Origin of the sequence: Streptomyces sp. NPDC050534 (assembly GCF_044457745.1) — a bacterium.
Classification (GTDB): Bacteria; Actinomycetota; Actinomycetes; order Streptomycetales; family Streptomycetaceae; genus Streptomyces.
Genome location: NZ_JBITHF010000007.1, coordinates 443,958 through 544,682 on the forward strand (window position 1 = coordinate 443,958; position 100,725 = coordinate 544,682).

A 100,725-nucleotide genomic window follows, 5' to 3' on the forward strand; every position below is an offset into this window, starting at 1 on the left:
CCCGCGGTCCGCGGCGACGGCGTGTCCCACCTGTACGGCCTGCGCCTTGTTGGAGACGATCACGAGCGGATCGCCGGTGCCCGCCGGGAAGTACCGCGCGGACACCTTCTGGCCAGTGATCGAGTCCGGCGTGTTGGTGAAGGCGTCCGCGTTGGCGATCCCCGCCGCGCGCAACTGGAACAGCCCCAGGGACAGGACGATCAGAACACCGGCCGTGATGCCCCAGACCATGCGCGGCCGGCGGGCGAAGCTGCGGCCCATACGGGCCCACACACCCCGCTCGGTCGGATCGGCGGACCCGAGGTGCGGGACGGCCGGCCAGAAGATCCAGCGGCCGAAGATCAGCAGCAGTGCCGGGAAGAGGGTGAGCATGGCCAGCAGGGCGACTGCCACGCCGATGGCCGCCACCGGGCCGAGGCCGCGCGTCGAGTTCATCTCGGCGACCAGCAGCACCAGCATGCTCAGCACGACCGTCAGGCCGGAGGCCAGAACCGCCGGTCCCGCACGGTTCATGGCGAGCTCCATCGCCTCGTGGCGGTCCTCGTGGCGGCGCAGTTCCTCCCGGTAGCGGGCGACGAGCAGCAGCGCGTAGTCGGTGCCCGCGCCGAACACGAGCACCGTGAGGATGCCGGCGCTCTGCCCGTTGACCGTCAGACCGGCGTGTTTGGCGAGCAGGTAGATCAGCGCCTGCGCCGTGAACAGGGCCACCACCACCCCGAGGAGCGGCACGAACAGCAGCGTCGGACTGCGGAACGTCAGCAGCAGCATCACCACGACGACGGCCATCGCGGAGAACAGCAGGGTCGAGTCGATGCCCTCGAATGCCTTGGAGAAGTCCGCGGACGTGCCGCCGGGCCCGGTGATGTGGACGGCGAGTCCGCCGCCGCCCTTGCCGGCCTGGTCGCGGATGGAGTCGACCGCGGGCGCGATGCGCTGCCACCCCTGCGCGTCCATGGTGATCGGCACGTAGATCTGGGCGGCGCGCGGGGCGAGCCGGCGGTCGTAGACGGGGCCGCGGGTCTCCGCGCCGCGGATGCCGTGCTCGCTCAGGGCCCTGATCTGCCGGGCGTCCTCGGCGATCTGCGCCCGGTCCCGGACGGTGAGCCCGCCGGAGCGTGCGTAGACGACGACCGCGGGGATCTGCTCGGGCCGGAAATGCTCGGACGCGTTCAGCACCTGGGTGGACTCGGCGGAGCCGGGCAGCCACGACTGGGCGTCGTTGTCCTGGGCGTCGTTCAGCTTCGCCCCGAACGGCGCCGCGATCACCAGGACCACCAGCCACAGGGCTACGATCAGCCACTTCGAGCGCCGTCCGCACACGAACCGGATGACGTTCCGCTTCCAGGCGTAGAGCTGCCTCATGGCCACCCCCGTAGACATATGTGGCGCCGCTCGGCGGCCCAGCATGGCACGCGCCGGCCGTGCGCAACATCCGATGAACGGCTTAGGTCTGGACCGGCGCGAACAAACGTGCCCGGACATGGGAGGCTTGGGTCATGGCCGCGCAGATCAACCCCAGCATCCTGTCCGCCGACTTCGCCCGCCTCGCGGACGAGGCGAAGGCGGTGGAGGGAGCCGACTGGCTCCACGTCGATGTCATGGACAACCATTTCGTCCCGAACCTCACGCTCGGCGTGCCGGTCGTAGAGTCTCTGGCCCGTGCGACGGACACCCCGCTGGACTGCCATCTGATGATCGAGGCCCCCGACCGGTGGGCGCCCCAGTACGTCGAAGCGGGGGCCTCCTCCGTCACCTTCCATGTCGAGGCGGCCACCGCCCCGGTGCGGCTCGCCCGGGAGATCCGGGCCAAGGGCGCCCGCGCCTCCATGGGGCTCCGGCCCGCGACGCCCATCGAGCCGTACGAGGATCTGCTCCCCGAGCTCGACATGCTGCTGATCATGACGGTGGAGCCGGGCTTCGGCGGGCAGGCGTTCCTCGACATCATGCTCCCGAAGATCCGCCGCACTCGCGAGTTGATCACCAAGCACGGCCTGGAGCTCTGGCTCCAGGTCGACGGAGGCGTCTCGGCCTCCACCATCGAGCGCTGTGCCGAGGCCGGCGCGGACGTCTTCGTCGCGGGATCGGCGGTCTACGGGGCCGACGACGCGGCCGAGGCGGTCCGCGCACTGCGCACCCAGGCGGAGAACGTGATCTCGAAGGCGTCCTGGGCATGCGACCACTGACCGACAGGAACGTGAACAGCTACATGAACGGCGCCCATCAGGGCGGATCAAGTACGCCGAATCTGCAAGGATGAACGGCGAATCCAGTGCGTGAACAGCAGTGAGGAGATCGCCGTGTCGGGTATGACGGCGGGCCGGTCAGCAGTGCGGATGGGACCCGCTGAGCTGGTGCAGGCGGCGGCCATGGCCCGCCGCTTCTACCTCGAGGGTAAATCCAAGATCCAGATCGCGGAGGAGTTCGGCGTCAGCCGCTTCAAGGTGGCCCGGGTCCTGGAGACGGCCCTCGAACGGGATCTCGTACGTATCGAGATCCGCGTCCCCGCGGAGCTGGACGCCGAGCGCTCGGACGCGCTGCGCGCCCGCTACGGCCTCAGGCACGCGGTCGTGGTCGAGTCCCCGGCCGAGGCGGAGGAGACGCCCGACCCCGAGAACCTAGGAGAGGTGGCCGCCGACCTGCTCGGCGAGCTGGTGAGCGAGGGCGACGTGCTCGGCCTCGCCTGGGGTCGCTCCACCATCCACATGGCCGCGGCCCTCGACCGGCTGCCCCCGTGCACGGTGGTGCAGCTGACGGGTGTGTACGACGCCGGGACCGCCGAGCGCGGCTCGGTCGAGGCCGTCCGCCGCGCCGCCCAGGTGTCCGGCGGCGACGCCCACCCCATCTACGCGCCGATGCTGCTGCCGGACGCCGCCACCGCGGCTGCGCTGCGCAACCAGACCGGGATCGCCCGGGCCTTCGAGTACTTCGACAAGGTCACGGTCGCCTGCGTCTCGATCGGCTCCTGGGAGCCGGGCATCTCGACGGTGCACGACATGCTCAGCGACGAGGAGCGCGCCCACTACGCCTCCCTCGGTGTCGCCGCCGAGATGTCCGCGCACCTGTTCAACGCCGAGGGCCGCCGGATCGGCCGGGACCTGGGGGAGCGCTGCATCACGGTCAAGACCGACCAGCTGCGCCGTATCCCCGAGGTCGTCGCGATCGCGGGCGGCGCGCGCAAGGCGAGCGCGATCGACGCGGTGCTGCGGTCCGGTCTTGTCACCAGCCTGGTGACGGACACCTCGGCCGCGGACGCCCTGATGGCGGCGGGCCCGACGCCCAGGCCGGCCCTCAACCGGGCCGACCCCGACGGTCCCTGACGGAACGTCAGGCGGGAGACGACCGCGGTGGCATCGCCGACCTGGTGCCGCGGTTCGTCCCCCGCGCCCTCGCGGGGCGGCGCCCCACGCACGGTCCCCCACGCCGATGACCACCACGACTCGTTCAGGCGGTGCCGCAATGACGGAGCTCGTCGTCACGCTCGACCTCGACGGGGTCACGGACAAGGCGGGCCTGATGGACCGCTGCGCGCGTGCCCTGCGGCTGCCCGACTGGTTCGGCCGCAACTGGGACGCCCTCGCCGACAGCCTCGGCGACCGCACGGTCTGGCCCGAGGGCGCGGCCGAGCGGGGGCTGCTGCTCGTCGTACGGGACTGGCGGCCGTACGCGAAGGCGCGCCCCGACGAGTGGGAGACCGCCCAGGAGATCTTCGCCGAGGCGGCCGACCGGACGCCGGCCCTCTCCGTGGCCCTCGCCCTTGGAGGATCCTCCTAGGAGCCCCCTGACCTGCCTGGACGATCTGCCCGGGCATCGCATTCCAGCCGACATGGGACAATGAAGTACGTGCTCTTCCCCCTGGCTGACCTGTCCGGGGGTCACCTCTGATCGACTGGGATGTGCCAGCACGTGCGTTTCCTCAACGACATCCAGCCCGCGTACGACCTGACGTACGACGACGTCTTCATGGTCCCGAGCCGCAGCGCGGTGGGCTCGCGGCAGGGTGTGGACCTCAGCTCCCCGGACGGCACGGGCACCACGATCCCGCTGGTCGTCGCCAACATGACCGCCATCGCCGGCCGCCGGATGGCCGAGACGATGGCCCGGCGCGGCGGCCTCGTGGTCATCCCGCAGGACATCCCGATCGAGGTCGTCACCGAGGTCGTCTCCTGGGTCAAGAGCCGCCACCACGTGCTGGACACCCCGATCGTCCTCACCCCGCACCAGACCGTCGCCGACGCGCTGGCCCTGCTGCCCAAGCGCGCGCACAACGCCGGTGTGGTCGTCGACGCGGAAGGCCGGCCCGTCGGTGTCGTCACCGACCGGGACCTGACCGGCGTCGACCGCTTCACGCAGCTCGAGGTCGTCATGTCCAGGGACCTGGTGCTCCTGGACGCCGGCATCGACCCGCGCGAGGCATTCAACCACCTCGACGCGGCCAACCGGCGTTACGCACCGGCCGTCGACCAGGACGGCCGCCTGGCCGGCATCCTCACCCGCAAGGGCGCCCTGCGCGCCACGCTCTACTCCCCGGCCGTCGACGCGCAGGGCAAGCTGCGCATCGCCGCCGCCGTGGGCATCAACGGCGACGTCGCGGGCAAGGCCAAGCAGCTGCTCGACGCGGGCGTGGACACGCTCGTCATCGACACGGCGCACGGCCACCAGGAGTCGATGATCGGCGCGATCAAGGTGGTGCGGGCGCTCGACCCGCAGGTCCCGGTCGTGGCCGGGAACATCGTCGCCGCGGAGGGCGTGCGGGACCTGATCGAGGCGGGCGCCGACATCGTCAAGGTCGGGGTCGGCCCGGGCGCGATGTGCACGACCCGGATGATGACCGGCGTCGGCCGGCCGCAGTTCTCCGCCGTCCTGGAGTGCGCCGCCGAGGCGAGGAAGTACGGCAAGCACGTGTGGGCGGACGGCGGTGTGCGCCACCCGCGGGACGTAGCCATGGCGCTGGCGGCCGGTGCGTCCAACGTGATGGTCGGCTCCTGGTTCGCGGGCACCTACGAGTCCCCGGGCGACCTCCAGCAGGACGCCGACGGCCGCCTCTACAAGGAGTCGTTCGGCATGGCCTCGGCGCGCGCGGTCCGCAACCGCACCTCCGAGGAGTCGTCCTACGACCGCGCCCGCAAGGCGCTGTTCGAGGAGGGCATCTCCACCTCCCGCATGTTCCTCGACCCGATCCGCCCCGGCGTCGAGGACCTGATCGACTCGATCATCGCCGGCGTCCGCTCCTCCTGCACCTACGCCGGCGCCAACTCCCTTGCGGAGTTCGCCGAGCGGGCCGTCGTCGGCATCCAGAGCGCCGCGGGGTACGCGGAGGGCAAGCCGCTGCACGCCAGCTGGATGTGAGGCGACCGGCCGCCTGTGCACAACGAATGGGCGGGCCGTCCGCGAGGAACGCAACGATCTTGCGTGCATGTGCAAGGTTGCTGCATTACGCCCGTGAAGGGCGGCCCCGTAGGGTCATGCGCTGTACGTGGCGTGGCGGGGACCCCGCTCGGTGGGTCCCTGCACACGCAGGGATGCCGCCGGTCCCCGCAGCCCTGACCGCAGTGACGAAGGAGTCAGCGCGTGCTCGACCAAGGCGCACCCCCGCACGACCGCACCACCAACGCCCCACCGTCCCCGGGGGCAGCCGCGCGCCTCATGCGCCGCAAGCCGGTGGAGCTCCTGGTCGCGGAGGGCGGGCAGGGTGAGGGAGGGACCCTGCGTCGCTCCCTCGGGCTGTGGCAGCTCACCATGATCAGCATCGGTGCCACCCTCGGCACCGGCATCTTCGTGGTCCTCGGCGAGGCCGTCCCGAAGGCCGGCCCGGCCGTGACGCTCTCCTTCGTGATAGCCGGCCTGACGGCGCTCTTCTCCGCGCTGTCGTACGCCGAACTGGCCGGCACGATCCCGGTCGCCGGGTCCTCGTACTCGTATGCATACGCAACGCTGGGCGAGCTGATCGCCTGGATCTGCGGCTGGTGCCTGATCCTGGAGTACGGCGTCTCGGTCGCCGCCGTGGCCGTCGGCTGGGGCGAGTACCTCAACGAGCTGCTCGACGGCACCATCGGCGTCACCATCCCGGACGCCCTGTCCGCCCCGCCCGGCGACGGCGGCATCTTCAACCTGCCCGCCCTGATCGTGGTCCTGCTGGCCATGGCGTTCCTGCTGGGCGGCGCCCGGGAGTCCGCCCGCGCCAACACGATCATGGTCTGTGTGAAGATCGCCGCGCTGGTGCTGTTCTGCGCCATCGGCATCCAGGGCTTCCGCACCGGCAACTACGCCCACTTCATGCCGCTCGGCATGGCGGGGGTCAGCGCCGCCGGCGCCACGCTCTTCTTCTCCTACATCGGCTTCGACGCCGCCTCCACCGCCGGTGAGGAGGCGAAGAACGCGCAGCGCGACCTGCCCCGCGCGATCATGCTGTCGCTGGTCATCGTGACGGCGCTGTACGTCCTCGTCGCCGCGGTCGCCGTCGGCGCCAAGCCCTGGCGGCAGTTCACCGACTCCGAGGCCGCGCTCGCCCAGATCATGCGCGAGGTCACCGGCCAGACCTTCTGGGGCACGCTGCTCGCCGCCTGCGCCGTCATCGCCATCGCGAGCGTCGTGCTGACGGTGCTCTACGGCCAGACCCGCATCCTCTTCGCGATGTCCCGGGACGGGCTCGTGCCCAAGGTGTTCGCGAGGGTCCACCCGAAGACGGGCGCGCCGCGCGCCAACACCGTCATCGTCTCGCTGTTCTGCGGCGTTCTCGCCGCCGCGATCCCGCTCGGCCAGCTCGCCGACGCCACCAGCATCGGCACGCTCTTCGCCTTCGCGCTGGTCAACGTCGCCGTGGTGGTGCTGCGCCGCACCCGCCCCGCCATGAACCGCACGTTCCGCGTCCCGCTGTCGCCGGTCCTGCCGGCCCTGGGATTCGCCTTCTGCGTCTGGATGATGGGCAGCCTGTCCGCCGTCACCTGGGTGGTCTTCGGGGTCTGGATGGCGGTCGGGCTCGTGGTCTACTTCGGATACGGCCACCGCCGCTCCCGTCTCGCCACGCGAGAAGCCCTCGCGCCCGAAGAGAAGTGAACCACCAGCAGTGCTGAACGATCTCGACGAACGCATCGTGCACGCCCTCGCCGAGGACGCCCGCCGCTCCTACGCGGACATCGGGCAGCTCGTGGGCCTCTCCGCCCCCGCCGTGAAGCGGCGCGTGGACCGGCTGCGCGCGACCGGGGCCATCACCGGCTTCACCGTACGGGTGGACCCGGGGGCCCTCGGCTGGGAGACCGAGGGGTTCGTCGAGATCTACTGCCGGCACAACACCTCGCCGGACACCATCCGGCGGGGCCTGGAGCGCTACCAGGAGGTCGTGGCCGCTTCCACGGTCACGGGCGACGCGGACGCCGTCGTCCAGGTCTTCGCCTCCGACATGCGGCACTTCGAGCGGGTCCTGGAGCGCATCGCTGGGGAGCCGTTCGTCGAGCGCACCAAGTCCGTGCTGGTGCTGTCGCCGCTGCTGCGCCGCTTCTCGTCGGGTTCGCCGACGTAATTCCCCGGCCGGCCGCGCCGGGTCCGCCTACCATCGGTGGCATGACCTGGCGACATTGATCCACCAGCCGTGCCTCCCGAGGGCCGCCTCGGACGCCGTACCTCCGGCGTCCGATCCGTCCCTGCGGGAAGGCCTCATGACACTCTCACCTGCGCGCGTGCCCGTCACCGCCGGCGTCCGCCGGCTCACGGCCACGCTGTACGGCTACGCGTTCCTCGACGACTTCGTCCTGCTCTACCCGGTGTACGCGCTGCTCTTCAGCGACACCGGCCTGTCCCTCTGGCAGATCTCCTCCCTCTTCGCCGTCTGGTCGCTCACCGGCGTGCTGCTCGAAGTGCCCTCCGGCGCCTGGGCCGACGCCGTCTCCCGGCGCCTGCTGCTGTGGCTGGGCCCGCTGCTGACCGCCGTCGGCTTCGCCCTGTGGGTGCTCACCCCGTCGTACTGGGCCTTCGCCCTCGGCTTCTTCCTGTGGGGCGCGCGCGGAGCCCTCGGCTCCGGTGCTCTGGAGGCCCTGGTCTACGAGGAGTTGGCGCGACTCGGCGCGGCCGGGCGGTACCCCCGCGTCATGGGGCGGGCCCGGGCCGCGGGCCTGGCCGCGGTCATGGCGGCGATGGGGCTCGCCGGTCCGGTGTTCGCCTGGGGCGGCTTTCCGGCCGTCGGCGCGGCGAGCGTCCTCGCCTGTCTGGCGAGCGCCCTGACCGCGACCCGGTTCCCCGAGGACCGCAAGGCGGCGGACGGCGGGGGTGACGGCTGGGCCGCGACGCTGCGGGACGCACTGACGGAGGTGCGCCGCGACCGGTCGCTGCGCGGCGCGCTGCTGCTGGTGCCCGCGGTCGGGGCCGTGTGGGAGGCGCTCGACGAGTACACCCCGCTGCTGGTGCGGGACACCGGCGTGGCCGAGGCGACGGTGCCGTACCTGCTCCTGCTGATCTGGGCGGGAGCGACCGCCGGAAGCCTGCTCGCCGGGGTGTGCGGACGGCTGGGCACGGCGGGCCTCGCGGCGGTGCTCACCGGTGCCGCGCTCGCACTCGCCGTGGGCTCCGCCGCGCGGACGCCCGCCGCCCTCGGCCTCGTGGCCCTCGCCTTCGGCTGCTTCCAGCTGGCGACCGTGCTCGCCGACGTCCGACTCCAGCGGCGGCTCGGCGACACGGCCCGGGCCACGCTGACCTCGGTCGCGGGCCTGGGCAGCGACCTCGCCACGGTCGTGGTCTACGGCCTGTACGCGGCCGTCGCGTCGAGGTCCGCGCACAGCACGGCCTTCGCGGTGTTCGCCGTGCCGTATCTCGTGACCGCGGTGCTGCTGTTGCTCGGGAGGCCATTGCGGTCCCGGCGCGGCATCCCGTAGGTTGTCCGGCGTTCGCTACCGACGGGTAACACCAGTGGGTAACACTCCAGGGGGAGAGCATGCGCCGGCTCATCGGCCGTCCGAGGACGGTCCGCTCCCGGATCGTGGCACTGGCGCTCGCCCCGGTGCTCGCCCTGCTGGTGCTGTGGGGCTTCGCCATGGTGTCGGTCACCGGCGAACTGCGCGCGCTCGTCCGGGTGCAGGGGGTCTACGAGGAGTTCGGCACCCCCGTCGACACGGCCGTCGGGCAGATCCAGATCGAACGGCGGCTCACGGCCGCCTACTTGGGCACCGACCGGCGTTCGCCCCCCATCGTGGGGCTGATGGAGCAGCAGCGCCGCACGGACCGGGCCGTGAGCGCCATGCGTGACGCGGTCAGGACCGGCGACCGGGACCTGCTCACCGGGCGGCAGCGGCAGGCGCTGGACGCCATGGTCGCGGCCACCGGAAGGCTGGAGGGCCTGCGGGAGCGGGTGCTGTCCCGGGACATCTCCTGGGACCGGGCGGTGCGCGAGTACAGCGCCCTGGTGGAGCCCGGCTTCGACGTGCAGTCGACGCTCACCGCGCTGCAGGCCGGACAGCTGGCGCGGGAGGCCCAGGTCGTCGTCGAGCTGGTCCGGGTGAGGGAGTTCGTCTCCCGGGAGGACGCGCTGGTCGCCGGTGCACGGGCCGCCGGGAGGCTGACCGACCGGCAGTACGACACCCTCACGGCGACGATCGAGGACCGGCGGGTCTTCGAGCGGACCTACGTGCCCGACCTGCCGGGCGACTCACGGGCCCTGTTCGAGGACTTCCAGCACGGGGAGCTGTACCGCGGGCTGGTGAACGGTGAGGACGCGCTGCTCAGGGCGGGAGCGGCGGGGGCGGGCGAAGCCGTCGCCGCCGACTCCTGGCGCTCCACCACCGACCGGGCGGTCAAGCGCTACATGCAGCTGTGCACCCGGTCCGCCGAGAACTCCGCAGGACGCGGAAGGGAGTTCGCCTACCGGGAGCTGATCAAGGCCGTCGTCGTCGGTGTGTTCGGGCTCGCGGCCGTGGGCCTGTCGTGGTGGCTCGCGGTGCGCGGGGCGCGCCGCATCTCGCGTCGGCTGGAGCGGCTGCGTGACGCTGCCGACCTCCTCGCCACCCGTCAACTGCCCGACGTCATGGCGCGGTTGAGCGCTGGCGAGGACGTGGACGCGGTCGCCGAGGCGCCGCCGCTCGCGGACGGGGACGCGGGCACCGACGAGATCGGCGACGTGGGGCGGTCCTTCAACACCGCCCGGCTCGCGGCGGTCGAGGCGGCGGTGCGGCAGGCGGCCCTGCGCCGGGGCCTGTCCGCGGTGCTGCTCAACATCGCCCGCCGCAACCAGTCGCTGGTGCACCGGCAGCTCAAGCTCGTCGACACCCTGGAGCGGCGCACCGGCGACCCGGACGTCCTCGAACAGCTCTTCCGCATCGACCACCTCACCACGCGGATGCGGCGGCACGCCGAGAACCTGATCGTCCTCTCCGGCGCCGCACCCGGCCGCAGATGGCGGCGCCCGGTGCCCGTCGCCGACGTCGTCGCCTCCGCGGTCGGCGAGATCGAGGCCTACGCCCGGGTCGAGGTGCCGCCGATGGCGCGGGTGGGCGTGGCGGCGGACGCCGTCGGCGACGTCGTCCACCTGATCGCCGAGCTCGTCGAGAACGCCACGGTGTTCTCGCCGCCGGACACCCGCGTCACGATGCGCACCGAGCGCACGGGTCGCGGATTCACGCTGCGGATCGACGACCGAGGGCTCGGCCTCGACGCCGGGCACCTGGCGGAGGCCCGGCGGACGATCGGCGCCCCCGACGACTTCGACCCGACCCGGCACGAGCGGCTCGGCCTGTACGTCGTCGGCCGGCTCGCGGCACGGCACGGCATCGAGGTCACGCTGGACCCGTCGCCGTACGGCGGGACGACGGCGGTGGTCTCGCTGCCGGAGACGGTGCTGGCCGAGGAGGGCGACGGCACCGAGGGGGCGAAGGGCGTCCCGGCACGGGCGACCCTGCCGTGAGCGACGAGCACTGGTACGAGGACGAGACCGGGGCGATGGTGCGGCCCTACACCGTCACACGGGGCCGCACCCGGCCCGCCGACGGCCACCGCATAGATCTGATGTCGCAGGTCACGGCCTTGCCCACCGGCGACGCGCCGTCCGTCACCGACCACGCAGGCGCCCGGCTGCTCGCCCTGCTGCGCCACCGTCCCCGGCCCGTCGTCGAGCTCGCCGTGGACGCCGACCTGCCCCTGACCGTCGTGCGCGTCCTGCTCGGCGACCTGGCCGGGGCCGGCCTCGTACGCATCGACGCACCGCGGCCGGCACCGGGCGGCCCGGCGTCCGACCCCGCGTTGCTGAAGGTGATCGTCGAGCGACTGCGGGCGCTCTGACCCGGGCCGGGCCGGAAGTCCGGGTGCCAGGACACGACCTTGAAGTCGCCCGCCCCCTTCGGGAGCAGGGCCCCGAGCACGGCGATCGTCGTACGACGCTGCATGACGGTCCTTTCTGCAGGTGAAGCGGATGGTCACCACTGTTCCGGCGCCGCGCCGCCCGCACGTCGCACCGGGGCGCGCAACGAATCGCCGCCGGACCGCCGTCGTACGCAACGAACCGCTCACCGGCGCGCAACGGCTCCTTCTTGCCGGTGCCGGGCGGGCGACCGTACCGTCTAATTGCCCCCCACACGCACCCGTACCGGTGAGGAACACGCATGCGTACCGCCCTGCTCCAGAGCTCCGGCAGCCCCGGCTCCGTCGCCGAGAACCTCAAGGTCCTCGACGCCGCCGCGGGCCGTGCCGCCGCCGCGGGCGCAGCGCTGCTGGCCGCGCCGGAGATGTTCCTGACCGGGTACGCGATCGGCGACGGCATCGCGCGCCTCGCCGAGCCGGCCGACGGCGACTCCGCCGACGCCATCGCCGACATCGCGGCCAGGCACGGCCTGGCGATCGCCTACGGCTACCCGGAGCGCGACGGCGGCACGGTCTTCAACTCCGCCCAGCTGATCTCCGCCGCCGGCGACCGCCTCGCGAACTACCGCAAGACCCACCTCTTCGGCTGCTTCGAACGCGACCACTTCGCGCCGGGCGGGCAGCCGGTCGTCCAGGCCGAGCTGGACGGGCTGACCGTCGGCCTCATGATCTGCTACGACGTGGAGTTCCCGGAGAACGTCCGCGCCCACGCCCTGGCCGGCACCGACCTGCTCGTCGTGCCGACGGCGCAGATGCACCCCTTCCAGTTCGTCGCCGAATCGATGATCCCGGTGCGCGCCTTCGAGAACCAGATGTACGTCGCCTACGTCAACCGGGTCGGCCAGGAAGGGGAGTTCGACTTCGTCGGCCTCTCCACGCTGGCCGGTCCCGACGGGATCGCGCGCACCCGCGCCGGACGCGGCGAGGACCTCGTCGTCGCCGACGCCGACCCCGCCTTCCTCGCCGCCTCCCGTGAGGCGAACCCGTACCTGAAGGACCGCCGCCCCGCCCTGTACGGGCCCCTGGTCTGAAACCCCCCGAGCTTCCCCCGAGTTCTTTCCCCGCAAGGAGTCCGTACCCCATGACGTCCACCGTGCCCAACGCCGTCGAGCACGCAGACGAGCAGCAGCTGCCGCCGATCACCATGTTCGGCCCGGACTTCCCGTACGCGTACGACGACTTCCTCGCCCACCCGGCGGGCCTCGGCCAGATACCGGCGACCGAGCACGGCACCGAGGTCGCGGTCATCGGCGGCGGCCTCTCCGGCATCGTCGCCGCGTACGAGCTGATGAAGATGGGCCTGAGGCCCGTGGTGTACGAGGCCGACCGGATCGGCGGACGGCTGCGGACGGTGGGCTTCGAGGGAGCCGGCACCGAGGGGCTGAGCGCGGAGATGGGCGCCATGCGCTTCCCGCCGTCCTCCACGGCGCTCCAGCACTACATCGACCTGGTGGGGCTCGAGACCCGGCCGTTCCCCAACCCCCTCGCGGAGGCGACCCCTTCGACGGTCGTCGACCTCAAGGGCGAGTCGCACTACGCCGAGACGATCGACGACCTGCCGCAGGTCTACCGCGACGTCGCCGACGCCTGGAACCGGTGCCTCGAAGAGGGCGCCGACTTCTCCGACATGAACCGCGCCCTGCGCGAGCGGGACGTGCCGCGCATCCGCGAGATCTGGGCGAAGCTCGTCGAGAAGCTCGACAACCAGACCTTCTACGGCTTCCTCTGCGACTCCGAGTCCTTCAAGTCCTTCCGGCACCGCGAGATCTTCGGCCAGGTCGGCTTCGGCACCGGCGGCTGGGACACCGACTTCCCCAACTCCATCCTGGAGATCCTGCGGGTCGTCTACACCGAGGCCGACGACCACCACCGCGGCATCGTCGGCGGCTCGCAGCAGCTGCCGCTCCGGCTCTGGGAGCGCGAGCCGGAGAAGATCGTGCACTGGGCGTACGGCACCTCGCTGGCGGCGCTGCACGAGGGCGGCGCACCACGCCCGGCCGTCACCCGCCTGCACCGCACCGCCGGCAACCGGATCACCGTGACCGACGCGGACGGCGACATCCGCACCTACCAGGCGGCGGTCTTCACCGCCCAGTCCTGGATGCTGCTGTCGAAGATCGCCTGCGACGACTCGCTCTTCCCGATCGACCACTGGACCGCGATCGAGCGCACCCACTACATGGAGTCCTCGAAGCTGTTCGTGCCGGTCGACCGGCCGTTCTGGCTCGACAAGGACGAGGCCACCGGCCGGGACACCATGTCGATGACGCTCACCGACCGTATGACGCGCGGCACTTACCTCCTGGACGACGGCCCGGACAAGCCGGCCGTCATCTGCCTCTCCTACACCTGGTGCGACGACAGCCTGAAGTGGCTGCCGCTGTCCGCGAACGAGCGGATGGAGGTCATGCTGAAGTCGCTCGGCGAGATCTACCCGAAGGTCGACATCAGGAAGCACATCATCGGCAGCCCGATCACCGTGTCGTGGGAGAACGAGCCGTACTTCATGGGCGCGTTCAAGGCCAACCTGCCCGGCCACTACCGCTACCAGCGGCGGTTGTTCACCCACTTCATGCAGGACCGGCTGCCCGAGGACAAGCGGGGCATCTTCCTCGCCGGCGACGACATCTCCTGGACGGCCGGCTGGGCCGAGGGCGCGATCCAGACCGCGCTGAACGCGGTCTGGGGCGTCATGCACCACCTCGGCGGCGGAACCGACGCGACCAACCCGGGCCCCGGCGACCTGTACGACGAGATCGCACCCGTCGAACTGCCCGAAGACTAAGGGCCGCGGGGCAGGCGGGAACTGTCGGACACGCCCTAGATCCCGGCTGCGCGTGCCTTCTCGTACACCTCTGCCGCGACGTCCTTGAGTTCCGCGGCGTCGCGCAGGGTGCTCTGGAGGTCGACGATGATCTCGTCCGGGCTCGTCGCGGCGTACCCGGCCAGGTCCTCGACGATCTGGTCCACGCTGCCGTGCAGAGGCCGGCGGCCGGCGCCTTCGTGGGCCCGCGCGGAGTGGCGGGCGTTGGCGCGCAGCACCGTCCGGATCGGACGCGTGCGCCCGCGCTCGGCGGCCAGGTCCTCCAACTGCCTTCGTGAGCGGAGTAGTTGCTCGACACCCGAGGCGACGGGCAGCCAGCCGTCGGCGTGGTCGACGAGCCGCGTCATCGCCTTCCTGCTGCCGGCGGCCAGCAGGACCGGGATCGGCCGGGCGGGCTTGGGGCCGACCACGGCGGGGGCGATGCTCGTGGACCGGCCGTCGTACGACACCGGGTCCGGGCCCCACACCGCCCGGCACACCTCGATCACCTCGTCGAGGACCTGACCGCGCTCCGCGAAGGGGCGCACCGAGGCGGCCGCGTACTCGTCGTGCGACCAGCCGGTCCCGAAACCCGCGACGACCCGGCCACCGCTCGCCGCGTCCAGGGTGGCGAGGGTCCTGGCGAGCTGGAACGGCAGGCGCAGCGGGGCCACCAGCACGCTGGTGCCGAGCCGGGCCCTCTCCGTGACCGCGGCCGCCAGGGTCAGCGTGACCAGCGGGTCGGCGACCCCGCGGTAGTGGTCCGGCCAGGGGCGGCCCTCGATGCCGTACAGGCCCTGGCGGGCCGGCTCGGGGAACAGGATCCGTTCGTACACCCACAGGCTGTCGTAACCCGTCGCCTCGGCCGCGCGCGCCACATCGGGGACGTCCCGGCCGAGGTGGTACTGCCTGGTCTGAGGAAGCCCGAGCCCGAGCCGCACCGCCATGCCTGTGCTCCTTTGCAGAAGGTCCACCCGTGTCGAACGTACAACCTTCGTCAGGGCAGTGGCGTGAGCAGCATGCGGCTCGCGAATCCCACGGCCGCGTCCAGGCGGTCGGTGAACTCCTCGGCGACGTCGGGCAGTTCGCGCAGTGCCCAGAGGGCCCGCGCCGTCGACCAGGTGGCGTCCCGGGCGCGGTCCAGGCTCCAGGCGCCCAGCAGATGCGTGAGCGGGTCGGCGATCTGGAGGAGGTCGGGACCTGGCATCAGCTCTTCGCGGATGCGTTCCTCCAGCGAGACGAGGAGATCGCCCACGCGGTCGAACTCGTCCTCCAGATCGGCCGGTTCGCAGCGGAGCGTACGACAGCTGTCCACCACGGCGAGTGCCAGGTCGTGGCCGATGTGCGCGTTGATGCCCGCGAGCGCGAACTGCAGCGGGCGTACGCCGGGATGGCGGCGGAGCTGGAACAGGGGCCGCCAGCACGCCGGTGCCCGCCGCCCGTCGTCCACCGCGTCGACCGCGGCGAGATAGCGCTCCGCGAACCGCACGTCCAGCGTGGCCGCGGCGCGCGCGTCGGTGAACCGGCCGGTGTCGATGCGCCGGTCGACGGCCTCGGTGACGGCGAGGTAGACGCGGTTGAAGACCGCGACGCCGTCCCCGGCGGGCAGGCTCGCGTCCAGGGCGCGCAGACGGGAGACGACCGTGTCTACGGATGTGGTGACCTGTTCCAATTGCGCCATGGGGGAAGGGTCCCAGTCCTAGGCTGACCGGAGTGCAGACGGCACCGGCGCTTCCCCGGATCGGGGGAACGCACCCGCCGGGGGAGGGGAGCAGTGCGGTGGCAGGCCGACGTGCGCGGCGACTGGCCGCACGCAGGGCCGAACGCAGACGCGCCGCCCGGCGCGGGGCCATGGTCGCGGCGGCCGCGGTGGTCGTCGCCGTCGGCACCGTGGCCGGCACGCTGAGCGCGCTCGGTGACGGCCGGGGCGGCGACGAGGCGAGGCCCGAGGTGACCCGCTCGCCCCACCTGGACCGGCTTCCGGTGGTGCCGTCCCCGCCGGCGGCCGAGGCGTCGCCCACGGCCTTCCCGAGGCGCACGGCGAGCCCAACTCCCTCCGTGAGCCGGACGGAGAAGAAGCGGCAGCCCGCCCCGCCCGCCACCCGCCTGTACCGGCACCCCGACTCCCAGGTGCTCGACTGGGTGCGCGCCCACCCGGGCGATCCGCGCACGCCGGTCATCGCGTCCCGGATCGCCGGCCGGCCGGCCGCGGTGTGGTTCGCCGACTTCACGCCCTCGACCATCGCCTCCCGCGTCCGCGCCGTCACCTCGGGCGCCGCGGCGCAGGGCCGGGTGCCGGTCGTGGTGGCGTACGCGATACCCGGCCGCGACTGCGGCGGCGCCTCCGAGGGCGGGGCGCCCGGCCTCGCCGCCTACGACGGCTGGATCGACTCCTTCGCCGCGGGGCTCGGCTCCGGCGCGGTCGTCGTCATCCTCGAACCGGACGCGATCGCGCAGTCCGACTGCCTCTCCGGGGCTCAACGGGCCGCGCGGTTCGCCTCGTTGGCCCGCGCGGGCCGCGTCATGAAGGCCGCCGACCCGAAGGCCCGCGTCTACTACGACGCGGGCCACTCCGACTGGAACCCGGCAGCCGAGCAGGCGGCACGGTTGAAGCAGGCGGGCGCCGCCTCGGCCGCCTCCTCCGACGGCGTCTTCAGCAACGTCTCCAACTTCAACTCCACTTCGGACGAGATCGCCTACGACCGCCGGGTCCTCGCGGCGCTCGGCGGCCCCGCGAGCCTGGGCGCCGTCGTCGACACCAGCCGCAACGGCAACGGCGCCCCGGCCGACGGCGCCTGGTGCGACCCCGCGGGCCGCAGGATCGGCCGGGCGCCGACGCTGAGCACCGGCGAGGCCCGGATCGACGGCTACCTGTGGGTGAAGCCGCCCGGGGAGTCGGACGGGTGCGAGGGCGCGCCGGGCACCTTCAGCCCTTCGTACGCCTACGACTTGGCGTCGTCGTAGGAGGACGTGCCCTCGTCCAGCAGCGGGCCCTGCTGCTTGAGGTGGGGCGGGGCGAACGCGCGCAGCGCGTGGTAGCCGGTGATGACGACGATCGTGCCGAGCGCGATACCGCTGAGCGAGAAGTTGTCGGTGAACTTCATGGTGACGTTGCCGACGCCGATGATGATGCCCGCCGCGGCCGGCACCAGGTTCAGCGGATTGCGCAGGTCCACCCGGGAGTTGGTCCAGATCTGCGCGCCGAGCAGGCCGATCATGCCGTAGAGGATGACGGTGATGCCGCCGAGGACGCCGCCCGGGATCGCGGCCACGATCGCGCCGAACTTGGGGCAGAGGCCGAAGAGGAGGGCGAAGCCGGCGGCGGCCCAGTAGGCGGCGGTGGAGTAGACGCGGGTCGCGGCCATCACGCCGATGTTCTCGGAGTACGTGGTGTTGGGCGGGCCGCCGAGCGCGGTGGACAGGACGGAGCCGAGGCCGTCGGCGGCGATCGCGGTGCCGAGCCTGTCGTCCAGCGGGTCGCCGGTCATCTCGCCGACCGCCTTGACGTGCCCGGCGTTCTCGGCGACCAGGGCGATGACCACGGGCAGCGCGACCAGGATCGCCGACCACTGGAACGACGGCCCGTGGAAGGACGGCAGGCCGATCCAGTCGGCCTTGCCGACCGCGGAGAGGTCGAGCCGCCAGTGGTCGGTGAGCTTGCCGCTCGCGTCCACCGAGTGGATCCGGCCGAAGATCCGGTCGAAGGCCCAGGAGACGACGTAGCCGAAGACCAGGCCGAGGAAGATCGCGATCCGGGACCAGAAACCGCGCAGGCCGACGATGGCCAGACCGGTGAACAGCATGACCAGCAGGGCGGTCCACTGGTCCTGCGGCCAGTAGGTGGACGCCGTGACGGGTGCGAGGTTGAAACCGATCAGCATGACGACGGCGCCGGTGACGATCGGCGGCATCGCCGCGTGGATGATCCGCGCGCCGAAGCGCTGCACCGCGAGCCCCACCAGGAACAGCGCGACCCCGACGACGAGGACCGCGCCGGTCACCGTGGCGCTCGTGCCGCCCTGGGCGCGGATCACGGCGGCCACGCCCACGAACGACAGCGAGCAGCCCAGATAACTGGGCACCCGGCCGCGGGTCGCCAGCAGGAAGATGATGGTCGCGACGCCGGACATCATGATGGCGAGGTTCGGGTCGAGGCCCATGAGCACCGGAGCCACGAAGGACGCGCCGAACATCGCCACCACGTGCTGGGCACCGAGGCCGATCGTGCGGGGCCAGGTGAGGCGTTCGTCGGGCCGTACCACTGCTCCGGGCGCGGGGGTCCGCCCGTCGCCTCCGTGCAGCTTCCAGCGCACGCCGAGGTCCATGGTGAGGTTTCTCTTTCTCTGTACGTGAAGCCTGTCCGGACCATTGTCACGGGTACCAGGACGTCCTACGCTCACACGGTCCCTCTCATGAACACAGTTCACATACCTGACCAACCGTACGGCTGATCGGAGTGCCAGATGAGTGGAAGATCCCGTGCCGGCGTCCTGCTGGCCGCGGTGCTGACGCTCGGAGCCGGACTCGTCCCCTCCGCGCACGCGGCACCGAGGGTGCCCGACACCGCCGTCCTGGACGGCGCCCGGCTCCAGCAGACGAAGCTGCGCCTGGACCGCGGTGATCCACAACTGCGCCGCGCCGTCCGCACCTTGACGGCCCGCGCCGACGCCTGGCTGGACCAGGGCCCCTGGACGGTCGTGGACAAGCCGAAGCCGGCACCCGGCGGAGACGTCCACGACTATCTGAGCCAGGCCCCCTACTGGTGGCCCACCACGGCCCCGACGGCCGGCAACCCCTGGGGCTGTCCCTACGTTCAGCGCGATGGACAACGCAACCCCGAAGTCGACTCCGGCACCGACCGCCAGGACGTCGAGAAGGTCTTCGACTCCTCCTACGACCTGTCGCTGGCCTGGTACTACACGGGCAAGCGGCAGTACGCCGAGAAGGCGGCCCAGGTCCTGCGCACCTGGTTCCTCGACCCGGCGACCCGGATGAACCCGAACCTCGACCACGCGCAGTTCATCCCCTGCAAGTACGACGGCCGGGCCATCGGCATCATCGACTTCTCGCAGTCGTACACGAGCGTCGTCGACGCCCTCGCCGTCCTCGGCAGCGGCGCACCCGGCTGGACCAAGGCCGACCGCAGCGGCATGACGCAGTGGAACACCGACTTCCTGGGCTGGCTGAGGAACAGCGACTTCGGCCGGCAGGAGGGCGCCGCCGCCAACAACCACGGCACGTTCTACGACATGCAGCTCGCCGCCCTCGCCTACGCGACCGGCGACCGGGCACTGGCCCGGCGGACCGTGCTGGACGCGCGCGCCAGGCGCATCGACCCGCAGATCGCCGGTGACGGCAGCCAGCCGCAGGAACTCGCGCGGACGCGGAGCTGGCACTACTCCACCTTCGACCTGGTGGCGTACACACGGCTCGCGGCCATCGGCCGGCACGTCGGCGTCGACCTGTGGGGCTATCAAGGGCCGGACGGACAGGGCCTGTTCAAGGCCGTGGACTTCCTGCTGCCCGCCGCGACCGGGGCCGGCTCCTGGACGTACCCGGAGCTGGAGTTCCACCGCTTCGCGGCGAGCGACGTCGTGCACGCGGCGGCGGACGCGGGCGACGAGGCGGCGCGCAAGGCCGTCCCCGAACTCGAGGCACCGCCCGGCGGTGACCTCTGGGCGCTGCGCCCGGCGGCCGAGCAGCTGGACTCGATCGCGGGCTGATCAGGTCGCACCGATCGGCAGTGGCTGATCAGGTCCCACCGACCGGGGCTCCCGGGCATTCCCTTCGGGCGGAGCGCCCCCACCGCTCCTTCCCGGCGCCCGGGAGTCCCTCGGCCCCCTCAGGGCCGCGGGTCGGGAACCGCCGCCTTAGGCCGGCCGATCTCCGTGCGGTTGCGCTCGCCCGACCGCAGGACGCCCGCGAAGGCGGCGAGTCCGCAGGCCAGGACCGTCACCAGCACGAACGACACCGTCAGGCTGGTGGCCTGGGCCACCCCGCCGATCAGGCTCGGCGCGACCAGGCCCGAGGTGTAGGTGATGGTCGCGACGCCCGCGATGGCCTGGCTCGGGTTCGGGCCGCTGTGCCCGGCCGCCGCGAAGCAGAGCGGTACGACCACGGCGATGCCGAGGCCCATCAGCGCGAACCCGGCCATCGCCACCGCAGGATGACCGGCGACGACGATCAGCAGTCCGCCGGCCACGGCGAGGGCGCCGCCCGCCCGGACCGTGCGGACCGCGCCGAAGCGGTTGACCACCGCGTCGCCCACCAGCCGGGCCACCGCCATGGTGAGCATGAACCCGGTGGTGCACGCGGCCGCGAGACCCGCCGAGGTCTCCAGCCGGTCGCGCAGATAGACCGCGGACCAGTCCAGGCTCGCCCCCTCCGCGAACACCGCGCAGAAGCCGACGGCGCCGATCAGCAGCGCGGACCTGGGCGGCAGCGCGAACCGCGGCGGCGGCTCCTCGTCCTCGGCGGGCTGCAGGTCGAGCACCCAGCGGCAGGCCAGCACACCCAGCAGCGTCAGCGTCACCGCGGCCAGCGCGAAGTGCAGGCGGGCGTCCGCGCCGAGGTGTGCGGCGAGTGTGCCGGCCGCCGACCCGACCAGGGCGCCCGCGCTCCACATGCCGTGCAGGCCCGACATGATCGACTTGCCGAGCATCCGCTCGACCTCGACACCGAGCGCGTTCATGGCGACGTCCGCCATGCCCGCGCTCGCGCCGTACACGAACATCGACAGACACAGGGTGAGCAGGTTCGGCGCGAGGGACGGCAGGATCAGGGACAGCGTCCAGAGCGCGATCAGCCCGCGCAGCGCCGTACGGCTGCCGAAGCGGTGACTGATCCGGCCCGCCAGCGGCATGGAGCAGGAGGCACCGAACGCCGTGAAGGCGAGGGCGAAGCCGAGCTGGCCCGCGCTCAGCGAGGCGTGGTCCTGGACCCAGGGCACACGGGTCGCGAACGAGCCCGTGACGGCTCCGTGCACGGCGAACACGGCGGCCACGGCGTACCGGGCGCGCCTCACCTCGCGCAGGTCGTAGACCACATCACGCATTCTCCGGCCCCTCCCCGTCCTGCCGAGTTCCCCAGGTTCCCCACCTGCGTCCGGTAAACTATCAGGAACCCTGCCTGATAGATAGGGCTTTCCTCGGCCTTGCGGGCGGCCGGACGCCGTGCGGTGCGGTCCCGCCGATCTGGAAGGATCCCGGCATGCCTGCCTCTCCGAGCACCGCCCGGGCCATCAACGACCGGCTCGCCCTGCGCCTGCTCCAGGAGGAGGGCCCGCTGACGGCGGGGCAGTTGAAGCAGCTGACCGGACTGTCCCGGCCGACCGTCGCCGACCTGGTGGACCGCCTCACCGCGTCCGGGCTGATCACCGTGGTCGGGGAGGCGGGGGAGCAGCGCCGCGGCCCGAACGCCAGGCTCTACGGGATCGTGGCCGACCGCTCGCACCTGGCGGCGCTGGACGTCCGCACCGAGGGGGTCTCGGTGGTCGTGACCGACCTGGTGGGCCGGGTGCTCGCCGAGGCGTCGGTGCCGATCGTCGGCGAGACGGGGACCGGGCCCGTGGTGGAGCAGGCGGTCGCCCTGGTCGAGCGGGCGGCGAAGGAGGCCGGAGTGGCGGGGGCGCCTCCGGGGGAGGGGGCGCGCGCGTGGGGGCGCCTGCACACCGTCGGCATCGGCGCCCCCGGCCTGATCGACCCGGCCACCGGTGAACTGCGCGACTCCTCCGGCCTGCCCGAATGGCACCGGCGCCTGGTCGCCGCCCTCCAGGACCGGTTCCCCGAGGCCCGCGTCAGCGTCGACAACGAGGCCAACCTCGCGGCCCTGGCCGAGCAGCGCGAAGGCGCGGCCCGCGATCGCGACACGTTCGTCCTGCTGTGGCTGAGCCATGGCACGGGCGCCGCCGTGGTGCTGGACGGCGCCCTGCGCCGCGGGGCCTCCGGCGGCACGGGCGAGATCGGGTTCCTGCCGGTGCCGGGGACGGCCGGCCTGCCGTCGGCGACCGACTGCGACGGCGGCTTCCACTCCCTGGCCGGGTCGGCCGCGATCGTGCAACTGGCGGGGGAGCACGGGCTGACGACCGCGGACGCGGCCGAGCAGCCGGCCGCCGCAGGCGTGGTGCGCGAGGCGGCGCGGACGGCCGCGTCCACGTCTACGACCACGGTCACGACTTCGGCCACGACTACGACTACGGCCCGGGGCGAGGACGCCAGGCGCTTCCTCGACGCCCTCGCCGACCGCCTCGCCGTGGGGGTGGCCTCCGTCGTGGCGATCCTCGACCCCGGATGCGTCGTGCTCGGCGGCGAGGTCGGACAGGCCGGCGGCGAGGAGCTCGCCCGGCGGGTGGCGGAGCGCGTCCGCCGGATGACACCGCTCGGCACGGAGGTCCGGCCGAGCACCCTCGGCGGCGGCGCCGTGCTGCGCGGTGCGCTGCTCACCGCCCGGGACCGCGCCCAGGAGGAGCTGTTCGCACCTCCGGAGCGGTAGGTCCCGGCCGGGCGTTCCACTCCCCGAACTCCCCGGACGCCCCGAACTCCTTCTGCTCAAAGTGCAGTTCGCGTTCCTCCGGTTCGGCCGGAAGGCTCAGGCCCGCTTCAGGTACTCCTCGAACGTGCCCTTCCCCGTGGCCTGTTCCGGGGCCAGATGGCCGCCGTCGCGGAACGCCCGGTACGTCTTGCCCGGCAAGGGCACGCCGACCACCGGCCGCCGGCGTCCCGTCGCCTTCAGCCAGGCGCGGGCCAGCGACTCGAAGGTGCGGATCTCGGGTCCGCCCATGTCCTCGACCCGGCCGGCGGGCGCCTGTGCCGACAACTCGGCCAGCCGCTCGGCCACTTCGGCCACCTCGACCGGCTGGTCCCGCACCCCGGCCGGCAGCAGCAGGACCGGCAGCTTGGCCAGCGCCCGGAAGATCATCACCGGCAGGTCGTGGAACTGGGTCGCGCGCAGCACCGTCCAGCCGAGCCCCGACTCCTCGATCATCCTCTCGACCGCGAGCTTGGTCCGGTAGTACGGGAACGGCACCAGGTCGACGCCGACGATCGAGATGTAGACCAGGTGCTCCACGCCGGCCCGGCGTGCCGCCTCGATCAGGTTCCGGGCCGCCTTCTCGTCCCCGCCGGTCTGCGTGGTCGCGCAGTGCACGACCGTGCCGACGCCCGCGAGCGCCGCGTCCAGACCGGCACCGCCCTTGCGCAGGTCGACGGCGTAGGGCTGTGTGTGCCGGCTGAGCACCCTGACCTCGTGACCGTCCGCGCGCAGCCGCTCGGTGACGAGCCGGCCGAGGGTTCCGGTACCGCCGGTCACCAGGATCGTGGTCATGCCGTTCAGCTCCTTCGACGCCGGGCGCTCCCGGGTGGAACGCCCTTCGGCAGCTCAGACCAGGCAGCCCGTCCCCGATGTGACAGATCGCTACGCGTGCGTGAGCTGACGTTGCGCGAAGTTCAGCTTGTCAGGGTTCATCACGGCCCGGACATGCGAGATCAGACCGTCCCGCACCTCGAACGCGACCATGCCGAACAGCGCGTCGCCGTCCCAGACGGCCAGTCCCTGCGCGCCGTTGACCTCGGGCCTCGTGAAGGCGAGCCCCGCAGTGAACCGCTCGACGACGCCCGCCACGAGCCGCGCCACCTTGTCGGGTCCCTCGACCGCGCGCAGGGCGGCGCGGACCTTGCCGCCGCCGTCGCTCGAGAACGTCACGTCCGCCGTCAGCAGCTTCTCCAGACCGGCCAGATCGCCGTCGCGGGCCGCCGTGATGAACGAGGTGACGAGCTCCTCCTGCTGCTCGGGCACCGGCTCGAATCGGGGCCGCTCCTCGCTCACCCGCCGTACCGCACGCCGGTACAGCTGGCGGGAGTTGGCCTCGGTCAGGTCGAGTGCGTCGGCGATCTCACGGTGCCCGTACCCGAAGGCCTCGCGCAGCACGTACACCGCCCGCTCGGTCGGGGAGAGCCGCTCCAGCAGGACCAGCATCGCGAGCGACACCGCCTCGCGCTGCTCGGCCGACTCCAGGGGGCCGAGCGTCCCGTCCGAGGTGACCACCGGCTCCGGCAGCCAGACCCCCACATAGCTCTCACGCCGGGCCCGCGCCGAGGTCAGCCGGTTGAGGCAGAGGTTGGTGACGACCTTGGCGAGCCAGGCCGCGGGGTGCTCGATATCCGCGCGATCCGCCCCGCTGAAGCGCAGATACGCGTCCTGGACCGTGTCCTCCGCCTCGTCGGCCGAGCCGAGCATGCGGTAGGCGAGACCGAACAGCCGGGGGCGGTGGGTCTCGAACTCGTCGGCGATCGCGCTGCTCATGGCCACCACCCTGCCAGAGCGGCCCGGCCCGGCAGTTGAAGGCCCGGCGGCGGGCAAGGGCCGTCGTCACCACCGCCGGACCGGATCGTGGAGTCAAAAGGACTAGACCAAAGGATCCAGCAGATCAGGCCAGTTGAGAAGTCCACCGTCACGTCCTGTGAGCCAACGCACACCGGCCGCCCGTATGGACCTCGATCAGGCGTGGCACACTGGCTCTGTACCAGAAGCAGCGCACTCCGGGGTCGGTGAAAGTCCGAACCGGCGGTTACAGTCCGCGACCCGGCCGCTTCCAGCGGCCGGTTGACCAGGTGAAATTCCTGGACCGACGGTTAAAGTCCGGATGGGAGGCAGTGCGCGGCGGGCGGGCATTCGTGCGCGCCGCCGTATCGGCTTCGTCCTGCGGGACGAGCGTGTCCGGCGTCGCCCCCGGTGTCCTTGCTCGTTCATTCTGTCGTCATCGACAGGCCCCGGAGTCCGTGCCCGAAGAGGGAGGACCCGGGAAGTGTTCACCGGAATCGTCGAAGAGCTGGGCGAGATCACGGCCGTCGAGAACCTCGGCGACGCCTCCCGCTTCCGGCTGCGTGGTCCCGTCGTCACCGACGGCGCGAAGCACGGCGACTCCATCGCCGTGAACGGGGTCTGTCTCACCGTCGTCGACCACGAGGGCGACGAGTTCACCGCCGACGTCATGGCGGAGACCCTCGACCGCTCCAGCCTCGGCGCACTCGCCGTCGGCTCCCGCGTCAACCTCGAGCGCCCCATGGCCGTGGGCGCCCGCCTCGGCGGTCACATCGTCCAGGGCCATGTCGACGGCACGGGCGAGATCCTGGAGCGCAAGCCCTCCGAGCACTGGGAGATCGTGAAGGTCTCCCTCCCCGCGGACCTGACCCGCTACGTCGTCGAGAAGGGCTCGATCACGGTCGACGGCATCAGCCTCACCGTGGTGGAGGCCGGCCCGGACTACTTCACGGTCAGCCTCATCCCGACCACCCTCGCCCTGACCACGCTCGGCCACAAGCAGCCCGGCGACCCGGTCAACCTCGAGGTGGACGTCGTCGCCAAGTACGTCGAGCGCCTGCTCGGAAGCAGCCAGGGGGTGGCCCGGTGAACTGGCTGAACTCCGAGGCGTTCACCCTTCTCGGCCAGCGCATCATCCGGTCGGACATGATCGGCAACGTCCTCGGCCTGATCGCCCTCGCCCTGGGTTGGCGCCGCTCCCTGCTGACCTGGCCGGTGCAGTTCCTGTCCGGCCTGGTCCTCTTCGTCGCCTTCTACGGCCACCTCGCCGGCAGCGCGGGCAAGCAGACCGTCGTCATGGTCGTCGCCCTGTACGGCTGGTGGCAGTGGAACCGCAACAAGGGCCAGGCGGAGGACGGCCACATCACCCCGCGGTTCGCCACCTGGCGCGAGCGCGGCGCGATGATCGCCGCCGCCGCGGCCGGCACGGTCGTGGTCGCCCTGCTCTTCAAGGCGTACCCGTCCCTGTCCTGGGACCCCTGGCCCGACGCCTACATCTTCGTCGGCACCGTCGTCGCCATGTACGCGCAGGCGCGCGGCATGGTCGAGTTCTGGATCGCCTGGCTCCTGGTGGACGTCGTCGGCGTCCCCCTCAACTTCGCCAACGGCTACGCCTTCTCCGGCTTCGTCTACGTCATCTACGGCGCACTCGTCCTGTGGGGCATGCGCGACTGGTGGCTGCGCTCCCGCAGGGCGCCGCAGCCCGTCCTGGAAGGAGCGCCGGCATGACCTCGGCACCCGTTCTGTACAGCACCGACGGCATCGAGGACTGGTCCCTCGACCCCATCGAGCAGGCCATCGCCGACATCGCGGCCGGCCGCCCCATCGTGGTGGTCGACGACGAGGACCGCGAGAACGAGGGCGACCTCGTCGTCGCCGCCGAGAAGGTCACCCCCGAGATCGTCGCCTTCATGATGAGCGAGTGCCGCGGCCTGATCTGCGCCCCCATGGAGGGCGAGGAGCTGGACCGGCTCGAGCTGCCGCAGATGGTCGAGGACAACACCGAGTCGATGAAGACCGCGTTCACGGTCTCCGTCGACGCCTCCGGTGCGCACGGTGTCACCACCGGCATCTCGGCCGCCGACCGCGCCACCACGCTCCAGCTGCTCGCGAGCGGCGACGCCGAGCCGTCCGACCTCGTGCGCCCGGGCCACATCTTCCCGCTGCGCGCCCGGGCCGGCGGCGTCCTGACCCGCGACGGCCACACCGAGGCGGCCGTCGACCTCGCTCGGCTCGCGGGGCTCCGCCCGGCCGGCGCCATCGTCGAGATCGCCGGCGAGGACGGCCGCATGCTGCGGCTGCCCGAGCTGATCCCGTTCGCCCGCAAGCACGGCCTGACGATCATCTCCATCGAGGACCTGATCGCCTACCGCCGTACCGCCGAACCCACCGTCCGCCGTGAGGCCGAGACCCAACTGCCCACCAAGCACGGCGAGTTCACGGCCTACGGCTACCGCTCCACCGTCGACGGCGTGGAGCACGTCGCGCTCGTCCACGGCGAGATCGGCGACGGCGAGGACGTCCTGGTCCGCGTCCACTCCGAGTGCCTGACCGGCGACATCTTCGCCTCCCTGCGCTGCGACTGCGGCCCGCAGCTGGAAGCCTCCCTCAAGCGCATCCAGGCCGAGGGCAGGGGAGTGGTGGTCTATCTGCGCGGTCACGAGGGCCGCGGCATCGGGCTGCTGTCCAAGCTGCGCGCGTACGAGCTCCAGGAGCGTGGCCGCGACACCCTCGACGCCAACCTCGAGCTCGGCCTGCCCGCCGACGCCCGGGACTACGGCGCGGGCGCCCAGATCCTGGAGGACCTCGGCGTGCACAGCGTCCGCCTGATGACCAACAATCCCGACAAGACCGACGCGCTCGTCGCCCACGGGCTCAAGGTCACCGGCCGGGAGCCGATGCCCGTACAGGCGGGCGAGCACAACCTCCGCTACCTGCGCACCAAGCGGGACCGGATGGGGCACGACCTGCCCTGGCTGGACACGGCTCCCGTGTCCACCTGCGGCAACCAGTAAGAGATCCTGAGAAGGCACAGAGGAGACACGGGAACGTGAGCGGCAAGGGCGCACCGGAGCTGTCGGTACGGAACGTCGGGGACCTGCGGGTCGCCGTCATCGCGGCGCAGTGGCACGAAAAGGTGATGGACGGCCTGGTGGACGGCGCCCTGCGCGCCCTGCACGACCTGGGGATCGACGAGCCGACCCTGCTGCGGGTCCCCGGCAGCTGGGAGCTCCCGGTGGTCGCCAAGGTCCTCGCGGGCCGCGGCTACGACGCGATCGTCGCCCTGGGCGTCGTCATCCGCGGCGGCACCCCCCACTTCGAGTTCGTGTGCCAGGGCGTGACCCAGGGCCTGACCCAGGTGTCCGTCGACACCGGCGTCCCCGTCGGCTTCGGCGTGCTCACCTGCGACACCGAGGAGCAGGCCCTGGACCGCGCCGGTCTGGCGGGCTCCAACGAGGACAAGGGGCACGAGGCGGTGACGGCGGCGGTGGCTACCGCGGCCACCCTCCGCTCAGTATCTGAACCGTGGCGCTGACGCAGAGCCCGCGTGGCATAGGCTGAGCGTCATCATGTCCAAGAAGACGTTCGAGGAGCTCTTCACCGAGCTCCAGCACAAGGCCGCGCACGGTGACCCCGCCTCCTCCCGCACCGCGGAACTGGTCGGCAAGGGCGTCCATGCCATCGGCAAGAAGGTCGTCGAAGAGGCCGCCGAGGTCTGGATGGCCGCCGAGTACGAGGGCAAGGAGGCGGCTGCCGAGGAGATCTCGCAGCTGCTGTACCACGTCCAGGTGATGATGGTCGCCCGAGGGATCTCCCTGGACGACGTCTACGCCCACCTGTAAGCCGCCCCGCTTCAGACACCCACCCCATCACGCGAAGGAAGCCGACCTCATGCTGCGCATCGCCGTCCCCAACAAGGGTTCCCTGTCAGGCCCTGCGGCGGAGATGCTGCATGAGGCCGGCTACCGGCAGCGCCGGGAGTCCAAGGAACTGCGGATCGTCGACCCGACGAACGAGGTCGAGTTCTTCTACCTCCGCCCCCGGGACATCGCGATCTACGTCTCCTCCGGCAAGCTCGACATCGGCATCACCGGCCGCGATCTGCTGATCGACTCCGGCGCCGACGCGGAGGAGATCCTGCCGCTCGGCTTCGCCCGCTCGACCTTCCGCTTCGCGGCCAAGCCGGGCACGGCGAACGGCCTGGAGGACCTCAAGGGCCGCACCGTCGCCACCTCCTACGAGGGCATCGTCGAGGGCCACCTCGCCGAGCACGGCGTCGACGCCTCCGTGGTCCACCTCGACGGCGCGGTGGAGACGGCCATCGAGCTCGGTGTCGCCGAGGTCATCGCCGACGTCGTCGAGACCGGCACCTCGCTGCGCAACGCGGGTCTGGAGGTCTTCGGCGAGCCGATCATGAAGTCCGAGGCCGTCGTCGTCCGCCGCACCGGCGTGGACGCCGAGGAGGCCGCCGAGCCGAAGGTCCAGCAGTTTCTGCGCCGTCTCCAGGGTGTCCTGGTGGCCCGGACGTACGTGATGATGGACTACGACTGCCGCGTCGAGCAGCTGGAGAAGGCCGTGGCCCTGACCCCGGGTCTGGAGTCCCCGACCATCTCCCCGCTGCACAATGAGGGCTGGGTCGCCGTCCGCGCCATGGTCCCCACCCGGGACGCCCAGCGCATCATGGACGACCTGTACGCGATCGGCGCCCGGGCCATCCTGACCACGGCCATCCACGCCTGCCGTCTCTGAGGGGCGCACAGAGATGTCCGAACTGCCCGCTCTCCCCGTCACGTTCCGGCCGGGCCGCACCCGGGCCGTCCTGCTCACCTCCGGTGCCGTGATCTTCGTCGTGATCACGGTGGTCGCGCTGATGCTGGAGCCGCTCGGCCCCGGCGAGCGCCTGAGCTTCGTCGTCACGGGCGCGCTCCTCTTCGGCGTGCTCGCCGTGCTGGCCCGGGTGAAGGTCGTCGCCGACGAGTCCGGCGTCACCGTCGTCAACATCGCCGGTCGGCGGCACCTGGAGTGGGCCGAGATCGTGCAGGTGAACCTGCGTCCCGGCGATCCCTGGGTGTTCCTCAACCTCAGCGACGGCACCAGCCTGCCGGCGCTCGGCATCCAGCCCGGCATCGCCAAGGAGCGTGCCATCGCCGACGCACGCACGCTGCGCGCGCTCGCCGAGGCCCGTTCCATCCGCGATCCCGAGCAGCGCCAGGGCTGACCCCCGGCGGTTTCCGGGCCGACTCGGGGACGTCCACCCTGACGTACTGCCCCCTGTCTTGATTAATCTGTTGTCGGAGGCGTTGTCGTTGCGCCCCCGCCGCCGATGATTCCGGCCGGTCTTCACCGGCCCTCGGCGGTCCCCTGCTACCCGAGGAGTGATTCCCTCCAGCGATGGACGGATCGTCCGGCAGTACCTGCGCCGCCCCCTCACGCCCTAACGAGGCGGCGGCATCATGACCACCTCCCTGCTGCTTCTCGCAGCGGCATTCCTGCTCATCCTCGCCAACGGCTTCTTCGTGGCCGCGGAGTTCGGCCTGGTCACGGTCGAGGCGACGGACGCCGAGAAGGCGGCCGCCGAGGGTGACAAGCGGGCCCACCGGGTCGCCGAGTCGCTCCGGGAGCTGTCCTTCCAGCTCTCCGGCACCCAGCTCGGCATCACCATCACCTCCCTGGTCGTCGGCATGCTCGCCGAGCCGGCCCTGGCGCGGCTGCTGCACGGGCCGTTCAGCGCGATCGGCATCCCGCACGGCGCCGTCCCCGGTGTCGCGGTGATCGCCGGCATGCTGCTGGCCTCCGCCGTGCAGATGGTGATCGGCGAACTCGTGCCCAAGAACTGGGCGGTCTCCAGGCCGATGCAGGTCGCGCGTTTCGTCGCCGGCCCGCAGTACGTCTTCGCCCGCCTGTTCCGCCCGGTCATCGCCGCGCTGAACACGGTGGCCAACCGGCTGGTGCGCGCCCTGGGCGTCGAGCCCGCCGAGGAGCTGGCCTCCGCCCGGACACCCGGCGAGCTCGTCTCGCTGGCCCGGCACTCCGCGCAGGCCGGCGCCCTGGAGCAGGACACGGCCGACCTCTTCGTACGGACGCTGTCGCTCGGCGAACTGACCGCGCAGCACGTCATGACGCCGCGGGTGAAGGTCAGCGCCCTGCAGTCGTCGGCGACCGCCGAGGACGTGGTCAACCTCACCCGGGCCACCGGCCTGTCCCGTTTCCCGGTCTACCGGGAGCGGATCGACGAGGTCGTGGGCATGGTCCACCTCAAGGACGCCCTGGCCGTCCCGGCGCGCGACCGGCTGCGCACGCCCGTGGGCCGCATCGCCCGCCCGGCCCTGCTGGTCCCCGAGACGCTGCCGGTCCAGCCGTTGCTGGCCCAGTTGCGCAGCGAGCAGCCCATCGCGGTCGTCGTCGACGAGTACGGCGGCACGGCGGGTGTCGTGACGCTGGAGGACATCGTCGAGGAGATCGTCGGCGAGGTCCGCGACGAGCACGACGGGCAGGACGTGCCCGAGCTCGCCGCCGCTCCGCCGGAGGAGGGCAGGCCCGCCTGGGACGCAGACGGCAGCTGCCGCGTCGACATCCTCCAGCGCATAGGCCTCGACGTGCCCGAGGGGCCGTACGAGACCGTCGCCGGTCTGGTCGCCGACCGGCTGGGCCGGATCCCGGCCGTCGGCGACAAGGCCGAGCTGCCGGGCTGGCGGATGACCGTGCGCCGTGTGGGCCACTACCGAGCCGAACGGGTCCGGCTGGTCCGGACCGGTCCGGTCGTGGAGGTGGCCCGATGAGCGTGCTCCAACTCCTGTTCGCCGGCCTCCTCGTGCTCGCCAACGGCTTCTTCGTCGGCGCCGAGTTCGCGCTCGTGTCCGTGCGCCGCAGCCAGATCGAACCACTCGGCACGGCCCGGGCCCGCCAGGTCCTGTACGGCCTGGAGCGGCTGCCGCAGATGATGGCCGCGGCCCAGTTCGGCATCACCGTCTGCTCGCTGACCCTCGGCGCGGTCGCCGAACCGACCGTCGCGCACCTGCTGGAGCCGGTCTTCGAGTGGATCCACCTCCCGGACGGGGTGATCCACCCGCTGGGTTACGTCATCGCGCTCGCCGCCGTGGTCTTCTTCCACCTCGTCATCGGCGAGATGGTCCCGAAGAACCTGGCGATGGCGGCGCCGGAGAAGGCCGCGCTGTGGCTCAGCCCCGGCCTGGTCGCCTTCGCCCGCCTGTGCAGGCCGATCACCGTCTCCCTCGGCGCCTGCGCGAAGGGCGTGCTGCGGCTGTTCCGGGTCGAGCCGAAGGACGAGATCGAGGCCGTCTTCACCAGCGAGCAGCTCAACCGGCTGGTGGAGGACTCCGGGCAGGCGGGCCTGCTCGACCCCGAGGAGCAGGAACGCCTCGAGGACGCCCTGGAACTGGGCTCCCGCCCGGTGACGGACGTGCTCCTGGGGCGGGAGTCCCTGGTGACGGTCCCGCCGTCGGTCACGCCGGGCCGGATCGTCGAGCTCACCGCGCACACCGGCTACTCCCGCTTCCCGATAGCGGCGGAGAACGGCGCCTTCATGGGCTACCTGCACGTGAAGGACGTGCTGGACCTGGAGGACTCCGACCGGGCGGTGCCGCAGCAGCTGTGGCGGCCCATGACGACCCTGCGCTCCGAACTCCCGCTGGACGACGCCCTGACGGTCATGCGCCGGGCCGCCACGCATCTGGCCCAGGTGGCCGACGCGTCCGGCCGGGTGCTGGGCCTGGTCGCCCTGGAGGACGTCCTGGAACTGCTGGTCGGCGAGGTCACCGACCCGGCGCACCGCGACGTGCCGCCGGTGAAGGTGACCGAGCCGCGCTCCAGCGGAGAGCCGGAGAGCGCGCTGACCGGCTGACACCGGGGGCCGGGGCCGCGGGTCCGTCACATCGGCGACGGGTCCTGCGGCCCCCGGCCCGACAGCACCTCGCCGTACGCCTGCATCAGGTCCGGCAGCCGCAGGGTGGAAAGGTCGTCACGGGACAGCGCTCCCGGATACGTGGACAGCCGAAGGTCCCGGTAGGCGCAGCTCTTCTCGTACAGCGTCCGCAGGAACCGGCCGTTGCCGAGCTCGTCGATCCATCCCTGGTCCACCACGTGCCCGGCGATCGACCGCAGCTCGTCGAGGGCCTCCTCGTCCCACACGTCGCCGTTCTCCGCGGCCAGCACCTCGCCGATCGAGGTGAGTTCGAGCGGGCGGTAGGACGGGAAGTCGACGCGGGTGGTGAACCGGGAGGACAGGCCCGGGTTGGCGGCCAGGAGGCGGTCCATGCCCTCCGGGTAGCCCGCCAGGATGACCACCAGGTGATCGCGGTTGTCCTCGGCCCGCTTCAGCAGCACCTGCAGCGCCTCGTCGCCGTACGCGTCCCCCTTGCCGTAGCCGGAGTTGGAGAGCGAGTACGCCTCGTCGACGAAGAGCACGCCGCCGATCGCGGAGTCGATCAGCTCGTTGGCCTTCACCGCCGTCTGGCCGAGGTACTCGCCCACCAGATCGGCGCGTTGGGCCTCGACGAGGTGGTCGCCGCCGAGCAGGCCGAGGGCGTAGAAGACGCGGCCGAGGATGCGGGCCACGGTGGTCTTGCCCGTTCCGGAGGGGCCGGAGAAGACGAAGTGCCGCTTCGGAGGCTGGACGGGCAGGCCCTGGTGCGCACGCAGCCGCGCCATGTTCAGCTGCGCCGACAGTGCCTTGACCTGGCGCTTGACCGGCTCCAGGCCCACCATGCCCTCCAGCTCGGCGAGCGCCTCCTCCAGCAGCAGGGAGTCCGTGGGGCCCGCGGGCAGCGGAGACCCGGCGGGGCCGGTCTTCTGGCGCACCGCCGGGTCGATCGCCGACGGGAGCGGGCCGACCGGCGGGAGGTCGGAGTCGGGCAGCCTCAGGTCCCGGCCGTCCACGCCGAAGAGCGGATCCAGCGTGTCGGGGCCCTCCAGGGCGTCCTGTCCGCCGGAGAGCGTGATCGCCGCGAGGTCGGTGGCCTCGTCGTAGCCGTCGCCCTCGGCGATCGCCGCGAGCCGGGCCGAGGTGTCCATGAAGGCGGGGTCGACGCGGTGCACGGCGCGGTACAGGGGGAGTGCGGCGGCCGAGCGGCCCGTGCCCTCGTGCGCCCGCGCCAGCCAGTAGCGCAGCTCCTTGCGCTGCGGCTGCTCGCTGCGGCAGCGCATCAGAGCGGCGGCGAGAAGGGGTTCGGCCTGTCCGTACATCTCCAGGCGCACCCGCGCCATGCCGCCGAACAGGCCCGCCTCGATGCCGAGCAGCGGGTCCTCGATCAGCGGGTCGGTGTGCCGGACGAGCTGGTCCCAGTCCTTGACGAGATAGGCGCGGCAGGCGTGCAGGAAGCGCACCTGTGGGTCGGCGTCCACGGGCGGCAGGCCGGCCAGCGCCCGGTCCAGTTCCGGGACATGGCGGCCGTCCAGCCAGTGGGAGGCGTGCGCGAGCAGCAGATCGCGCGGGCTCTCCAGCACGGGCTGCACCCACCAGCCCAGCCAGTACCAGGAGTTGAGGGAGCGGCGGTGCCGGGCACGCTGCTCGCCGAAGCGGTCCCGGTGCCGGAACATCCGTAACAGCGCGGTCGTCGTGTCCACGCGCAGCGCGTGCAGTCCGAGCCAGCCGTCGGCCATGCCCGGATCCATCCGGACCGCGGCCCGGAACTCCTCCTCCGCCTGCGGATAGGCGCCCATGGTGTAGGCATCCACACCCCGCAGCCAGGCGAGGTCGGCCGGGGCCTCGGGGCCCTGCGTGCCGAAGTCCATCACGTCCCCCACAAACCGTGCCCCCGTCGGTTGACCGCCGGACCGTCGTTGCGACGGCCGCCTTGATCGAACCGCCGTACCGCGGACCGGAGTTGTGGTGCGCGCAGCCGTCCGTCAGGTCGCACCGAAGGCATCGTACCTGCGCCGGTGTCGCCCGCCGAAGGGTGCCGCACGGGCCGTTTGACGAGGTGGGAGCAGATGGGGCGCACTTCGGACGGTGACCGTGGGTGAGCGAATCACACCTCGGAGCGTCCGGAAAAGTGGGGTGAGGGCAGAACGAAGCCCCCGATCACGGGGGAACAACCGGGGGCTTCGCGTCTGCGGGTGGCCTCGGAGGGCCACACATTGAGAACGTAAGACCTGTACGGCCCCCCGGTCAAGCGGAGTTGGGGCACTCCGGGAACTTCCCCGGGGATGGTCTTCACAAGTTCAGCACACTGCCGTTGGTCCGTCACCGTGCGTGAGCGACTGGTCCGGTCCAAAGGTCTTCGCGGGCCCCGGGAGCACCTCGTACCCCTTCTCCAACTGCCGCACCAGGAGGTCGGCGAAGGGCCTCGAGGGGTCTTCGGCGAAGTGTCGTCGTTCCGCCCTGACCCACCCGGCCCAGAACTCCCGCTGCTCCTCCCCGTCCCGCCGCCGTCCACGCGTCCAGGACTCCTCGTGCGGCAACTCCATCCACAGCAGCGCCGCGAGATACGGGCGCAGGGCGCGGCGGCCCGCGCCGACGCCCTCGATCAGGACCACCGGCGCCGCCGGGAGGTCGCGGGGCGGCCCGAAGGCGCGGGCGTGCCAGTCGTAGGGGGCGTAGCGGGCGCTCTCGCCGCGGCCGAGCGGCCTGATCACCTGGGCCAGCAGCCGGCCGGTCCACTCGAACAGCTCGTCGTGGCTGGCGATGTCGTCGAGGCGCAGCACGGGCGCCCCGCCGAGTGCGTGGGCCAACTGCCCGGCGAACGTGGACTTTCCGGAGCCGGCGTGCCCGTCGACGCCGACCAGGCGGACCGGGCCGCAGGACGGCGGGAGGCGGCGGAGCCGGGAGGCGAGCGTGTGAATGGTCGTTTCCTCCGGGCGGTGCAGGCTGGGCATATTCGGCGGGAACATTCTAGTGGTGGGTGAAACCGGGGCGAATGGGCGGGGCGGAAATAGTGCGACGTTGAACTAGTTGTTGGCTGGTCGTCAGCCAGTGTTATTCCGGTCCGATAACCGCGGCACGCCATGTCGATAACCGCGTTCCGGTTGCGCTCGCCGCTGAGTAAGGTACGGGTGCGCAACTGCGAGGCGTCGTACGGGGAGACAGGAGCAGATGGCCGCCGGGTTATTCGAGGGGCAGTATGTGTGGCATCCGGCGGCGGACGACCGGCTGCTTGCGAATGTATGCGTCGACGTACGGGCCGGCCGCTACCGCAGTGCCCACGAAGCCCTCGTCGAAACGCGCGGGGACGCGGGGCTGCGGGCCCACCGCTCCCTGGTGCTCGCTTCGGAGGCCGCCGACTCCGACCTCACCGAGCGCTGGCTGGACGAGGAGCCGAGCCCCGAGGCCGCGCTGCTGTGGGCCCGGGTGGCGGTGCTGCGGGCGGTGCGCGCGGCCGACACGCGCGACGAGCGGGCCAAGGCGCTGGAGCGGATCGCGCTCGCGGCCTGCGACCGGGCGGCCACGGCGGACCCGCGCGACCCCACGCCCTGGACGGCCCGGCTGGCCATGGCCCGGCTGCACCGGCTGAGCGACCCCGCCCCGCGGGGACTGCTTACCGCACCGCCCGGCCCGTGGCGGCTGTTCGCGCACATCCTGTCCCTCGACCCGTGGCACCGCGAGGCCCACCACCGTTTCCTGGCCTGCTTCTTCAGCCGCAACGGCGGTTCGGTGAACGCCGCCTGGGACGTCGCCGCCTTCCTCGGCCAGCGCGCACCCGCCGACTCCCCGCTGCGCCTGCTGCCGCTCGTCGCCCTCGTCGAGAGCTACAACCCGGCCCAGCTGCTCGCCGACAGCATCTGGGAACAGCCCCAGTGGCGCTCCACAGCCCTCGCGATCTACCAGAACTGGCTGCCCGCGGCCACGGGTTACCGCTTCACCCCGGTGCTCGACCTCGCCTACCTCGCGCACGCGCTGGTCATGGGCAAGTGCGAGTTCGAGGCGCGTGCGGTCTTCGCGGCGACGGGCCCGTACGCCTCCCGGATGCCCTGGTCCGCCTTCGGTGAGCCGGCCGAGCAGCTGTCCCGAGCCCGCCGCGCCTGCGGCCTCCCCGTCCCCCCATAGAGAGAAAGGCCGGCACGTGTCAGAACGCACGGCAGAACCGACTGAGCTGGACGACGACGCCACTCTCCACGCGATGGGTTATCCGAGAAAACTCACCCGCCGCTTCAAGGCGTTCGACAATTTCGCCATCTCGTTCACCATCATCAACATCATATCGGGCATCTTCTCGAGTTTCGGATTCGGTATGAATGCCGGCGGTCCCCGCATTCTGGTGTTCGGCTGGATCGGCGTCTCCGTCATGGTGCTCTTCGTGGGTCTCGCGATGGCGGAAGTCGCCTCCGCCTATCCGACGAGCGGTGCGCTGTATTTCTCCGCGGGCAAACTCGCCAGACGCCACAAGGGCGCCTGGTCCTGGTACACGGGCTGGTTGAACTTCGTGGGCCAGATAGGCGGCACGGCGGCCACCGGCTACGCCGCCGCCACCTTCATCCAGGCCTTCGTCGCCCTGCAATGGCCGTCGTACGTGCCGACCGCCCACCAGACCGTGCTGATCACGGCCCTGATCATCGTGCTCCAGGGGCTGGCCAACACCTACACCGTCCAGTTGGTCGCCCTGCTCAACCGGATCTCCGTATGGTGGCTGCTGATCGGGCTCGTGGTGATCGTGGGCGCCCTGACCGTCGGTCCCGACCAGCACCGGTCGGCGTCCTTCGTCACGCATTTCGCGAACAACACCGGTTTCACGAGCGGGATTTACGGCGGCATGCTCGGCCTCCTCGTCACCAGCTGGACCTTCACCGGCTTCGACGGCAGCTTCCACATGTCCGAGGAAACGGTGCGCGCCACGGTCAACGCCCCGAAGGGGATCACGCGGGCGATCGGATACTCGGCGATCACCGGGCTGATCCTCATGCTCGCGTTGGTCTACAGCATTCATGACTACGACCATGTGGCGAGCGCCTCCGCTCCGCCCGTCCAGATTCTGATAGAGGGGCTCGGTCTCACCACCGCCAAGGCGCTCCTGCTGATCGTGATCGGCGCGATGCTCTTCTGCGGACTGGCGAATCTCACCAGCAACACCCGGCAGATCTTCGCCTTCTCCCGCGACGGCGCGATGCCCGGCTCCCGCTGGTGGCACACCGTCTCCTCCCGTACCCGCACCCCGGTCAACGCCGTCTGGCTCGCGGTCGTCTGCTCGCTGGCCCTGGTCCTGCCCGGCTGGTGGTCGCACACGGCGTTCACCGCGATCGTCAGCGTCAACGTCGTCGGGCTGTTCCTCGCCTACGGCGTGCCCATCCTGCTGCGACTGCGGCTGGGCGACGAGTTCCAGGCGGGGCCGTGGCACCTGGGGCGCTGGGGCCGTCCGGTGGGCGTGGTCGCGGTGGCCTGGATCATGCTCAGCAGCCTGCTGTTCATGCTGCCGCAGGCCTCGCCGATCACCGTCGACTCCTTCAACTACGCGCCGATCGCCCTCGCCGTCGTCCTGGTCGTCGCCACGGTCTGGTGGTTCGCCACCGCCCGCCGCCGCTTCCAGGGACCGGTCAGCTACGGCCGCCCGGACGAGGTCGCGGCGATGGACCTGATCTGAGTGCCGGTGCCCGGCGTGCCCCCGCGGACCCGCCGGGCCGCACGGTTCAGCAGGTCACGCCAGTGGTTCAGACCAATATTCATGGGCGTGGCATGAGCCGAAGTGCTGGCAGGACGTCCCACCTGCGGCCATAGTTGGCGCACACGCAGCAAGCACCGCAGCAAGCACCGCGGCGCAACGCTGTCTTCGGACCCGCACCGACTCGGACACCTGGGGGTCATTCCGCCCATGAGCAGAGCCGAAAAGCCGTCCCGCAGAACCGTTCTGGCCGCCGCGGTCGCCGCGGCAGTGGTGGGCCCGGTGGTCACCGCCGGCGTCGCCGAGGCCGCCGAGGCCCCGGCCCGGCCGGTCGACTACCGCGCCTGGACCACGCACCACGACTGGCGCACCGGCACCGCGAAGGGCGTCCGCGCCGTCGCGGGCGCCCGGCCCGGCGTGGTGATCGCCGCACCCGACGGCACGACCGACTACACGGACCCGCACACCGGCACCACCGCCACCTGGGAGTACGCGACCTGGACGTCCCCCGTCCACAGGCTCCGCGTCCCCGCCACCGAGACGATCGCCTCCTGGAACGCGCACACCCCGGCCGGCACCTGGCTCCAGGTCGAACTGCACGGCACGTATTCCGACGGCACGGAGACCCCCTGGTACGTGATGGGCCGCTGGGCGGCCGGCGACCAGGACATCAAGCGGACCTCGGTGGACGGCCAGACCGACGGCAAGAGCACGATCTGGACGGACACCTTCGCGATCGACGACGCGACGACGGGCCTGCGCCTGGTCTCGTACCGCCTCCGCCTCACCCTCTACCGCAAGCCGGGCACCAGGCTCACGCCCACGGTGTGGCGGCTCGGCGCGATGGGCTCCGACATCCCGGACCGTTTCACGGTCCCGGCCTCGACGCCCGGCCTCGCCCAGGAGCTGATCGTCCCGCGCTACTCGCAGGAGATCCACAAGGGCCAGTACCCCGAGTACGACAACGGCGGCGAGGCGTGGTGCAGCCCCACCTCCTCGCAGATGATCATCGAGTACTGGGGCGGCCGGCTCACCCCCGAGCAACTGTCCTGGGTGGACCCGAGCTACGCCGATCCGCAGGTCGACCACGCCGCCCGCTTCACCTACGACTACCAGTACGAGGGCTGCGGCAACTGGCCGTTCAACGCGGCCTACGCGGCGACGTACAAGGGGCTGCAGGGCGTGGTCACCCGCCTCGGCTCGCTCACCGACCTGGAGACGCTGATCGCGGCCGGCATCCCGGCCATAACGTCCCAGTCGTTCCTCAAGGAGGAGCTGACGGGGGCGGGTTACGGCACCTCGGGTCACCTGATGACGATCATCGGCTTCACCGCGGACGGCGACGTGATCGCCAACGACCCGGCCTCGCCGAGCGACGAGGCGGTCCGCCGTGTCTACAAGCGGCGCGAGTGGGAGAACATCTGGCTGCGCACCAAGCGCTACAACGCCGGCGGCAAGGTCGTCTCCGGCACCGGAGGCGTCTGCTACCTGTACTTCCCGGCACATCCCACGGCCCACCAGTGCAAGGCGCTCGCGGCGGTCGGCGTCCGCTGAGCCGTCCGGCACCGTGCGAAGGCCCCGGGAGACCGGGGCCTTTCCCGTGTGACCAAGGTCTCGGCCGGCAAGGCCGCGCGAGGTGGCAGGGTGGACGAACAGATGGGGGATTCCACCACATACCCGAGCACAGCGAGACGCCATGACCGCAGACTCAGCCACCGCCGCCCGCACCCGCACCGGCGGCCCCGAGGGCGACGGCCCGAAGATCTTCGAGCACGTCATGGGCTGGACCCTCGTCGTGGTCGTCGCGATGCTCGTCGCCCAGCTCGGCCTGCTGTGATCTGACCCATACCACTCCGGGTCTCCCCGCGCCCGCTCGTCGATCGGACTCGAACGAGTGGCCGTGGTTGTTCTGACATACTGCGGTGGTCCCGCCGCCCGCTGGAGACCAGGGTCGAAATTGAAGATCAGCCAACAGAGCGAGGCCACCCGCCCCCGGGCGCGCGGTACCGAGCGCTCGCTGGCGCGTCGCGCCGAACTCATTTCCATCGGGCGGAAGTTGTTCGCCGACACGTCGTACGACACGCTCTCGATGGACGACATCGCGCGGCAGGCACATGTCGCCAAGGGACTGATCTACTACTACTTCCAGTCCAAGCGCGGCTATTACCTGGCGATCATCCAGGACTCCGTCGCCGACCTGGTCACCTACGCTGCGAGCGGTGCCGAACTGGAGCAGGTGGACCGGGTCCACCGCACCATGGAGGGCTATCTGCGCTACGCCGAGCAGAACCAGGCGGCGTTCCGCGCGATCGTCAGCGGCGGCGTCGGCTTCGACGCCGAGGTGCACGCGATCCGGGACGGGGTGCGCGAGGCGATCATCGCGACCGTCGCCGAAGGGGCCTACGGCCGCACGGACATAAGCCCGCTCGCCCGCATGGGCCTGCTCGCCTGGGTGTGCGGCGTCGAGGGCGCCACGCTCGACTGGATCGACCGCCCCCGTATCTCCCGTGAGCAGATGCGCGAACTTCTGGTCAAGATGCTCGGCGGCGCCATGCGGGCCGTGGCGGAACTGGACCCGTCCTACCCCGTCCCGGCCGCCGCCCGCCGGGACTCGTGACCAAGGGGCGAAGGCTCCCGCGCCTCCGCCCCCGATCACCGTACAGCCGCGGTCAGTTGATGGCCTTGATCAGTTCACCGTTCGCGGTGTCGCCGCTCAGCTCCCAGAAGAACGTGCCGCCGAGTCCCTGCTGGTCCTTGTACGTCATCTTCGTGCCGATGGTGGCCGGGGTGTCGTAACTCCACCAGTCGTTCCCGCACTTGGCGTACGCCGTGCCGCCCACCGTGCCGGTCGCCGGGCACTTGTTCTTCAGCACCTTGTAGTCGTCGATGCCCTGCTCGTACGTCCCCGCGGCCGGACCCGTGGCGGTGCCGCCGGGTGCCGCCTGCGTGACGCCGGTCCAGCCGCGGCCGTAGAAGCCGATGCCGAGCAGCAGCTTGGACGCCGGTATGCCGAGGCCCTTGAGCTTGGCGATGGTCGACGAGGTGTTGAAGTCGGCCTTGGGGATGCCGGAGTAGGAGGTCAGCGGCGAGTGGGGGGCCGTCGGCCCGGCCGCGTCCCAGGCGCCGAAGTAGTCGTACGTCATCGGGTTGTACCAGTCGACGTACTGGGCGGCGCCCGCGTAGTCCGCCGCGTCGATCTTGCCGCCGCCGGTGGCGTCGGCCGTGATGGCCGCGGTGACGAGCTTGCCGCCGCCGAACTTCGAACGCAGCGCCGCCATCACGTTCTTGAAGGCGTCCCTGCCGCTGGTGTCGCAGGTGTTGCCGCAGGCGTTCGGGTACTCCCAGTCGATGTCGATGCCGTCGAAGAGGCCCGCCCACTTGGAGTTGTTCACCAGGTCGTAGCAGGACTGGGCGAACCCGGCGGGGTCCTTCGCGGCCTCGCCGAAGCCGCTGGACCAGGTCCAGCCGCCGAAGGACCACAGGATCTTCAGGCCGGGGTGCTTCTTCTTCAGCTTCAGCAGCTGGTTGAAGTTGCCGCGCAGGGGCTGGTCCCAGGTGTCGGCGGCGCCGTCCACCGACTCGCCGGCGGTGTAGGCATTGTCGGTCGCCGCGTACGAGTCGCCCATCGCGCATTTGCCGCCGGTGACATTACCGAAGGCGTAGTTGATGTGCGTCAGCTTTGCCGCCGAGCCGGACGTCTCGACGTTCTTGACGTAGTACTTGCGGTCGTAGGTGCCCCATTCGGTGAAGTAGCCGACGACCTTGGAGCCGGCGGCCTCCTGTGCCGAGGGCCTGGCGGAGGCCGTGCTCGCGCCGGCCAGCAGCCCGGCGCCCAGAGCGGCGCAACAGGCGGCGGACAGGAGCGCCTTCATGCGGGTGTGGGGGAAGTGCATCGGGTGTCTCCTCGTGGGGGAGAGGGGAACGCGCGCCGATTGGCATGAACGCGGTAAAGCGTTGGTCATGAACAGTAGGAGGACTAGACCAGTGCGGTCAATGGTGCGGACCAATCCCACGGGGAATGCGCGGCGCTTCGGCGGGGGCCGGGATATTCTTGAAGTAAGCGGTCGTTAACTGGTGACGGGTTGCCTCCGATCGGGCATACTCACAGCGCACAGCCGCTGGTCAGCAGCTTCCGAGACCCGGGAGAGCGGAGCATCGGCCCGGCCTCAGTACGACCCGGCGGAGCCGCCCCCACCCAAGGCGTGCATCCGCCGATGTGCCCGAAACAGGGAGGAGAGCGTCGACATGCCCGACCGCGCCCCGCAGCCGGTGGACCGTCAACTGCCCACGGACGAGGCCCGGGATCTGATCTCGCTCGTCCGTGACATCGCCCAGCGCGAGATCGCGCCCACGGCTGCCGAGGAGGAGGGAGCCGGCCGCTTCCCGCGCGAGGTCTTCACGCTCCTGTCCCGGGCGGGACTGCTCGGCCTGCCGTACGACTCCGAGTACGGCGGCGGCGACCAGCCCTACGAGGTCTACCTCCAGGTCCTCGAGGAACTCGCCGCGGCCCGTCTCACGGTGGGCCTCGGCGTCAGCGTGCACACGCTGGCCACGTACGCGCTCGCCACCTACGGCTCCAAGCAGCAGCAGGTCGAGCACCTGCCAGAGATGCTCGGCGGCGGCCTGCTGGGCGCCTACTGCCTGTCCGAGCCGTCCTCCGGCTCCGACGCCGCATCCCTGCGCACCAAGGCCGTGCGTGACGGCGACCAGTGGGTGCTGACCGGTACCAAGGCGTGGATCACCCACGGCGGCATCGCCGACTTCTACACGGTCATGGCCCGCACCGGTGAGGACGGCCCGCGCGGGATCTCCGCCTTCCTGGTGCGCGGTGACGCCGAGGGGCTCAGCAGCGCGGCTCCCGAGAAGAAGATGGGCATGAAGGGCTCACCGACCGCGCAGGTCCACTTCGACGGGGTGCGCGTGCCGGACGAGCGAAGGGTCGGCGAGGAGGGCCAGGGCTTCGCGATCGCCCTGTCCGCGCTGGACTCCGGCCGGCTCGGCATCGCCGCCTGCGCCATCGGACTCGCCCAGGCCGCGCTCGACGAGGCGGTCGACTACGCCACCGGGCGGCAGCAGTTCGGACGCCCGATCGCCGACTTCCAGGGGCTGCGCTTCATGCTCGCCGACATGGCGACCCAGGTCGAAGCCGGCCGGGCGCTCTACCTGGCGGCGGCGCGGCTGCGTGACGCCGGGCGGCCGTTCGCCAAACAGGCGGCCATGGCCAAGCTGCACTGCACGGACACCGCGATGAAGGTGACGACGGACGCCGTGCAGATCCTCGGCGGATACGGCTACACCGCCGACTTCCCGGTCGAGCGCTACATGCGCGAGGCCAAGGTGCTGCAGATCGTCGAGGGCACCAACCAGATCCAGCGGATGGTCATCGCCCGTCACCTAGCCGGTCCGGAAACCCGCTGAACTCACCCGGTGCCACCTGCGGGGCCGCCAGTCTGACCCACTCCGGGTCGTGGCGGCCCGGCAGCGTGCGGCCCCGGTCGGCCCAGGTGCGCATCAGATCGCGGTAGATCGGCGGGTCCTGCGGCTGGGGCGGCGCGGGCGGAACCGTTCCTGTAGGGGGCGGAACGAACACGCGGCGCTGACGCCCGATGGCGGAGTAGGTGGGGGTCATACCAGGGCAACGCGGAGGTAGGCGACAGGTCACCTTTCTGCGGAATCGAGCGTGAGTTCGCGGACGTACCGCCGCCTCTCTGGTCACCGCCGATTGTCTGACGTACCGTCAGGTCAAGCGTCTCCAGGGAGGTTTGGCGTGGCCGACGACCGCCCCGTACCGCTCGACGAGTACCCCGTGCACCAGGTGCCGCTGTCCATGAGGCACGTGGCGACCGGAGACCGCAACGCCTACGACCGCTGCATCTTCCACGTCCTCGACCACGAGGGGCGCGCGCTGCTCGTCGTGGGCCTCGGCGTGTACCCCAACGTCGGCGTGATCGACGCCTACGCGACCCTGCGGACCGGGGACACCCTGCACGCGGTGCGCGCCTCGGACGCCCTCGGTGACGACCGCATGAAGCTCGCCGTGGGCCCGCTCAGGATCGAGGTGGAGGAGCCGCTGCGGCGGCTGCGGCTGATCTCCGACGACGAGTCGCTCTCGTACGACCTCACCTGGACCGCCGAGTTCCCGGCCCTGTGGGAGCCCCATCACCTCCAGCGCCGCGGCGGCCGGCTCATCCTCGAAGGGCGCCGCTTCGTGCAGGCGGGCGGGGTGACGGGGGTAGTGCGGGCCGCGGGCGAGGAGTTCCGGGTCACGCCCGACGGGTGGACCGGCACCCGCGACCGCAGCTGGGGCGTGCGCCCCATACCGGGGGAGGAAGGCGGCCGCCTCGAGGAGGAGCACCCCACCGAGGGCTTCCACTGGCTGTGGTGCCCGGTGCGCTTCGAGGACCGCTTCCTGATGGTGATCGTGCAGGAGGACGCGGACGGATACCGCTCACTGAACGACGCCACCCTCGTCCGCCCCGGCCACGCGGACCGCCAACTCGGCTGGCCGCAGCCCGAGATCACCTACCGCCCCGGCACCCGCGACCCCGTCCGCGCCCTCGTCCACCTGGGCGACGTCCGCAAGCCGCTGGGCCTGGAGGCCGAGATCCTCACCTCCTCCCCGCTCGCCGTCGGCGCCGGGTACCCGCCCGCCGACGACTGGCAGCACGGCACCTGGCGAGGCCCCGGCTGGACGGACCGCCGTACGTACGACCTGACGCGACCGCACGTCCTGGCCGCCTACGGGGTCACCGACCACGCCGCCCGCTTCCGCCTGGACGGCCGGACCGGTCACGGCATCTTCGAACACGGCTCGTTCGGGCGGCACGATCCGAGCGGGTTCACGGATTTCACATCGGTCGCACCGTAGGGGGTTCGCGTCATGGCCACGGCGCCCCGGCCTCGTACCACCACCCGTGCCCCGGAGGAGATCGCCCGCCGCCTCAGCGCCTGGCTCGGCACCCGCCTGCCCGGCGCCGAGGCGGTCAAGGTGGCCGCCCCCGAGTCCAACGGAATGTCCAGCGAGACCCTGCTCTTCGAGATCGAGCACCCCGAACCCCCGGTGCGGACCTGCGCGTTGCGGCTCGCTGCAGACCCGGCGGCGTACACCGTCTTCCCGGTGTACGACATGCCCCGTCAGTACCGCACGATGCGGGTGGTGGCGGAGCACTCGGACCTGCCCGTGCCGAGGGTGCTGTGGCTGGAGGAGGACCCCGGCCCGCTCGGAGCGCCGTTCTTCGTGATGGAACGCGTCCAGGGGCGGGTGCCGCCCGACGTGATGCCCTACACCTACCAGGGCAACTGGCTGCACGCCGCCACCGACGCCGAGCGCGAGCGGCTGGAGGCCGCCTCGATCGGGCTGCTGGCCCGGCTGCACGACCAAGTACCGGTCACGGAAGCGGGGTTCCTCGCACTTCCGGGCGAGGGCGACGCCCTGCGCCGCCATGTCACCGCCCAACGCGCCTACTACGACTGGGTCGTCGACGGACGCGACCGCTCACCCCTGATCGAGGCCGCCTTCGACCGGCTGGAGGAGCTCTGGCCCCGCGACCCGGGCACACCGGTGCTCAACTGGGGCGACGCGCGCATCGGGAACGTCGTCTACGACGGATTCGAGCCCGTCGCCGTCCTGGACTGGGAGATGGCGGCCCTGGCCCCGCGCGAGGTCGACCTCGGCTGGACCGTCTATCTGCACCGCTTCTTCCAGGACCTGACGGCGGCCTTCGGCCAGCGCGGCCTGCCGGACTTCCTGCGTCGCGACCGGGTCGAGGCCCGTTACGCCCAACTCACCGGCCACACACCGCGGGACATGGACTTCCACACCCTTTACGCCGCGCTGCGGCACGCCATCGTCATGCTGCGCATCGCCTACCGGCAGGTGCACTTCGGCGAGGCCGTCGTCCCGGCGGACCCGGACACACTGATCCTGCACCACGGCAGTCTGCGGGCCATGGTGCAGGGCAGCTACTGGGATTGACCGAGACCGCTCAGGCGGCCTGGTCCCGCAGCACGGGGACCCGGATCGGGCGCGAGCCCGGCCCGCCGACGTGCGAGAACGGCTGCGTCCGCCAGTCGAGCCCCTGAGGGAGCGTCAACAGCAGGGCCGTGTCCTGCTCCTGGGGCCGGTACGACTCGTCCGCGGGCCGGGCCTCGGTGGCCCCGCGGCCCGTACCGGCGCACACCGTCAGGCCGAACGGGTTCCACGGCGAAGCACACAGCGCGTGCTCCGGCAGGACCTCCTCGTCCGCCAGCAGGGCGATGGGCTGCGCGCAGTCCGGGCAGATCACCCGGTACATCTCGAAGGTGTCGTACGCGTCCAACTCGTCGTCGAAGTCGTCCGGTTCGACGCCCTCCGGCTCGGGCTCGGTGACCGCCTGGAGGCGCTTGGGCGCGGTACGGCCAGGGCGCTTAAGACTCTGCATGGGTTCTCCCCCTCGGGCTGGGCCGTTCAGGCACTGCGGCCTCGACCACAGCAAGCACTTCCCGCCCGGTCATGGCGGTAATCACGAGAACATCACGGAGCGGTCCCGGTGGCTGTGGCGTTCGTCACATGCCGCCCGCAGATGCCTGCCCGGGCGTCGCCCGGACGGCTCGCCGGCGGCTCGCGGCCACATCACAAACCGGGCATGACCTGGTCTGCCGAGGTATCCCGGGAGGTCAGGCGCACTGTAGGTTCTTGCGCCATGGAGGAGCTGGATCGTCAGATCGTGCAGCTGCTCGTCAAGGACGGGCGGATGAGCTACACAGACCTGGGCAAGGCCACGGGCCTGTCCACGTCGGCCGTGCACCAGCGGGTGCGCCGGCTGGAACAGCGTGGCGTCATCCGCGGCTATGCCGCGGTGGTCGACCCCGAGGCCGTCGGGCTGCCCATGACCGCCTTCATCTCGGTGAAGCCGTTCGACCCCAGCGCCCCCGACGACATCGCCGACCGTCTGGCCGGCGTCCCCGAGATCGAGGCATGCCACAGCGTCGCCGGCGACGAGAACTACATCCTCAAGGTCCGGGTGGCGACCCCGCACGAACTGGAGGAGCTGCTCGCGCGCCTGCGGTCGCTGGCGGGCGTCTCCACGCGGACGACGGTGGTCCTGTCGACGCCGTACGAGGCGCGGCCGCCGCGCGTCTGAGCCGCCCCGCCGTGCCGGGTGCCCGGCAAGCGCGCCCCAGGTGCGACCCCGCCGCCGCGGCGCGAGAAACTGTCGGTCATGAGCACGCGCACCCCCGAGCCGAAAACCGTCCTGCTCCGCCGCGGAGAGGTACACAGCCCCGCCGACCCGTTCGCGACCGCGATGGTCGTGGAGCGCGGCCAGGTCGCCTGGGTCGGCTCCGATGGCGCCGCCGACGCCTTCGCCGACGGGGTCGACGAAGTGGTCGACCTGGACGGCGCGCTCGTCACCCCGGCGTTCACCGACGCCCATGTGCACACCACGTCCACCGGCCTCGCGCTCGCCGGCCTGGACCTCTCCGACGCCCCCTCCCTGGAGGCGGCACTCGCGCGCGTACGGGACTTCGCCGCGGCCCGCCCCCAGGACAAGGTCCTGCTCGGACACGGCTGGGACGCCTCCCGCTGGCCCGGCGGCCGCCCCCCGGCGCGCGCGGAACTGGACAAGGCCACCGGCGGCCGTCCCCTCTATCTCTCCCGTATCGACGTCCACTCGGCGGTCGTCACGACGGCCCTGCTCGACCTGGCGCCCGCGGTGGGCACCCTGCCCGGTGACGGCCCGCTGACCACCGGCGCCCATCACGCCGTACGCGCCGCCGCGTTCGCGGCCGTGACGCCGGCCCAGCGCATCGAGGCCCAGCGCATCGCGCTCGCCCACGCGGCCTCCCTCGGCATCGGCTCGGTCCACGAGTGCGCCGGCCCCGACATCTCCTCCGAGGACGACTTCACGGACCTCCTGCGCCTCGCCGCCGAGGAGGCGACCCCGCGGGTCGTCGGCTACTGGGCGGACCGGGACCTCGACAAGGCGCGCGAGCTGGGTGCCGTGGGCGCGGCCGGCGACCTCTTCGTCGACGGCGCCCTCGGTTCGCACACCGCCTGCCTGCACGCGCCGTACGCCGACACCGGCCACACCGGCACCGCCTACCTGGACGCCGCCGCCGTGGCCGCCCACGTCACCGCCTGCACCGAGGCCGGACTCCAGGCGGGCTTCCACGCGATCGGGGACGCCGCGGTGACCACGGTCGTCGAGGGCGTGCGCGCCGCCGCCGAGAAGATCGGCCTGGCCCGCGTCCGCGCCGCCCGCCACCGTGTCGAGCACGCCGAGATGCTCACCCCGGAGACCGTCGCGGCCTTCGCCGAGCTGGGCCTGACCGCCTCCGTCCAGCCCGCCTTCGACCGCCTGTGGGGCGGCGAGGACGGCATGTACGCCCAGCGCCTGGGCGCCGACCGGGCCCGCACCCTGAACCCCTTCGCGGCCCTGCTCAAGGCGGGTGTCCCGCTGGCCTTCGGCTCCGACAGCCCGGTCACGCCCCTCGACCCGTGGGGCACGGTCCGCGCCGCCGCCTTCCACCGCACCCCCGATCACCGGGTCTCCGTGCGCGCGGCGTTCACCGCCCACACGCGCGGGGGCTGGCGGGCGGTCGGGCGGGACGACGCGGGCGTCCTGGTGCCGGGCGCCCCCGCCGACTACGCCGTGTGGCGCACCGATGAACTGGTGGTCCAGGCCCCGGACGACCGGGTCGCCCGCTGGTCCACCGACCCGCGCTCCGGCACCCCTGGCCTGCCCGACCTCACCCCCGGCCGTGACCTGCCCGTCTGCCTGCGCACGGTGGTCGGCGGACGGACCGTCTTCGTAGGGCCGGGCGAGTGATCTCCCGGGGTGGCGCCGCGCCGAACATCGCCCGCCACGCCGTCGTACGACCTGCGTGTCCTCGGCCCTGACCAGGACTTTGAGGAAAGAACCGCAGGTCAAACGGCTGTTGACAGCCGATGGCAGGGGGCCGGTAGGTTCGGCGGAGTCCACCACCGGACGCCCGACCGGGGAACTTCTTCGCGCCAGTCGCAGCGCCGCTGGGTCAGGGACGGTGTGCCGCACCGGAGCACCGCCACTGGGAGCCAGGCTCAGCGCCCGCGCGCGACGAGGGAACGTTCCGGCCGGCCGGGGAGGTGTGACCCGGGTGGGGCCCGGGCGCTCAGTAGACAACGGCTTTCGGTCGATCCGCAGCCAGCGGATCCCAGGTCGGCCCGAAGGGCGCCGGGCCCCCATCCGTAGGCGCAAATCCGTCCGAATACGCGTTCTTACCCCGCTCTTGCGGAATCGACACCACGATACGAACGGGCTGTCACGTCATCGCAGGCCGTGGCCACTAAGGTGGAGGTCTGCGACGGACTTGAAGGGGCAGTAGTGAACGACGGCGACGGGACCCTCGCGGCACAGTCCCAGGGGAAGCGGTTCGGCCCGCTCGGCACGGCCTTGGTGATCATTCCGACCTACAACGAGGCGGAGAACATCAAGTCCATCGTCGGCCGGGTGCGCGAGGCCGTCCCCGAGGCGCACGTCCTCGTGGCCGACGACAACAGCCCCGACGGCACGGGCAAGCTCGCGGACGAACTGGCGGCCGGGGACGATCACGTCCAGGTGCTGCACCGCAAGGGCAAGGAGGGCCTCGGCGCCGCCTACCTGGCGGGCTTCCGCTGGGGCCTGGAGAACGGTTACGGCGTCCTGGTCGAGATGGACGCCGACGGCTCCCACCAGCCGGAGGAGCTGCCCCGCCTGCTCACCGCGCTCAAGAGCGCCGACCTGGTGCTCGGGTCCCGCTGGGTGCCGGGCGGCCGGGTGGTGAACTGGCCCAAGAGCCGCGAGATCATCTCCCGCGGCGGCAGCCTCTACTCGCGTCTCGCCCTCGACCTGCCGCTGCGCGACATCACCGGCGGCTACCGCGCCTTCCGCCGCGAGACCCTGGAGGGCCTCGGCCTCGACCAGGTCGCCTCCCAGGGCTACTGCTTCCAGGTCGACCTCGCCCGCCGCGCGGTCAAGGCCGGCTACCACGTCGTCGAGGTGCCCATCACCTTCGTCGAGCGCGAACTCGGCGACTCCAAGATGAGCCGCGACATCCTCGTCGAGGCCCTGTGGCGGGTCACGGCGTGGGGCGTGGGGGAGCGGGTCGACAAGATCACGGGCCGCGGCAAGAAGGCCTGACCGACCGCCGGCACGGGCCGCCCGCGACGTCACAGAACCGGTTGATCTTTCACTTATCCCGCACTGAGCCGGGCCCAGGCACACTGGATGCATGACGACTGGTGCTCCGACCCCCATACATCCCGCCCGGCCCAAGCGCTCCCGGCTGCGGACCTTCCTTCCGCTGGGTGTCGCGGCCTGGCTGGTGCTGGAGATCTGGCTGCTGACCGTGGTCGCGGGCGCGTCGAGCGGGTTCACCGTCTTCCTGCTGCTGCTCGCCGGCTTCGTGGCCGGCGCGGCGGTGATCAAGAAGGCGGGTCGCCGGGCCTTCCAGAATCTCAACGAGGCGCTGCAGCGCGGCGGCACCCCGCAGAGCGGCGGTGGCAACGGCCTGATGATGCTCGGCGGTCTGCTGCTGATGATCCCGGGCCTGGTCTCTGACGTGGTGGGTCTGCTCCTACTGATCCCCCCGGTCCAGAAGGCCCTCGGCCGCCTCACCGAGCGCACCCTCGACCGCAAGCTGCGCGAGGCCGCACCGGGCGGGTTCGGTGACGCCTTCCAGCAGGCCCGCATCCACCGCCCCGACGGCAAGGTCGTCCAGGGCGAGGTCGTCCGGGACGAGCCCGGGGACGCCCCGCAGGATCCGCGTCCGCCGCTGACGCGCTGATCGCCGCGGTTCGGCATACGACTGGCCGTTCGGCATACGACTGCGGGCGCCTACGTGAATCCACGTAGGCGCCCGCAGTCACTTGCGTGCGTTGGTCCGCCGCTCGGCCCCGGCGGGAACTAAGCCGACTTGCGGCTGTCCCTCGGGTGGACCGCGATGTTCATCGCGCCCGAACGGAGAACGGCCAGGCGCTCCTCGAGGACCTCTTCGAGTTCCTCGCGAGTACGCCTTTCCATCAGCATGTCCCAATGCGTACGCGCGGGCTTGGCCTTCTTTTCCTCAGGGCCGTCGCCGTCCACGAGGAGTGCCTGGGCTCCGCAGACCTTGCACTCCCACTCCGGCGGAATCTCCGCCTCGACCGAGAAGGGCATCTCGAAGCGGTGCCCCTTCTCACATGCGTACTCCACGGCCTGGCGCGGGGCCAGGTCGATGCCGCGGTCCGTCTCGTAGCTGGTCACCACGAGGCGCGTGCCGCGAAGAGCTCGCTCACTCATGAATCGTGCCTCCCGGGCTTGTCGCCCACAGGACAGGTGTCGCTGTCGTCGTCATCCGGTCAACGTCCGGTCGGCGGTAAAGATTCCCGTCCCGTGTCCCGTTTCGGGTCATGCGTCGCCGTCGTAGCCGCAGCCTTGCTGACCAATGTCGTACCCACCGGCGCCCGGTTTGTCACATCTGCTAGCAGATGTCACCCAGCGTTTCGGCATCTTTGACGCGCAGTAACGGTACGCCTGGCAGGCCAAACGCGTACACTACAGCCCTTTCGCCTTGAGCGCTAAATCGTGTCCGGGACCGGATTGCCAGCCTCGGAGATCGCCTGCCGTACGGGAACCCTTGCGAGCAGGGCGAATCCGATGATGAAGAAGGCCACGAGCGAGATGATCGCGTCACGATAACTTCCGGTCAGCTGGTAGGTGATCCCGAACAGAAGGGGTCCGAGCCAGCTCATGCCCCGGTCGCTCATCTCGTATGCCGAGAAGTACTCGGCCTCCTTGCCGGGCGGGACCAGATGCGAGAACAGGGAGCGGGACAGGGCCTGGCTGCCGCCGAGCACGAGACCGATCCCGGACGCCAGGACGAAGAACCACACCGGCACGCCGGGCGGCAGGAAGTACCCGGCCGCGAGCGTCACCGTCCAGGCCACCAGTGAACCGAGGATCGTGCGCTTGGCCCCGTACGTCCGGGCCAGCCGGCCCATCCCCAGGGCGCCCGCGACCGCCAGCACCTGCACCAGCAGGACGGCGCCGATGAGGGTCGACTGCCCGAGCCCCAGCTCCTCGGAGCCGTAGATCGACGCCTGGGAGATCACCGTCTGGATGCCGTCGTTGTAGATGAGGTACGCCAGCAGGAAGGAGAGGGTCAGCGGGTGGCGGCGCATGTTGCGGACGGTGGCGGCCAGTTGCCGCAGCCCGGGGGCGGTGGCCTCCTTCGGCCCGGCGGAGCCCCGGTCCCGCAGCCGGCGCAGCGGGACGAGCGTGAAGGCGCCCCACCACAGGCCGGCTGCGGCCAGGCAGATGCGGACGGCAGTGGTCTCGGAGACGCCGAAGGAGTCGTGCGCCAGGTACAGCACCAGGTTGGCGATCAGGACCAGCGACCCCGCCGCGTACCCGAAGGCCCAGCCCCGTGAGGAGACGGCGTCGCGTTCCTCGGGCGGGGCGATCTGGGGCAGGTAGGAGTTGTAGAGCATCATCCCGACGGACTGGGCCGCGTTCGCGACGATCAGCAGCAGGCCGCCGAGCAGATAGCGGTCGCCGTCGAGGAAGAACATGCCCGTCGTCGCCGCGGCCCCCACATAGGCCGTGATCCCGAGCAGGGGCTTCTTGCGTCCGGTGCGGTCGGCGGCGGCGCCCACCATGGGCATCACCAGCACGGCCACGATCACGGACAGGGAGACCGAGTACGCGAAGAAGGATCCGGCGCGCACCGGGATGCCCAGGGGGTGGACGTACCCGTCCGCGTCCGCCGCGGACTTGGCCACCGACGTCAGGTAGGGGCCGAGGAACACGGTGAGCACGCTCGTCGAGTAGACGGAGCAGGCCCAGTCGTAGAAGTACCAGCCGCGCTGTTCGCGCTGCCGGTCGAAGACGTCCGTCCGCACGGTGTCGGCGCTCACCCGTGCCCTCGCTTCCCCGCTGAAGTGCCGTGCGAAGGATCGGGGGAGGCTCGCCGGGCGGTCAGGCCCAGACGCCGCGTTCTTCCATGACCTTGCGCAACGTGTCGATGTGATCGGTCATGATGCCATCCACGCCCAGGTCCAGGAGCCGGTGCATGCGCTCGGGTTCGTTGATGGTCCACACGTGCACCTGGAGGCCGCGCGCGTGGGCGGTGCGCACGAAGCGGTGGTCGACGACCTGGATGCCGGACTGCGACTCGGGCACCTGGGCGGCCACCGCGGAGGCGCGCAGCGCGGCCGGGACGCCCCACGAGCGAAGCCGCAGGTTGAGCACGCCACGCGTGCCGTACGACGTCGCAAGCCGCGGACCGGCCAGCCGCTGGGCGCGCACCACCCGCGCCTCGGAGAACGAGCCCACGCAGATCCGGTCCCACGCGCGCGTGCGCTCGATCAGCTCCAGGAAGGGGTGCAGCGAGGTCTCCGCCTTGAGGTCGACGTTCCAGCGCACCTCGGGGAAGGTCTCGAGCAACTCCTCGAACAGCGGCACCGGTTCCTTGCCCGCCACGCGCGCCTGGCTCACCGTCTTCCACGGCAGGTCCGCTATGCGCCCCGCGCCGTCGGTCACCCGGTCCAGGGTCACGTCGTGGAAGGCGACCAACTTGCCGTCCAACGTGGTGTGGACGTCGGTCTCGATGTAGCGGTAGCCCGCCTCCACCGCCCGCCGGAACTGCAGCGCCGTGTTCTCCAGGCCGTCCGCGGCCCCGCCCCGGTGGGCGAAGGCGATCGGGCCGGGATGGTCGAGGTAGGGGTGGCGTATCCGCGAGGTCACGGACGCAGTATCGCTCCCTGCGGTTGCCCCGCGGCAACGACCGTGCTGCCGCCGGATGCCGGCGGGACGTCGAACACCCGCAGGAAGAGCTGGGCGAGCGGGCCGATGGACACCGCGTACAGGACCGTGCCGATGCCGACGGTGCCCCCGAGGGCGAAGCCGGTCGCGACCACCGCCACCTCGACCCCCGTCCGCATCAGGCGGATCGAGCGGCCGGTGCGCCGGTGCAGTCCGGTCATCAGCCCGTCCCGCGGACCCGGCCCGAACCGGGCGGAGATGTAGAGCCCGGTGGCCACGCCGTTGAGCACGATGCCCGCCAGGAGGAGGGGGACGCGTACGGCCAGGGAGCGGACGTCCGGGACGAGGGCGAGCGTGCCGTCCATGGCGAGGCCGACCACGAAGACGTTGGAGACGGTGCCGAGGCCCGGGCGCTGGCGCAGCGGGATCCACAGGAGCAGCACCGCCGCGCCCACGACGATCGACACGACGCCGATGGTGAGGCCGGTGAGCTCGGCGAGACCCTGGTGCAGGACGTTCCAGGGCTCCAGGCCGAGGCCCGCCTCGACCAGCAGCGCGGAACTCGCCCCGTACAGCACCAGGCCGGCATACAGCTGGATCAACCGCCGTCCGAGACGGCCCTTCGTGGACAAGAGATACCCCCCAGTGGTCGCAGTGGCCTGACTCATGTCACCCTGTGGCTTGGGTGGAAGTGTCATCCAGGGCCAATTCGGGGAAGGTGGACTGATTTCCATGGCGCAGTGGACCTCGGCGATGGGTGCGGCGCAGCTGGCCAGGCTGCTCAACTCCCAGCAGGACCGCCCGGCGGGACCCGGCACACGCCGTCCACCCGCCTACCGCGCGCTCGCCGACGGCATCCGGCTGCTCGTGCTGGAGGGCCGCGTCCCGGTGGCCGCCCGGCTGCCCGCCGAACGCGAGCTGGCCCTTGCCCTGTCCGTCAGCCGTACGACGGTCGCGGCCGCCTACGAGGCGCTGCGCACCGAGGGCTTCCTGGAGTCCCGGCGCGGCGCCGGCAGCTGGACCGCCGTACCGGCCGGGAACCCGCTGCCCGCGCGCGGTCTGGAGCCTCTCCCGCCCGAGGCGCTGGGCTCGATGATCGACCTGGGCTGCGCCGCACTTCCCGCGCCCGAGCCGTGGCTGACCCGGGCCGTCCAGGGCGCCCTGGAGGAGCTGCCGCCGTACGCCCACACGCACGGCGACTATCCGGCCGGGCTCCCCGCGCTGCGCGCGATGATCGCCGACCGGTACACCGCGCGCGGGATCCCCACGATGCCCGAGCAGATCATGGTCACCACGGGCGCCATGGGCGCGATCGACGCGATCTGCCACCTCTTCGCGGGCCGCGGCGAGCGCGTCGCCGTGGAGTCGCCGTCGTACGCCAACATCCTTCAGCTGATGCGTGAGGCGGGCGCGCGGCTGGTGCCCGTGGCGATGGCCGAGGGGCTGACCGGCTGGGACCTCGACCGGTGGCGGCAGGTGCTGCGGGACGCCGCACCCCGGATCGCGTACATCGTCGCCGACTTCCACAACCCGACCGGCGCACTCGCCGCCGACGGCCAGCGGCGGCAGCTGGTGGAGGCGGCCCGCTCCGCCGGGACGGTGCTGATCGCCGACGAGACGATGACCGAACTGTGGCTGGACGAGGACTTCCACGAGGGGGCGATGCCGCGGCCCGTGTGCGCCTTCGACCCCGCCGGGTCCAGCGTCATCACCGTCGGGTCGGCCAGCAAGGCCTTCTGGGCCGGGATGCGCATCGGCTGGGTGCGCGCGGCACCCGACGTGATCCGCAGCCTGGTCGCCGCGCGCGCGTACGCCGATCTGGGGACTCCCGTGCTGGAGCAGCTCGCCGTGAACTGGCTGTTCAGCACGGGCGGCTGGGAGCAGGCCGTCGAGGTGCGGCGCGGTCAGGCCCGGGAGAACCGGGACGCGCTGATCACCGCCGTGCGCCGGGAGCTCCCCGCCTGGGAGTTCGAGGTGCCCAAGGGCGGGCTGACGCTGTGGGTACGGACGGGTGGCCTGTCCGGCTCGCGGCTCGCCGAGATGGGGGAGCGGGTCGGGGTGCGGGTGCCCTCGGGGCCGAGGTTCGGGGTCGATGGTGCCTTCGAGGGCTACGTGCGGCTGCCGTTCACCGTGGGGGGCGCGGTCGCCGAGGAGGCGGCGGCGCGGCTGGCCGCGGCGGCGCGGCTGGTCGAGAGCGGGGCGACGGGAGGCGGGGAGACGCCGCGGACGTTCGTGGCGTAGTGGCCCGGAGCCCTATTGCGCCTCTGCCGGTACGGCTTTCGCGGACACCGGCTCCGTCTCGCACCGCTCCTCGTCGACGGGTTCCTTGGTCATGTCGGGGCGTGCCTGGTCCAGGGTGACGGGTGTTCTCTCCACGGTGACGGGTGCTTTGTTCATGGTGACGGGACGCGCCTCGACGGGACGCGCCTCGACGGGCTCGGCCTCGACGGGCTCGGCCTCGACAGGCTCGGCCTCGACAGGCTCGGCCTCGACAGGATCGAGGTCGACGCGCCCGGAATCGATCCGCTCCGCCTCGACCGGCGTCGTCCGTGGCGGCAGCAGTGCCAGCACGGCCTCGCGGTCCGTGTCGCTCGTCTCGTCGTCGTACGGGTCCGGCGTCGACGGGACCTGCAGCCGGTGCACGGAGCCCGCGCCGAGGCGGGCGTAACCGCGGCCGGGCGGTACGTCGACGGCCGGCGTCGTGGCCGGCAGGGCGCCGAGGGCACCCGCCAATTGCTCGGCCGTGGCGGGGCCGAGGACGACACGCGCGCGTGTGTGCTGCCGCACGGCGTCGCTCAGTGCGTCCGCGTTGTCGAACTGGTCGGCCACCACGACCGTCACGTTCGCCGCGCGGCCGTGCCGGAGCGGGACCTGGAGCAGGGACTGCGGGTCCTTGCAGCCGTCCGCGGCGGCGAGGTGGGCGAAGGCGCTCGGCCGGTCCAGGAGGATCCACAGGGGACGCTTGGTGTCCTCCGGCGGCGGGTGGCCCGCCTGGCGGGCGCGGTTGGCGGCGATGAGCCGGCGCTCCGTCTCGTTGGTGGCCCACTCCAGGGTCGCGAGCGCCCCGGCCAGACCGCATTCGACGGCCAGCACGCCCTTCCGGCCGGTCAGGCACGCGTACTCGCCGGTTCCGCCCTCGATGATCACCACGTCGCCGTGCTGCAGCGCCTGGAGGGCGATGCAGCGCAGCAGGGACGTGGTGCCGCTGCCCGGCTGGCCCATGACCAGCAGGTGCGGCTCGGTGGAGCGGACGCCGGTGCGCCAGACGACCGGCGGGACGTCGCGCTGTTCCTCTCCGTGGGTGAGGGGAAGGGTGCGCCGGACCTGGGTGGGGTCGGTGAAGCCGAGCACCGTCTCGCCGGGCGCCGTGACGAATCGCTGGGCGGCGATGTCGGTGGGCAGCGGAGCGAGGACCGTAACGGTGAGCCGGTTGCCTTCCTCGTCCCATGCGAAGTGGTATTCGCGGCCGCGGCCCGACTTTGCGTGCAGCAGCTGCTCGATGCGGGTGCGGGAGTCGATCTCGCCGTCGGTGAAGTAGGCCGGGTAGCGGATCACGAGGTGGGTGATGCGGCCGGACCCGTCGAACTCGTACGCGGGGAACGCCTTCTCCCACTCGCCGCCGTGGGCGTAGAGGGGGGAGGGGTCACCGGCGAGCGAGAAGTACGGGACCAGGGCCTCGTACAGCGACTTCAGGCGCTGGGACTGGGACTCGTCGGGCCCTTCGGGCTCCGCCGGCCTGCGCTGCCCCCTGCCCTGCCAGGCTGCCGCCGCCATCACGGTGATGACGGCGAGCAGCGGGCCGTACGGCACCAGTGCCACGACCAGGACCACCGAGGCCGCCAGGAACAGCAGCGGCCCGCGCCGGTCCTGGGGCGTGTCGGCCCACTTGCGCCGGCCGGCGGCTGCCAGCCGGCGCAGACCACGGGTGATCGAGATCAGCGGGTGGAGGACGTCGGTGGCGCTGTCGGCCGCGGTCCGGGCCAGCTCCCGGCCCCGGGCGATCTGCGCGCTGCCTGTGCTCAGGATGCGAGGGAGGGGGCGCCGGGCCACAGATGTCTCCTCTTGGTGCGTACGGGCGGGACGGGCGGCGTCAGAACTTGATGCCGCCGAGGAGGCTCGCGAGGCTCTCGCCGCCGGCCTTGATGCTGGGGGCGATGGCCGTACTCGCGAGATAGAAGCCGAACAAGGCCGAGACCAGGGCATGCGACGCCTTGAGCCCGTCCTTGCGGAAGAAGAGGAAGACGATGATGCCGAGAAGGACCACGCCGGAGATGGACAAGATCATTTCAGTTCTCCTGGTTCACGGGGACAGTCACCATGAGTACTTCCAGGATCACAGCATGTATCCATACTATAAAAGGTGCAATTGGGTGAATTTCGGTGTTTTTCCCTCGGATGGCGGTGCTGTCCTGCACGAGCCGAGGCGTTTTCGTGCATTCGGTCGGTTCTGTGCTGATCCTTACCGCTTGTGAAGCGGCTCATGTGCCGCCGGAGCCAGTACCCTGGCGATTCACCTGAACGGTTGTACGGAAGGCGGTCCTGCCGATGAGTGAAGCCCTCGACCCCGAGGTCGTGGAGCTGGCGACCAAGATCTTCGATCTGGCCAGGCAGGGACGGACCGAGGAGCTCGTGGCGTACGTGGACGCGGGCGTTCCGGTCAACCTCACCAACGACCGCGGGGACTCGCTCGTGATGCTCGCGGCGTACCACGGACACGCCGACGCGGTGCGGGCCCTGCTCGCCCGCGGCGCGGAGGGCGACCGGATCAACGACCGGGGCCAGACCCCGCTCGCCGGGGCCGTCTTCAAGGGTGAGTCGGAAGTGATCAAGGCCCTCCTGGAGGGTGGTGCCGATCCGGCCGCGGGTACCCCGTCGGCCCTCGACACGGCGCGTATGTTCGGCAAGGCGGAACTGCTCGACTTGTTCGGCGCACACTGATCCGCATGTTCTGACCAGCGAAAACACGGGGAACGGGGGAGGCGGTACAGGGCCGCCGAAATTTCGGTCGCGGCAGGCCGAAGTGCCGGGTCATCATGACGTCGTGCTTTACGGACGCGATGGCTGGGCAGGTGTTGCCGCACCGCGCGGACCGTGATGCGGTCCGCGAGGGCCACTGACGAGAGGCAGAGGAAGATGGTCTACAGCAAGCAAGAGACGGCGGGCGCCCCGACGTTGTGTCACGCGGCCAGGTAATGCGTGTTCCCCGGTTGCATCGACGCTTGATGTGAGGCTGTTTCCCATGTTCGATCCGGTCATAGCGCCCAGCGGTACCCTGCTCGGCCTCCTGCAGAGGGGGCGTGGCGACGGCACGCTGCACGCACTCACGGCACCGCGCGCCGAGGCGCTCGCGGCACTGAACCACTGTGTGCTGCGCGACCCGCGCCACGACTGGCAGGTGGAGAACCGCTCCCTCTACTACGCCCGTCTCTACCTCGACCTCAACGGCGAGCTGGACGAGATCGAGGCGCACCTCTTCGACGTCGAGGACGTCTTCGACACCGAGGAGTCCCGCACCGGCCTGGCTCTCGCCGTCCTCGGCCATCTCGCCTCCTACGGCAGGCGGGACGCGCTGGAGCTGCTGCGCAGGTACGCGGCGTCCGGCTCCAACTGGGCCTGGGCCCTGGACGAGCTGGCCCTCAGGGACGACGACGCGGGGCTGCGCGCCCTGGCCGCGCCCGTGCTGGCCCGTTTCGCCACCGACGCCGAGGGCGAGGCCGAACTGGCCGCCGTCGTGCGTGACTCCTTCGAGCCCCGGCCGTGGCGACTGTGGGCCGAGGATCCGCGCGAACCGATCGCCACGCGCGTGCGTGCCGCTCACGAGAGCGGCTGTTTCGACCGCTGGCAGCGGCAGATGCGACCTACCGGGCCCCGTCCGGGGTGGAGCGTGCATGCGGTGTTCGAGTGGGCCCAGCAGGGCATCGAGCGCGGCGCCGCGTTGCACGTCCCGGCCGCCCGCTGCCTCACGGCCGTGGCCGGACCCGAGGACCGGCCAGAGATCGTGCGGGCGGCCAAGGACGGCAGCGACGGAGCCCGCAGCACCGCGTTGCGCTACCTTGCCGACGGCAATGATCCGGACGCCCTCGACCTGATCGAGGCGGCCGTGGTGACCGGCTCGGCTTCCGTGGTGGAGGCCGCCGTGGACGCCTTCGAACGGATGCGCAGCGTCGCCGCCGTCGACCGGGCCCGCGGCTGGGCCCGCCGGCCGGACGCCCTGGGCGCCGCCGCCGGTCGCATGCTCTCCTGCCGGGGCGGTGTCGAGGACCGGGACCTGGTCCTCGCCGCACTGCGCGAAGCCGTACGGGGCGAGGGGCCGGACGCTCCGACCCTGTGGACCCTCGTCGACGGCACCGGACGGCTCGGCATCGTCTGCGCCGCCCCCGTCCTGCGCCACATCTACCGCGAGACGGCCTCGTCCCATCTACGCGGCCGGGCCGCCCGCGCCCTGGCCGCAACCGATCCCTCCTTCCCGGCCGGCTTCGCCGTCGAGTGCCTCTGGGACTGCGAGGAGACCACCCGGGAGATCGCCGCCCGGTACGCCGAGACCGGTGACGCCCGCGTCGTCGAGCAGCTGCGCAGGCTGGCCGCCGATCCGGCCGAGGAGGCCGAGGTGCAGACGGCCGTACGAAGCCGGATCGCACCCGACGAGCCCGTGGTGTGAGCCGGCCCCGCACAGATCGTCCCGGCAACGGCACGGCTGCCGGGTGAACAGCGGGTGACCCGCGGGTCAGGCGGTCATGGACACGGCCTGACCTGCTCGGGTGTGCGGAGGAACGCTCACGGGACGTTCCTCGTCCGGAAAGATCCACGTTGACGCGGCCACGTCCGGTGCGGCGAGAACACGGGTATGCGTGTCGTCATCGTGACCGAATCCTTTCCCCCCGACGTGAACGGCGTGGCCCACTGCGCGCTCCAGACCGCCCGGCACCTCGTAGATCGCGGTCACCTCCCGCTCGTCGTCGCTCCGGCCAGTACCGCTCTCGTCGGCCGGGCCGGTACCGGGCCCGACGCCCAGGCGCCGTGCCCCGTCGTCCGTGTCCCCTCCCTTCCGCTCCCGGGCTATCCCCAGGTCCGTGTCGCCCTGCCCAGCCGCCGCCTCGCCGCGGCCGTCGCCGAGCACCGGGCCGACGTCGTGCACCTGGCCAGCCCCTTCGTCCTCGGCGTCCGCGGTATGGCGGTCGCCGCCCGGCTCGGCGTCCCGGCCGTCGCCGTCTACCAGACGGACCTCGCCGGCTACGCCCGCACCTACATGGGCGCCGGCGAGGCCGCGGCCTGGCGGCGCATCCGCTCCGTCCACTCCGCCGCCGATCTCACCCTCGCGCCCTCCAGCGCCTCGATGCGTGACCTGGAGACCCACGACGTGCCCAGGGTCAAGCTGTGGCCCCGCGGCGTGGACACCGTCCGGTTCCGCCCCGACCTGCGCGACGAGGCCCTGCGCCGCGAACTCGCCCCGAACGGCGAGGTGATCGTCGGATACGTCGGCCGCCTCGCCCCCGAGAAGCACATCGAGCTCCTGGCCGGTGTCTGTGGCCTCGAAGGGGTGAAGGTCGTCATCGTGGGCGACGGCCCGAGCGGGCCGAGCCTCGGCGAGGCGCTGCCGGGCGCGGTCTTCCTCGGCCGCCGCACCGGCGACGAACTCGCCCGGATCTACGCCTCCCTGGACGTCTTCGCGCACACCGGGCCCTTCGAGACCTTCTGCCAGACCGTGCAGGAGGCCATGGCCAGCGGCGTCCCGGTGGTGGCTCCCGCCGTCGGGGGCCCCCTCGACCTGGTCGTCCACGGGCGCACCGGTCTGCTGGTGCCGCCGCGCGACGCCGACGCCGTACGGGACGCCGTGCAGTCCCTGGCAGCCGACCCGGCCCGGCGGGCCGTCTTCGGCGACACCGCGCGCGCCACCGTCGAGGGCCGCACCTGGGCGGCCGTCGGCGATCAGCTGATCGGGCACTACGCGGACGTCCTCGCCGCGCGGAAGAAGACGGCGGTGGCGGCATGAGCTCCCTCAGGATCGTGCGCCTGGCGAACTTCGTCGCCCCCGCGTCCGGCGGTCTGCGCACCGCGCTGCGCGAGCTCGGCAAGGGCTTCCGGGAGGCAGGGCACGAGCCCGTGCTGATCGTGCCCGGCGAGCGCGCCGACGACCGCGACACCGAGCAGGGGCGCGTCATCACCCTCCCCGGTCCGCTGCTGCCCGGCACCGGCGGGTACCGCGTGCTCACCGACAAGCGGCGCGTGGCCCGGCTCCTGGAGGAGCTGGCCCCCGACCGCCTGGAGGTCTCCGACCGCACGACCCTCAGGTGGACCGGCAAGTGGGCGCGGCGCGCCCGGGTCCCCGCCGTGATGGTCTCCCACGAGACCGCCGACGGGGTCCTGCGCACCTGGGGACTGCCCGAGGGGGCGGCCCGGCGTGCCGCCGACGCCCTCAACGTCCGCTCCGCGCACACCTACGCGCGCGTGGTGTGCACCACCGAGTTCGCCGAGCGCGAGTTCGTGCGGATCGGCGCCCGCAACGTCGTGCGCGCTCCCCTGGGCGTCGACCTGGTGGAGCGGCACCCCGCGCTGCGGGACCCGGGACTTCGCGCACGGTACGCGCGCGAGGACGAGTTCCTGATCGTCACCTGCACCCGGCTGTCCGTGGAGAAGCGGCCGGGCACGGCCCTGGACGCCCTGGAGTCGCTGCGGCGGCGGGGCAGGCGGGCGGTGCTGGTGGTGGCCGGGGACGGCCCGTTGCGCCCGCGGCTCGAACAGCGCGCGCGTGAGCGCGGGTTGCCGGTCACCTTCCTCGGGCACGTCTCCGACCGCGCCGCGCTGGGCGCCCTCCAGGCCACCGCCGACGTGTGCCTGGCGCCCGGCCCGGCCGAGACGTTCGGACTGGCCGCCCTGGAGGCGATGGCCTGCGGTACCCCCGTGGTGGTGAGCATGTCCTCCGCGCTGCCCGAGGTGATCGGGTCGGCCGGAGCCGTCGCGGCGGACCACGGGGACGCCTTCGCGGACGCCGTCGGCATCCTGCTCGGCCTTCCCGAGCGGGAGCGGCGGGAGGCCGCACGCGCGCGTGCGGAGTGCTTCGGGTGGACGACGGCCGTGGACGCGTTCCTCGCCGCGCACGACGCGACGGTGCCGGTGCGTCCCTTCGTGCCGGGGAGCGTGGCGTGAGAACGGTGCGTTTCGTCTCCCTCGGGGACTCGCTGACCGAGGGCGTGGGCGATCCCTTCGAGGGCGCGTGGCGCGGCTGGGCGGCGCTGCTCGCCGACGGGCTGGCCGAGGACTCCGTCGAGTTCACCAACCTCGCGGTGAGCGGTGCGCAGACCCGGGAGGTGCTGGAGGTCCAGACGCCGGCCGGTCTCGAACTGAAGCCGGACATCGCGTCGGTGGTGATCGGCGTCAACGACACCCTGCGCTGCACGTTCGACATCCGTGCCGTCGCCGAACGGCTCGACAAGGTCTACGCCGCCTTCACCCTGCAGGGCGCGACCCTGCTCACGGCCTGTCTGCCCGACCCCGGCTCGATGCTCGGCCTCCCGGGCTCGCTGGCCCGCCCGCTGGCCCGGCGGCAGCGGGCGGTCAACCGGGTGGTCCACGCGCTCTCCGACCGCTACGGGGCCGTCCATCTGCACGCGGCCGAGGCCGACTGGATCATGGACCGTGCGATGTGGAGCGCGGATCGGCTGCATCCGGGGGAGCGGGGGCACCGGCAGCTGGCGGTGCGCTTCCACTCGCTGCTGGCGGAGTCGGACCGGGCGACCGGTACGGCACCCTCGCCCGACCCGGAGTTCCCGGTGCCCACCACGTCGGCGAGCCTGCTGTGGCTGGCCACGGCGGGGACCGCGTGGGTCGCGCGGCGCTGCACGGACCTGCTGCCGCAGCTGCTGCGGCTCGCGGTGGACGAGATGGGGCATCGGGCGCGCGGCACGAGCGCGCGGCTGGACGTGCGGGCGGCTGCCGCGGTGTCCGCTGCGCTGGCTGCGGTGTCGGTCGTCGAGCAGCCTGACGCGGTCTAGTTCTCGCAGGAGGTGCGGATCGCTTCGTCGGCGCGGGTACGTTGTGGCCGGTCGCGCAGTTCCCCGCGCCCCTAAGGGAGTTGGCGGCCGCGTACCTCGACGAAGCGGACCGGTGTGCCCGGTGCCGCTTGGGCCGCTGCTGGGAGGTCCTGTGGGTGGACGACCGCGATCACCGGGTAGCCGCCGGTGGTCGGGTGGTCCGCCAGGAAGACCACCGGCCGGCCGTCGGGGGGGACCTGGACCGCGCCCAGGACCATGCCCTCGCTGGGGAGTTCGCCCGGGAGGGCGCGGTCGAGGGCGGGTCCCTCGGTGCGCAGGCCGATGCGGTTGCCGGCGGCGGAGGCGCGGTACGGGCGGGACGTGAACGTGCGCAGCGCCTCGGGGGTGAACCAGTCGTCCCGTGGGCCGAGTGTCACCCGCAGGACGAGTTCGGCCGGGGGCGCCGCCTGCGGGGCGACGTCCACGCGCGCGTGCAGGTTCTCCGGCGGTCCCAGGGGGATCACCGCGCCGTCCGTGAGAGGGGGCGGGCCCAGACCGGAGAGGAGGTCCGTGGAGCGGCTGCCGAGGACCGGTTCGACCGCGACGCCACCGGCGACGGCCAGGTAGCTCCGGACCCCGGAGACGGCCCCTCCGACGTCCAGGAGCGCACCGGCGGGCACATGCACCGGCGCTGTCCAGGCCGCAGGCCGCCCGTCGACCGTGACCGCGCACGGGGCGCCGCCGATCGCCACCGTGACCGTCGAACGCGGCCGTACGGCACAGCCGTTGAGGGTGGTCTCCAGGACGGCCGCCTCGGGCGGGTTGCCCACGAGCCGGTTCACGAGCGCGGCAGCGGGGGCGTCGAGCGCGCCGGAGCGGGGCACGCCCAGGTGCGCGTGCCCGGGGCGGCCCCGGTCCTGCACGGTGGTCAGCGCTCCGGCCCGTACGACGACGAGCGCCCGGTCCGTCATGAGCCGTCCACCGGGACGAAGCGCACGCGCGTGCCGGGCGACAGCAGCGCGGCCGGCACGCGCGCGTGGTCCCAGAGCACGGTGTCCGTGCGGCCGATCAGCTGCCAGCCACCCGGCGACGAGCGCGGGTACACGCCCGTGTACGGGCCTGCCAGGGCCACGGAACCGGCGGGGACGGCCGTGCGCGGAGTGACCCGGCGCGGGACGTCGTAGCGCTGCGGTAGGCCCGTGAGGTAGCCGAAGCCGGGTGCGAACCCGCAGAAGGCGACGGTGAATTCGGTGTCCGCGTGGATGCGGGCCGCCTCCTGTTCGCTCACGCCCCAGTGCGCGGCGACCTCGGTCAGGTCCGGGCCGTCGTAGCGCACCGGGATGGCGATCGCCTCACGCGCGCGTGGGGGAGTGGGTGGTATCTCGGAGGCGGTCAGTTCGGAGGCCAGACGGGCCGGGTCGGCGAGGCCGTCGAGCAGGACGGTGCGGGCCGCCGGAACGATCTCGCGCACGCTGAGCAGCCCTTCCGCGCGCCGGCGCAGCAGTTCCGCGTGCAGGGCCTGGGCCTCGTCCCCGTCGGACAGCTCGACGAGCAGGGCACCGTCGCCCACGGGCAGCGCCCTCATGCGAAGGCCTCCACCCGGACTCCCGACTCCTGCAGGCGCCGCCGGACCAGCCGGGCCAGCTCCACGGCGCCCGGCGTGTCCCCGTGCAGACACAGGGAACGCGCGCGTACGTCCACGGCCGGGCCGGAGTGGGAGGCGACGGTGCCGAAGCGGGCCAGGCCCACCGAGCGCTCCACGACCGCCTCCGGATCGGTGACCACGGCGCCGTCGTGACCGCGCGGCACGAGCGTGCCGTCAGCGGTGTACGCACGGTCCGCGAACGCCTCCGTGACGGCCGGGAGCCCCGCCTTGCCGGCGTGCTCCAGCAGCCGCGAGCCGGGCAGGCCGAGCACGGGCAGCGTGGTGTCGGCGAGCCGCACCCCCTCCACGACCGCGCCGGCCTGCTCCTCGTCGTGCACGACGCGGTTGTAGAGCGCGCCGTGCGGCTTGACGTACGACACGCGCGTGCCCGCCGCGCGCGCGAAGACCTCCAGTGCGCCGATCTGGTACGCCACTTCGGCCGCGAGTTCCGCGGACGGCACGTCCATCGCGCGCCGCCCGAACCCGGCCAGGTCCCGGTACGAGACCTGGGCGCCGATCCGCACGCCGCGCCCGGCCGCGAGCTCGCACACCCGCCGCATGGTGGCGGCGTCCCCGGCGTGGAAGCCGCAGGCCACGTTGGCGCTCGTGACGACGGACAGCAGCTGCTCGTCGTCGGTCAGCCGCCAGCGGCCGAAGCCCTCGCCGAGGTCGGCGTTGAGATCGATCGACGTCATGGATGCTTCGGTCTCCTCTCAGGCCACGCGGTACTGCTCGTCGCGGGCGTCGGTCAGGAACATCTGCCCCGGTGCGTGCGTGATGGCGAAGGGCGGCCGGGACGCCATCACCGCCGCCTGCGGGGTCACGCCGCAGGCCCAGAACACCGGGATGTCGTCCGGCTCGGCGTCCACCGGATCACCGAAGTCGGGCCGGCCGAGGTCGCCGATGCCGAGCGCCGAGGGAGGGCCGCAGTGCACGGGGCTGCCGTGCACCGCCGGGAGCAGGCTGCTCTCCCGCAGGGCGGCCGCGAGGTGCTCCGGCGGCACCGGCCGCATGGACACCACCAGCGGGCCGTGCAGCCGCCCCGCCGGGCGGCACTGACGGCTGGTCACGTACATCGGGACGTTGCGGCCCTGCTCGACGTGGCGGATCGGGACACCCGCCGCGGCCAGCGCCCACTCGAAGGTGAAGCTGCAGCCGATGAGGAACGACACCAGATCGTCGCGCCAGTACGCGCGCACGTCCGTCGGCTCGTCCGCCAGTTCGCCGTCCTGCCAGACCCGGTAGCGCGGCAGGTCGGTGCGCAGGTCCGCGCCGTCCGCGAGGACCGTGGTGACGTCCCCCGCGTCCGTGACGTCCAGCACCGGGCAGGGCTTGGGGTTGCGCTGACAGAACAGCAGCGTGTCGTAGGCCCAGTCGGCGGGCACCGAGATCAGGTTGACCTGGGTGTGGCCGGCCGCGACCCCTGCGGTGGGTCCGGCGAGCCCTTCCCGGAAGCGGCCCCGGGCGGATTTCGGGCTCCACGCGTGCGCGTGCTCGTCGACGACGGTCAAGGGGCGGTCTTCCGTACGATTCACGCCAGTTCCTTCCCGCGGGTCTCCGGCAGCCCCAGCAGGGCCAGCGCGGCCACGCCGTAGCCGATCGCGCCGAACACCAGCGCACCGCCCACGCCCCAGCTGTCGGCGAGGAAGCCGACCGTCGTGGGGAAGACGGCGCCCACGGCGCGCCCGGTGTTGTAGGTGAAGCCCTGTCCCGTGCCGCGCACGGCCGTCGGGTACAGCTCGCTCAGGTAGGAGCCGAAGCCGCTGAAGATGGCCGACATGCAGAACCCGAGCGGGAAACCGAGCACCAGGAGCAGGGAGTTGGCGCCCTGCGGGATGTTCGCGTACGCCAGGATGCACACGGCCGACAGGAGGGCGAACAGCCAGATGTTGCGTTTGCGGCCGAGCCGGTCGGTGAGATAACCGCCGGTCAGATAGCCGAGGAAGGCGCCGGAGATCAGGAACGTCAGGTAGCCGCCGGTGCCGACGACCGACAGGCCGCGATCGCTCTTCAGATACGTCGGCACCCAGGTGGCGAGCGTGTAGTACCCGCCCTGGACACCGGTGGACAGCAGCCCGGCGAAGATCGTGATGCGCAGCAGGCCGGGCTTGAAGATGGCCGTGAACGAGCCCTTCTGCGCGCTCTTCTCGCGTACGGCGGCCGCCTCGGGTGCGTCGTGCACACGGCGCCGCATCCAGATCACCAGCAGCGCCGGCAGCGCGCCGGTCCAGAACATGATGCGCCAGGCCAGGTCGTCGCCGGCGAAGGAGAAGACCACGGTGTAGACGACCACGGCCAGCGCCCAGCCCACGGCCCACGAGCTCTGGACCGCGCCGAGGGTACGGCCCCGGTGCCGGGCGCTCGCGTACTCGGCGACGAGGATCGCGCCGACGGCCCACTCGCCGCCGAAACCGAGGCCCTGGAGGGCCCGGAAGACCAGCAGGGTCTCGTAGTTGGGCGCGAAGCCGCAGGCCACGGTGAAGACCGCGTAGGTGATCACCGTGATCATCAGCGCCCGGACCCGGCCGAACCGGTCGGCCACCACCCCCGCGACGGCGCCGCCGACGGCGGACACCACCAGCGTGACGGTCGTGAGCAGTCCGGTCTGACCGCTGTCCAGGCCGAAGTACGCGGCCAGCGCGACCATGGTCAGGGGCAGCGTGAAGTAGTCGTACGAGTCCAGTGCATAGCCGCCGAACGCGCCGGCGAAGGCGCGGCGGCCGCGCGGTCCCAGAGCGCGCAGCCAGCCCAGCGCGCCGTCGTCGAGGGCGTGTTCGTCCGCGCCGGTCTGTGTGCTCAGGGCCTGCGATGAAGGGGTCGTGCTCATGTGCACCTCGCAGTGGGAGGACGGAGGGTGCTTGGGAGGTGAGCCGTGCCGTGCGTGAGCGGTCGGCGCCGCGGGGAGGCGGCGCCGTGGGAAGCAACGTAGAGGATCGTTCAACGATCCTTCAATACCCGTGTTGTTTCGTTCTTGTGTCTGCGATTGAATTCCGGGCATGGCAGAGCAGCTGCACGGACTGGCCGACGACCGCGCCCTCTTGGGGCGCACCAGCACCGCCGAGCGGGTCTCGGACATCCTCAGAGGCCGTATCGCCGAGGGGTTCTTCCCGCCCGGGACCCGGCTGTCGGAGGACAGCATCGGCGGCGCGCTCGGGGTCTCCCGCAACACGCTGCGCGAGGCGTTCCGGCTGCTCACCCACGAACGCCTGCTCGTCCACGAGCTGAACCGGGGTGTCTTCGTCCGGGTCCTGACCGTCGAGGACGTCGAGGACATCTACCGCACCCGCCGGCTCGTCGAGTGCGCCGTCGTCCGCGGACTGGGCGAGCCGCCGTACGACCTCGGGGCGCTCGCCGCGGTCGTCGAGGAGGGGCAGCGGGCGGCGCGCGAAGGTGACTGGAAAGCAGTGGGTACCGCCAACATCCACTTCCACCGGGAGCTGGTCGCCCTCGCGGGGAGCGCCCGCACCGACGAGCTGATGCGCAGCGTCTTCGCCGAACTCCGCCTCGCCTTCCACGTCGTGGACGATCCCAAGCGCCTCCACGAGCCCTACCTCGCCCGCAACCGCCAGATCCAGCAGTGCCTGCAGACGGGAGACCGTGCCGGCGCCGAGAAGTTGCTCGCGGTGTACCTGGACGACTCCCTGGAACGAGTGGTCGACGTCTACCGCCGAAGGGTGGGAGAAGGCGAAACCCTCGCTTGACAGACGCGGCTCCACGGCTGACGGCGAGGCTCCGCGGCGGCATCGGGCTCCGCCGCGCGGGCGCGACGGGCCACGGACGGGCCGCACGCGATTCACGCCGTTTGGGCCGTTGTCAGACCGAGGACCTAGTCTGTGCACCGTGACTTCGCCTGCACCGACGGACAGCGTTCCGCCCCAGCTCAGCGCGGGGCCGCGCCCCGCGCCGGGCCCGGCCGCCGACGAGGGACTGGCGCGGCGCCTGCGCGCGCTCGCCTGCACCGCACCGCTGCACGACCTCGACGCGCGCAAGACCAGCCTCGCGGGCGAGTACTCGGTCTACGGCATGGCCGAGGTGGCCCTCTCCGCCATCGACCTCGTCACCCTGAACATGGACTTCGACACGGGCGCCGACCACGACCAGATAGTCGCCCGCCTCATCCCGCGCATCGCCGCGCAGGCCCCGCGGCGGCCGGTCGCCGAGCACGAGCGCGTGGCCCGCTGGGTCCTGGAGAACCTGATCAACGTCGGCAGCGTGGACCGCGGCTTCCGTGCCGTCTACGGCACGTTCACGACCGACGGCAGTTACGTCCGGCGTGACTACGACTTCAAACTGATCGAGGAGGTGCCGGGCCCCGGCGGCACCGTCTACCTCCGCACGACCGACGAGGCGGTCAACGTCCTGGTCGGTGCCCTGGACACGGACGTCACCAGCGCCCAGATCGCCGCCGAGGTCAAGCTGGAGGTCCTGATCAACCGGGGCCGGCTCGCCGACGCCCAGCTCGCGGCCGAGCAGGCCAGGTACCGCACCGTGCAGTACTCGGAGACGCTGCGCCGCGCCCTGGAGGCGACCCGGCGCAACGTCCGCGCGGTGGACTGGCTGAACGCCGTGCCGGACATGATCGCCGAGGCGCTGGACCACGTGGCCGACCGGTACCGCCATGAGAACGCCATCCTCACCAACATCCGCAAGGCGCGCGACGAGACCGAGGACGCGGAGCACAAGCGGCGCGCGGCCGAGCTCGTGGACATCGTCAAGGACTGCATCCGCAGGCACACGCAACTGCAGTCCCGGCTGCTGGAGGCCGGACCGCTGTTCCGCGCGGAACAGGACCGGCAGGCCTTCGCCACCCCCATGACGTCCTCGGGGATCGATCTGTACGGCCATCTCGTCGCCCCGATCCTGCCGCTGCCGCTCGAGCAGTCCGTGCGCGTCACGGACGCGTTCTTCGCACGGGGGACCGGGCTGCGCACGCCGGTGTCCGTCCGGGTGACGGACCTCGTCGACATCCTGCTGACGCCGCCGGTCGAGCGGGAGCATCTGGGCGCCGAGATGCCGGAGCCGGACCTCATCGCCACACCGGACGACAGCCGCTTCAGCGAGGAGCAACTGGCCGCGGCGACCGAGCTGCTCGACCTCCCGGCGGACGCGCCGCGCAGACTGTCCGGCCTGCTGGCCGAGGCACGGCGCGTCGATCCCGATCTGCCCTACCTCGTGGCCCTGCTGGCCGTCCACGCGGCCAGCCCGCCCGTGGGTACGGCCTATCGGCAGGGCGAGGAGAAGCTGCTGTTCGCCGTGGACGACGGGACGGAGCTGGACGACCCCGAGTTCGGCGGCGCCGACCTGATCGTCGGGACGGCCCTGCTGGACGCCGCGGGAATGGCGGCCGACAGGACGGAGGCGGCGTGAACGGACCCGGGCACCGTACGGACCAGTGTGAGAGCAGCAAGGAGCGACAGCCGTGACCGAGCACGTCGAGTGGAGTGAGCCGGAGACCGGTGCAGCGCCGGCCACCTCGGCCGTCACGCCCGCCGACGCCGCCGACGCCGCGCGGCTCGTCGCGTTCGGCCTGCAGCCCAAGTTGCAGCCCGCGCGCGACCAGGAGTACGCCGAGCTGCTGCGCCGCTACCGCGAGGACCCGCCGTTCGGGCGGCTCGCGGACGCCGTGGCCACCGGGCTCGGGCTGGTGGTGCTGGAGGTGTCCCCGCGCGCGGGGATGGCCGTGACGGCCGCCGAGGACTCGGTGTTCGCCGTCCGGATGAGCGACTACGCGCGCCGTACGTCCGCCGACGGCGGCGACCGCTTCCTGCACGGCCTGGCCCATCTCGCCATCGCCGCCATGGCGTTCCCGCGCCCCGAGGACCTCGCCGACGACGGCTACATCGGGCGCGTGACGGTCAACGGCGTCGACGCCTTCGTACGGCAGGCCTGCCGCCGTCTGGAGGAGCGCGCCGCGGAGCACGGCGACAACACCGACCCGGCCACCGACGCGCCCGCCCTGGAGGCCGCGTGGCGGATCTGGATCAGACGCAGCGCGACAGGCGCCACCAAGGACGCGCGCAGACTCGCCGGTTCGACCACCGGCATCGTCGGCAAGGCCGCCGCGTTCCTGACCGACTCCGGCTTCCTGCAGCGCACCGGTGACGACAACGGCGGTACGTACCGGACGACGACGCGCTATCAGCTCCAGGTGCGGGACATGGCGGGCAGCGCCGCGATGTCCGAACTGCTGGAGCTGGGCGTGGTCCCCGTGACCGACGGCAGGCCGACGCTGGTGCCCGCCGAGGACACCGACGCGGTGGAACTGGCGGCCGACGCCGGGCTGCCGTTCCACTCGTCCCGCTCCTGAACCTCCCCTTCCTGCCGAAGACTTACGAGAGTCCGCCATGTACGAGCTGTCCCGGGTCCGCCTCTACTCCATCGGTCCCGCCGGTGCGCGCTACGCCGACACCGTGCTTGACCTGCGCGGCGTCGGAGAGCCCGTGCCCGCCCCCGCGCCCACCCAGGCGGAGTTCTTCGAGGAGGAGCCGGTCGGCCCGCCGCGCCGCCCCGCGCCCGCCGGCGTGCTCTTCCTGGAGAACGGCGGCGGCAAGTCCGTGCTGCTGAAGCTGATCTTCTCCGTGATGCTGCCGGGGCACCGCAACACACTCGGCGGCGCCAGCTCGGGCGTGCTGCGCAAGTTCCTGCTCGCCGACGACTGCGGGCACGTCGCACTGGAGTGGCAGCACACGCTGACCGGCGAATGCGTCGTCGTCGGCAAGGCCAGCGAGTGGCGCGGGCGGCAAGTCTCCAACGACCCGCGGAAGTTCGCGGAGGCCTGGTACTCCTTCCGGCCCGGGCCGGGGCTGTCCCTGGACAACCTGCCCGTCGCCGAGTCCACCGCCGTGCGGCCGGTCGTCGAGGGGCAGTCGGGAGCACAGGGCCGCCGCCGCACCATGAAGGGCTTCCGGGACGCCCTCACCGAGGCGGGCAAGGCGTACCCCCATCTGGAGGTGCACTGGGAGGAGATCCACGACCGGTGGATCGAGCACCTCGGCGACCTCGGCCTCGACCCCGAACTCTTCCGCTACCAGCGGGAGATGAACGCCGACGAGGGTGAGGCGGCCGGCCTCTTCGCGGTCAAGAAGGACTCCGACTTCACCGACCTGCTGCTGCGGGCCGTGACCGACACCCGGGACACCGACGGGCTCGCCGACCTGGTCAGCGGCTTCGGCAACAAGCTGGGCCGCCGGGCCGAGCTGATCGCCGAACGGGACTTCACCGCCGGGTCGGTGGACCTCCTCGGGCGGATCGTCGAGGCCGCCGGGACGCGCGCGCACGCGCGTGACGTCCACACCGGCTCCGAGCGCCGTACCCGCTCGCTGGCCCGCCGGCTGTCCGCGCGGGGCGTGCAGGAGCGGGTCCGGGCCGCCGACCTCGCCCAGCGCGTCACGGCGGCCGCGTACGCGGTCACCCACTGCGAGTCGGCCCGGGAGCGCAGCGCGCTGATCGCCGCCGAACTCGCCTACCGCAACGCCTCCCTGGCACTCGGCGCCGCCGAGAAGTCCGCCGCGGCACAGAAGCGCGAGCTGGCCGACGCCCGCACCCTGCACTCCGCCTGGCAGGCCGCCGAGGCCGTGCTGCGCCACCGCGCCGCCGCCGACCGGGCCGCGCGCGTGGCCGCCGCGATCCAGGAGGCCGAGCGGGACGCCGCCCCCGCGCTCGCCGCCCGCGCCAAGGCCGCCGTGGATCTCGTACGGGCTCTGCACGCGGCGGCGGGGAGCGCCGAGAGCCTCGCCAACGAGGAGGAGGAGCGGTCCGCCGCCCTGCAGGAGGTCGGCGAGGCCGCCTACCGTGACTCGACCGCCGCCGCCACGGAGGCGCAGCGGGCCCGCAGCGAGGTCGGGCATCTGCGGCAGCGCCTCGCCGAGGTCGAGCAGGAGACCGCCGAGGCGGTGCGCGCGGGGTGGCTCGACGACAGCGCGCCGGACGCCGACCCGGCCCGCGCCGCCCTCGCCGCCAGCGACGCCGAGAAGACGGCGGTCGCCGCCTGGGACACGGCACGGGAGGCGTCGCGCAAGGCCACGGAGCACGCGCGCGAGGCGGTCTCGGCGGAATCCCGCGCGGAGCTGACGGCGGCCCGTGCGGCGGACGCGGCCACGGCGGCCCGGCGGTCCTACGACGCCGAGCGGCGCACCGCCGAGTCCCTCGCCGCGGAGGAGCGGCTGGCGGAACTGCTGAACGTCACCGCCGACGACGCCCGCCCCGCGGTCCCGCGGCCCAGGGATGCGACGGACGGCGACCAGGCGGCCCTCAGCCCCGAGGAGCTCGACCGCTTCGCCGACGACCTGCGCGAACTGCTCGACGACTCCGTCTCCTCCGCCGAGCGGCAGCTCTTCGAGCTGCGCACCGCGGCGGCCGACGACTCCCGCATCCTCGGCGCGCTCGGCGACGGCGGACTGCTGCCGCCCGGCCCGGACGTGCTGGCCACCGTGGAGTTCCTCGGCGAGCACGGCATCCCGGCGCTGCCCGGCTGGCGCTACCTCGCCCAGGCTGTGGACCCGGCCGACCACGCGCGCGTGCTGGCCGCCCGGCCGGAACTCGTCGACGGCGTGATCATCACCGACCCCGACACGCACAGCCGCGCCCGCGATGTCCTCGGCGAGGCGGCGCTGCTCCCGCGGTCCGCCGTGGCCGTCGGCACGGCCGCCGCCCTGCTCGCGCCCACCCCGGCCACGGAATCGGGCGACGGCGGCGTCTTCCTCGTGCCGCCGAACCCGGCCATGCACGACGAGCACGCCGCCGACGAGGAGCGGCAGACGCTGCGCGCACGGGCGGCCGAGCGGGACGAGGAGATCAGGACGCTCGCCGCCCGCCTCGGCAAGGACCGGGAGCTGGCGGCCCGGCTGGCCTCCTGGCGCACCGGCTGCCCGGCCGGGCGGCTCGTGGAACTGGCGCAGGCCGCGCACGACGCGGGTGCCTTCGCCGAGGAGTCGGAAGCCGAGCTGGCCGAAGCGCGCGCGGTCCGGGCCGAGGCCGACGAGACCGCCGCCGAGGCCGCGCAGGTGCGCGACGAGCGGCAGGAGGCCGCGCAGAAGGCCCGGCGCTCGGCCGACGCCCTCGCCGGGCTCGCCTTCCGGCTGCGCGAGCGGGCGGGCTGGCAGGTCAAGGTGCGTGAACTGGCCGACGAGGGCGCCGAGTCGGAGGCCCGCGCCCAGGCATGCCTGGAGCGCGCCCGCGCCGCGGACGAGGACCGCCGCGGCGCCCAGCGAGCCGCCGACGACGCCCGCCGCACGGCACGCGCCCTGCGCGCCGAGCGCGCGGAGATCGCGGGCGCCCCCGACGACGTACCGGAGGGCGACGCGTCCTCCCCGAAGTCGTCGCTGCCCGCCCTGCGCGAGGCGTACCGCGCGGCTTCCCAGCTCTACGAGAAGGTCGGCGTCGGCGCCGACCTGCGGGCCGAGCAGGCGCGCGCGGAGAGCGACGAGAGCGCGGCCCGCGCCGAGCTGGACCGGCTCAGCAACAAGGTCCGCACCCGCGCGGAACAGCTGCTCCAGTCGCCGGACGGATCCGACGGGCCGTCCCGGCAGGCCGCCGCCGCGCGGGCCGAGGAGCTGGTGCAGCTCCTGGAGACGCGGATGTCGACAGCGAGCGAGCAGCTCGGACGGCTGCGCGGCGAGGCCGAACGGCACGCACCCGAGGAGGGCGAGGCGCACACCGAGCTCCCCGAGGAGCAGCAGCCGCGCGACGCCGAGCACGCACAGGCGCTGCTGCGCACGGCGACGGCCGAACTCGCCACCCGTACCCAGGCGTTGAACGAGGCCCGGGAGGCGCACGCCGAGCTCCTCGACGCTCACCGGGCGGCCGAGGACGCGGCCGGCGGCTTCGACGAGATCGCCGCGATGCTTCGCGACCTGCTGCGCGAACACTTCGCCGACGAGGACCAGGAGGAGCCGGAGCCGTACCCCGGCAGCCTGGAGGAGGCTCGGCACGCCGCTGCCGAGGCCCGTCGCTCCCTGCGCGGCTGCGCCGCCGACCTCTCGGCCGCCGAGGCCGCAGTGCGGGAGGCCGGCGACGTCCTGGTGCGGCACGCCAACTCCACGCGCTACGAGCAGGTCCGTACCCCGGCGCGCCAGCAGATCCGCGAGCTGCCCGCCTCCGCGCTGCCCGAGCACGCCCAGAAGTGGGCCGACGCGTTCGCGCCCCGACTGCGCGTCCTGAGCGACGAGTTGGCCCAGCTGGAGCGGAACAGGGACTCCATCGTGGACCGGCTGCGCGGGCTCGTGGAGTCGGCACTGGCGACGCTGCGGTCCGCCCAGCGGCTCTCCCGGCTGCCCGAGGGGCTGGGCGAGTGGTCCGGGCAGGAGTTCCTGCGCATCCGGTTCGAGGAGCCCGATCAGGCCACGCTCACCGAGCGGCTCGGCGAGGTCATCGACGAGGCCACCAGGGCGGCCGTGAGGAAGAACTCCGACCTGCGGCGCGACGGCATGTCGCTGCTGCTGCGGGGCGTGGGCGCGGCCCTGCAGCCCAAGGGCGTCGCCGTCGAGATCCTCAAGCCGGACGCCGTGCTGCGCGCCGAGCGCGTGCCCGTCGGGCAGATGGGCGACGTGTTCTCCGGCGGCCAGCTGCTCACCGCGGCGATCGCGCTGTACTGCACCATGGCCGCGCTCCGCTCCAACGACCGGGGCCGCGACAAGCACCGGCACGCCGGCACGCTGTTCCTCGACAACCCCATCGGACGCGCCAACGCCACCTATCTGCTGGAGCTGCAGCGGGCCGTGTCCGACGCGCTCGGTGTCCAGCTGCTGTACACCACCGGCCTGTTCGACACCACCGCGCTCGCGGAGTTCCCGCTGGTCATCCGGCTGCGCAATGACGCGGACCTGCGGGCCGGACTGAAGTACATCAGCGTCGAGGAGCACCTCCGGCCGGGCCTGCCGCAGCAGACCCCGACCGGGGACGGCGAAGCGGTGCACAGCGAGATCACGGCGACCCGGATGTTCAAGAGGCCGGCCTCCAGCACGCCGTGAGCAACGCGGCCCGGCACCGCCCGCGAGCGGCACGGCTCAGAACCGCCTCCTGGGCGGCAAGGCTCAGGGGTGCGACAGCTGGCCGGCCCCGCCGCGCCTGCGTATGCGCTCCTGGGCCCGCTCGGTGGCCCTCGCCTGCCGCCGGGCCCGGCGGCGCTCGCGGCGCAGCGCCCGCGCCGTGCTGCTCGGATCCGACACCACGCCGTAACGCTGGTTCCACACCTGGCGGGTCACCCAGACGTCGAGCGCGCCCCAGGTGGCCACCACGGTGCTGACTATGCTGCTGATGACCATCGGGAAGGCCAGCCAGGATCCGGCCATGGTGCAGAAGAAGGCCACCATCGCCTGGAGCAGCGTCACGGCGATGATGATCACCGCGCGCACCGCCGAAGTCCGCACCGGATCGGGCATGCGGCGCCGGTGCGCCGGCTCCTCGACCCACAAGGCCCGGCGCTCGTCCGCCGGAATGCCGCGATCCTGTGCCTCAGGATCCCGCCGCACCGCCGACCGCGCTGCCGAACCGCCCCCGGGCGCCACGCGCCGCTCCGCCGTGCTGCCCATCAACGTGTCACTCCCCACCGCCGCAGACTGCTCGTCCGTACCCATTGGCACGTCCTCCCCAGTGGCTGCCCGGCTTGCGTTGTTTTACGCAACCCAAGCGCCGGATGCTGCTCATGCGGCCGATTCCGCGCATCTCCCGTAGAGAGGACGAACGAGGCGTCCTGAAGATTCCCAACGAGCGTAAATTTCAGGCCAATCCGCCGGTCGGGCCGGTCGGGCGAGTTTCGGCAGCCGTGGAGGATCGGGGAGGCAATCTCCCCCAATGACCGGACAACTCCGCATGTCTCGCCGCCCGCGCGGAAGTTCAGCTTCCGGACGGCTCTTCGAGTTGGCCATGTGTCGGTAGTAGGCTCGCGCCGTTTGTTGACGTACATGTGTACCCCCGGTCGTAGGGGGTCGAGCTGGGGGAGGCCATGCGCTTTCGCGGGAAGTCGATCCGCCGGAAGATCGTGGCGCTGCTTCTCGTGCCGCTGGTGTCCCTCACCGCGATCTGGGGCTTCGCCACGGTACTGACGGGACGTGAGGCACAGGACCTGTTCAATGTGTCGGACGTGGTGGAGAAGGTCGGGTATCCGATCGAGGACACCGTCCGCGTCCTGCAGCAGGAACGCCGCCAGACCCTCGTCTATCTCGCCGATCCGCGGGCCTCCGACGGACTCGCCGACCTCAGGCGCAGCCGGACCGCCACGGACGAGGCCGTCGCCAAGATCCGTACGAACGCCAAGAACCCCGACGTGCGCGACGCGCTGAGGGAGGGCACCGACGAGCACCTGACCACCGTGCTGGAGGCGTTCGACGGCATCGACGCCCTGCGCCGCAGCGTCGAGGACGGCACCGTCGACCGCGCCCAGGCCCTCGACCTCTACAACCGCCTGGTCGACCCCTGCTACGTCCTGCTCGGCAATCTCCACGTCGTCGACAACGTCGAGATGGACAAGCAGTACCGCGCACTCGTCAACCTCGCCCGCGCCCGCGAACTGCTCTCCCGCGAGGACGCCCTGCTCGGCTCCTCGCTGATCGTCGGCCGGTTCACCCGCGCGGAGAGCCGTGACGTCAGCGACCTCGTGGCCCAGCGCAGCCTGATGTACGACGTCAACCTGCCGCTGCTGCCCTCGTCGGAGCGCGACCGCTACGAGGAGTTCTGGAAGAACGCCGCCACCGCACCGCTGCGCGTGGCCGAGCAGTCCGCCACCTCCGCCACCAACGGCAGGGCCGGCGAGGTCACCGCGCAGGGCTGGGACACCGCCGCCGGGAACGTGCTCGACAAGCTCGGCACCCTCAACGACCAGGCGAGCGACCGCTATCAGGACCGGGTCCGCCCCGTCGCGATGGGCGTCATCGCCAAGGCGGCCGTCGCCGGCGTGCTCGGCCTGGTCGCGGTGCTGGTCTCGCTCTTCCTGTCCGTGCGCGTCGGCCGCACCCTCATCCGTGACCTGCGGCAGCTGCGGCTGGAGGCCCACGAGGCGTCCGGCCTCCGGCTGCCCAGCGTCATGCGCCGCCTGTCCGCGGGCGAACAGGTCGATGTGGAGACCGAGGCCCCGCGCCTGGAGTACGACAAGAACGAGATCGGCGAGGTCGGCCAGGCCCTCAACACCCTTCAGCGCGCGGCCGTCGAGGCCGCCGTCAAGCAGGCCGAACTGCGCGCCGGGGTGTCCGAGGTGTTCGTCAACCTCGCACGGCGCAGCCAGGTTCTCCTGCACAAGCAGCTCACGCTGCTCGACACCATGGAACGCCGGACCGAGGACACCGACGAACTCGCCGACCTGTTCCGCCTCGACCATCTGACCACCCGTATGCGGCGGCATGCCGAGGGCCTCGTGATCCTCTCCGGCGCCGCCCCGTCCCGGCAGTGGCGCAAGCCCGTCCAGCTCATGGACGTCGTCAGGGCCGCCGTCGCCGAGGTCGAGGACTACGAGCGCATCGAGGTCCGTCGCCTGCCGCGGATCGCCGTCACCGGTCCCGCCGTCGCCGACCTGACCCATCTCGTGGCCGAACTGCTGGAGAACGCCACCGTGTTCTCCCCGCCGCACACGGCCGTCCAGGTCCTGGGCGAGCGGGTCGCCAACGGCTTCACCCTGGAGATCCACGACCGCGGCCTCGGTATGGCCGCCGACGCTCTCCTGGACGCCAATCTCCGGCTCGCCGAGACTCCGGAGTTCGAGCTGTCCGACACCGACCGGCTCGGCCTGTTCGTGGTCAGCCGGCTCGCCCAGCGGCAGAACGTGCGCGTCTCCCTCCAGCCCTCGCCGTACGGCGGCACCACCGCGGTCGTCTTCGTCCCCGACGCGCTGCTGACGGACGACGTCCCGGACACCAACGGCATCGGCTTCCGCCTCGACCGCCCCCACCCCTCGAAGGAGGCCGAGCTCGAGGAGAGCCGCCGCACCTCGCTCTCCAAGACGCCCGTGCAGCTTCCCGGCCTGCCCGCCGCACTGCTGGACGGCCCCGTCGAACTTGAGGCTCCGGTCGATCTCGACGCCGTCGAGGACTTCTCGGGCGCTATCGGCGACGAGGACAGCGAGCGCGGCGGGATCTTCCGCCCCCGCCGCTCCATCGCTCTCGCGGACGACGAGGCGGCCGGCCACGGCGACGGTGCGCTCCACGGCCACCCCGACACCCGTGAACCGGCCCGCTTCGACGCCGGCGACGGCCTGGGCGAGGCGGTTCCGCTGACCCGCCGCCGCCCGCCCAAGCTGATCAGCTCGCACGGACGCCCGGTCACCGAGCAGCGCTCGCGGCGCGAGAACGCCGGTGAGGAGCCGCCTGCGGGCCCGAGCCGCACCGAGCCGGAGGCCGCCGCGCCGCTGCCGCAGCGCCGGCGGGGCGACGCACCGACGGCGGGCACGAGCCGGTCGGAGCAGGACGCGCCACCACTGCCGACCCGCCGGCGCGGAGCCTCACCGCTGCGCCCCGGCACGGGCGGACCCGACCGGTCCGCCGAGCCCGGATCCCGGGCACCGGAGCGGCGGGGAGGCAGCGAGGGCCCGCAGCCTCCCGCTCTCCCCGGACGCAGCCGGCCCGCCGCGATCGCACCGCGCGGCGAGGACCCCGCCGCGCGGCGCCCCGGCACCGCGCAGGACACCGGCCCCGGCAACGGCCCGTTGCCGCGGCGCGTACGGCAGGCCAACCTGGCTCCGCAGCTGAAGCAGAGCACCCAGCGGCCGGCACAGGACAGCGCGCAGCCGGTCGAGCGGGACGCCGACGAGGTACGCAGCCGGATGGCCTCGCTCCAGCGGGGCTGGCAGCGTGGCCGCAACGAGAATGCCGCGGGTGACGACGCCCACAGCGGCACAGCACCACAAGGAACGACAGAGGGGGACGGTCGATGACCGCACCGAAGGCGACCGGCCACACCGAGACCAGCAGGTCGGGGGAGCTCAACTGGCTTCTGGACGACCTGGTGGACCGCGTCGCGAGCATCCGCAAGGCGGTCGTGCTCTCCAGCGACGGCCTGGCGACCGGCGTGTCCAAGGACCTGACCCGGGAGGACAGTGAGCACCTCGCCGCCGTGGCGTCCGGTTTCCACAGCCTCGCCAAGGGTGTGGGCCGCCACTTCGAGGCGGGCAACGTCCGGCAGACGGTCGTCGAGCTGGACGAGGCCTTCCTCTTCGTCACGGCCGCCGGCGACGGCAGCTGCCTGGCCGTCCTCTCGGACGCGGACTCGGACGTCGGCCAGGTGGCGTACGAGATGACGCTCCTGGTCAAGCGGGTCGGCGTGCATCTTGGCGCGGCTCCGCGCACCGATCTGCCCGCAGGCGGGTAGTGGAATGTCATGAGCGCTGACGGTCAGGGAAGAAGCCACTGGTTCGACGACGAGGCCGGACCGGTGGTCCGTCCGTACGCCATGACGCGCGGCCGGACCACCAGCGCGGGCCAGCACCGTCTCGACCTGATCGCGGTGGTCGTCACCGAGCCCCAGGCGGACGACCCGGACGCCGACTCGACGCTGTCCCCGGAGCACTCGGACATCGTCGGTCTGTGCCGTGACACCCCTCAGTCGGTCGCCGAACTCGCCGCCGAACTCGATCTGCCCGTCGGAGTGGTGCGGGTCCTCGTCGGAGACCTCGTCGCCCGGGAATTCGTCCATGTCACGCGGCCCGTACCCCCGGCCGAACTGCCGGACGAGAGTATTCTGCGCGACGTGATCAACGGCCTCCGGGCACTGTGAGCGGTGCGGAAGCGGGGTACGGACATGGCAGGCTGGCAGTTCTGGGTCGATCGGGGCGGCACCTTCACCGACATCGTCGCGCGACGCCCCGACGGCCGGCTGCTCACGCACAAGCTGCTGTCGGAGAATCCGGCGCGGTACTCCGACGCGGCCGTCGCGGGCGTACGCGAACTGCTCGACGGTTCCCCGGACTCCATCGAGGCCGTCCGCATGGGCACGACGGTCGCCACCAACGCGCTCCTGGAGCGCAAGGGCGAACGCACCCTGCTGGTCGTCACCCGCGGTTTCCGTGACGCCCTGCGCATCGCCTACCAGAACCGCCCCCAGATCTTCGCCCGCCGCATCGAACTCCCCTCGCTGCTCCACGAGCGGGTCGTCGAGATCGACGAGCGCATCGCCGCCGACGGCACCGTCCTTCGCGCCCCCGACCTCGACGCCCTGGCCGGTCCCCTGCGGGAGGCGTACGAGGACGGCATCCGAGCCGTCGCCGTCGTCTGCATGCACAGTCATCTGCACCCCGCCCACGAGCAGGCCGTGGGCGAGCTCGCCGCCCGCATCGGCTTCCCGCAGATCTCGCTGTCCAGCGAGGTCAGCCCGTTGATGAAGCTCGTACCGCGGGGGGACACCGCGGTCGTCGACGCCTACCTGTCGCCCGTGCTGCGCCGCTACGTCCAGCACGTCGCCGACGAACTGCGCGGCGTGCGGCTGATGTTCATGCAGTCCAACGGAGGGCTCGCCGAAGCCGGGCAGTTCCGCGGCAAGGACGCCATCCTCTCCGGGCCCGCCGGCGGCATCGTCGGCATGGCCCGCATGTCGCAGCTGGCCGGGTTCGACCGCGTCATCGGCTTCGACATGGGCGGTACCTCCACCGACGTCTCGCACTTCGCGGGTGAGTACGAACGCGTCTTCACGACCCAGATCGCGGGTGTCCGGCTGCGCGCGCCCATGCTGGACATCCACACCGTCGCGGCCGGCGGCGGCTCGGTCCTGCACTTCGACGGAAACCGCTACCGCGTAGGGCCGGACTCGGCGGGCGCGGACCCGGGACCCGCCTGCTACCGCGGCGGCGGCCCGCTCGCCGTCACGGACGCCAACGTCATGCTGGGCCGGATCCAGCCGACGCACTTCCCCAAGGTGTTCGGCCCCCGGGGCGACCAGCCGCTCGACGCGGAGCTCGTCCGTGACCGGTTCACCGCCCTCGCGCGTGAGATCGGCACGAGGACCGGGGACGACCGCACGCCCGAGCAGGTGGCCGAGGGCTACCTGCAGATCGCCGTCGCCAACATCGCCAACGCGGTCAAGCGGATCTCCGTCCAGAAGGGCCACGACGTCACCCGCTACGCCCTCACCACGTTCGGTGGCGCGGGCGGCCAGCACGCGTGCATGGTGGCCGACTCGCTCGGCATCCGCACCGTCCTCGTGCCGCCGATGGCCGGTGTCCTGTCCGCGCTCGGCATCGGCCTCGCCGACACCACCGCCATGCGCGAGCAGTCCGTCGAGGCACCGCTGGAGCCCGCGTCCATGGCCGCGGTCCTGAAGACCGCCGACGACCTGGAGCAGGCGGCCAGCTCGGAACTCCTCGCGGAGGACGTCCCCGAGGACCACATCCGGATCACCCGCCGCGCGCAGCTGCGCTACGACGGCACCGACACCACCCTCACCGTCGAGCTGACCGAGCCCGGCACGATGACCCGTGCCTTCGAAGAACGTCATCGCGCCACGTACTCCTTCACGCTCGACCGCCCGATCGTCGTCGAAGCACTCTCCGTCGAAGCCACCGGCATCACGGAACCCCCCGATCTCTCCGCCCTCGCCCCCTACGAAGCCGCCCGCGAGGGCGGCCCGGCCGCGCCCGCGACGGTCCGCCTCCACACCGGCGGCTCCTGGCGCGACGTACCCCTCCACCGCCGTGAGGACCTTCCTCCCGGCGACACCGTCACCGGCCCCGCGATCATCACCGAGGCCAGTGCGACGACCGTCGTGGACGACGGCTGGCAGGCCGTGGCCCGCGACGACGGGCATCTGGTCATGGAACGCGCGGCGATTACGGAGAGTTCCGATCTCGGCACAGAAGCGGACCCCGTTCGGCTCGAGGTCTTCAACAACCTCTTCATGTCGATCGCCGAGCAGATGGGCGCGCGGCTGGAGTCGACGGCCCAGTCCGTCAACATCAAGGAGCGCCTCGACTTCTCGTGCGCCCTCTTCGACCCGGACGGGAACCTGGTGGCCAACGCGCCGCACATCCCCGTCCACCTGGGCTCGATGGGCACGAGCGTCAAGGAGGTCATTCGGCGCCGCGGCACCTCGATGCGGCCCGGCGACACCTACGCCGTCAACGACCCGTACCACGGCGGCACCCACCTGCCCGACGTCACCGTGATCACCCCGGTGTTCGACACGGAGGGTGACCAGATCCTCTTCTACGTCGCCTCCCGCGGCCACCACGCCGAGATCGGTGGCATCGCCCCAGGCTCCATGCCCGCGAACAGCCGCACCATCGAGGAGGAAGGCATCCTCTTCGACAACTGGCTGCTCGCCGAGCACGGCCGCTTCCGCGAGGAGGAGACCCTCCGCCTGCTCACCGAGGCGCGCCACCCCTCCCGCAACCCGAAGACCAATCTCGCCGACCTGCGCGCCCAGATCGCCGCCAACCGCAAGGGCGTCGACGAAGTCGCCCGCATGATCGACAACTTCGGCCTCGACGTCGTCCAGGCGTACATGAAGCACGTCCAGGACAACGCCGAGGAAGCGGTGCGCCGGGTCGTCGACGCCCTGGACGACGGCGAGTACGCCTACGAGACCGACGCGGGCGCCCACATCCGCGTACACGTGCGCGTGGACCGCGAGAACCGGTCCGCGACCATCGACTTCACCGGCACCTCCGCCCAGCTGTCGAGCAATTTCAACGCCCCCTTCGCGGTGGTCAACGCGGCCGTCCTGTACGTCTTCCGCACCCTCGTCGCCGACGACATCCCGCTCAACGACGGCTGTCTGCGCCCCCTCGACATCGTCGTGCCGCCCGGCTCCATGCTCGCGCCCGAGCCGCCGGCCGCCGTCGTCGCGGGCAACGTCGAGACCTCCCAGGCCATCACCGGGGCCCTCTACGCCGCACTCGGCGTCCAGGCCGAGGGCTCCGGGACGATGAACAACGTCACCTTCGGCAACGAGCGGTACCAGTACTACGAGACGGTCGCCTCCGGCTCCGGGGCGGGAGACGGCTTCCCCGGTGCTCCCGTCGTCCAGACCCACATGACCAACTCACGGCTGACCGACCCCGAAGTCCTCGAGTGGCGGCTGCCCGTGCACCTCGACGAGTTCGCCGTGCGCCTGGGCAGCGGCGGCGCCGGACGGTGGCCCGGTGGGGACGGCGCAGTGCGCCGGATCCGCTTCCACGAGCCCATGACGGTGTCCACGCTGTCCCAGCACCGCCGGGTCCCGCCGTACGGCATGGCGGGCGGCGAGCCCGGCGCGCTGGGCGCCAACCGGGTGGAGCGCGCGGACGGCACGGTGACCGCGCTCGGCGGCAGCGACACGGCCGACGTCGGCCCCGGCGACGTACTCGTCATCGAAACCCCCGGCGGCGGAGGCTACGGCCCGCCGTCGTCCCATCCCCATCAAGCAGGAGAAGAGATCGATGATCTTCGGGCGTTCTGAGCGCGGGAAGCCTCCGGTCGAGCCCGTCACGCTCAAGATCCTGGTGGCCGGCGGCTTCGGCGTGGGCAAGACCACCCTGGTCGGCGCGGTCAGCGAGATCAGGCCGCTGCGCACCGAGGAACTGCTCACCGAGGCCGGGCGCCCCATCGACGACACGAGTGGCGTCGAGGGCAAGCACACCACCACGGTGGCCATGGACTTCGGCCGCATCACGCTCCGCGAGGACCTCGTGCTGTACCTGTTCGGCACGCCGGGGCAGGAGCGGTTCTGGTTCATGTGGGACGAGCTCTCCGAGGGTGCCCTCGGCGCCGTCGTGCTCGCCGACACCCGCCGCCTGGAGGACTGCTTCGCCGCGGTCGACTACTTCGAGCGGCGTTCCATACCCTTCGTCGTGGGCGTCAACTGCTTCGAGGGCGCGTCCCGCTACCCCGAGACCGCCGTCCGCCAGGCCCTCGACCTGGACGACGACGTACCGCTGCTGCTGTGCGACGCCCGCGACCGGGAGACCGTCAAGGAAGTCCTGATCGGCGTCGTCCGGCACGCGATGGCGCAGGCGGCGGACCGCCGCCAGACCGTCACCACCTGAGCGACCGCACGGCCCGTACCCCCGCCGACCGGGGTACGGGCCGCGGCCCCGATGGCGCCCACGCGCGCGTGGGCGCCTAGTCGTCGCCGTCCTCCAGCCAGCCGAAGCTCTTCTCCACGGCCTTGCGCCAGTTGTGGTACTCACGGTCGCGTACCGAGGCCTCCATGGAGGGCGTCCACTCGACGTCCTTCTGCCAGTGGGCCTTCAGCTCGTCGAGATCGTTCCACACTCCGGTGGCGAGCCCAGCCGCGTACGCGGCGCCGAGGCACGTGGTCTCGGAGACCTTCGGGCGGACCACGGGAACGTCGAGGACGTCCGCCTGGTGCTGCATGAGCAGGTTGTTCTTGGTCATGCCGCCGTCCACCTTGAGGGTGGTGATGTGCACGCCGGAGTCCTGGAACATGGCGTCCACGACCTCGCGCGTCTGCCAGCTCGTCGCCTCGAGCACGGCCCGGGCGAGGTGGGCCTTGGTGACGTAGCGGGTCAGGCCGGTGACGACACCGCGCGCGTCGGAGCGCCAGTACGGTGCGAACAGGCCGGAGAAGGCCGGAACGATGTAGGCCCCGCCGTTGTCGTCGACACTCGCCGCCAGGGGTTCGATGTCGTCGGCGTGGCGGATGATGCCCAGCTGGTCGCGGAACCATTGGACGAGGGCGCCCGTTATGGCTATCGACCCCTCCAGGCAGTAGATCGGCGCCTCACTTCCGATCTTGTAGCCCATCGTCGTCAGCAGGCCGCTCTTCGACGGCACGGGCCGGTTGCCCGTGTTGAGCAGCAGGAAGGAGCCCGTGCCGTACGTGTTCTTGGCCGTGCCCACGTCGTAGCAGGCCTGTCCGAACACGGCCGCCTGCTGGTCGCCGAGGGCCGAGGCGACCGGGACCCCGGCCAGCTGGCCGACGGCGGTGCCGTATACCTCGGCCGACGACTTGATCTCGGGAAGAATCGCCTCGGGGATGTTCATCGCGGAGAGGATGGACTGGTCCCACTGCAGGTTCTCCAGGTTCATCAGCATGGTGCGGCCGGCGTTGGTCACGTCCGTGACGTGCTGACCCCCGTCGGTGCCGCCCGTCAGGTTCCAGATGAGCCAGGAGTCCATGGTGCCGAAGGCGATCTCGCCGTTCTCGGCGCGGGCCCTGAGACCGGGCACGTTGTCGAGCAGCCAGGCCGCCTTGGGGCCGGAGAAGTAGGTGGCCAGCGGCAGTCCGGTCTGCTCGCGGAACCGGTCCTGACCGTCCGATCCGCCGAGCTGCCTGGTCAGCGCGGCGGTGCGGGTGTCCTGCCAGACGATCGCGTTGTGCACGGGTTTGCCCGTGGCGCGGTCCCACAGGAGCGTGGTCTCGCGCTGGTTGGTGATGCCGAGCGCGCTGAGCTGGTCGGCGCGCAGTCCGGCCTTGGCGAGCGCTCCGGCGACCACGGCCTGCACCTTGGACCAGATCTCGGTGGCGTCGTGCTCCACCCACCCCGGCTTGGGGAAGATCTGACGGTGCTCACGCTGGTCGACTGCGACGATCGCGCCGTCCTGGTTGAAGACGATGCAGCGGCTGGAGGTGGTGCCCTGGTCGATAGCGGCGACGAACTTGTCCGTCATGACGTCCCCTTCGTCGTTCCTTCAAGGCTGCTGTGAATCAGAAGGCTGCTGTGCGGAGCTACGGACCGATGACGACACAGCCGCGCCCGTCGCCGCGCGTGTCTCCGTTGCTCATGGCGGCTCCTAGGCCCAGTCCCGGGGCGATCGACCCCGGTGCTTCGTGCAGGGTGCGTTTCCCATGGCGACTCCGGCCGAAGGCAGGTAGGTCCCGCGCCCCGCCCGCCGTCCGTGACGAGCTTGCCGTCGCAGTCGCATCGGCCGTGGGGGAACGGTCCGGCTCCGCAGGTGACGCCCGCGTGGAGCGTGCCTGGATAGACCGTGTATGTACGGCGATGTCGACTGACACCGGAAGTTTTCACCGACGCCCACAGAGCGTCAAGGTCGCCGACGGCAACGGTGACAGCCGGAGGTGTGTCTGTGCGGGGTGGGCAGGGCCGGTCAGTTGTGACGATCAGCCTAGGCCGGGTTCGGCCACCGCGCACCCGGCCTGGGCCGGCGCCGCCTCCGCGCCGCGCCGGATCTCGTGGCCCGGCATGTCCGCCCGGCCCAGCACCCAGCTCGCCCCGGGCAACGACTTCGCGGCTTTTTTGAGGGGCGCCAGGCGTGCGGCGGCCTGCCGGTGGTCCGTCACGCTGCCGGGCGGGCACAGCACGGTGGCCAGCGACAGCGTGACCGGACGCCCGCCGGCCGACCAGGGAGTGTCCAGCATCGAGGTGGCGAGCGGATCCAGCCATTCCGGCTCGGCGAGCACCAGGAAGTCGTCGCCGCCGATGTGGCCCACCCGGGTGCTGCCGCTCGCCGCGTGCTGCAGCGCCCGCCCCACCGACCGGATGAGCTCGTCGCCTGCCGCGAACCCGGCCCCGTCGTTGACCTGTTTGAAGTGGTCCACGTCCAGCCAGCTCAGGGCGAATGTCCGGCCGTCCGCGATCCTGCGGTCGACCTCAACGGTGATCGCGTCCGAGCCCGGCAGCCGGGTGAGCGGGTTTAGCCCGGCCGCTTCCTCGACCCGGCTCTCGGCGAGCGCCCGCACGAGGTCCGCGAGCCGTACGACACCCACGCAACGGCCGTGCGGGTCCACCACCGCCACATCGTCCGACGTGCGGCTGCGGCCGCCGACGGCGACCACGTCCAGGACCTCCCAGGCCGTGGCGTCGGCTCCCACCGTCCGCGGCGGGTCCCCGAGCTTGGCCGCGGGCCGGTCGGCGTACAGGGCGTGTCCGTAGCGCCCCGACAGCGACAGCAGGAAGCGCGAGCGGTGCACCGAGCGGACCGGGCGCCCGTGCTGGTCCACGAGCAGGACCCCGGACACGTCGGGCGACCCGGTCAGCAGCGCCCGCACCTGGCCGGCCGACGCGGTGGCGGGCAGCAGCGCGGCGGGCCGCACGAACTCCCGCACCGAAGGCCCCGACCTCGGCATGGTCACGGCGGCGGGGGAGCGGGGCGGAACGTATACGTCCGCCACGGGCAGCCGGGCCGGGGGCGCGAACAGTTCGCCCTGTCCCAGCTGCGCGCCGGCCGAGATGGCGGCGGCGCACTGCAGTTCCGTCTCCACGCCCTCGACGGACAGGAGCGCCCCCGCCTGCTCGCAGAGCGTCCGCATGGCCTTCACCGCGGCCGGCCGCGCCAGCAATGACGCGTCCAGCTTCACCAGGTCGGGCGCCATGTCGACGAGCAGTCGCAGGGGTACGTCCCCGTCCCCGACGCCGTCCGCGCTGATCCGGAAGCCCTGGGCCCGCAGGGCGCCCACCGCCTCGAGCAGGGCGTGCTGCGGGACGTGGGTGTACGGCGGCCCGATGTCGATCGTCACCTCCCACGGCAGCCGTCCGGCCTGCCGCACGGCGTCGTGCAGCGGGGTGAGGCCGCCGAGGTCGGCGAGGGTGCCCGCGAACACGTTGACGTGCAGCGGCAGCAGGGTTTCCCTGTGCGCCGCCGCTCGGAGCGCCAACACCGCCAGTCTGCCGTCGAGTTCGGGGTTACGGCGGGCTTCGGCCAGGATGTCGCCGCTCTCCGGGCGGGCGAGTATCTCCAGCCCCGCGACCGCTCCGGTGGTCAGGTTGACCACCGGCTGGAAGGCGAAGCGGAGAGTATCCGTCCAGGAGTGCACGGGAGCATGATGGCGCCACCGACGGACGCCCAGGCCCAGTTCATGAGACGTTCACGCAGGATTCCTGGCCGGTCACACAGCGTACGAGAAAGGGCTTGCCCCGCCGTGCGGCCGCGCGGCGCCGACCGGGTCCCGCACCGGTCCTCAGCGAACGGCGATCACCGAGGAGCCGTGCCCGAACAATCCCTGGTTCGCCGTGATCCCGACGCGCGCCCCGGTGACCTGCCGCTCACCCGCCTCCTGTCTCAACTGCCAAGTCAGCTCGCACACTTGGGCGATGGCCTGAGCCGGAACGGCTTCACCGAAGGAGGCCAGCCCGCCGCTCGCGTTCACCGGTATGCGCCCGCCCAGGGCCGTCGCGCCCTCCCTCAGCAGCTTCGCGCCCTCTCCCTGTCCGCACAGCCCGAGATCCTCGTACCACTGCAACTCGAGGGCGGTGGACAGGTCGTAGGCCTCCGCGAGGGACAGATCCTCCGGCCCGAGGCCCGCCTCCTCGTAGGCGGCCCGCGCGATCGAGGCGCGGAAGGTGTCGGCGGGCGGCTCCACCGCCACCGCGGAGTCGGTCGCTATGTCCGGCAGATCGAGCACCGTGCTGGGATAGCGCGGCGTCACGGTGGACACGGCACGGATCCGGACCGGACGGCTCACGCCGTGCCGGCGTGCGAACTCCATGCTGGACAGCACCAGGGCGGCGCCTCCGTCCGACGTGGCGCAGATGTCGAGCAGCCGCAGCGGGTCGGCCACCACGGCCGACGCGGCGACCTCCTCGGCGGTGACCCGCTTGCGGTAGCGGGCATTCGGATTGAGCGCGCCCATGGCCGAGTTCTTCACCTTGACCTGTGCGAAGTCCTCCACGGTGTCGCCGTGCACGGCCATGCGGCGGCGCGCGTACAGCCCGAAGTACGTGGGATTGGTCGCCCCCAGAACGCGGAAGCGAAGCCAGTCCGGATCTTCCGGCCGGTCCCCTCCCGCCGGCCGGAAGAACCCCTTGGGAGCCGCGTCGGCGCCCACCACCAGGACGACCTCCGCGAGGCCGGACAGGATCTGCGCGCGAGCGGTGTCGACGGCCTGCGCCCCGGACGCGCACGCCGCGTACACGCTGGCCACTCTGGCCCCCTGCCAGCCCAGCGCCTTCGCGAAGGTCGCGCCGGCCACATAGCCTGGATAGCCGCCGCGCACCGTGTCGGCCCCGACGACCGAGCCGACGTCCCGCCAGGTCAACTCCGCGTCGGCGAGAGCCGCGCGGGCCGCCGCGGCCCCGTACTCGACGAAACTGCGCCCCCACTTGCCCCACGGATGCATGCCCGCGCCGAGCACCGCCACTTCTCCGGTCATGCCCCCACCCCCGTCGGCCGCCAGTGCCACGTCGTCCAGATCGTCGCCGCGTCCTGATTGAGCACTCCGGGAACCACCTGCACCTCCGTGCCGACCGCCAGATCGGCGACGGTGGTCCCGGGAGCCGCCTGCCCCAGCACCACGATGCGCTCGGGCTTCAGCTCTACAGCGATCAACGTGTACGGCTCCCACGGAAGTTCCGGATCGGTCACATAGGGTGACGGAGGCCGGTATCTGCTGTCCGTGTAGGACCAGACACGCCCGCGCGGCGAGAGGGGCACCTCCTCCAGATCCCCGCCGGAGCACAAGGGATTGCGGCAGTGCGCGTCCTCGCGGGGGAAGAAGACCGAGGCGCACGCCGCGCAGCGCGTGCCGAGGAGCCTGAAGTCGTCCCCGTCGCCGGCGAACCACCCTTCCACGACAGGCGTGCGTGTACGCGACAAAGTCCCTCCTCGCAACGTAATCTGACGGGACGTCAGGAGTGTGTCACGGGCTTCCGGAAATGGGCAGGGGCCTCGATCGAACCGAACGGCCCCTTACTGCGTCGTCGTAACGGAAGGGACGGCCGGGGCCCACGGGGGTGGATCCGGCCGTCCCGATTTGATAGATGCAGGAGACATGACACGTCTCTCCCGTGCACTACGCGCTCTGATCACCGCACTCGCCGCACTGCTGGCGGTCGCAACGGCCTCCGCCACCGCCCAGGCGAAGACGGAGCCCAAGGCACCGAAGGACTTCGTGGCCCTGAGAACCGTGGATCCGACGATCATCCAGGAGATGCGCTACTTCACCGTGCACAACTTCGTCGGCGAGCGGATCGACGGCTATCAGCAGCCGATCTGCATCCTCACCCGGCCGGCCGCCGAAGCGCTGCACAAGGCCCAGACGAGGCTGCTGCGCCAGGGATACAGCCTCAAGGTGTACGACTGCTACCGCCCGCAGCGCGCCGTGAACCACTTCGTCCGCTGGGCCGAGGACCTCGGCGACCAGGCGATGAAGGGCGAGTTCTACCCGAACGTCGACAAGACCCGGCTGTTCGAGGACGGCTACATCGCGGAGAAATCCGGCCACAGCCGCGGCTCGACCATGGACCTCACCATCGTGAAGCTGCCCGCCCGGCCGACCCGGCCGTACCACCCGGGGCAGCCCCTCGTCCCCTGCTACGCGCCCAAGGACGAGCGCTTCCCCGACAACTCCCTCGACATGGGCACCGGCTTCGACTGCTTCGACACCCTCGCCCACACCCTCGACCCCCGTATCCAGGGCGAACAGCGCGCCAACAGGCTGCTTCTGAAGAGCACCCTCGAGCGTCTCGGCTTCGTGAACCTCGCCGAGGAGTGGTGGCACTTCACGTACCGGCCCGAGCCCTACCCGGACACCTATTTCGACTTCCCCGTCTCCTCGAAGTCGCTCAACGGTCGCTTCTGAGCCGCCTCCTGGAGACGCCCTCTCCGTGATCGGATACATTCCGCTTCGTGTCCGAAACTCATGCCTCCACCCTCAATTCCGCGCCCGGCTCCCACTGTTCGAGCTGCGGAGCGCCTTACGGAGAGGGCGTCACCGGCTGGCCCCGCACCTGCCCGGTCTGTCACGCCGTGGCCTACCGCAACCCGCTGCCGGTGGCGATCGCGCTCCAGCCCGTGTACGACACGAAGGGCACCGCCCTGGTCGTCATCACACGAACGATCGCCCCGGCGCGCGGGGGCGTCGCACTGCCGGGCGGCTACATAGACGACCGGGAGGACTGGCGGCAGGCTGCCGTCCGTGAACTCAAGGAGGAGACCGGCATCGACGCGGCCGCCCGCGACGTGCGCCTCGTCGACGCCATGAGCTCTCCCGACGGGCACCTGCTGCTGTTCGGCCTCCTCCCCGAGCGCCCGGCCGAGGGCCTCCCGAAGTCCTCCGGCACGGACGAGACGGAGGGCTGGCACCTCCTGCGCAGGCCGGAGGAGCTCGCCTTCCCGCTGCACACGCTGGCCGTGCGGGCCTGGTTCGAGGGCCGGTACGTCTGAGTCAGACCTTGCCGAGTCCCCGGACGCGGACCGGGTGCGGCGGCTCGCCGGTGCCGCCCTCGCCCTCCCGCTCGACCACAAGTCGCTGCCCGGTCCAACGGGTGACGTAACGCTCGAGTTCCGGCTCGTCCCATCCGTCGCCCGCGTCCCGCACCACCAGTCCGCCGCCGGTGCGTCCCGGGGCGGGCGCCCACACCTCGAGTTCCAACGCACCGTCGTCCCCGCGCACCGGGACGACGGCACCCGCGCGCGCGAGCACCGGAATCCGCGACAAGGGGGCATCGAGGAACACCTGCCCAGGCCCCTCGTACACCTGCTCCGTCACCGTGTCGTACCAGCGCCCCCGAGGCAGCTGCACCGCACGCCGGTCCGCGCCCTGATCGAGCACCGGCGCCACCAGCAGGCAGTCGCCCAGCAGGAAGGCGTCCTCGCAGTCGCGCAGCGTGCGGTCCTCGGGCGCCGACCACCACAGCGGCCGCACATAGGGCGCTCCGGTACGCCGGGCCAGATGCGCGAGCGTCACGAAGTACGGCAGCAGCCTCCGGCGTTCGACGAGCGCCACGCGCGCGTGCTCCAGCACCTCGGCGCCGAACTCCCAGGGCTCCCGGCGTCCCGCCCGCAGACTCGCGTGCGTGCGGAACAGCGGCAGATAGGCGCCCAGTTGGAACCAGCGCAGATACAGCTCGGGCGACGGGCTCCCGTCGAATCCGCCCACGTCCGGCCCCGAATACGGCACCCCGCACAGCCCGAGCCCCAGGACCAGCGACAGCGAGGCCCGCAGCCCGGGCCAGCCCGTGGCCAGGTCACCGGACCACGTGCCCCCGTAACGCTGCATACCGACCCAGCCGGAGCGCGAGAAGACGAACGGCCGCTCCTGCGGCGCCAGTTCGCGCAGCCCCTCGTAACCCGCCCTTGCCATGCACAGTGCGTAGACGTTGTGCGCCTCGCGGTGGTCCCCGCCCTGTCCCTCCAGCGCGTGCCTGGCCGAGCGCGGCAGAGTCGGCTCCCCGAAGGCGGCGAACGAGGTCGGTTCGTTCATGTCGTGCCAGAACCCCGAGAACCCCTGGGCCAGCCGCTCCTCGTACAGCCGCCCCCACCACTCACGCACGCGCGCGTGCGTGAAGTCGGGGAACACCGCCTCCCCGGGCCACACGACCCCTCGCACGAGCCGGCCCGCAGCGTCCCGCACGAAGACGTCCTCGGCCATCCCGCTGTCGTACACCGCGTTGCCCTCGGCAGCCTTGACCGCCGGGTCGATGATGGACACCAGCCGTATCCCGTCCTGCCGCAACTCCTTGGCCAACAGCGGCAGCTTGGGGAAACGCTCCTGGTCGACGGTGAAGACCTGGTGCTCGTCGTAGTGGTCGATGTCCAGATGGACGGCGTCCAGCGGCAGCTCCCGCTCCTGGTAACCGGAGACGATCCGCCGCACCTCCTGCTCGCTCCCGAATCCCCAGCGCGCGTGGTGATGACCCAGCGCCCACGCGGGCGGCAGTGCGGGTGCCCCGGTCAGCGACGCCCAGACGAGCAGCACGCGCGCGGGGGTACCGACCACCACCCAGCAGCGCAACGGACCACCCTCCATCCGCAGCTCGGACGTCCCCGCCCGGTCGTGCCCGGAACCGGCGCCCTCCTCGCCCTCCCGGAGAGTCACCGTGCCGGCCCACGAGGTGTCGCGGAACACCAGATGCGTCGCCGCGTCTGCGACCACCAGCTGCACGGGCATCGTGATGTAGAGCGGATCGTCACCGGGACCGAACGCGTGCCCGGGGTCCGTGTTCCACATCCGGTACGTCCCGTCGCGCAGCCGCGGACCCGACGCCCGTCCCCCGAGTCCGAAGAACCGGGCGTCCGCGGCCACTTCCGACCGTTGCATCCAGCGCGCCGTGCCACCCCCGACCGGCTCCCACCACCGGGGCGGCAGATCACGGCGCAGCGTCACACCTCCAGGCGTGCGCACCTCGACCGCGCCGTGCCGCGAGACGGCGACCGTGACCCGCTCGGCCACGACGCGCCAGCCACCCTCCTTGTCGGGCTCCAGGAACGCCCGCGGATCCGGCTCCGGGCAACGGCCCGCGAGCGCGTACGACGGCTCCGGAGAGGCCCCGTCCCAGCCCCAGAACACCGCACCGTTCACCGCGACCATGACGCGCAGCTCGGACCGGCTGAACCGGATGATGCCGCCGCCCGGCGCGGTCTCCACCTCCTGCACGGACCCGGGCACCCGCGCGCGCTCGGCGCCACGCGACGGCAGGGCAGCGGCGTCCGCACGCCGCGTGCGCCATGCGGCTCGCACGGTAAGCAACCCCTGTGCCGCCCCCGCAGAACTCACCGTCTTTATCGAACGCACCAGGTCACGACCGTTCATGCTGCTCACCCTGCCATTGACCGGCCCACGCGCGTGTGTCGTTCAACTGCCGTTCACCCGTGCCGAGACCACATCTTCACGGCACGGACTATGTGGAGCGTGCCCTGGTGCAGAAGTCGATCACATGGCATCGTCCCTGTCAGCCGCGTCACGCGCACACCCCAGCACGTGCGCGACCGACGCACACGACGCGCACAGTCCGGGAGCCACCCATGTCGACCGAGAACCCCCAGCCACTCTGGCAGCCACATCCCGAACGCATCGCCCAGGCGCAGGTCACCAAGTTCCAGGCCTGGGCGGCCGAGCACCACGGCGCCCCGGCCGACGGCGGCTACGCGGCGCTGCACCGCTGGTCCGTCGATGAGCTGGAGACGTTCTGGAAAGCCGTCGCGGAGTGGTTCGACGTACGGTTCTCCACACCCTACGCGCGCGTGCTCGGCGACCGCTCGATGCCGGGTGCCGAGTGGTTCCCCGGGGCGAAGCTCAACTACGCGGAGCACGCCCTGCGTGCGGCCGCGACCCGAGCGGACGAACCGGCCCTCCTGTGTGTGGACGAGACACACGAGCCGCGCCCCGTCACCTGGGCCGAGCTGCGCCGCCAGGTCGGCTCCCTGGCCGCCGAGCTGCGCTCCCGCGGCGTACGCCCCGGAGACCGCGTCAGCGGCTACCTGCCGAACGTCCCGCAGGCCGTCGTCGCCCTCCTCGCCACGGCCGCCGTGGGCGCGGTCTGGACGTCCTGCGCCCCCGACTTCGGCGCCCGCAGCGTCCTCGACCGCTTCCAGCAGGTCGAACCGGTCGTCCTGTTCACCGTCGACGGCTACCGGTACGGCGGCAAGGAGCACGACCGCCGCGACGTCGTCGCCGAACTGCGCAGCGAACTGCCCACCGTGCGCGTCGTCGTCCACATCCCCCTCCTCGGTACCGAGGCTCCCGAAGGCGCCCTGGAGTGGTGGGCCCTGACCGGCGCGGACGTGGAACCCGTCTTCGAGCAGGTACCGTTCGACCACCCTCTTTGGGTGCTCTACTCCTCGGGCACGACCGGCCTGCCCAAGGCCATCGTCCAGTCCCAGGGCGGCATCCTGATCGAGCACCTCAAACAGCTCGGCCTGCACTGCGACCTGGGCCCCGAGGACCGCTTCTTCTGGTACACGTCGACCGGCTGGATGATGTGGAACTTCCTCGTCTCCGGTCTCCTCACGGGGACGACGATCGTGCTCTACGACGGCAGCCCCGGCTTCCCGGACACCGGCGCCCAGTGGCGCATCGCAGAACGGACCGGGGCCACCCTGTACGGCACGTCGGCGGCGTACGTCATGGCCTGCCGCAAGGCCGGCGTGCACCCGTCGCGCGACTTCGACCTCTCCAAGGTGGACTGTGTCGCCACCACCGGGTCCCCACTGCCGCCCGACGGATTCCGCTGGCTGCATGACGAAGTACGGGGCGATCTGTGGATCGCGTCCGTCAGCGGCGGCACTGACGTGTGCTCCTGCTTCGCGGGAGCGGTACCGACCCTCCCGGTGTACGTGGGTGAACTCCAGGCAGCCGGCCTCGGCACCGACCTTCAGTCCTGGGACCCGAGCGGCAAACCCGTGACCGACGAGGTCGGTGAGCTCGTGGTCACCAATCCCATGCCGTCGATGCCCATCCACTTCTGGAACGACCCCGACGGCAGCCGCTACCACGACAGCTACTTCGACACGTACCCCGGCGTGTGGCGTCACGGCGACTGGATCACCCTCACCTCCCGCGGCTCCGTAGTGATCCACGGCCGTTCCGACTCGACGCTCAACCGCCAGGGCGTGCGCATGGGGTCCGCGGACATCTACGAAGCCGTCGAGCGCATCCCCGAGATCAAGGAATCCCTCGTCATCGGCATCGAACAGCCCGACGGCGGCTACTGGATGCCGCTCTTCGTGCACCTGACGCCCGGCGCAACCCTGGACCAGGCCCTGCTGGACCGCATCAAGCAGACCATTCGCGAACAGCTCTCACCGCGCCACGTCCCCGACGAGGTCATCGAGGTGCCCGGCGTCCCACACACCCTCACCGGCAAGCGCATCGAGGTCCCGGTCAAGCGCCTCCTCCAGGGCACACCACTGGAGAAGGCGGTCAATCCGGGCTCCATCGACAACCTTGATCTGCTGCACTTCTACGAGGACCTCGCCCGCAAACGCTCCTGAGCGCACCCCCCTGTCGTGCAACGCCTGCGCGAAGCGGCTCGTGATCCAGAGCCGTCCGGTTCGCGATCGCCTCGCGCAGACGCCGTTGTCAGTGCCGCCGGTTACTGTGAGTGAGCATTGATCGACTGTGCACAGGGGGAAAGATGACGCACACCGACCACCAGACCATGCGACGCGTGCTGCGCCGCGAGATCGCGGGCACCATCGGCCTGCTGACCGATGAGCACGATTTCCGTGCCATGCGCCGCTACCGCAGCTTCACCTTCGACGACCACACGACCTATCTCCAGCAGGTGGAGGCGCTCCTCAAAACACGCGCCTCCCAGGGAAGTCACACCACGGTCGCCCTCTTCGACCCGCAGGAATACGCCGACTTCTGCGCGGACAAGGGCCTCGACCCCGACGTCCAGTCGAGCCGAGCACGCTTCACCGCCGAACTGTCGACCACAGGAGCCGTCCTTCCCTACGACGGCCAGCCGCTGACCGACCTCGTCCCGGCCCTCGTCGACGAGGCCGTCCGGCAGGCCACCTGGGAGTACGCGTCCACACTCCTCGCCCGCCTGGGCGCCTGCGCCGCCTGCGGCGAGGACATCGGCCGCGCCGCCTTCACCCGCGCCTCCCACCTCGTCGTACGCATCCTCGACACAGCGGGCCCGGGCAACCGCCACGTGGTCTGCAGCGTCTCGGCGAAACCGGAAACACTTGTCTCCGTCCTTCACGCCGACCAGGACGAGGACGGTGCCCTCCATCTCGACGAGGCCGAAGCACTCGAATTCACCACGGTCCTGGCCCTCGGCATCGCCACACGGAGTCCAGGCGGACTCGTGATGCGCACCAGCGCACCCGGAACCACCGACCGCGTCTACGGCTGGCACCTGCGCGGCGAGGGCCTCGAACCCCTCTCAGCAGGAGAGGTGTTCGACGCCTACTGCACCGACATCGAGTCCGGCGACATCATCTCCCCGGAATCGGACGTCGACTACTGCGTACCGCCCGACCTCGGGCCGGAAGGAGACGCACCCGGCCACCACCACTGAAACGGGAAGGGGCGCTCCACCCGCTGGTGGAGCGCCCCTCAAGAACCGTCGACCCAAAGCAGCCGGCCTGCTATTCGCCGGACAGCACCGCCTGCGCGGCGTTGCGCGCCTCCTCGGCGCTGTCCGCAGCGCGGGCCGCCGCGGCGGCCCGCTCGCACTGGGCGAGCGTGTGCTTGCCGAGCGTCGCCCGCACATAAGGAATCGACGCGGCACCCATGGAAAGGGAGGTGACGCCCAGACCGGTCAGTACACAGGCGAGCAGCGGGTCGGACGCGGCCTCACCGCAGACACCACAGCTCTTGCCCTCGGCCTTCGCGGCCTCCGCGGACAGCGCGACCAGGTCGAGCAGCGCGGGCTGCCAAGGGTCCTGCAGCCGGGAGACCGCACCCACCTGACGGTCGGCGGCGAAGGTGTACTGCGCGAGGTCGTTGGTGCCCAGCGACAGGAACTCGACCTCCTGCAGAATCGACCGGGCCCGCAGCGCGGCCGACGGGATCTCGACCATCGCGCCGAACTTCGCCTGCAGCCCCGCCTCACGGCAGGCGTCCGCGAACGCCTTGGCGTCGGCACGGTCGGCCACCATCGGAGCCATGACCTCGAGGTAGACCGGCAGGCCCTCGGCGGCCTTCGCGAGCGCCGTCAGCTGGGTGCGCAGCACGTCCGGGTGGTCCAGCAGCGTTCGCAGACCGCGTACACCCAGCGCCGGATTGGGCTCGTCGGCAGGCGTGAGGAAGTCCAGCGGCTTGTCGGCACCGGCATCCAGCACACGGACGACGACACGGCCCTCGGGAAACGCCTCCAAGACCTGCCGGTAGGCCTCGACCTGCTTCTTCTCCGAAGGCGCGTTCTTGCTGTCGTCGAGGAAGAGGAACTCGGTACGGAAGAGCCCGACGCCCTCGGCGCCGGCCTCGACGGCGGCCGGCACGTCCGCGGGACCGCCGACGTTGGCCAGCAGTGGCACCTTGTGCCCGTCCGAAGTGGCACCCGGCCCGGTGGCGGCGGCCAGCGCAGCCTTGCGCTCGGCAGCCGCGGCCGCCAGCTGTGCCCTCTTCTCCTCACTCGGGTTCACGAAGATCTCGCCGGTGCTGCCGTCGACCGCGATCAACGTGCCCTCGGCCAGCTCACCGGCGCCCGGCAGCGCCACCACGGCCGGAACACCGAGTGCCCGCGCCAGAATCGCGCTGTGGCTGGTGGGCCCGCCCTCCTCGGTGACGAACCCGAGGACCAGCGTCGGGTCGAGCAGTGCCGTGTCGGCAGGCGCGAGGTCACGAGCAATGAGGACGTACGGCTCGTCACTGTCCGGGACGCCCGGCATCGGAACGCCCAGCAGCCGGGCGACGATACGATTCCGCACGTCGTCCAGGTCAGCCACGCGACCGGCGAGATACTCACCGGCCCCGGCCAGCAGAGCGCGGTAAGCGGCGAAGGCGTCGTACACGGCCCGCTCGGCCGTGCTCCCGACGGCGATCCGCCGTTCGACATCCGCCATCAGCTCGGGGTCCTGGGCCATCATGGCCTGGGCCTCGAGCACCGCCTGGGCTTCGCCCCCCGCCAGATTGCCGCGTGCCATCAGATCGGCCGCCACAGCTTCCACGGCCTGGCGAGCGCGCCCCTGTTCACGCTCCGCGTCCTCCGCCGGGATCTGCTTGGCAGGCGGCTCCAGAACCGCCGTTCCCATGTGCCGAACCTCGCCGATCGCCACACCGTGGCTCACACCGACGCCTCGCAGCGTTGTCTCCATCTCACCCGTCTCCGATAGTGCGGCGGGTCCCGCCGCCGCGGTGGTTGTACAACGTGCCGTCACTTCGACGGCGCTGACGTCACTTCCAGACGAAAAGGCTGTCGCCGGCCTTCACGTCACCGTCGTCACGAAGATCGGAAAGAGCCTCGGCCGTGGCTTCGAGCGCCACGATCGGGCATACAGCGGATTTGCCGGCGGCCTCCACGGCTGCGGGGTTCCAGCGCACCACGCCCTGCCCCCGCGTCACGGTGTCGCCCTTGTTCACGAGCAACTCGAAGCCCTCACCGTTCAGCTGCACGGTGTCGATGCCGAGGTGCGTGAGCACGCCGTGTCCCTGCTCGTCCACGACGACGAAGGCGTGCGGGTGGAGGGAGACGATGACCCCGTCCACGGGAGCGATGGCCTCGGAGGGCTCCCGCACCGGGTCGATCGCGGTACCCGGGCCGACCATGGCCCCGGAGAAGACGGGATCCGGCACTGCTGCCAGTCCGATGGCGCGTCCTGCGACGGGGGACGTCACGGTGGTCATGGGAAGCCTCCGAGGGGTGGAGATCGAGAAGGGCCGTCACTGCCTGTACCGGACGGCGCACTGTGAGCAGGCTATGTCATATGAACTACGCGTTCCGCATGGAAGATACCGGCTAGTGGTCTAGACCACCAGCCTAATCGATTTGCACCCGCTTCCCGGCCCCCTGTACAGTCGTACTCCTGCTTGAGACCGAGCGACGCGACCAAGCGTCCTTGCTCAGCAGCAACCAAACTCGTCAGATCCTATCCCGGGGTCACCTTCTGCATGTCCGCAGGAGAGTGGTCAGAGGGGCAGAAAAACACTGATAGAGTTCGGAACACCGAAGGGAAGCGCCCGGAGGAAAGCCCGAGAGGGTGAGTACGAAGGAAGCGTCCGTTCCTTGAGAACTCAACAGCGTGCCAAAAGTCAACGCCAGATATGTTGATACCCCGTCCGTCAGGCCCTGTGTCTGATGGTCGTGGTTCCTTTGAAACAAAACACAGCGAGGACGCTGTGAACCGGGGGGATTATTCCTCTTCCCGGTTCCGCTCTCGTGGTGTCG

Annotated in this window: 84 protein-coding genes and 1 riboswitch (1 of these 85 cut by a window edge); of the genes, 54 read left to right on the forward strand and 30 right to left on the reverse strand. The window is 71.8% G+C overall.

Going from position 1 to position 100,725, the window contains the following annotated elements; all coding sequences use genetic code 11:
- A protein-coding gene (locus ACIBN2_RS24895) for an MMPL family transporter (RefSeq protein ID WP_399137313.1) crosses the window boundary here: on the reverse strand, positions 1 to 1,362 show its 5' portion. 798 nt of this gene lie to the left of the window's left edge; only the first 1,362 of its 2,160 coding nucleotides appear in the window; the start codon lies at positions 1,360 to 1,362; the stop codon falls past the left edge of the window.
- A 134-nt stretch (positions 1,363 to 1,496) separates the two neighbouring features.
- Here ACIBN2_RS24895 and rpe point away from each other — a divergent pair, with 134 nt between their 5' ends.
- From rpe to ACIBN2_RS24950, 11 genes are all read left to right on the forward strand, one after another.
- Positions 1,497 to 2,183 (forward strand): ribulose-phosphate 3-epimerase, encoded by a 687-nt coding sequence (gene rpe / locus ACIBN2_RS24900; RefSeq protein WP_399137314.1) that lies wholly within the window; start codon positions 1,497 to 1,499, stop codon positions 2,181 to 2,183.
- 90 nt (positions 2,184 to 2,273) lie between these two features.
- Positions 2,274 to 3,317 carry a sugar-binding transcriptional regulator gene (locus tag ACIBN2_RS24905; protein WP_399137315.1) on the forward strand — a complete coding sequence of 348 codons (1,044 nt, stop codon included), beginning with the start codon at positions 2,274 to 2,276 and terminating at the stop codon, positions 3,315 to 3,317.
- Between the two features lie 139 nt (positions 3,318 to 3,456).
- Entirely contained in the window at positions 3,457 to 3,771 is a 315-nt protein-coding gene (locus ACIBN2_RS24910; protein ID WP_399137317.1) for a barstar family protein, read from the forward strand.
- A gap of 120 nt (positions 3,772 to 3,891) precedes the next feature.
- Positions 3,892 to 5,346 (forward strand): GuaB1 family IMP dehydrogenase-related protein, encoded by a 1,455-nt coding sequence (locus ACIBN2_RS24915; RefSeq protein WP_399137319.1) that lies wholly within the window; start codon positions 3,892 to 3,894, stop codon positions 5,344 to 5,346.
- Positions 5,347 to 5,568: 222 nt separating this feature from the next.
- Positions 5,569 to 7,053: an amino acid permease gene (locus tag ACIBN2_RS24920; protein WP_399137320.1), complete on the forward strand. Its 1,485-nt coding sequence runs from the start codon at positions 5,569 to 5,571 to the stop codon at positions 7,051 to 7,053.
- A 10-nt stretch (positions 7,054 to 7,063) separates the two neighbouring features.
- The gene (locus tag ACIBN2_RS24925; protein ID WP_393865247.1) at positions 7,064 to 7,516 is read left to right on the forward strand and encodes an Lrp/AsnC family transcriptional regulator; all 453 of its coding nucleotides are present in this window, start codon (positions 7,064 to 7,066) and stop codon (positions 7,514 to 7,516) included.
- Between the two features lie 136 nt (positions 7,517 to 7,652).
- Positions 7,653 to 8,861, forward strand: a complete 1,209-nt coding sequence (locus tag ACIBN2_RS24930; RefSeq protein ID WP_399137322.1) for an MFS transporter — start codon at positions 7,653 to 7,655, stop codon at positions 8,859 to 8,861.
- 59 nt (positions 8,862 to 8,920) lie between these two features.
- A complete protein-coding gene (locus ACIBN2_RS24935) occupies positions 8,921 to 10,882 on the forward strand; it encodes a nitrate- and nitrite sensing domain-containing protein (protein ID WP_399137323.1) in 1,962 nt (653 codons plus the stop codon).
- Positions 10,879 to 11,256 carry a DUF742 domain-containing protein gene (locus tag ACIBN2_RS24940; RefSeq protein WP_399137325.1) on the forward strand — a complete coding sequence of 126 codons (378 nt, stop codon included), beginning with the start codon at positions 10,879 to 10,881 and terminating at the stop codon, positions 11,254 to 11,256. Before ACIBN2_RS24935 ends, ACIBN2_RS24940 begins: the two co-directional genes overlap by 4 nt.
- A gap of 320 nt (positions 11,257 to 11,576) precedes the next feature.
- Positions 11,577 to 12,365, forward strand: coding sequence for a carbon-nitrogen hydrolase family protein (locus ACIBN2_RS24945; RefSeq protein ID WP_399137326.1), 789 nt, complete (start codon positions 11,577 to 11,579; stop codon positions 12,363 to 12,365).
- Between the two features lie 50 nt (positions 12,366 to 12,415).
- The gene (locus ACIBN2_RS24950) at positions 12,416 to 14,119 is read left to right on the forward strand and encodes a flavin monoamine oxidase family protein (protein WP_399137327.1); all 1,704 of its coding nucleotides are present in this window, start codon (positions 12,416 to 12,418) and stop codon (positions 14,117 to 14,119) included.
- Positions 14,120 to 14,154: 35 nt separating this feature from the next.
- Here the strand turns inward: ACIBN2_RS24950 and ACIBN2_RS24955 are convergent, their stop codons facing one another.
- Positions 14,155 to 15,084, reverse strand: coding sequence for an LLM class F420-dependent oxidoreductase (locus ACIBN2_RS24955; protein ID WP_399137329.1), 930 nt, complete (start codon positions 15,082 to 15,084; stop codon positions 14,155 to 14,157).
- 50 nt (positions 15,085 to 15,134) lie between these two features.
- On the reverse strand, positions 15,135 to 15,818 hold the full coding sequence (locus ACIBN2_RS24960; protein ID WP_399137330.1) for a DUF5995 family protein: 684 nt from the start codon (positions 15,816 to 15,818) through the stop codon (positions 15,135 to 15,137).
- A gap of 170 nt (positions 15,819 to 15,988) precedes the next feature.
- Here ACIBN2_RS24960 and ACIBN2_RS24965 point away from each other — a divergent pair, with 170 nt between their 5' ends.
- Positions 15,989 to 17,101, forward strand: coding sequence for a glycoside hydrolase family 6 protein (locus tag ACIBN2_RS24965; RefSeq protein ID WP_399137471.1), 1,113 nt, complete (start codon positions 15,989 to 15,991; stop codon positions 17,099 to 17,101).
- On the opposite strand, the gene ACIBN2_RS24970 is transcribed toward ACIBN2_RS24965, so the two are convergent.
- Positions 17,080 to 18,462: a uracil-xanthine permease family protein gene (locus ACIBN2_RS24970; protein WP_399137331.1), complete on the reverse strand. Its 1,383-nt coding sequence runs from the start codon at positions 18,460 to 18,462 to the stop codon at positions 17,080 to 17,082. The genes ACIBN2_RS24965 and ACIBN2_RS24970 overlap by 22 nt on opposite strands.
- Before the next feature lie 138 nt (positions 18,463 to 18,600).
- Here ACIBN2_RS24970 and ACIBN2_RS24975 point away from each other — a divergent pair, with 138 nt between their 5' ends.
- The gene (locus ACIBN2_RS24975) at positions 18,601 to 19,860 is read left to right on the forward strand and encodes an alginate lyase family protein (protein WP_399137333.1); all 1,260 of its coding nucleotides are present in this window, start codon (positions 18,601 to 18,603) and stop codon (positions 19,858 to 19,860) included.
- Positions 19,861 to 19,979: 119 nt separating this feature from the next.
- Here the strand turns inward: ACIBN2_RS24975 and ACIBN2_RS24980 are convergent, their stop codons facing one another.
- Positions 19,980 to 21,191: an MFS transporter gene (locus tag ACIBN2_RS24980; RefSeq protein WP_399137335.1), complete on the reverse strand. Its 1,212-nt coding sequence runs from the start codon at positions 21,189 to 21,191 to the stop codon at positions 19,980 to 19,982.
- A gap of 155 nt (positions 21,192 to 21,346) precedes the next feature.
- On the opposite strand from ACIBN2_RS24980, the gene ACIBN2_RS24985 reads away from it, so the two are divergent.
- Positions 21,347 to 22,627, forward strand: a complete 1,281-nt coding sequence (locus ACIBN2_RS24985) for an ROK family transcriptional regulator (protein WP_399137337.1) — start codon at positions 21,347 to 21,349, stop codon at positions 22,625 to 22,627.
- Positions 22,628 to 22,723: 96 nt separating this feature from the next.
- On the opposite strand, the gene ACIBN2_RS24990 is transcribed toward ACIBN2_RS24985, so the two are convergent.
- Positions 22,724 to 23,458 carry an SDR family oxidoreductase gene (locus ACIBN2_RS24990; protein ID WP_399137338.1) on the reverse strand — a complete coding sequence of 245 codons (735 nt, stop codon included), beginning with the start codon at positions 23,456 to 23,458 and terminating at the stop codon, positions 22,724 to 22,726.
- A 90-nt stretch (positions 23,459 to 23,548) separates the two neighbouring features.
- Entirely contained in the window at positions 23,549 to 24,436 is an 888-nt protein-coding gene (locus tag ACIBN2_RS24995) for an RNA polymerase sigma-70 factor (RefSeq protein ID WP_399137340.1), read from the reverse strand.
- A gap of 227 nt (positions 24,437 to 24,663) precedes the next feature.
- Positions 24,664 to 24,794: riboswitch (FMN riboswitch) on the forward strand.
- 144 nt (positions 24,795 to 24,938) lie between these two features.
- Between ACIBN2_RS24995 and ACIBN2_RS25000 the strand changes: the two genes are divergently transcribed.
- From ACIBN2_RS25000 to ACIBN2_RS25040, 9 genes are all read left to right on the forward strand, one after another.
- Positions 24,939 to 25,544, forward strand: coding sequence for a riboflavin synthase (locus ACIBN2_RS25000; RefSeq protein ID WP_399137341.1), 606 nt, complete (start codon positions 24,939 to 24,941; stop codon positions 25,542 to 25,544).
- On the forward strand, positions 25,541 to 26,182 hold the full coding sequence (gene pnuC, locus ACIBN2_RS25005; RefSeq protein WP_399137342.1) for a nicotinamide riboside transporter PnuC: 642 nt from the start codon (positions 25,541 to 25,543) through the stop codon (positions 26,180 to 26,182). Before ACIBN2_RS25000 ends, pnuC begins: the two co-directional genes overlap by 4 nt.
- On the forward strand, positions 26,179 to 27,468 hold the full coding sequence (locus ACIBN2_RS25010) for a bifunctional 3,4-dihydroxy-2-butanone-4-phosphate synthase/GTP cyclohydrolase II (RefSeq protein ID WP_399137343.1): 1,290 nt from the start codon (positions 26,179 to 26,181) through the stop codon (positions 27,466 to 27,468). Before pnuC ends, ACIBN2_RS25010 begins: the two co-directional genes overlap by 4 nt.
- 35 nt (positions 27,469 to 27,503) lie before the next feature.
- Positions 27,504 to 27,989, forward strand: coding sequence for a 6,7-dimethyl-8-ribityllumazine synthase (gene ribH, locus ACIBN2_RS25015; protein ID WP_399137345.1), 486 nt, complete (start codon positions 27,504 to 27,506; stop codon positions 27,987 to 27,989).
- A gap of 34 nt (positions 27,990 to 28,023) precedes the next feature.
- A complete protein-coding gene (locus ACIBN2_RS25020) occupies positions 28,024 to 28,296 on the forward strand; it encodes a phosphoribosyl-ATP diphosphatase (protein WP_028423093.1) in 273 nt (90 codons plus the stop codon).
- 49 nt (positions 28,297 to 28,345) lie between these two features.
- Complete coding sequence (gene hisG / locus ACIBN2_RS25025) at positions 28,346 to 29,203, forward strand: ATP phosphoribosyltransferase (RefSeq protein ID WP_399137347.1); 858 nt, start codon at positions 28,346 to 28,348, stop codon at positions 29,201 to 29,203.
- Positions 29,204 to 29,216: 13 nt separating this feature from the next.
- Complete coding sequence (locus ACIBN2_RS25030) at positions 29,217 to 29,672, forward strand: PH domain-containing protein (protein ID WP_399137349.1); 456 nt, start codon at positions 29,217 to 29,219, stop codon at positions 29,670 to 29,672.
- A 235-nt stretch (positions 29,673 to 29,907) separates the two neighbouring features.
- Entirely contained in the window at positions 29,908 to 31,233 is a 1,326-nt protein-coding gene (locus ACIBN2_RS25035; RefSeq protein WP_399137350.1) for a hemolysin family protein, read from the forward strand.
- Positions 31,230 to 32,315 carry a hemolysin family protein gene (locus tag ACIBN2_RS25040; protein ID WP_399137352.1) on the forward strand — a complete coding sequence of 362 codons (1,086 nt, stop codon included), beginning with the start codon at positions 31,230 to 31,232 and terminating at the stop codon, positions 32,313 to 32,315. The genes ACIBN2_RS25035 and ACIBN2_RS25040 overlap by 4 nt, the downstream gene beginning before the upstream one ends.
- Positions 32,316 to 32,341: 26 nt before the next feature.
- Here ACIBN2_RS25040 and ACIBN2_RS25045 read toward each other — a convergent pair whose 3' ends face one another.
- Positions 32,342 to 34,204, reverse strand: coding sequence for an AAA family ATPase (locus tag ACIBN2_RS25045; RefSeq protein ID WP_399137354.1), 1,863 nt, complete (start codon positions 34,202 to 34,204; stop codon positions 32,342 to 32,344).
- A 429-nt stretch (positions 34,205 to 34,633) separates the two neighbouring features.
- On the reverse strand, positions 34,634 to 35,287 hold the full coding sequence (locus ACIBN2_RS25050; RefSeq protein ID WP_399137356.1) for a uridine kinase: 654 nt from the start codon (positions 35,285 to 35,287) through the stop codon (positions 34,634 to 34,636).
- 217 nt (positions 35,288 to 35,504) lie between these two features.
- Between ACIBN2_RS25050 and ACIBN2_RS25055 the strand changes: the two genes are divergently transcribed.
- The 5 genes from ACIBN2_RS25055 (at position 35,505) to ACIBN2_RS25075 (ending at position 40,618) form a co-directional block, all read left to right on the forward strand.
- The gene (locus tag ACIBN2_RS25055) at positions 35,505 to 36,455 is read left to right on the forward strand and encodes a hypothetical protein (RefSeq protein ID WP_399137357.1); all 951 of its coding nucleotides are present in this window, start codon (positions 35,505 to 35,507) and stop codon (positions 36,453 to 36,455) included.
- A gap of 73 nt (positions 36,456 to 36,528) precedes the next feature.
- Positions 36,529 to 37,983, forward strand: a complete 1,455-nt coding sequence (locus tag ACIBN2_RS25060; protein ID WP_399137359.1) for an amino acid permease — start codon at positions 36,529 to 36,531, stop codon at positions 37,981 to 37,983.
- Between the two features lie 228 nt (positions 37,984 to 38,211).
- The gene (locus ACIBN2_RS25065) at positions 38,212 to 39,555 is read left to right on the forward strand and encodes a peptidase C39 family protein (protein WP_399137360.1); all 1,344 of its coding nucleotides are present in this window, start codon (positions 38,212 to 38,214) and stop codon (positions 39,553 to 39,555) included.
- A 142-nt stretch (positions 39,556 to 39,697) separates the two neighbouring features.
- Positions 39,698 to 39,838 carry an SCO1431 family membrane protein gene (locus tag ACIBN2_RS25070; RefSeq protein ID WP_399137362.1) on the forward strand — a complete coding sequence of 47 codons (141 nt, stop codon included), beginning with the start codon at positions 39,698 to 39,700 and terminating at the stop codon, positions 39,836 to 39,838.
- Between the two features lie 120 nt (positions 39,839 to 39,958).
- Positions 39,959 to 40,618: a TetR/AcrR family transcriptional regulator gene (locus ACIBN2_RS25075; RefSeq protein WP_399137363.1), complete on the forward strand. Its 660-nt coding sequence runs from the start codon at positions 39,959 to 39,961 to the stop codon at positions 40,616 to 40,618.
- Between the two features lie 52 nt (positions 40,619 to 40,670).
- Here ACIBN2_RS25075 and ACIBN2_RS25080 read toward each other — a convergent pair whose 3' ends face one another.
- On the reverse strand, positions 40,671 to 41,894 hold the full coding sequence (locus tag ACIBN2_RS25080; RefSeq protein ID WP_399137364.1) for a glycoside hydrolase family 18 protein: 1,224 nt from the start codon (positions 41,892 to 41,894) through the stop codon (positions 40,671 to 40,673).
- Positions 41,895 to 42,246: 352 nt separating this feature from the next.
- Between ACIBN2_RS25080 and ACIBN2_RS25085 the strand changes: the two genes are divergently transcribed.
- The 3 genes from ACIBN2_RS25085 to ACIBN2_RS25095 all read left to right on the forward strand — a co-directional run bounded on the left by ACIBN2_RS25085 (position 42,247) and on the right by ACIBN2_RS25095 (position 45,976).
- Positions 42,247 to 43,419, forward strand: a complete 1,173-nt coding sequence (locus tag ACIBN2_RS25085; RefSeq protein ID WP_399137366.1) for an acyl-CoA dehydrogenase — start codon at positions 42,247 to 42,249, stop codon at positions 43,417 to 43,419.
- A gap of 349 nt (positions 43,420 to 43,768) precedes the next feature.
- On the forward strand, positions 43,769 to 44,869 hold the full coding sequence (locus ACIBN2_RS25090) for a hypothetical protein (protein WP_399137368.1): 1,101 nt from the start codon (positions 43,769 to 43,771) through the stop codon (positions 44,867 to 44,869).
- A 12-nt stretch (positions 44,870 to 44,881) separates the two neighbouring features.
- A complete protein-coding gene (locus ACIBN2_RS25095) occupies positions 44,882 to 45,976 on the forward strand; it encodes a phosphotransferase family protein (RefSeq protein WP_399137370.1) in 1,095 nt (364 codons plus the stop codon).
- 10 nt (positions 45,977 to 45,986) lie between these two features.
- Here the strand turns inward: ACIBN2_RS25095 and ACIBN2_RS25100 are convergent, their stop codons facing one another.
- Positions 45,987 to 46,421 carry a hypothetical protein gene (locus ACIBN2_RS25100; protein ID WP_399137372.1) on the reverse strand — a complete coding sequence of 145 codons (435 nt, stop codon included), beginning with the start codon at positions 46,419 to 46,421 and terminating at the stop codon, positions 45,987 to 45,989.
- Between the two features lie 261 nt (positions 46,422 to 46,682).
- Here ACIBN2_RS25100 and ACIBN2_RS25105 point away from each other — a divergent pair, with 261 nt between their 5' ends.
- The 4 genes from ACIBN2_RS25105 (at position 46,683) to fxsA (ending at position 50,784) form a co-directional block, all read left to right on the forward strand.
- The gene (locus ACIBN2_RS25105) at positions 46,683 to 47,123 is read left to right on the forward strand and encodes an Lrp/AsnC family transcriptional regulator (RefSeq protein WP_016434164.1); all 441 of its coding nucleotides are present in this window, start codon (positions 46,683 to 46,685) and stop codon (positions 47,121 to 47,123) included.
- Between the two features lie 78 nt (positions 47,124 to 47,201).
- On the forward strand, positions 47,202 to 48,809 hold the full coding sequence (locus ACIBN2_RS25110; protein WP_399137374.1) for an amidohydrolase: 1,608 nt from the start codon (positions 47,202 to 47,204) through the stop codon (positions 48,807 to 48,809).
- A 534-nt stretch (positions 48,810 to 49,343) separates the two neighbouring features.
- Positions 49,344 to 50,138 carry a polyprenol monophosphomannose synthase gene (locus tag ACIBN2_RS25115; protein WP_399137375.1) on the forward strand — a complete coding sequence of 265 codons (795 nt, stop codon included), beginning with the start codon at positions 49,344 to 49,346 and terminating at the stop codon, positions 50,136 to 50,138.
- A 91-nt stretch (positions 50,139 to 50,229) separates the two neighbouring features.
- Positions 50,230 to 50,784, forward strand: a complete 555-nt coding sequence (gene fxsA / locus ACIBN2_RS25120) for an FxsA family membrane protein (protein ID WP_399137377.1) — start codon at positions 50,230 to 50,232, stop codon at positions 50,782 to 50,784.
- Positions 50,785 to 50,903: 119 nt separating this feature from the next.
- Here fxsA and ACIBN2_RS25125 read toward each other — a convergent pair whose 3' ends face one another.
- From ACIBN2_RS25125 to ACIBN2_RS25140, 4 genes are all read right to left on the reverse strand, one after another.
- Positions 50,904 to 51,278, reverse strand: a complete 375-nt coding sequence (locus ACIBN2_RS25125) for an RNA polymerase-binding protein RbpA (RefSeq protein WP_003977404.1) — start codon at positions 51,276 to 51,278, stop codon at positions 50,904 to 50,906.
- 278 nt (positions 51,279 to 51,556) lie between these two features.
- Positions 51,557 to 52,894, reverse strand: coding sequence for an MFS transporter (locus ACIBN2_RS25130; protein WP_399137379.1), 1,338 nt, complete (start codon positions 52,892 to 52,894; stop codon positions 51,557 to 51,559).
- Between the two features lie 61 nt (positions 52,895 to 52,955).
- Entirely contained in the window at positions 52,956 to 53,723 is a 768-nt protein-coding gene (locus ACIBN2_RS25135) for a glycerophosphodiester phosphodiesterase (protein WP_399137380.1), read from the reverse strand.
- Positions 53,720 to 54,409, reverse strand: coding sequence for a YitT family protein (locus ACIBN2_RS25140; RefSeq protein ID WP_399137381.1), 690 nt, complete (start codon positions 54,407 to 54,409; stop codon positions 53,720 to 53,722). Before ACIBN2_RS25140 ends, ACIBN2_RS25135 begins: the two co-directional genes overlap by 4 nt.
- A 64-nt stretch (positions 54,410 to 54,473) precedes the next feature.
- On the opposite strand from ACIBN2_RS25140, the gene ACIBN2_RS25145 reads away from it, so the two are divergent.
- Positions 54,474 to 55,982 (forward strand): PLP-dependent aminotransferase family protein, encoded by a 1,509-nt coding sequence (locus tag ACIBN2_RS25145; protein ID WP_399137383.1) that lies wholly within the window; start codon positions 54,474 to 54,476, stop codon positions 55,980 to 55,982.
- A 12-nt stretch (positions 55,983 to 55,994) separates the two neighbouring features.
- Here the strand turns inward: ACIBN2_RS25145 and ACIBN2_RS25150 are convergent, their stop codons facing one another.
- Together ACIBN2_RS25150 and ACIBN2_RS25155 are read right to left on the reverse strand one after the other, a co-directional pair.
- Positions 55,995 to 57,791 carry a hypothetical protein gene (locus ACIBN2_RS25150; protein WP_399137384.1) on the reverse strand — a complete coding sequence of 599 codons (1,797 nt, stop codon included), beginning with the start codon at positions 57,789 to 57,791 and terminating at the stop codon, positions 55,995 to 55,997.
- A gap of 40 nt (positions 57,792 to 57,831) precedes the next feature.
- Complete coding sequence (locus ACIBN2_RS25155) at positions 57,832 to 58,026, reverse strand: hypothetical protein (RefSeq protein WP_016434155.1); 195 nt, start codon at positions 58,024 to 58,026, stop codon at positions 57,832 to 57,834.
- Positions 58,027 to 58,286: 260 nt separating this feature from the next.
- On the opposite strand from ACIBN2_RS25155, the gene ACIBN2_RS25160 reads away from it, so the two are divergent.
- From ACIBN2_RS25160 to ACIBN2_RS25180, 5 genes are all read left to right on the forward strand, one after another.
- Positions 58,287 to 58,679: an ankyrin repeat domain-containing protein gene (locus tag ACIBN2_RS25160; RefSeq protein ID WP_399137387.1), complete on the forward strand. Its 393-nt coding sequence runs from the start codon at positions 58,287 to 58,289 to the stop codon at positions 58,677 to 58,679.
- A 301-nt stretch (positions 58,680 to 58,980) separates the two neighbouring features.
- The gene (locus ACIBN2_RS25165) at positions 58,981 to 60,399 is read left to right on the forward strand and encodes a HEAT repeat domain-containing protein (RefSeq protein WP_399137389.1); all 1,419 of its coding nucleotides are present in this window, start codon (positions 58,981 to 58,983) and stop codon (positions 60,397 to 60,399) included.
- 186 nt (positions 60,400 to 60,585) lie between these two features.
- Positions 60,586 to 61,731, forward strand: coding sequence for a glycosyltransferase family 4 protein (locus tag ACIBN2_RS25170; RefSeq protein ID WP_399137391.1), 1,146 nt, complete (start codon positions 60,586 to 60,588; stop codon positions 61,729 to 61,731).
- A complete protein-coding gene (locus ACIBN2_RS25175) occupies positions 61,728 to 62,885 on the forward strand; it encodes a glycosyltransferase (RefSeq protein WP_399137393.1) in 1,158 nt (385 codons plus the stop codon). Before ACIBN2_RS25170 ends, ACIBN2_RS25175 begins: the two co-directional genes overlap by 4 nt.
- Positions 62,882 to 63,730: an SGNH/GDSL hydrolase family protein gene (locus ACIBN2_RS25180; protein WP_399137395.1), complete on the forward strand. Its 849-nt coding sequence runs from the start codon at positions 62,882 to 62,884 to the stop codon at positions 63,728 to 63,730. Before ACIBN2_RS25175 ends, ACIBN2_RS25180 begins: the two co-directional genes overlap by 4 nt.
- Before the next feature lie 71 nt (positions 63,731 to 63,801).
- Here ACIBN2_RS25180 and ACIBN2_RS25185 read toward each other — a convergent pair whose 3' ends face one another.
- Genes ACIBN2_RS25185 through ACIBN2_RS25205 form a run of 5 tightly spaced genes read right to left on the reverse strand, consistent with a single transcriptional unit; the run spans position 63,802 to position 68,181 of the window.
- Entirely contained in the window at positions 63,802 to 64,680 is an 879-nt protein-coding gene (locus ACIBN2_RS25185) for a biotin-dependent carboxyltransferase family protein (protein ID WP_399137397.1), read from the reverse strand.
- Positions 64,677 to 65,294: an allophanate hydrolase subunit 1 gene (locus ACIBN2_RS25190; RefSeq protein ID WP_399137399.1), complete on the reverse strand. Its 618-nt coding sequence runs from the start codon at positions 65,292 to 65,294 to the stop codon at positions 64,677 to 64,679. The genes ACIBN2_RS25185 and ACIBN2_RS25190 overlap by 4 nt, the downstream gene beginning before the upstream one ends.
- A complete protein-coding gene (locus tag ACIBN2_RS25195; protein ID WP_399137401.1) occupies positions 65,291 to 66,049 on the reverse strand; it encodes a LamB/YcsF family protein in 759 nt (252 codons plus the stop codon). The genes ACIBN2_RS25190 and ACIBN2_RS25195 overlap by 4 nt, the downstream gene beginning before the upstream one ends.
- Before the next feature lie 18 nt (positions 66,050 to 66,067).
- Positions 66,068 to 66,889: a putative hydro-lyase gene (locus ACIBN2_RS25200; protein ID WP_399137403.1), complete on the reverse strand. Its 822-nt coding sequence runs from the start codon at positions 66,887 to 66,889 to the stop codon at positions 66,068 to 66,070.
- Positions 66,886 to 68,181: an MFS transporter gene (locus ACIBN2_RS25205; protein ID WP_399137405.1), complete on the reverse strand. Its 1,296-nt coding sequence runs from the start codon at positions 68,179 to 68,181 to the stop codon at positions 66,886 to 66,888. The genes ACIBN2_RS25200 and ACIBN2_RS25205 overlap by 4 nt, the downstream gene beginning before the upstream one ends.
- A 169-nt stretch (positions 68,182 to 68,350) precedes the next feature.
- Here ACIBN2_RS25205 and ACIBN2_RS25210 point away from each other — a divergent pair, with 169 nt between their 5' ends.
- The 4 genes from ACIBN2_RS25210 to ACIBN2_RS25225 all read left to right on the forward strand — a co-directional run bounded on the left by ACIBN2_RS25210 (position 68,351) and on the right by ACIBN2_RS25225 (position 76,321).
- Positions 68,351 to 69,055, forward strand: coding sequence for a GntR family transcriptional regulator (locus ACIBN2_RS25210; protein ID WP_399137406.1), 705 nt, complete (start codon positions 68,351 to 68,353; stop codon positions 69,053 to 69,055).
- A gap of 139 nt (positions 69,056 to 69,194) precedes the next feature.
- Positions 69,195 to 70,721 carry a hypothetical protein gene (locus tag ACIBN2_RS25215; protein ID WP_399137408.1) on the forward strand — a complete coding sequence of 509 codons (1,527 nt, stop codon included), beginning with the start codon at positions 69,195 to 69,197 and terminating at the stop codon, positions 70,719 to 70,721.
- Positions 70,722 to 70,773: 52 nt separating this feature from the next.
- The gene (locus ACIBN2_RS25220; RefSeq protein ID WP_399137410.1) at positions 70,774 to 71,661 is read left to right on the forward strand and encodes a hypothetical protein; all 888 of its coding nucleotides are present in this window, start codon (positions 70,774 to 70,776) and stop codon (positions 71,659 to 71,661) included.
- A gap of 37 nt (positions 71,662 to 71,698) precedes the next feature.
- Complete coding sequence (locus ACIBN2_RS25225; RefSeq protein WP_399137412.1) at positions 71,699 to 76,321, forward strand: hypothetical protein; 4,623 nt, start codon at positions 71,699 to 71,701, stop codon at positions 76,319 to 76,321.
- 63 nt (positions 76,322 to 76,384) lie between these two features.
- On the opposite strand, the gene ACIBN2_RS25230 is transcribed toward ACIBN2_RS25225, so the two are convergent.
- The gene (locus ACIBN2_RS25230; RefSeq protein ID WP_399137414.1) at positions 76,385 to 76,927 is read right to left on the reverse strand and encodes a hypothetical protein; all 543 of its coding nucleotides are present in this window, start codon (positions 76,925 to 76,927) and stop codon (positions 76,385 to 76,387) included.
- Between the two features lie 368 nt (positions 76,928 to 77,295).
- On the opposite strand from ACIBN2_RS25230, the gene ACIBN2_RS25235 reads away from it, so the two are divergent.
- The 5 genes from ACIBN2_RS25235 to ACIBN2_RS25255 are packed head-to-tail and all read left to right on the forward strand — an operon-like array spanning position 77,296 to position 85,290.
- Positions 77,296 to 80,211, forward strand: a complete 2,916-nt coding sequence (locus tag ACIBN2_RS25235; RefSeq protein ID WP_399137415.1) for a nitrate- and nitrite sensing domain-containing protein — start codon at positions 77,296 to 77,298, stop codon at positions 80,209 to 80,211.
- The gene (locus tag ACIBN2_RS25240; RefSeq protein WP_399137417.1) at positions 80,208 to 80,645 is read left to right on the forward strand and encodes a roadblock/LC7 domain-containing protein; all 438 of its coding nucleotides are present in this window, start codon (positions 80,208 to 80,210) and stop codon (positions 80,643 to 80,645) included. Before ACIBN2_RS25235 ends, ACIBN2_RS25240 begins: the two co-directional genes overlap by 4 nt.
- A 9-nt stretch (positions 80,646 to 80,654) precedes the next feature.
- Complete coding sequence (locus tag ACIBN2_RS25245) at positions 80,655 to 81,050, forward strand: DUF742 domain-containing protein (protein ID WP_399137419.1); 396 nt, start codon at positions 80,655 to 80,657, stop codon at positions 81,048 to 81,050.
- A gap of 24 nt (positions 81,051 to 81,074) precedes the next feature.
- Entirely contained in the window at positions 81,075 to 84,704 is a 3,630-nt protein-coding gene (locus ACIBN2_RS25250) for a hydantoinase B/oxoprolinase family protein (RefSeq protein ID WP_399137421.1), read from the forward strand.
- Complete coding sequence (locus tag ACIBN2_RS25255; RefSeq protein ID WP_399137422.1) at positions 84,685 to 85,290, forward strand: GTP-binding protein; 606 nt, start codon at positions 84,685 to 84,687, stop codon at positions 85,288 to 85,290. The genes ACIBN2_RS25250 and ACIBN2_RS25255 overlap by 20 nt, the downstream gene beginning before the upstream one ends.
- A 76-nt stretch (positions 85,291 to 85,366) precedes the next feature.
- Here ACIBN2_RS25255 and glpK read toward each other — a convergent pair whose 3' ends face one another.
- From glpK to ACIBN2_RS25275, 4 genes are all read right to left on the reverse strand, one after another.
- The gene (gene glpK, locus ACIBN2_RS25260) at positions 85,367 to 86,878 is read right to left on the reverse strand and encodes a glycerol kinase GlpK (protein WP_399137424.1); all 1,512 of its coding nucleotides are present in this window, start codon (positions 86,876 to 86,878) and stop codon (positions 85,367 to 85,369) included.
- 451 nt (positions 86,879 to 87,329) lie between these two features.
- A complete protein-coding gene (locus tag ACIBN2_RS25265) occupies positions 87,330 to 88,982 on the reverse strand; it encodes an EAL domain-containing protein (RefSeq protein WP_399137425.1) in 1,653 nt (550 codons plus the stop codon).
- A 144-nt stretch (positions 88,983 to 89,126) separates the two neighbouring features.
- Entirely contained in the window at positions 89,127 to 90,317 is a 1,191-nt protein-coding gene (locus ACIBN2_RS25270; protein ID WP_399137427.1) for a lipid-transfer protein, read from the reverse strand.
- Positions 90,314 to 90,760 carry a Zn-ribbon domain-containing OB-fold protein gene (locus ACIBN2_RS25275; RefSeq protein WP_399137429.1) on the reverse strand — a complete coding sequence of 149 codons (447 nt, stop codon included), beginning with the start codon at positions 90,758 to 90,760 and terminating at the stop codon, positions 90,314 to 90,316. Before ACIBN2_RS25275 ends, ACIBN2_RS25270 begins: the two co-directional genes overlap by 4 nt.
- A gap of 175 nt (positions 90,761 to 90,935) precedes the next feature.
- Here ACIBN2_RS25275 and ACIBN2_RS25280 point away from each other — a divergent pair, with 175 nt between their 5' ends.
- Both ACIBN2_RS25280 and ACIBN2_RS25285 read left to right on the forward strand, forming a co-directional pair.
- On the forward strand, positions 90,936 to 91,745 hold the full coding sequence (locus tag ACIBN2_RS25280) for a M15 family metallopeptidase (RefSeq protein ID WP_399137431.1): 810 nt from the start codon (positions 90,936 to 90,938) through the stop codon (positions 91,743 to 91,745).
- Positions 91,746 to 91,792: 47 nt separating this feature from the next.
- Positions 91,793 to 92,329 (forward strand): NUDIX domain-containing protein, encoded by a 537-nt coding sequence (locus tag ACIBN2_RS25285; protein ID WP_399137433.1) that lies wholly within the window; start codon positions 91,793 to 91,795, stop codon positions 92,327 to 92,329.
- Position 92,330: 1 nt separating this feature from the next.
- Here ACIBN2_RS25285 and ACIBN2_RS25290 read toward each other — a convergent pair whose 3' ends face one another.
- Complete coding sequence (locus ACIBN2_RS25290) at positions 92,331 to 94,697, reverse strand: TIM-barrel domain-containing protein (protein WP_399137434.1); 2,367 nt, start codon at positions 94,695 to 94,697, stop codon at positions 92,331 to 92,333.
- A gap of 212 nt (positions 94,698 to 94,909) precedes the next feature.
- Here ACIBN2_RS25290 and ACIBN2_RS25295 point away from each other — a divergent pair, with 212 nt between their 5' ends.
- Together ACIBN2_RS25295 and ACIBN2_RS25300 are read left to right on the forward strand one after the other, a co-directional pair.
- Positions 94,910 to 96,877, forward strand: coding sequence for an acetoacetate--CoA ligase (locus ACIBN2_RS25295; RefSeq protein ID WP_399137436.1), 1,968 nt, complete (start codon positions 94,910 to 94,912; stop codon positions 96,875 to 96,877).
- Positions 96,878 to 97,020: 143 nt separating this feature from the next.
- The gene (locus ACIBN2_RS25300) at positions 97,021 to 97,914 is read left to right on the forward strand and encodes a hypothetical protein (protein ID WP_399137437.1); all 894 of its coding nucleotides are present in this window, start codon (positions 97,021 to 97,023) and stop codon (positions 97,912 to 97,914) included.
- Positions 97,915 to 97,984: 70 nt separating this feature from the next.
- On the opposite strand, the gene ptsP is transcribed toward ACIBN2_RS25300, so the two are convergent.
- Both ptsP and ACIBN2_RS25310 read right to left on the reverse strand, forming a co-directional pair.
- Positions 97,985 to 99,655 carry a phosphoenolpyruvate--protein phosphotransferase gene (gene ptsP / locus ACIBN2_RS25305; protein ID WP_399137439.1) on the reverse strand — a complete coding sequence of 557 codons (1,671 nt, stop codon included), beginning with the start codon at positions 99,653 to 99,655 and terminating at the stop codon, positions 97,985 to 97,987.
- Positions 99,656 to 99,734: 79 nt separating this feature from the next.
- Entirely contained in the window at positions 99,735 to 100,184 is a 450-nt protein-coding gene (locus ACIBN2_RS25310) for a PTS glucose transporter subunit IIA (RefSeq protein WP_399137441.1), read from the reverse strand.
- Positions 100,185 to 100,725 lie beyond the last annotated feature (541 nt).

What these genes read in the sequence shown, in the direction of transcription:
- rpe (WP_399137314.1), top strand. Translation starts at nt 1,497, where the DNA reads ATGGCCGCGCAGATCAACCCCAGCATCCTGTCCGCCGACTTCGCCCGC.
- ACIBN2_RS24910 (WP_399137317.1), top strand. Translation starts at nt 3,457, where the DNA reads ATGACGGAGCTCGTCGTCACGCTCGACCTCGACGGGGTCACGGACAAG.
- ACIBN2_RS24915 (WP_399137319.1), top strand. Translation starts at nt 3,892, where the DNA reads ATGTGCCAGCACGTGCGTTTCCTCAACGACATCCAGCCCGCGTACGAC.
- ACIBN2_RS24930 (WP_399137322.1), top strand. Translation starts at nt 7,653, where the DNA reads ATGACACTCTCACCTGCGCGCGTGCCCGTCACCGCCGGCGTCCGCCGG.
- ACIBN2_RS24935 (WP_399137323.1), top strand. Translation starts at nt 8,921, where the DNA reads ATGCGCCGGCTCATCGGCCGTCCGAGGACGGTCCGCTCCCGGATCGTG.
- ACIBN2_RS24945 (WP_399137326.1), top strand. Translation starts at nt 11,577, where the DNA reads ATGCGTACCGCCCTGCTCCAGAGCTCCGGCAGCCCCGGCTCCGTCGCC.
- ACIBN2_RS24950 (WP_399137327.1), top strand. Translation starts at nt 12,416, where the DNA reads ATGACGTCCACCGTGCCCAACGCCGTCGAGCACGCAGACGAGCAGCAG.
- ACIBN2_RS24955 (WP_399137329.1), bottom strand. Translation starts at nt 15,084, where the DNA reads ATGGCGGTGCGGCTCGGGCTCGGGCTTCCTCAGACCAGGCAGTACCAC.
- ACIBN2_RS24960 (WP_399137330.1), bottom strand. Translation starts at nt 15,818, where the DNA reads ATGGCGCAATTGGAACAGGTCACCACATCCGTAGACACGGTCGTCTCC.
- ACIBN2_RS24965 (WP_399137471.1), top strand. Translation starts at nt 15,989, where the DNA reads ATGGTCGCGGCGGCCGCGGTGGTCGTCGCCGTCGGCACCGTGGCCGGC.
- ACIBN2_RS24970 (WP_399137331.1), bottom strand. Translation starts at nt 18,462, where the DNA reads ATGGACCTCGGCGTGCGCTGGAAGCTGCACGGAGGCGACGGGCGGACC.
- ACIBN2_RS24975 (WP_399137333.1), top strand. Translation starts at nt 18,601, where the DNA reads ATGAGTGGAAGATCCCGTGCCGGCGTCCTGCTGGCCGCGGTGCTGACG.
- ACIBN2_RS24980 (WP_399137335.1), bottom strand. Translation starts at nt 21,191, where the DNA reads ATGCGTGATGTGGTCTACGACCTGCGCGAGGTGAGGCGCGCCCGGTAC.
- ACIBN2_RS24985 (WP_399137337.1), top strand. Translation starts at nt 21,347, where the DNA reads ATGCCTGCCTCTCCGAGCACCGCCCGGGCCATCAACGACCGGCTCGCC.
- ACIBN2_RS24990 (WP_399137338.1), bottom strand. Translation starts at nt 23,458, where the DNA reads ATGACCACGATCCTGGTGACCGGCGGTACCGGAACCCTCGGCCGGCTC.
- ACIBN2_RS24995 (WP_399137340.1), bottom strand. Translation starts at nt 24,436, where the DNA reads ATGAGCAGCGCGATCGCCGACGAGTTCGAGACCCACCGCCCCCGGCTG.
- ACIBN2_RS25010 (WP_399137343.1), top strand. Translation starts at nt 26,179, where the DNA reads ATGACCTCGGCACCCGTTCTGTACAGCACCGACGGCATCGAGGACTGG.
- ACIBN2_RS25020 (WP_028423093.1), top strand. Translation starts at nt 28,024, where the DNA reads ATGTCCAAGAAGACGTTCGAGGAGCTCTTCACCGAGCTCCAGCACAAG.
- hisG (WP_399137347.1), top strand. Translation starts at nt 28,346, where the DNA reads ATGCTGCGCATCGCCGTCCCCAACAAGGGTTCCCTGTCAGGCCCTGCG.
- ACIBN2_RS25030 (WP_399137349.1), top strand. Translation starts at nt 29,217, where the DNA reads ATGTCCGAACTGCCCGCTCTCCCCGTCACGTTCCGGCCGGGCCGCACC.
- ACIBN2_RS25035 (WP_399137350.1), top strand. Translation starts at nt 29,908, where the DNA reads ATGACCACCTCCCTGCTGCTTCTCGCAGCGGCATTCCTGCTCATCCTC.
- ACIBN2_RS25040 (WP_399137352.1), top strand. Translation starts at nt 31,230, where the DNA reads ATGAGCGTGCTCCAACTCCTGTTCGCCGGCCTCCTCGTGCTCGCCAAC.
- ACIBN2_RS25045 (WP_399137354.1), bottom strand. Translation starts at nt 34,204, where the DNA reads ATGGACTTCGGCACGCAGGGCCCCGAGGCCCCGGCCGACCTCGCCTGG.
- ACIBN2_RS25050 (WP_399137356.1), bottom strand. Translation starts at nt 35,287, where the DNA reads ATGCCCAGCCTGCACCGCCCGGAGGAAACGACCATTCACACGCTCGCC.
- ACIBN2_RS25055 (WP_399137357.1), top strand. Translation starts at nt 35,505, where the DNA reads ATGGCCGCCGGGTTATTCGAGGGGCAGTATGTGTGGCATCCGGCGGCG.
- ACIBN2_RS25060 (WP_399137359.1), top strand. Translation starts at nt 36,529, where the DNA reads ATGGGTTATCCGAGAAAACTCACCCGCCGCTTCAAGGCGTTCGACAAT.
- ACIBN2_RS25065 (WP_399137360.1), top strand. Translation starts at nt 38,212, where the DNA reads ATGAGCAGAGCCGAAAAGCCGTCCCGCAGAACCGTTCTGGCCGCCGCG.
- ACIBN2_RS25070 (WP_399137362.1), top strand. Translation starts at nt 39,698, where the DNA reads ATGACCGCAGACTCAGCCACCGCCGCCCGCACCCGCACCGGCGGCCCC.
- ACIBN2_RS25080 (WP_399137364.1), bottom strand. Translation starts at nt 41,894, where the DNA reads ATGCACTTCCCCCACACCCGCATGAAGGCGCTCCTGTCCGCCGCCTGT.
- ACIBN2_RS25085 (WP_399137366.1), top strand. Translation starts at nt 42,247, where the DNA reads ATGCCCGACCGCGCCCCGCAGCCGGTGGACCGTCAACTGCCCACGGAC.
- ACIBN2_RS25095 (WP_399137370.1), top strand. Translation starts at nt 44,882, where the DNA reads ATGGCCACGGCGCCCCGGCCTCGTACCACCACCCGTGCCCCGGAGGAG.
- ACIBN2_RS25100 (WP_399137372.1), bottom strand. Translation starts at nt 46,421, where the DNA reads ATGCAGAGTCTTAAGCGCCCTGGCCGTACCGCGCCCAAGCGCCTCCAG.
- ACIBN2_RS25105 (WP_016434164.1), top strand. Translation starts at nt 46,683, where the DNA reads ATGGAGGAGCTGGATCGTCAGATCGTGCAGCTGCTCGTCAAGGACGGG.
- ACIBN2_RS25110 (WP_399137374.1), top strand. Translation starts at nt 47,202, where the DNA reads ATGAGCACGCGCACCCCCGAGCCGAAAACCGTCCTGCTCCGCCGCGGA.
- fxsA (WP_399137377.1), top strand. Translation starts at nt 50,230, where the DNA reads ATGACGACTGGTGCTCCGACCCCCATACATCCCGCCCGGCCCAAGCGC.
- ACIBN2_RS25125 (WP_003977404.1), bottom strand. Translation starts at nt 51,278, where the DNA reads ATGAGTGAGCGAGCTCTTCGCGGCACGCGCCTCGTGGTGACCAGCTAC.
- ACIBN2_RS25140 (WP_399137381.1), bottom strand. Translation starts at nt 54,409, where the DNA reads ATGAGTCAGGCCACTGCGACCACTGGGGGGTATCTCTTGTCCACGAAG.
- ACIBN2_RS25145 (WP_399137383.1), top strand. Translation starts at nt 54,474, where the DNA reads ATGGCGCAGTGGACCTCGGCGATGGGTGCGGCGCAGCTGGCCAGGCTG.
- ACIBN2_RS25155 (WP_016434155.1), bottom strand. Translation starts at nt 58,026, where the DNA reads ATGATCTTGTCCATCTCCGGCGTGGTCCTTCTCGGCATCATCGTCTTC.
- ACIBN2_RS25160 (WP_399137387.1), top strand. Translation starts at nt 58,287, where the DNA reads ATGAGTGAAGCCCTCGACCCCGAGGTCGTGGAGCTGGCGACCAAGATC.
- ACIBN2_RS25165 (WP_399137389.1), top strand. Translation starts at nt 58,981, where the DNA reads ATGTTCGATCCGGTCATAGCGCCCAGCGGTACCCTGCTCGGCCTCCTG.
- ACIBN2_RS25170 (WP_399137391.1), top strand. Translation starts at nt 60,586, where the DNA reads ATGCGTGTCGTCATCGTGACCGAATCCTTTCCCCCCGACGTGAACGGC.
- ACIBN2_RS25175 (WP_399137393.1), top strand. Translation starts at nt 61,728, where the DNA reads ATGAGCTCCCTCAGGATCGTGCGCCTGGCGAACTTCGTCGCCCCCGCG.
- ACIBN2_RS25185 (WP_399137397.1), bottom strand. Translation starts at nt 64,680, where the DNA reads ATGACGGACCGGGCGCTCGTCGTCGTACGGGCCGGAGCGCTGACCACC.
- ACIBN2_RS25190 (WP_399137399.1), bottom strand. Translation starts at nt 65,294, where the DNA reads ATGAGGGCGCTGCCCGTGGGCGACGGTGCCCTGCTCGTCGAGCTGTCC.
- ACIBN2_RS25195 (WP_399137401.1), bottom strand. Translation starts at nt 66,049, where the DNA reads ATGACGTCGATCGATCTCAACGCCGACCTCGGCGAGGGCTTCGGCCGC.
- ACIBN2_RS25205 (WP_399137405.1), bottom strand. Translation starts at nt 68,181, where the DNA reads ATGAGCACGACCCCTTCATCGCAGGCCCTGAGCACACAGACCGGCGCG.
- ACIBN2_RS25210 (WP_399137406.1), top strand. Translation starts at nt 68,351, where the DNA reads ATGGCAGAGCAGCTGCACGGACTGGCCGACGACCGCGCCCTCTTGGGG.
- ACIBN2_RS25225 (WP_399137412.1), top strand. Translation starts at nt 71,699, where the DNA reads ATGTACGAGCTGTCCCGGGTCCGCCTCTACTCCATCGGTCCCGCCGGT.
- ACIBN2_RS25230 (WP_399137414.1), bottom strand. Translation starts at nt 76,927, where the DNA reads ATGGGTACGGACGAGCAGTCTGCGGCGGTGGGGAGTGACACGTTGATG.
- ACIBN2_RS25235 (WP_399137415.1), top strand. Translation starts at nt 77,296, where the DNA reads ATGCGCTTTCGCGGGAAGTCGATCCGCCGGAAGATCGTGGCGCTGCTT.
- ACIBN2_RS25240 (WP_399137417.1), top strand. Translation starts at nt 80,208, where the DNA reads ATGACCGCACCGAAGGCGACCGGCCACACCGAGACCAGCAGGTCGGGG.
- ACIBN2_RS25245 (WP_399137419.1), top strand. Translation starts at nt 80,655, where the DNA reads ATGAGCGCTGACGGTCAGGGAAGAAGCCACTGGTTCGACGACGAGGCC.
- ACIBN2_RS25250 (WP_399137421.1), top strand. Translation starts at nt 81,075, where the DNA reads ATGGCAGGCTGGCAGTTCTGGGTCGATCGGGGCGGCACCTTCACCGAC.
- ACIBN2_RS25255 (WP_399137422.1), top strand. Translation starts at nt 84,685, where the DNA reads ATGATCTTCGGGCGTTCTGAGCGCGGGAAGCCTCCGGTCGAGCCCGTC.
- glpK (WP_399137424.1), bottom strand. Translation starts at nt 86,878, where the DNA reads ATGACGGACAAGTTCGTCGCCGCTATCGACCAGGGCACCACCTCCAGC.
- ACIBN2_RS25270 (WP_399137427.1), bottom strand. Translation starts at nt 90,317, where the DNA reads ATGACCGGAGAAGTGGCGGTGCTCGGCGCGGGCATGCATCCGTGGGGC.
- ACIBN2_RS25280 (WP_399137431.1), top strand. Translation starts at nt 90,936, where the DNA reads ATGACACGTCTCTCCCGTGCACTACGCGCTCTGATCACCGCACTCGCC.
- ACIBN2_RS25290 (WP_399137434.1), bottom strand. Translation starts at nt 94,697, where the DNA reads ATGAACGGTCGTGACCTGGTGCGTTCGATAAAGACGGTGAGTTCTGCG.
- ACIBN2_RS25295 (WP_399137436.1), top strand. Translation starts at nt 94,910, where the DNA reads ATGTCGACCGAGAACCCCCAGCCACTCTGGCAGCCACATCCCGAACGC.
- ACIBN2_RS25300 (WP_399137437.1), top strand. Translation starts at nt 97,021, where the DNA reads ATGACGCACACCGACCACCAGACCATGCGACGCGTGCTGCGCCGCGAG.
- ptsP (WP_399137439.1), bottom strand. Translation starts at nt 99,655, where the DNA reads ATGGAGACAACGCTGCGAGGCGTCGGTGTGAGCCACGGTGTGGCGATC.
- ACIBN2_RS25310 (WP_399137441.1), bottom strand. Translation starts at nt 100,184, where the DNA reads ATGACCACCGTGACGTCCCCCGTCGCAGGACGCGCCATCGGACTGGCA.